Source organism: Aureimonas sp. SA4125, assembly GCF_019973775.1.
Classification (GTDB): Bacteria; Pseudomonadota; Alphaproteobacteria; order Rhizobiales; family Rhizobiaceae; genus Plantimonas.
On record NZ_AP025032.1, the window covers coordinates 391,940 to 507,282 of the forward strand.

The 115,343-nt window shown below is 66.5% G+C and carries 88 protein-coding genes, 1 tRNA gene and 1 pseudogene (2 of these 90 running past the window's edge); 50 read left to right on the plus strand and 40 right to left on the minus strand.

Features of this window, described 5'->3' with window-relative positions; genetic code table 11:
* From Sa4125_RS01885 to pgi, 8 genes are all read right to left on the minus strand, one after another.
* Positions 1-69, minus strand: the 5' end (the start) of a protein-coding gene (locus tag Sa4125_RS01885) for a DUF2093 domain-containing protein (protein WP_224003115.1). 168 nt of this gene lie to the left of the window's left edge; the window shows 69 of its 237 coding nt (coding positions 1-69); it begins with the start codon at positions 67-69; its stop codon lies off the left edge, out of view.
* Between the two features lie 119 nt (positions 70-188).
* A complete protein-coding gene (mutL, locus tag Sa4125_RS01890) occupies positions 189-2,126 on the minus strand; it encodes a DNA mismatch repair endonuclease MutL (protein WP_224003118.1) in 1,938 nt (645 codons plus the stop codon).
* Between the two features lie 119 nt (positions 2,127-2,245).
* On the minus strand, positions 2,246-4,360 hold the full coding sequence (gene glgX / locus Sa4125_RS01895; protein ID WP_224003120.1) for a glycogen debranching protein GlgX: 2,115 nt from the start codon (positions 4,358-4,360) through the stop codon (positions 2,246-2,248).
* Positions 4,361-4,385: 25 nt separating this feature from the next.
* Entirely contained in the window at positions 4,386-6,014 is a 1,629-nt protein-coding gene (locus Sa4125_RS01900) for an alpha-D-glucose phosphate-specific phosphoglucomutase (RefSeq protein WP_224003122.1), read from the minus strand.
* Between the two features lie 4 nt (positions 6,015-6,018).
* Positions 6,019-7,464: a glycogen synthase GlgA gene (gene glgA / locus Sa4125_RS01905; RefSeq protein WP_224003124.1), complete on the minus strand. Its 1,446-nt coding sequence runs from the start codon at positions 7,462-7,464 to the stop codon at positions 6,019-6,021.
* Positions 7,461-8,729, minus strand: a complete 1,269-nt coding sequence (gene glgC / locus Sa4125_RS01910) for a glucose-1-phosphate adenylyltransferase (RefSeq protein WP_224003126.1) — start codon at positions 8,727-8,729, stop codon at positions 7,461-7,463. Before glgC ends, glgA begins: the two co-directional genes overlap by 4 nt.
* Before the next feature lie 228 nt (positions 8,730-8,957).
* On the minus strand, positions 8,958-11,474 hold the full coding sequence (locus Sa4125_RS01915) for a glycogen/starch/alpha-glucan phosphorylase (protein ID WP_224003128.1): 2,517 nt from the start codon (positions 11,472-11,474) through the stop codon (positions 8,958-8,960).
* Position 11,475: 1 nt separating this feature from the next.
* Positions 11,476-13,119: a glucose-6-phosphate isomerase gene (pgi, locus tag Sa4125_RS01920; protein ID WP_224003130.1), complete on the minus strand. Its 1,644-nt coding sequence runs from the start codon at positions 13,117-13,119 to the stop codon at positions 11,476-11,478.
* 278 nt (positions 13,120-13,397) lie between these two features.
* Here pgi and Sa4125_RS01925 point away from each other — a divergent pair, with 278 nt between their 5' ends.
* Complete coding sequence (locus Sa4125_RS01925; RefSeq protein ID WP_224003132.1) at positions 13,398-13,766, plus strand: hypothetical protein; 369 nt, start codon at positions 13,398-13,400, stop codon at positions 13,764-13,766.
* A gap of 89 nt (positions 13,767-13,855) precedes the next feature.
* Here the strand turns inward: Sa4125_RS01925 and Sa4125_RS01930 are convergent, their stop codons facing one another.
* The 3 genes from Sa4125_RS01930 to Sa4125_RS01940 all read right to left on the minus strand — a co-directional run bounded on the left by Sa4125_RS01930 (position 13,856) and on the right by Sa4125_RS01940 (position 24,019).
* Positions 13,856-15,217 (minus strand): NAD-dependent succinate-semialdehyde dehydrogenase, encoded by a 1,362-nt coding sequence (locus Sa4125_RS01930; protein ID WP_224003133.1) that lies wholly within the window; start codon positions 15,215-15,217, stop codon positions 13,856-13,858.
* A 223-nt stretch (positions 15,218-15,440) separates the two neighbouring features.
* Entirely contained in the window at positions 15,441-22,019 is a 6,579-nt protein-coding gene (locus tag Sa4125_RS01935; protein ID WP_224003135.1) for a translocation/assembly module TamB domain-containing protein, read from the minus strand.
* A gap of 2 nt (positions 22,020-22,021) precedes the next feature.
* The gene (locus Sa4125_RS01940; protein ID WP_224003137.1) at positions 22,022-24,019 is read right to left on the minus strand and encodes an autotransporter assembly complex family protein; all 1,998 of its coding nucleotides are present in this window, start codon (positions 24,017-24,019) and stop codon (positions 22,022-22,024) included.
* Positions 24,020-24,446: 427 nt separating this feature from the next.
* On the opposite strand from Sa4125_RS01940, the gene Sa4125_RS01945 reads away from it, so the two are divergent.
* From Sa4125_RS01945 to Sa4125_RS01955, 3 genes are all read left to right on the plus strand, one after another.
* Positions 24,447-24,941, plus strand: a complete 495-nt coding sequence (locus Sa4125_RS01945; RefSeq protein WP_224003139.1) for a (2Fe-2S)-binding protein — start codon at positions 24,447-24,449, stop codon at positions 24,939-24,941.
* 91 nt (positions 24,942-25,032) lie between these two features.
* Entirely contained in the window at positions 25,033-27,378 is a 2,346-nt protein-coding gene (locus Sa4125_RS01950) for a xanthine dehydrogenase family protein molybdopterin-binding subunit (RefSeq protein ID WP_224003140.1), read from the plus strand.
* A 100-nt stretch (positions 27,379-27,478) separates the two neighbouring features.
* Positions 27,479-28,285 carry a xanthine dehydrogenase family protein subunit M gene (locus Sa4125_RS01955; RefSeq protein WP_224003142.1) on the plus strand — a complete coding sequence of 269 codons (807 nt, stop codon included), beginning with the start codon at positions 27,479-27,481 and terminating at the stop codon, positions 28,283-28,285.
* An 88-nt stretch (positions 28,286-28,373) separates the two neighbouring features.
* Here the strand turns inward: Sa4125_RS01955 and Sa4125_RS01960 are convergent, their stop codons facing one another.
* Complete coding sequence (locus tag Sa4125_RS01960; RefSeq protein ID WP_224003144.1) at positions 28,374-28,796, minus strand: BA14K family protein; 423 nt, start codon at positions 28,794-28,796, stop codon at positions 28,374-28,376.
* Positions 28,797-29,071: 275 nt separating this feature from the next.
* Here Sa4125_RS01960 and Sa4125_RS01965 point away from each other — a divergent pair, with 275 nt between their 5' ends.
* Positions 29,072-30,313 carry a putative DNA modification/repair radical SAM protein gene (locus tag Sa4125_RS01965; RefSeq protein WP_224003146.1) on the plus strand — a complete coding sequence of 414 codons (1,242 nt, stop codon included), beginning with the start codon at positions 29,072-29,074 and terminating at the stop codon, positions 30,311-30,313.
* Between the two features lie 130 nt (positions 30,314-30,443).
* Here Sa4125_RS01965 and Sa4125_RS01970 read toward each other — a convergent pair whose 3' ends face one another.
* Positions 30,444-30,821 (minus strand): hypothetical protein, encoded by a 378-nt coding sequence (locus tag Sa4125_RS01970; protein WP_224003148.1) that lies wholly within the window; start codon positions 30,819-30,821, stop codon positions 30,444-30,446.
* A gap of 113 nt (positions 30,822-30,934) precedes the next feature.
* Between Sa4125_RS01970 and Sa4125_RS01975 the strand changes: the two genes are divergently transcribed.
* Positions 30,935-32,218 (plus strand): IS66 family transposase, encoded by a 1,284-nt coding sequence (locus Sa4125_RS01975; protein WP_223998294.1) that lies wholly within the window; start codon positions 30,935-30,937, stop codon positions 32,216-32,218.
* 189 nt (positions 32,219-32,407) lie between these two features.
* Positions 32,408-33,886 carry a UdgX family uracil-DNA binding protein gene (locus Sa4125_RS01980; RefSeq protein ID WP_224007445.1) on the plus strand — a complete coding sequence of 493 codons (1,479 nt, stop codon included), beginning with the start codon at positions 32,408-32,410 and terminating at the stop codon, positions 33,884-33,886.
* A 147-nt stretch (positions 33,887-34,033) separates the two neighbouring features.
* On the opposite strand, the gene cydB is transcribed toward Sa4125_RS01980, so the two are convergent.
* Both cydB and Sa4125_RS01990 read right to left on the minus strand, forming a co-directional pair.
* Positions 34,034-35,035 carry a cytochrome d ubiquinol oxidase subunit II gene (gene cydB, locus Sa4125_RS01985; RefSeq protein ID WP_224003150.1) on the minus strand — a complete coding sequence of 334 codons (1,002 nt, stop codon included), beginning with the start codon at positions 35,033-35,035 and terminating at the stop codon, positions 34,034-34,036.
* A gap of 9 nt (positions 35,036-35,044) precedes the next feature.
* Entirely contained in the window at positions 35,045-36,484 is a 1,440-nt protein-coding gene (locus Sa4125_RS01990; protein WP_224003152.1) for a cytochrome ubiquinol oxidase subunit I, read from the minus strand.
* Between the two features lie 287 nt (positions 36,485-36,771).
* Between Sa4125_RS01990 and Sa4125_RS01995 the strand changes: the two genes are divergently transcribed.
* The 6 genes from Sa4125_RS01995 to Sa4125_RS02020 all read left to right on the plus strand — a co-directional run bounded on the left by Sa4125_RS01995 (position 36,772) and on the right by Sa4125_RS02020 (position 44,341).
* Positions 36,772-38,064, plus strand: coding sequence for a glycerate kinase (locus Sa4125_RS01995; protein WP_224007449.1), 1,293 nt, complete (start codon positions 36,772-36,774; stop codon positions 38,062-38,064).
* Between the two features lie 61 nt (positions 38,065-38,125).
* Positions 38,126-38,821, plus strand: a complete 696-nt coding sequence (locus Sa4125_RS02000; RefSeq protein ID WP_224003154.1) for a D-lyxose/D-mannose family sugar isomerase — start codon at positions 38,126-38,128, stop codon at positions 38,819-38,821.
* A gap of 160 nt (positions 38,822-38,981) precedes the next feature.
* On the plus strand, positions 38,982-40,499 hold the full coding sequence (locus Sa4125_RS02005) for an ATP-binding protein (protein ID WP_224003156.1): 1,518 nt from the start codon (positions 38,982-38,984) through the stop codon (positions 40,497-40,499).
* Positions 40,500-40,700: 201 nt separating this feature from the next.
* Positions 40,701-41,891, plus strand: a complete 1,191-nt coding sequence (gene crtY / locus Sa4125_RS02010) for a lycopene beta-cyclase CrtY (protein ID WP_224003158.1) — start codon at positions 40,701-40,703, stop codon at positions 41,889-41,891.
* 7 nt (positions 41,892-41,898) lie between these two features.
* Positions 41,899-43,392: a phytoene desaturase gene (locus Sa4125_RS02015; protein ID WP_224003160.1), complete on the plus strand. Its 1,494-nt coding sequence runs from the start codon at positions 41,899-41,901 to the stop codon at positions 43,390-43,392.
* On the plus strand, positions 43,385-44,341 hold the full coding sequence (locus Sa4125_RS02020; protein ID WP_224003162.1) for a phytoene/squalene synthase family protein: 957 nt from the start codon (positions 43,385-43,387) through the stop codon (positions 44,339-44,341). The genes Sa4125_RS02015 and Sa4125_RS02020 overlap by 8 nt, the downstream gene beginning before the upstream one ends.
* A 10-nt stretch (positions 44,342-44,351) precedes the next feature.
* On the opposite strand, the gene Sa4125_RS02025 is transcribed toward Sa4125_RS02020, so the two are convergent.
* A complete protein-coding gene (locus Sa4125_RS02025) occupies positions 44,352-44,912 on the minus strand; it encodes a sterol desaturase family protein (RefSeq protein WP_224003164.1) in 561 nt (186 codons plus the stop codon).
* A 9-nt stretch (positions 44,913-44,921) separates the two neighbouring features.
* Entirely contained in the window at positions 44,922-45,863 is a 942-nt protein-coding gene (locus Sa4125_RS02030; protein ID WP_224003166.1) for a polyprenyl synthetase family protein, read from the minus strand.
* A gap of 193 nt (positions 45,864-46,056) precedes the next feature.
* On the opposite strand from Sa4125_RS02030, the gene fni reads away from it, so the two are divergent.
* Positions 46,057-47,112: a type 2 isopentenyl-diphosphate Delta-isomerase gene (fni, locus tag Sa4125_RS02035; RefSeq protein ID WP_224003168.1), complete on the plus strand. Its 1,056-nt coding sequence runs from the start codon at positions 46,057-46,059 to the stop codon at positions 47,110-47,112.
* A gap of 4 nt (positions 47,113-47,116) precedes the next feature.
* Here fni and Sa4125_RS02040 read toward each other — a convergent pair whose 3' ends face one another.
* The gene (locus tag Sa4125_RS02040; protein ID WP_224003170.1) at positions 47,117-48,067 is read right to left on the minus strand and encodes a LysR family transcriptional regulator; all 951 of its coding nucleotides are present in this window, start codon (positions 48,065-48,067) and stop codon (positions 47,117-47,119) included.
* Between the two features lie 130 nt (positions 48,068-48,197).
* Between Sa4125_RS02040 and Sa4125_RS02045 the strand changes: the two genes are divergently transcribed.
* The 9 genes from Sa4125_RS02045 to rpe all read left to right on the plus strand — a co-directional run bounded on the left by Sa4125_RS02045 (position 48,198) and on the right by rpe (position 58,590).
* Positions 48,198-49,241, plus strand: a complete 1,044-nt coding sequence (locus tag Sa4125_RS02045; protein ID WP_224003172.1) for a class 1 fructose-bisphosphatase — start codon at positions 48,198-48,200, stop codon at positions 49,239-49,241.
* A gap of 56 nt (positions 49,242-49,297) precedes the next feature.
* Positions 49,298-50,173 (plus strand): phosphoribulokinase, encoded by an 876-nt coding sequence (locus Sa4125_RS02050; RefSeq protein WP_224003174.1) that lies wholly within the window; start codon positions 49,298-49,300, stop codon positions 50,171-50,173.
* 14 nt (positions 50,174-50,187) lie between these two features.
* Complete coding sequence (gene tkt / locus Sa4125_RS02055) at positions 50,188-52,194, plus strand: transketolase (RefSeq protein ID WP_224003177.1); 2,007 nt, start codon at positions 50,188-50,190, stop codon at positions 52,192-52,194.
* Entirely contained in the window at positions 52,191-53,417 is a 1,227-nt protein-coding gene (locus Sa4125_RS02060; RefSeq protein ID WP_224003179.1) for a phosphoglycerate kinase, read from the plus strand. The genes tkt and Sa4125_RS02060 overlap by 4 nt, the downstream gene beginning before the upstream one ends.
* A gap of 11 nt (positions 53,418-53,428) precedes the next feature.
* Positions 53,429-54,511, plus strand: a complete 1,083-nt coding sequence (gene fba / locus Sa4125_RS02065; protein WP_224003181.1) for a class II fructose-bisphosphate aldolase — start codon at positions 53,429-53,431, stop codon at positions 54,509-54,511.
* Positions 54,512-54,641: 130 nt separating this feature from the next.
* Complete coding sequence (locus tag Sa4125_RS02070; protein ID WP_224003183.1) at positions 54,642-56,102, plus strand: form I ribulose bisphosphate carboxylase large subunit; 1,461 nt, start codon at positions 54,642-54,644, stop codon at positions 56,100-56,102.
* A gap of 104 nt (positions 56,103-56,206) precedes the next feature.
* Positions 56,207-56,629, plus strand: a complete 423-nt coding sequence (locus Sa4125_RS02075) for a ribulose bisphosphate carboxylase small subunit (RefSeq protein ID WP_224003185.1) — start codon at positions 56,207-56,209, stop codon at positions 56,627-56,629.
* Between the two features lie 295 nt (positions 56,630-56,924).
* Positions 56,925-57,851 carry a CbbX protein gene (cbbX, locus tag Sa4125_RS02080; protein ID WP_224003187.1) on the plus strand — a complete coding sequence of 309 codons (927 nt, stop codon included), beginning with the start codon at positions 56,925-56,927 and terminating at the stop codon, positions 57,849-57,851.
* A gap of 58 nt (positions 57,852-57,909) precedes the next feature.
* The gene (gene rpe, locus Sa4125_RS02085; protein WP_224003189.1) at positions 57,910-58,590 is read left to right on the plus strand and encodes a ribulose-phosphate 3-epimerase; all 681 of its coding nucleotides are present in this window, start codon (positions 57,910-57,912) and stop codon (positions 58,588-58,590) included.
* Positions 58,591-58,886: 296 nt separating this feature from the next.
* Here rpe and bluB read toward each other — a convergent pair whose 3' ends face one another.
* Together bluB and Sa4125_RS02095 are read right to left on the minus strand one after the other, a co-directional pair.
* Positions 58,887-59,561: a 5,6-dimethylbenzimidazole synthase gene (bluB, locus tag Sa4125_RS02090; protein WP_224003191.1), complete on the minus strand. Its 675-nt coding sequence runs from the start codon at positions 59,559-59,561 to the stop codon at positions 58,887-58,889.
* Between the two features lie 79 nt (positions 59,562-59,640).
* Positions 59,641-60,410, minus strand: a protein-coding gene (locus Sa4125_RS02095; RefSeq protein WP_224000436.1) for an IS5 family transposase whose coding sequence is annotated in 2 segments (ribosomal slippage) — positions 59,641-60,099 and positions 60,102-60,410 — 768 coding nt in all. Because the reading frame shifts where the segments join, the coding sequence is not laid out codon by codon here.
* Positions 60,411-60,535: 125 nt separating this feature from the next.
* Here Sa4125_RS02095 and Sa4125_RS02100 point away from each other — a divergent pair.
* The 4 genes and pseudogenes from Sa4125_RS02100 (at position 60,536) to Sa4125_RS02115 (ending at position 67,112) form a co-directional block, all read left to right on the plus strand.
* Positions 60,536-61,672 carry an acyl-CoA dehydrogenase family protein gene (locus Sa4125_RS02100; RefSeq protein WP_224003193.1) on the plus strand — a complete coding sequence of 379 codons (1,137 nt, stop codon included), beginning with the start codon at positions 60,536-60,538 and terminating at the stop codon, positions 61,670-61,672.
* A 313-nt stretch (positions 61,673-61,985) separates the two neighbouring features.
* Positions 61,986-63,706: pseudogene (locus tag Sa4125_RS02105) on the plus strand (sensor domain-containing phosphodiesterase).
* Between the two features lie 365 nt (positions 63,707-64,071).
* Positions 64,072-64,932 (plus strand): 3-hydroxyisobutyrate dehydrogenase, encoded by an 861-nt coding sequence (gene mmsB / locus Sa4125_RS02110; RefSeq protein WP_224003196.1) that lies wholly within the window; start codon positions 64,072-64,074, stop codon positions 64,930-64,932.
* 131 nt (positions 64,933-65,063) lie between these two features.
* Positions 65,064-67,112, plus strand: coding sequence for an NADH:flavin oxidoreductase (locus Sa4125_RS02115; protein ID WP_224007452.1), 2,049 nt, complete (start codon positions 65,064-65,066; stop codon positions 67,110-67,112).
* 343 nt (positions 67,113-67,455) lie between these two features.
* Here Sa4125_RS02115 and Sa4125_RS02120 read toward each other — a convergent pair whose 3' ends face one another.
* On the minus strand, positions 67,456-69,951 hold the full coding sequence (locus Sa4125_RS02120) for a heavy metal translocating P-type ATPase (protein ID WP_224003198.1): 2,496 nt from the start codon (positions 69,949-69,951) through the stop codon (positions 67,456-67,458).
* A 489-nt stretch (positions 69,952-70,440) separates the two neighbouring features.
* On the opposite strand from Sa4125_RS02120, the gene Sa4125_RS02125 reads away from it, so the two are divergent.
* The 4 genes from Sa4125_RS02125 (at position 70,441) to Sa4125_RS02140 (ending at position 74,791) form a co-directional block, all read left to right on the plus strand.
* Positions 70,441-71,799, plus strand: coding sequence for an ethanolamine ammonia-lyase subunit EutB (locus Sa4125_RS02125; RefSeq protein ID WP_224003200.1), 1,359 nt, complete (start codon positions 70,441-70,443; stop codon positions 71,797-71,799).
* Positions 71,800-72,588, plus strand: coding sequence for an ethanolamine ammonia-lyase subunit EutC (gene eutC, locus Sa4125_RS02130; RefSeq protein WP_224003202.1), 789 nt, complete (start codon positions 71,800-71,802; stop codon positions 72,586-72,588).
* Positions 72,589-72,674: 86 nt separating this feature from the next.
* The gene (locus Sa4125_RS02135; protein WP_224003204.1) at positions 72,675-74,189 is read left to right on the plus strand and encodes an amino acid permease; all 1,515 of its coding nucleotides are present in this window, start codon (positions 72,675-72,677) and stop codon (positions 74,187-74,189) included.
* 419 nt (positions 74,190-74,608) lie between these two features.
* Positions 74,609-74,791 carry a hypothetical protein gene (locus Sa4125_RS02140; protein ID WP_224003206.1) on the plus strand — a complete coding sequence of 61 codons (183 nt, stop codon included), beginning with the start codon at positions 74,609-74,611 and terminating at the stop codon, positions 74,789-74,791.
* 122 nt (positions 74,792-74,913) lie between these two features.
* Here Sa4125_RS02140 and Sa4125_RS02145 read toward each other — a convergent pair whose 3' ends face one another.
* From Sa4125_RS02145 to Sa4125_RS02180, 8 genes are all read right to left on the minus strand, one after another.
* Positions 74,914-75,570 (minus strand): TerC family protein, encoded by a 657-nt coding sequence (locus tag Sa4125_RS02145; RefSeq protein ID WP_224003208.1) that lies wholly within the window; start codon positions 75,568-75,570, stop codon positions 74,914-74,916.
* 107 nt (positions 75,571-75,677) lie between these two features.
* On the minus strand, positions 75,678-77,285 hold the full coding sequence (locus tag Sa4125_RS02150) for a tripartite tricarboxylate transporter permease (protein WP_224003209.1): 1,608 nt from the start codon (positions 77,283-77,285) through the stop codon (positions 75,678-75,680).
* A gap of 13 nt (positions 77,286-77,298) precedes the next feature.
* Entirely contained in the window at positions 77,299-77,787 is a 489-nt protein-coding gene (locus tag Sa4125_RS02155; protein WP_224003210.1) for a tripartite tricarboxylate transporter TctB family protein, read from the minus strand.
* Entirely contained in the window at positions 77,784-78,737 is a 954-nt protein-coding gene (locus Sa4125_RS02160) for a tripartite tricarboxylate transporter substrate binding protein (protein WP_224003212.1), read from the minus strand. The genes Sa4125_RS02155 and Sa4125_RS02160 overlap by 4 nt, the downstream gene beginning before the upstream one ends.
* A gap of 232 nt (positions 78,738-78,969) precedes the next feature.
* Positions 78,970-79,827, minus strand: coding sequence for a metal ABC transporter permease (locus tag Sa4125_RS02165; RefSeq protein WP_224003214.1), 858 nt, complete (start codon positions 79,825-79,827; stop codon positions 78,970-78,972).
* Positions 79,824-80,744 (minus strand): metal ABC transporter permease, encoded by a 921-nt coding sequence (locus tag Sa4125_RS02170; protein ID WP_224003216.1) that lies wholly within the window; start codon positions 80,742-80,744, stop codon positions 79,824-79,826. Before Sa4125_RS02170 ends, Sa4125_RS02165 begins: the two co-directional genes overlap by 4 nt.
* Complete coding sequence (locus Sa4125_RS02175; RefSeq protein WP_224003218.1) at positions 80,741-81,610, minus strand: manganese/iron ABC transporter ATP-binding protein; 870 nt, start codon at positions 81,608-81,610, stop codon at positions 80,741-80,743. The genes Sa4125_RS02170 and Sa4125_RS02175 overlap by 4 nt, the downstream gene beginning before the upstream one ends.
* Complete coding sequence (locus Sa4125_RS02180) at positions 81,607-82,542, minus strand: metal ABC transporter substrate-binding protein (RefSeq protein ID WP_224003220.1); 936 nt, start codon at positions 82,540-82,542, stop codon at positions 81,607-81,609. Before Sa4125_RS02180 ends, Sa4125_RS02175 begins: the two co-directional genes overlap by 4 nt.
* A gap of 102 nt (positions 82,543-82,644) precedes the next feature.
* Between Sa4125_RS02180 and mntR the strand changes: the two genes are divergently transcribed.
* A complete protein-coding gene (mntR, locus tag Sa4125_RS02185) occupies positions 82,645-83,079 on the plus strand; it encodes a manganese-binding transcriptional regulator MntR (protein WP_224003222.1) in 435 nt (144 codons plus the stop codon).
* 151 nt (positions 83,080-83,230) lie between these two features.
* Here the strand turns inward: mntR and Sa4125_RS02190 are convergent, their stop codons facing one another.
* Both Sa4125_RS02190 and Sa4125_RS02195 read right to left on the minus strand, forming a co-directional pair.
* On the minus strand, positions 83,231-84,163 hold the full coding sequence (locus Sa4125_RS02190) for a sugar kinase (RefSeq protein WP_224003224.1): 933 nt from the start codon (positions 84,161-84,163) through the stop codon (positions 83,231-83,233).
* A 52-nt stretch (positions 84,164-84,215) separates the two neighbouring features.
* Positions 84,216-84,917, minus strand: a complete 702-nt coding sequence (locus tag Sa4125_RS02195) for a GntR family transcriptional regulator (RefSeq protein WP_224003226.1) — start codon at positions 84,915-84,917, stop codon at positions 84,216-84,218.
* Positions 84,918-85,001: 84 nt separating this feature from the next.
* Here Sa4125_RS02195 and uxaC point away from each other — a divergent pair, with 84 nt between their 5' ends.
* From uxaC to Sa4125_RS02245, 10 genes are all read left to right on the plus strand, one after another.
* Positions 85,002-86,408, plus strand: coding sequence for a glucuronate isomerase (gene uxaC / locus Sa4125_RS02200; RefSeq protein WP_224003228.1), 1,407 nt, complete (start codon positions 85,002-85,004; stop codon positions 86,406-86,408).
* Between the two features lie 95 nt (positions 86,409-86,503).
* Complete coding sequence (locus tag Sa4125_RS02205; protein ID WP_224007455.1) at positions 86,504-87,436, plus strand: TRAP transporter substrate-binding protein; 933 nt, start codon at positions 86,504-86,506, stop codon at positions 87,434-87,436.
* Positions 87,437-87,508: 72 nt separating this feature from the next.
* Positions 87,509-88,024 (plus strand): TRAP transporter small permease, encoded by a 516-nt coding sequence (locus Sa4125_RS02210; RefSeq protein WP_224003229.1) that lies wholly within the window; start codon positions 87,509-87,511, stop codon positions 88,022-88,024.
* Position 88,025: 1 nt separating this feature from the next.
* Positions 88,026-89,306: a TRAP transporter large permease gene (locus Sa4125_RS02215; protein WP_224003231.1), complete on the plus strand. Its 1,281-nt coding sequence runs from the start codon at positions 88,026-88,028 to the stop codon at positions 89,304-89,306.
* 5 nt (positions 89,307-89,311) lie between these two features.
* Positions 89,312-90,793, plus strand: coding sequence for a mannitol dehydrogenase family protein (locus tag Sa4125_RS02220; protein ID WP_224003234.1), 1,482 nt, complete (start codon positions 89,312-89,314; stop codon positions 90,791-90,793).
* A gap of 26 nt (positions 90,794-90,819) precedes the next feature.
* Positions 90,820-91,152, plus strand: a complete 333-nt coding sequence (locus tag Sa4125_RS02225; RefSeq protein ID WP_224003244.1) for a cupin domain-containing protein — start codon at positions 90,820-90,822, stop codon at positions 91,150-91,152.
* A gap of 75 nt (positions 91,153-91,227) precedes the next feature.
* Entirely contained in the window at positions 91,228-92,052 is an 825-nt protein-coding gene (kduI, locus tag Sa4125_RS02230) for a 5-dehydro-4-deoxy-D-glucuronate isomerase (RefSeq protein WP_224003246.1), read from the plus strand.
* A complete protein-coding gene (gene kduD / locus Sa4125_RS02235; protein ID WP_224003248.1) occupies positions 92,049-92,801 on the plus strand; it encodes a 2-dehydro-3-deoxy-D-gluconate 5-dehydrogenase KduD in 753 nt (250 codons plus the stop codon). Before kduI ends, kduD begins: the two co-directional genes overlap by 4 nt.
* A 62-nt stretch (positions 92,802-92,863) precedes the next feature.
* Positions 92,864-93,922: a succinylglutamate desuccinylase/aspartoacylase family protein gene (locus Sa4125_RS02240; protein ID WP_224003250.1), complete on the plus strand. Its 1,059-nt coding sequence runs from the start codon at positions 92,864-92,866 to the stop codon at positions 93,920-93,922.
* Between the two features lie 244 nt (positions 93,923-94,166).
* Positions 94,167-95,072, plus strand: coding sequence for a rhodanese-related sulfurtransferase (locus Sa4125_RS02245; protein ID WP_224003252.1), 906 nt, complete (start codon positions 94,167-94,169; stop codon positions 95,070-95,072).
* A 262-nt stretch (positions 95,073-95,334) separates the two neighbouring features.
* Here the strand turns inward: Sa4125_RS02245 and Sa4125_RS02250 are convergent, their stop codons facing one another.
* The 7 genes from Sa4125_RS02250 to Sa4125_RS02280 all read right to left on the minus strand — a co-directional run bounded on the left by Sa4125_RS02250 (position 95,335) and on the right by Sa4125_RS02280 (position 102,967).
* Positions 95,335-95,559, minus strand: a complete 225-nt coding sequence (locus Sa4125_RS02250; RefSeq protein ID WP_345944310.1) for an SDR family oxidoreductase — start codon at positions 95,557-95,559, stop codon at positions 95,335-95,337.
* Positions 95,560-95,571: 12 nt separating this feature from the next.
* Positions 95,572-98,295 (minus strand): DNA ligase D, encoded by a 2,724-nt coding sequence (ligD, locus tag Sa4125_RS02255; RefSeq protein ID WP_224003254.1) that lies wholly within the window; start codon positions 98,293-98,295, stop codon positions 95,572-95,574.
* Positions 98,296-98,300: 5 nt separating this feature from the next.
* The gene (locus tag Sa4125_RS02260) at positions 98,301-99,245 is read right to left on the minus strand and encodes a Ku protein (RefSeq protein ID WP_224003256.1); all 945 of its coding nucleotides are present in this window, start codon (positions 99,243-99,245) and stop codon (positions 98,301-98,303) included.
* Between the two features lie 190 nt (positions 99,246-99,435).
* Positions 99,436-100,989, minus strand: coding sequence for a DUF2235 domain-containing protein (locus tag Sa4125_RS02265; protein WP_224003258.1), 1,554 nt, complete (start codon positions 100,987-100,989; stop codon positions 99,436-99,438).
* 146 nt (positions 100,990-101,135) lie between these two features.
* The gene (locus Sa4125_RS02270; RefSeq protein ID WP_224003259.1) at positions 101,136-101,810 is read right to left on the minus strand and encodes a hypothetical protein; all 675 of its coding nucleotides are present in this window, start codon (positions 101,808-101,810) and stop codon (positions 101,136-101,138) included.
* Between the two features lie 333 nt (positions 101,811-102,143).
* A complete protein-coding gene (locus Sa4125_RS02275; protein WP_224003261.1) occupies positions 102,144-102,581 on the minus strand; it encodes a PIN domain-containing protein in 438 nt (145 codons plus the stop codon).
* A complete protein-coding gene (locus tag Sa4125_RS02280) occupies positions 102,578-102,967 on the minus strand; it encodes a hypothetical protein (protein ID WP_224003263.1) in 390 nt (129 codons plus the stop codon). The genes Sa4125_RS02275 and Sa4125_RS02280 overlap by 4 nt, the downstream gene beginning before the upstream one ends.
* Before the next feature lie 456 nt (positions 102,968-103,423).
* Here Sa4125_RS02280 and Sa4125_RS02285 point away from each other — a divergent pair.
* Both Sa4125_RS02285 and Sa4125_RS02290 read left to right on the plus strand, forming a co-directional pair.
* Positions 103,424-103,497: transfer RNA gene (locus Sa4125_RS02285), tRNA-Gln, on the plus strand.
* Positions 103,498-103,661: 164 nt separating this feature from the next.
* Positions 103,662-105,800: a DUF6538 domain-containing protein gene (locus Sa4125_RS02290; protein ID WP_224003265.1), complete on the plus strand. Its 2,139-nt coding sequence runs from the start codon at positions 103,662-103,664 to the stop codon at positions 105,798-105,800.
* A 248-nt stretch (positions 105,801-106,048) separates the two neighbouring features.
* Here the strand turns inward: Sa4125_RS02290 and Sa4125_RS02295 are convergent, their stop codons facing one another.
* Complete coding sequence (locus Sa4125_RS02295) at positions 106,049-106,891, minus strand: class I SAM-dependent methyltransferase (protein ID WP_224003267.1); 843 nt, start codon at positions 106,889-106,891, stop codon at positions 106,049-106,051.
* A 146-nt stretch (positions 106,892-107,037) separates the two neighbouring features.
* On the opposite strand from Sa4125_RS02295, the gene Sa4125_RS02300 reads away from it, so the two are divergent.
* From Sa4125_RS02300 to Sa4125_RS02325, 6 genes are all read left to right on the plus strand, one after another.
* Positions 107,038-108,453: a LuxR C-terminal-related transcriptional regulator gene (locus Sa4125_RS02300; RefSeq protein WP_224003269.1), complete on the plus strand. Its 1,416-nt coding sequence runs from the start codon at positions 107,038-107,040 to the stop codon at positions 108,451-108,453.
* A 384-nt stretch (positions 108,454-108,837) separates the two neighbouring features.
* Entirely contained in the window at positions 108,838-109,353 is a 516-nt protein-coding gene (locus Sa4125_RS02305) for a FecR domain-containing protein (protein ID WP_224003271.1), read from the plus strand.
* Positions 109,354-109,406: 53 nt separating this feature from the next.
* Positions 109,407-111,200 (plus strand): adenylate/guanylate cyclase domain-containing protein, encoded by a 1,794-nt coding sequence (locus Sa4125_RS02310; protein ID WP_224003273.1) that lies wholly within the window; start codon positions 109,407-109,409, stop codon positions 111,198-111,200.
* Between the two features lie 1,017 nt (positions 111,201-112,217).
* A complete protein-coding gene (locus Sa4125_RS02315; protein WP_224000735.1) occupies positions 112,218-112,652 on the plus strand; it encodes a transposase in 435 nt (144 codons plus the stop codon).
* On the plus strand, positions 112,649-113,005 hold the full coding sequence (gene tnpB / locus Sa4125_RS02320; RefSeq protein ID WP_224000737.1) for an IS66 family insertion sequence element accessory protein TnpB: 357 nt from the start codon (positions 112,649-112,651) through the stop codon (positions 113,003-113,005). The genes Sa4125_RS02315 and tnpB overlap by 4 nt, the downstream gene beginning before the upstream one ends.
* Before the next feature lie 57 nt (positions 113,006-113,062).
* Positions 113,063-114,595 carry an IS66 family transposase gene (locus tag Sa4125_RS02325; RefSeq protein ID WP_224000747.1) on the plus strand — a complete coding sequence of 511 codons (1,533 nt, stop codon included), beginning with the start codon at positions 113,063-113,065 and terminating at the stop codon, positions 114,593-114,595.
* On the opposite strand, the gene Sa4125_RS02330 is transcribed toward Sa4125_RS02325, so the two are convergent.
* A protein-coding gene (locus tag Sa4125_RS02330) for an IS66 family transposase (protein WP_224003274.1) crosses the window boundary here: on the minus strand, positions 114,561-115,343 show its 3' portion. 507 nt of this gene lie beyond the right edge of the window; 783 of the gene's 1,290 nt are visible here — the last part of the coding sequence; its start codon lies beyond the right edge, outside the window; it ends in the stop codon at positions 114,561-114,563. The genes Sa4125_RS02325 and Sa4125_RS02330 overlap by 35 nt on opposite strands.

The following is a 115,343-nucleotide window of genomic DNA, read 5'->3' on the forward strand; positions in this document are numbered from 1 at the left end:
CAGGATGGCGAAGTCGCCGTCGAGATATTTCAGCCTGGCCTCGCCGGCGGTATCCATTCGGTTCATCATCGTCGCTGCCTTCGTCGCGGTCCGGCCGCATCGCTTGGGTGAAGCATCCATCGGCGGGAGAAGTCAACGCCGTTGCGGCCGACTTGTCCCGTGTACGGGAAGGGCACGGCCAGATCCCCTCAGCGCCGGCCGAAAAGGCGCTCGATATCGGCAAGCTTCAGCTCGATGAAGGTCGGCCGCCCGTGGTTGCAGGTGCCGGCACCGGGCGTCGATTCCATCTGGCGAAGGAGCGCGTTCATCTCCTCCTGCCGAAGCGTGCGCCCCGCCCGCACCGAGCCGTGGCAGGCAATGGTGGCGGCGACGTGGTCGATCTTCTGCAGGAGCCTGTCGGCGGTCTCGCAGTCGGCGAGCTCGTCGGCGAGGTCACGCACCAGCGCCGGCCCATCGACCTTGCCGAGGATCGCCGGCACGGCGCGGATCGCCACCGCGCCCGGCCCGAAACGTTCGAGCACGAGGCCGAAGCGCTCGAACTCGGGCGCCTGTTCGGCCAGCCGATCGGCGTCCTCGACCGGGAGGTCGACGATCTCGGGGATCAGCAGCATCTGCGCCGGCAGCGGCCGGGCGTGGATGGCGGACTTCAGCGCTTCGTAGACGAGGCGCTCATGTGCCGCGTGCTGGTCGACGAGGACGAAGCCATCGGCCGTCTCGGCAAGGATGAAGGCGTCGTGGAGCTGGGCTCGCGCGGCGCCGAGCGGATATCGGGCCGACGTGTCGTCGGCTCGCTCACCGCCCGCGGGCAGAGTGTCCGGCGTCCGTGCCGCGGGCGGCAGGCCGGCAAAGGACCATTCCTCGGCCAGTCTCGGCTGGGCGTGCAAAAGGGCGTCCGCTGGATGACCCTCCAGCGTGGCGCCGAGCGGCCGGAAGGGAGACTGGTCCGGCGCATAGGCCGCCTGGGCCCCTTGCGAAAAGCCCGCGAAAGAGGATTTCGAGGGACTGCGCGCGCTCCAGCTGACGCCGCTCGTGTCCCACCCCCGCTCGCCTCCCGGCGGCTCGGCCCCATCGCTGGCGGCGGCCGGCGGTTGCCCGCCCGGACGGAAGCGTCCGAGGAGCCCGGCCGCCCCCTCGGTCGAGCCGCGCAGGCCGGCGCGCCATAGCGTCTCGCGGATCGCGCCGACGATGAGGCCGCGCACGAGGCCGGGATCGCGGAAGCGCACGTCCGCCTTGGCCGGGTGGACGTTGATGTCGACGGCGCGCGGGTCGATCGTGAGGAAAAGGACCGCGATCGGGTGGCGGTCGCGCGCCATCACGTCGGCATAGGCGCCGCGCAGCGCCGAGAGGAGGAGGCGGTCCTTCACCGGCCTTCCGTTGACATAGAGATACTGGAACTGCGCATTGCCGCGGCTAAAACTCGGTAGGCCGGCAAAGCCCTCGAGCCGGATGTCCTCGCGCGATGCATCGATCTCGAGGCTGTTCTCGGCAAAATCCTGGCCGACGACGGCACCGATGCGGCGGATCGGGCTCGCCGCCTCGAAGACCGTCTCGCTGCGGTCGCTCCCCGACAGCGAAAACCGCACCTCGGGGAAGGCGATGGCGATGCGGCGGATCACGTCGGTGATCGCCGCGGCCTCGGCCTTCTCGCTTTTCAGGAATTTCAGCCGGGCCGGGACGGCGTGGAAGAGATCGCGGACCTCGACCACCGTGCCGCGACCGAGCGCTGCCGGGCGTGGCCCGTCGAGCTTGCCGGCATGGACGGAAATCTCATGGGCGTCCGCCGATCCATCCTGCCGCGAGCGCAGCGACAGCCGGGCGACCGAGCCGATCGAGGGCAGCGCCTCGCCGCGAAAGCCGAGCGTCTCGATGGCGTGGAGGTCGTCGAGAAGCTTTGACGTGCAGTGCCGTCGCACGGCGAGCGGCAGTTCGGCCGCGGCGATCCCGTGGCCGTCATCGGTGATGCGCAGGAGGCTCTTGCCGCCCCCCGCCGTCACGATGTCGATGCGGCGGGCCCCTGCATCGAGGGCGTTCTCGACGAGTTCCTTGACGACGCTCGCCGGCCGCTCGACCACTTCGCCGGCGGCGATCTGGTCGATGACGGTCTCTGAAAGCTGCCGGATCGACATGGGGCGGGGCTCTGGACTTCAAAACGGAATCACCTGCCCGGCGAACCGGGCAGGTGAGGAAAGCTAGTCGCTGCGGCCGGCCGGATCAAATCCGGCCGGCCCCGTGGAAGAAATGGCCGTCAGGCGGGCTCGGCCTCGCTTGCCGCCTTTTCCTCGATCGCCATCTGCGCTTCGAGTTCGCCGGCCTCTTCCAGCATGATGAAGACCGAGCGCGCCTTCACCACGAGGTCGTTCTGGTGGTCGACGCCGCGGGGCTCGAGATCGGGCCAGTCGGATTGGACATACAGCTGGAAATGCGCGCCGGGACGCGGTGCCGGCAGGCGGACCGTCCGATCCTCGTGGTCGCCGTTGATGTAGATCACCGCCCGCTCGCTCTCGGTCTCCTGGTCGTCTTCGCGCGGGCCATAGACGCTCATGCCGAGGAAGCGGCGGCTGCCGTCGTTCCAGTCGTCGTCGGTCAGCGCTTCGCCGTCCTCGCGCAGCCAGACGACATCGGGCATGTCGCCGCCCTTCACCGTGTCGCCGGTGAGGAAGGCGTCGGCGTTGAGCGCCGGATGCGCCTTGCGGAGCTTGGCGAGCTTGGCGGTGAAGTCGATCAGCAGCTGGTCGGCATGCTCCCAGTCGAGCCAGGTGATCTCGTTGTCCTGGGCATAGCCGTTGTTGTTGCCGCCCTGCGTGCGGCCGAACTCGTCGCCGGCCACCAGCATCGGATTGCCGCGCGAGACGAGCAGCGTCGCCAGCATCGCGCGAATGTCCTTGCCGCGAGCCTCGATGATCGCCGGATCGTCGGTCTGGCCCTCGACGCCGTTGTTCCAGGAATGGTTGTCGTTGTGGCCGTCGCGGTTGTCCTCGCCATTGGCCTCATTGTGCTTCTCCTCGTACATCGCGATGTCGGCGAGGGTGAAGCCGTCATGCGCGGCGAGGAAGTTGACGCCGACCGAGGGCCTGCGGCCGTCATGGTTGTAGAGGTCGGCGGAACCCGCGAGGCGGGTCGCGAGCGCTCCGATCATGCCGTCCTCGCCCTTCCAGAACTTGCGGACATCGTCGCGGAACTTGTCCTGCCACTCGAACCAGGGTTTCGGGAAATTGCCGACCTGGTAGCCGCCGGGACCGACGTCCCAAGGCTCGGCGACGTGAATCCGGTCCTTCAGCACCGCATCCTCGGCGACCATCTTGAAGAAGGGCGCGTCGTGGCTGAAGCCCTCCGGCAGGCGGCCGAGGACGGTGCCGAGATCGTAGCGGAAGCCGTCGATGCCGGTGGTCTGGACCCAGGTCCGGAGAACGTCGACGAACATCTTCGCGACCGGCGGCTTGTGCGTGGCAAAGGTGTTGCCGGTACCGGTATCGTTGATCATGAATTCCGGCTGGCCGTCCGGGTGACGGTAGTAGAGGAGGTTGTCGAGGCCGCGATAGGAGATCGTCGGGCCGACTTCCGAGCCTTCGCCGGAATGGTTGAAGACGACGTCGAGAAGGACGCGGATGCCGCGCTCGTGCATCGCCTCGACCGCCCGCCGCACCTCGGCAAGACCCCCCGGCGACAGCCGGGGATCGGGCGCCATGTGGGTGATCGGGTTGTAGCCCCACGCATTGGTGAGGTTGTTCAGCATCAGATGCCCCTCGTCGATCCAGGCCGCGAGCGGCATGAATTCGACCGTGTCGATGCCGACGCGCTCGAGATAGTCGAGGAAGTGCGGCTCGGCCAGCGCGCCCACGGTGCCGCGCAGTTCGGCCGAGACGTCGGGATTGCGCTGCGAGAAGGCGCGGATCGACAGCTCGTAGGTGAGGCCCGGCGCCGCGAAGGGCAAAGGCGAGGCGTCGCGCGAGGGGTCGATGACGACGGCGCGCGGAATGAAGGCGGCGCTGTCGAGTTCGCGCTCCGGCGGGGCGGTGAGGCCCGGCTGGTAGATGAAGGGACGGTCGAGCTGGATCGCGTAGGGGTCGACGAGCAGCTTGGAATAGTCGAAGCGATGGCCTTCCTTCGGTGCATAGGGGCCGCGGGCGCGCAGGCCGTAGCGCGTTCCAACGGCCAGACCCGGGACGAAGCCGTAGCGGGTGCCGCCGTCGGCGCCCTCGAGCGTCAGACGGTCGGTCTCCTGCGTGCCGGCCTCGTCGAACAGGCAGACTTCGATGGCATCGGCATTTTCGGAATAGACGGCGAAGTGGATGCCGTCGGCGTCGAGCGTCGCGCCGAGTTCGGCGGGCTTGCCGCGTTCGGCCGTAATGGTGTTTGACATGGATGTCCCGTCAGGAGGAATGGTGTCAGGTGATCACGTCGGGCGCCGACCGACCAGTTCGCTTGCGGATTTCCCCGACAACATCGGCTGTATCGATGAGTTCCGAGAGCGCTTCACGCGGTTCGATGCCGTGTTTTGCGGCGTCCGGCTCGAAGCGTTCGATGTAGACGCGCAAGGTCGCGCCCTGCGTGCCGGTGCCCGAAAGGCGGAAGACGATGCGGGCGCCGCCCGAGAACAGGATGCGCACGCCCTGGCCGGTCGAGATCGAGCCGTCGATCGGGTCCTTGTAGGAAAAGTCGTCTGCCTCCGAGACAACGAGCGTGCCGAAGCGCTGCCCCGACATCGAGGCGAGGCGGTCCCTGAGGCTTCCCATCAGCCCTTCGGCGGCTCTCGAATCGATCTCCTCGTAGTCGTGCCGCTGGTAGTAGGTGCGCCCGAATTCCTGCCAGTGGGCCTCGACGATCGCCTTCACGCTCTCCTTGCGATCGGCAAGGATGTTCAGCCAGAGGAGAACGGCCCAGAGCCCGTCCTTCTCGCGCACATGGTCGGAACCCGTACCGGCGCTTTCCTCGCCGCAGATCGTCACCATGCCGGCGTCGAGAAGGTTGCCGAAGAACTTCCAGCCGGTCGGCGTCTCGTAGAGTTTGACGCCGCGCTTGGCCGCGACCCGGTCGGCGGCCTGGCTCGTCGGCATCGACCGGGCGATGCCGGAAATGCCCTTGGCATAGCCAGGCGCGCGCTGGATGTCGGCGGCCAGCATCGCCAGGGAATCGGACGGCGAGACGACGACGCCGCGGCCGACGATGAGGTTGCGGTCGCCATCGCCGTCGGAGGCCGCGCCGAAATCGGGGGCATCGGGTCCCATCATCCGGGCAATCAGCTCGGCGGCGTGGACGGCATTGGGATCGGGATGGCCGCCGCCGAAATCCTCCAGCGGAACGCCGTTGACGACGGTGCCGGCCGGCGCACCGAGGAGGCCTTCGATTATCGTCTTGGCGTAGGGACCGGTGACCGCATGCATGGCGTCGAAGGAGATCGTGAAGCCGCCGGCGATGAGGGCGCGGATCTTGCCGAAGTCGAACAGCGTCTGCATCAGGGCGGCGTAATCGGCGACGGGGTCGACGACCTCGACCACCATCGCCTCGACAACGGTCTCGCCGATGACCGAGAGGTCCGGCGCCGGCGCGTCCGAGATCTTGTATTCCCGCAGTTCGCGCGAGCGGCGGAAGGTCGCTTCGGTGATCGCCTCGGGGGCGGGGCCGCCATTGGCGATATTGTATTTGATGCCGAAGTCGCCGTCGGGCCCGCCGGGATTGTGGCTCGCCGACAGGACGATGCCGCCGACGGCCTTGCGCTGGCGGATGAGATTGGAGGCGGCCGGCGTCGACAGAAGCCCGTTCTGGCCGACGACGACGCGGCCGAAACCGTTCGCCGCGGCCATGCGGATGGCCTTCTCGATCACCTCCCGGTTGAAGTAGCGGCCATCGCCGCCGATCACGAGCGTCGCGCCGGGTTCCCGCTCGGCGACGTCGAAGATCGACTGCAGGAAGTTCTCGGCGTAGCGCGGCCGGGAAAAGTGCGCGACCTTCTTGCGCAGGCCCGAAGTTCCGGGTTTCTGGTCGTCGAATGGCTGCGTCGCGACGGTCTCGATCATGGCGTCATTCCCCTGTGAGGTCGCGGTACAAGGCGGCGTAGCGGGCGGCGCTGACGTCCCATCCGACATCGGTCGCCATGCCGCGTTTCTGCATGGCTTGCCAGAGCACGGGGTCGTCGTAAAGCCGGATCAGCTTGGCCACGGCCTCGCGCAGCGGATCGTGCGCGACCGGCGCGAAGATCACGCCGGTGGCGACGCCCGCTGCCATGGCCGCGAAATTGGCGTGGATCACCGTGTCGGCCAGCCCGCCGACGCGGGCGACGATCGGAATGCAGCCATAGCGCAGGGCGTAGAGCTGCGTCAGGCCGCAGGGCTCGAAGCGCGAGGGAACGAGCAGCGCGTCGGCACCGGCCTGCAACCGGTGCGACAGCACCTCGCTGTAGCCGATGCGCACGCCGACGCGTTCGGGATGGCGCGCATGCGCGGCGAGGAACCCGCCCTCGATCATCCGGTCGCCCGAGCCGATGACGACGAGCCGGGCGCCCATGGCGACGATCTCGTCGCAGAGCCCGACGAGGACGTCCATGCCCTTCTGCCAGGTGAGCCGGCTGACGACCGCGAGGATCGGGCTGTCATCATGGGCGAGGCCGAACTCGGTCTCCAGCGCGCGCTTGTTGTCCCGCCGCGCCTTCAGGGTTTTTGCCGTGTAGTTGCGGACGATGTCGGGGTCGCTCGCGGGATTCCAGATCTCGGTATCGATGCCGTTGACGATACCGACCAGGCGATCGCCGCGGCCGTGGAGGAGGCCGTCGAGGCCCATGCCGCCCGCACTGGTCAGGATCTCCTCGGCATAGGTCGGGCTGACCGTGGTGACGACGTCGGCGGCGTGCAGCCCGCCCTTGAGGAAGCCCACACTGCCGTAATATTCGAGGCCCTCGAGCGACCAGGCGGCATTCGGCAGGCCGAGCCTTGGAAAGACGTCGAAGGGATAGCTGCCCTGGAAGGCGAGGTTGTGCACGGTGAGAACGGTCTTCGTCCGCCGGGGAGCCGGCGCGAAGGCGAGGTAGACGGGGGCAAGCGCAGCCTGCCAGTCATGGGCATGCAGGATATCCGGCTTGTAGCCCTCGATGGCCCCCTCCGCGACCATGGCGCCGACTTTCGACAGTGCCGCGAACCGTGCCCAGTTGTCGGGAAACTCCTGGCCATCGGCGCCGATATAGGGCCCGCCGCTGCGCCGGTAGAGATGCGGCGCGTCGAGGACGAGGAGATCGAGACCGTCGACCTCTGCCGAAAGAACCCGGCTCGACCCGCCGAAGAGCTCGGGGATGGCGAGCACGCTCTTTGCCGCGCCGATCCGCGCGATGACGTCGGGATAGCCCGGCATCAGCGTGCGCATGGCGATGCCGAGCCCGCCCATCGCCAGCGGCAGGGCGCCGGCGACGTCGGCGAGCCCGCCTGTCTTGATGAGTGGGTAGACCTCCGAGGCGACGGAGAGAACGGTGGGTGTCATCGATAGGTGAGCCGGTCGATCATCGGTTTGGTGACGAGGCAGATGCCGGAGTCGGTGCGGCGGAAGCGCTGAGCGTCGAGGACCGGATCCTCGCCGATGACGAGACCGTCGGGAATGTCGACGCCGCGATCGATGACGACGTTGGTGAGCCTTGCGCTCCGGCCGATCGTGGCGTGCGGCAGGACGACGGCGTGGTCGAGGCTGGAATAGGAGCGTTGCCGGACGCCCGTGAAGAGCAGCGAACGACGGAGGCTGCCGCCGGAGATGATGCAGTCGCCGGAGACGAGCGAGGAGATCGCCTGGCCGCGCCGCCCCTCCTCGTCATGGACGAACTTTGCCGGCGGCGTGATTTCCGAATAGGTCCAGATCGGCCAGTTGCGGTCGTAGATGTCGAGCGGCGGCACCACGTCGGTGAGGTCGATGTTCGCCTGCCAGTAGGCGTCGACCGTGCCGACGTCGCGCCAGTAGGCGTCGTGCTCGTTCTCCGACAGGACCACCGAGCGGTTGAAGGAATGCGCCTGCGCCGTGCCGTGGCGGACGATGTGCGGGATGATGTCCTTGCCGAAGTCGCGCGCCGACTTCGGATCGGCGGCGTCGCGGCGCAACTGGTCCATCAGGAACTTCGTCTCGAAGACATAGATGCCCATCGAGGCCAGTGCCGTGTCCGGGCGACCCGGGATCGCCGGCGGGTCCTTCGGCTTCTCGACGAAGTCGGTGATGCGGCCGGTCTCGTCGACATGCATCACGCCGAAGCCGACGGCCTCCATGCGCGGCACCTCGAGGCAGCCGACGGTGACGTCGGCGCCGGTGTCGACATGCTGCTGCAGCATGATCTCGTAGTCCATCTTGTAGACGTGGTCGCCGGCCAGGATGATGATGTACTGCGGCGCGTAGTCCTCGATGATGTCGATGTTCTGGTAGACAGCGTCGGCCGTGCCCGCATACCACTGGTCCTCGGAGACGCGCTGGCTCGCCGGCAGCACGTCGAAGCTCTCGTTGCGCTCGGGCCGCAGGAAGTTCCAGCCGCGCTGCAGGTGGCGGATCAGGCTGTGCGCCTTGTACTGCGTCGCGACGCCGATGCGGCGGATGCCGGAGTTGATCGCGTTCGACAGGGCGAAGTCGATGATCCGCGTCTTGCCGCCGAAATAGACGGCCGGCTTGGCGCGATTGTCGGTCATTTCCATCAACCGACTGCCGCGGCCGCCGGCAAGGACATAGGCCATGGTATCGCGCGATATCGGCGCGTGGCGCTTGCGATCGGTCATTTGCGAAAGTCCTCCCAGATTTTCCGGGGGTTCCGATCCGAAGGACCGGGCCCCTTGTTCGACCGCTGTGTAGTTACTCCGGCGTTCTGCCCCGTCGGCGGCCCGAGGTGGCAGATAGCGTCGTCGTCGGAGGCTTCCACGAAGACCTAAGGGCAAAGGTTTTGCCGGCGCAATCGGTCCGGGCGATCGTCACCGTCTTTTCGCGAAAGGAGAACGTTGGCCCGTGCTTCAGCTTGCGCCCGGACCGGCGTTCCAGATGTCCTTGGCATATTCGCGGATCGACCGGTCGGAGGAGAACCAGCTCATCCGCGCCGTGTTGCGCACCGCCTTCTCGCCCCAGGACGGCGTGTTCTGCCAGAGGTCGTCGAGCGTACGCTGGGTCTGCCAGTAGGCCTCGAAGTCGGCGGCGATCATCCACCAGTCATTGTTGTACAGGTTCGAGACGAGGCTGGAATAACGCTCCTGTCCCTCGGGGGAGAAGACGCCCTTGACGATGGAGTCCAGCGCCTCGCGCAGGAGGCGCGAGTTCTCGATGATCGAGCGTCCGCTGTGCGCCTCGCGCCGCCTGGCCGCCACTTCTGCCGCCGTCAGGCCGAAGATGTAGATGTTGTCGGCGCCCAGATGCTCGAGCATCTCGACATTGGCGCCATCGAGCGTGCCGATGGTGAGGGCACCGTTGAGCGCGAATTTCATGTTGCCGGTGCCCGAGGCCTCGAGCCCGGCGGTCGAGATCTGTTCGGACAGGTCGGCCGCCGGCATGATGATCTCGGCAAGGCTGACATTGTAGTTCGGGATGAAGACGACCTTCAGGAGGTTCTGCACCGAAGGATCGGCGTTCACGACCCGGGCGACATCGTTGATGAGGTGGATGATCTCCTTGGCCTGCGCATAGCTGGGCGCTGCCTTGCCGCCGAAGATCTTCACCCGCGGCTGCCAGTCGCGCTCGGGATGCGAGCGGATCTGGTCGTAGAGGGCGATCGCCTCGATGATGTTGAGGAACTGGCGCTTGTACTCGTGGATGCGCTTGACCTGGATGTCGAACATGGCGCTGGGGTCGACGGAGATGGCGAGCCGTTCCTCGATCACCTTGGCGAGCCGCCGCTTGTTCTCGAGCTTCACCGCCATGAATTTCTCGCGGAAGGCGGCATCGGTGGCGAAGGCGTCGAGGTCGGCGAGCTTGCCAACATCGTCGAGGAAGGCCGGGCCGATCGCCTCGGTGACGAGGGATGTCAGGCCGGGATTGGCTTGCATCAGCCAGCGCCGGGGCGTGACGCCATTGGTCTTGTTCTGGATGCGCTGCGGATAGAGCTCGTGCAGCGAGTGGAACACGGTCTCCTTCATCAGCTCGGTGTGGAGGGCCGAGACGCCGTTGATCGCGTGCGAGCCGACGAAGGCGAGCTGCCCCATGCGCACGCGCCGGCCGTTGTTCTCGTCGATCAGCGAGATCGCGGAGATCTTGCCGCCGTCGAGCCCCTTCTGCGCGGCCTCGCGGATGGTCTGGGCGTTGATGGCGTAGATGATCTGCATCTGGCGCGGCAGGAGCCGCTCGAACAGATGGATCGGCCAGGTCTCCAGCGCTTCCGGCAGCAGGGTGTGGTTGGTGTAGGAAAAGGTCGCCTGGGTGATGGTCCAGGCCTCGTCCCAGGCAAAGCCGTGCACGTCGATGAGGAGACGCATCAGTTCGGCGACGGAGACGGCCGGATGCGTGTCGTTCAGCTGGATCGACACCTTGTCGGCGAGATTGTGCAGGTCGCCGAAGGATTTCAGATGCCGGCGAATGATGTCCTGCAGCGAAGCCGAGGAGAAGAAGTACTCCTGCCGAAGCCGCAGTTCCTGCCCGGCCTGGTGCGAGTCGGCGGGGTAGAGGACGCGGGTGATGGCCTCGGCCTTGTTGGCCTCGCGCAGGGCGCCGATGTGGTCACCGGAATTGAAGGCGTCGAGGAGGATGGGGTCGAGCGACTGGGCGCTCCACAGCCTGAGCGTATTCACATGATTGCCGCGCCAGCCAACGATCGGCGTGTCGTAGGCGACAGCCAGCACCCGCTCGCCCGGGCGCCAGACCTGGCGCGGCGGCTTGCCGGGCTCGTCGATCGACGAGACCTTGCCGCCGAAGCCGATCTCGTAGGAATTCTCGCGACGTTCGAACTCCCAGGGGTTGCCGTGCATCAGCCAGTTCTCGGGCAGCTCGACCTGTTCGCCATCGACGACTTCCTGGCGGAAGAAGCCGTGGACGTAGCGGATGCCGTAGCCGAACGCGGGAACGCCCGTGGAGGCCATCGATTCCATGAAGCAGGCGGCAAGGCGCCCGAGACCGCCATTGCCGAGGGCAGCGTCCGGCTCCAGCAGCTCCACCATGTCGAGCTCGACGTCATAGGTGGCCAGCGCCTCGGTGACCGCCGCCGTCAGGCCGAGATTGCTGATGGCATCGCGCAGCAGACGCCCGATCAGGAACTCCATGGAGAGGTAGCAGACCCGCTTCTCGCCGCTCTCGGTGGTCGCCTGGTTGGACTCCAGCCAGTGATCGATGATCCTGTCGCGCACCGCCAGCGTCGTCGCCTCCAGCCAGTCGTGGCGACGGGCGGCGGCCGGCATCTTGCCGATCGAATAGGTGAGCTTTTCCAGGATTTCGAGCGCCAGGCTCGCGGCGTCGTTGCGCCGGCGCGCCGGCGTCGGAGCCGAGAGGTTGTTATCGTCGCCCTCGTCGGTCGACAGGGAATGGCGCGTGTTTTCGAGAGCGGATGTCATGTCAGGTCCTCATGGCGTGAAGGGCGGCGACGAGCCCCGCGGTCGAACTGTCGTGTCCGGTGGCATCGGTCTCGCCGGTGACGACGGGCAGGAGACCGGTTGCAAGTTCCTTGCCAAGCTCGACGCCCCATTGATCGAAGGCGTTGATCCCGAAGAGCTGCGCCTCGACGAACACGCGGTGCTCGTAGAGCGCTATCAGGCGACCGAGCGAATAGGGGTCGAGGCGGGCGTGGAGAAGAGTAATCGAGGGCCGATCGCCATCGAACTGCCGGTGCGGGGCGATCCGCTCGGCCTCCGCAGGGTCCATGTCCTTGGCCAGCAGCTGCTGGCGTGCCTCGTCCAAAGTTCGCCCGCGCATCAGCGCCTCGCTTTGGGCAAGGCAGTTGGAGACGAGCAGATCGTGGTGATGCGACAGCGCCGGCTCATGCCCGCTGGCGGCGACAATGAACTCGGCCGGGATCGTGTCCGTGCCCTGATGCAGCAGCTGGTAGAAGGCATGCTGGCCGTTCGTGCCGGGCTCGCCCCAGACGAGCGGGCCGGTTGCCGTCGACGTCCGCCTGCCGTCGAGGCCGACATGCTTGCCGTTCGATTCCATGTCGAGTTGCTGCAGGTAGGCCGGAAAGCGCGACAGCCGCTGATCGTAGGGCAGGATCGCGCGGGCGCCGTAGCCCTGCGCCACCCGGTGCCACCAGCCGACGAGACCGAGGATCATCGGCAGATTCCCGCGCGCCGGCGCCGTGGCGAAATGCCGGTCCATCGCCCGCGCGCCGTCGAGAAAGGCGCGAAAATGCTCCGGCCCGATCGCCAGCATCAGCGGCAGGCCGATCGCCGACCAGATCGAATAGCGCCCGCCCACCCAATCCCAGAAACCGAAGACGCGGGCAGGATCGATGCCGAAGCCAGCCACCTTGTCGAGCGCGGTCGACACCGCGGCGAAATGCGCGCCGACGGCATCCTCGCCGAGCGCATCGGCGATGAAGGCGCGGGCGGCGGCGGCGTTCGTCATCGTCTCCGTCGTCGTGAAGGTCTTCGACGCGACGATGAAGAGGGTCGTCTCGGGATCGAGATGCCGCAGCGTGTCGGCGATGTGCGCTGCATCGACATTCGAGACGAAATGCGTTCGCGGGCCGTCGTGAAAGGGGGCGAGAGCGAGCGTCGCCATGGCCGGCCCGAGATCGGATCCGCCGATGCCGATGTTCACGACGTCGCAGAAAGCCTTGCCCGTCGCGCCGGTGATGGCGCCGCCCCGCACCGCCGACGAAAACCGGCCTGTCGCCTCCAGGACCGCTTCAATCGCCGGTCCAACCGCCTCGCCGTGGGCCGAAAATCCGTCCGCCACATGGCCGCGCAGGGCTACGTGCAGCACGGCCCGGCCCTCCGTCGCATTGATCGCTGCGCCGGCAAACATGGCGTCCCGCTTGCCTTCGATGTCGAAGAGGCGCGCCAGGTCGAACAGTGCATCGAGATCGTCGGCGCCGAGGGCGGTCTTGGAATAGTCGAGGAGGAGATCGTCGAGGCAAGCCGACATCGCTGAAAACCGCGCCGGCTGCTCGGCAAAACGGCTGGCGATCCCCTCCTTCGATGCGGCTGCGCCGCGACGGACGAGGTCCTGAATGGCCCGATCAGGCTCGGAGCGTTCCATCATCCGAAATTCTCTCGCGCTGTGTTGCCGGAGCCTGTCTGTCACAGCGACTCTGTAAGAGTAAAGGCAATCTCACCAATGATCGATAGCTCGAGAGATAAATTTCACCGCGCTGCGACGCAGCCATCCCGCAGCGCGGCACGGCGAATCGCCCGACACCTCACACCGATGTCATCGCGCAATCAACCGTTTAGGGAACAAGGCCGCCATCCCGCGGTTGTCTCTCCGACGCGCCGGCCGGGCCAAAGGCTGCCGACGCAGCATTCAAAGGGAGATATTCCATGACCGCATACGCCTTGAACACGAAGACCGTGATGCTCGCCGGCGCGCTGGCCGCCTTCATCCTGCCTTCGGCCGCCTTCGCACAGGAAGCCACACCCGCCGGCGCGACCGCCGCGACAGCCGACAGCACCGGCAGTTTCACCATCGTTCGCCGCACTGCCGGCGAGATGCAGGCGGGCTCGGGAACCTCCGATGGCACGGTTCCGTCCAGCGCGAACACCAACACCGACGCTGCCTCCGTCCAGCGGACGATCGATGCCAATCCAGGCCTCGGTGATGCCCTGGCCAAGGAAGGCGTCGTCATCGAGAACATCGGCGCGATTTCGGTGCAGCCGAACGGTCAGGTCGTCATCTACGACCGCACCTGATCAGCGCGCCACGCGCAAGCTCGAGGGCATCGGTCGAAAGACCGGTGCCTTTTTTCGTGGACGGTCGCCCGACTGCATTGGATGGACGGTCAGTCGATCGTCACCGTCTTCACGTTGACGAATTCGTGGATGCCCTCGTGCGAGAGTTCCCGGCCGTAGCCCGAGTTCTTGATGCCGCCGAAGGGCAGACGCTGGTCGGAAGCGGTCATGCGGTTGATATAGGTTCCGCCCGCCTCCAGCTCCCGCGCGAAGCGATCCTGCTCGCCGGCATCCGTCGTCCAGGCAGAGCTGCTCAGACCAAAGTCGCTGTCGTTGGCAAGAGCGATCGCGGCATCGATCGAATCCACCTTGAAGAAGGTGGCGCAGGGGCCGAACAGCTCCTCGCGATAGGCCGGGGCATCTTCGGGAATGTCGGCGATGATCGTCGGCTGGTAGAAATTGCCTTTGCCCTCCGGGGCGGTGCCGCCGATAACAAGCCGCGCACCCATGGCGACGCTTTTGGACACCTGCCCGGCAAGCTCGTCGCGGATTTTCGTGGTCGCGAGCGGGCCCATGTCGGTCGTGTCGTCCATCGGATCGCCGACCGTCATCGCCTCGACGCGGGCGCGGAACCGCTCGAGATAGTCGTCGTAGACATCGGCATGGACGATGAACCGCTTGGCTGCGATGCAGCTCTGGCCGTTGTTCTGCATGCGCGCCTTGACCCCGACCTCCGCCGCCTTGGCGAGATCGGCCGAGGGCATCACGATGAAGGGGTCGGAGCCGCCGAGTTCGAGGACGACGGGCTTCAGCTGTTGGCCGGCCTGCGCGGCGACGGCGCGCCCGGCCGGCTCGCTGCCGGTCAGCGTCGCCGCCTTGATGCGGCTGTCGCCGATGATCCCCTCGACCTTCGACGACGGGATGATCAAGGTCTGGAAGACGCCCCGCGGCGCGCCGGCATCGGTGAAGATCTTTTCGATCTCGGTGGCGCAATGGCTGACATTGGAGGCATGTTTCAGTAGGCCGACATTGCCTGCCATGATGGCAGGGGCAGCAAAGCGCAGGACCTGCCAGAAGGGAAAGTTCCACGGCATGACCGCCAGTACCGGGCCGAGCGGGCGGTAGGCGACGAAATTGCGCCCGGCCGGTCCGTCGCGGACGTCGTCGGCGAGAAATTTTTCGGCGTTCTCGGCATAGAAGCGGCAGCCGGCAGCGCATTTATCGACTTCCGCACGGGCCTCGACAAGACGCTTGCCCATTTCCCGCGTCGCGATCTCGGCCAGAAGGTCACGGCGTTCGTCGAGGAGATCGGCGGCGCGCAGGAGTAGGGCGGTACGCTCGGCAAAGCGCGTCGCGCGCCAGTTGCGAAAGGCGTCATCGGCACTCGCCAGCGCCTGCTCGATGTCGGCGTCCGAATGCTCGGGATAGTCGGCGATCGTCTCGCCGGTGGCAGGATTGATGCTCTTTGCCATCGTCTGGCTCCGCTTGTTCGTGCCCATGGGCGAGGCGGGATGCTCCGGCCGCTGTCGGGATCCCCGCCCGGCAAGATGCATGCCGGGCCCGGGGGATCAAGACTTGGCGAGGGGAAAGTCGCGGCGGCCTTCGCTGCCGAGCAGAACATCGGACAGGCGGCGCCGGGCGCCAGCCTGCGACGGCCGCTTCACGCGCCGCTGGCCCTTGAAGGCCCAGGCCAGATCAGTATTCGTTCTCGTAGAACACGCCCACCTCGCCGCCGCCGGTAGCGCTGACCGCGCCGCGGGCCTTCAGGCCCTTGCCGAGGTCGAGGTCGATCGATATCCGGCCGGTGGAGTCGACGCCGACATAGGTGTTGTCGTTCAGATACTTGCCGACGCCGACGGCGGTCTGCCCGTCGGCATTCGTCTTGATGTCGAGGTCGTCGACGCCGAGCTGCGCGCGGAGGTTCTCGAGAAGGCCGCTCGAGCCTCCGACGCCGGCAAGCTGCGCGGCGGCTTCCGCCAATTGGGCGATCTGCAGCGGCGACAGGTTGGCCGTGCCCTGCTTGAAGATCAGCCGCGCCAGAACCTCGTCCTGCGGCAGAGCGGGCGTCGAGGAGAAGTTGAAGCTCGGATCGTTGGCCGGACCCGTGACGGCGATCGTCACGGTGACGTCGCCGGAGACGGAGGTGGCGAGGAGATCGAGCGTCGGGATGAGATCGCCGGTGAAGGTCAGCCGTCCGCGCTCGAAGTCGAGGCGGTTGGCGAGGATGGTAAACCGCCCGCGCTGCAGTTCGAAACCGCCAGTGATCGACGGCGAAGAAGCGGGCCCGGTGATGTCGATCGAGCCGCCGAGCTCGATGTCGAGACCGCGGCCGCGCACGAAGACGCGGGAGGGTGCATTGAAGGTGAGGTCGAGCGCAAGGCCCGCCGACGAGGCGCCCTTCGATCCCTTCGGGGCGATGGCGGCCTGTTGGCGCAGCACTGCTTCGGGCGCATTGCGGTGCCTGACGTCGATGCGGGCGAGCGACGTCGGCAGACGCTCGGGCACGAGGATATTGATCGAGATTGCGTTGATCGTGCCGGCAAGAACAGGGCTTCCCGTCAGCGGCCCCGTGAGGGTCAGGTCGGCATTGAGCCGAGCCGCCAGGAGCTCGCCGTCATTGTAGCGGCCCTCGGCGATCCGGACGGTGATGTCGGCGGGAAAGCCGTTCGCGAGCCCGACCGTGCCGCCGACGGAGATCGTGCCGCCGGCGGCGAGCTGCGCCGAGAACGACTGGATCGTCGCCGTCTGCCCGGTGAGGGCAATCGTGGTCGAGATGCCGTTGACCGCCAGGTTCAGACCGCCGTCAGTGAAGCTTGCGCCCGATGTAGCGATCGTGCCGTTGACGCTGGGAGCCGTCGCCGAGCCGGTGACGGTCGCGTTGACCGATGCCGTCCCCGACACGGAGCGACCGCCTTCGGCAAGAATGCGGTTGGCGATCGACAGCGGTACCGTGCCGTTCAGCGCAAGATCGAGCTGCGGCGCACCGGCGAGATCGACCGAACCATTGGCGGCAAAGGTCAGGCCGCTGCCGGCGAGATCGGCATCGAGGGTGAGAGTCTTGTCGGCAAAGCGCCCGCTCGCCGTGAGATCGAGCGGACCGACGCCGGCATCGCGTGTCTGCGCCAGCGACAGCCCGGCGGCGCGAAGGTCGTAGGTCGCCGCCGGATTGCTGGCTGGCCCGGTCGCACGCAGGCTGCCGTTGATGGTTCCCTGCGGATCGATGCCGGCCGCGGCGGCCGCGGCGAGCGAGGCGGGAATGTTGGCGATGTCGACGGTGAGGTCGAGGGTGTCGCCAGCACTGCCGGCGACCGTCAGTGTGCCGCCGCCGACATCGACCCGCGCCGTCTCGATCGCGAGCCGCGCATCGCGGTAGCTCCCCCTCGCGATGGCGGCGACGGCCGGCGCGCCGGCGGCACGGGTCTGCGCGACGGAGACGCCGGCGGCGCTGATGTCGAACACCGCGTTCGGGTCGGTGATCGACCCCGTCGCGGAGGCGGTGCCGGACAGCGTGCCCTGGGCGCCGAGATCGGGAACGAAGCCGTTGGCAAGGCCGACCGGCAGGCGATCCAGCGACACGTTCAGATCGAGCGCCTGGCCGACCGTGCCGCTGGCCTCGATCGATCCGTCGCCGATCTCGGCGCGCGCGGTGGCGAGCGTCGCGGTGCCGCCGGCATAGCTGCCCGCAACCTCGAGACGGATGGGCGCCACGCCCGAGGCGCGCACCTGTTCGGCCGTGATGCCGGTGCCGGAGAGCTGGAAGGTCGCGCGCGGATCGGCGAGCGACCCTGTCGCCTCGGCCGAGCCCGAGAGTGTGCCACTCGCCTTGAGGTTCGGCACGAAGCCGTTGACGAGGCCGACCGGAAGCTTGTCGAGCACGACGTCAAGGTCGAGCGCCTGCCCGACAGTACCGGTCGCGCTTAGCGATCCCTCGCCGATTTCGGCTCGGGCCGTCGCGAGCGTCGCGGTACCCTCGGCATAGCTGCCGTCGACGTCGAGGTTGATCGGCGCGACGCCGGAGGCGCGCACCTGCTCGGCGGTGATCTCGCGGCCCCTCAGTTGGAACGTCGCCTGCGGATCGGCAAGCGACCCGGTCGCCCGGGCCGTGCCGGACAGCGTGCCGGATGCCCTGAGATCGGGGAGATAGCCGTTGACGAGACCGACGGGCAGGGCATCGAGGACGACGTCGAGGTCGAGCGCCTCGCCGACGGTTCCCGTGGCGGTGAGGGAGGCCTCGCCGATATCGGCGCGGGACGTGCCGATGGTTGCGGTCCCCTTGGCATAAGTGCCATCGACGGTGAGTTCGACGGGGGCGATGCCGGCGGCCGCGACCTGGGTTGCCGTGATGCCGGTGCCGCGGAGCGCGAATGTCGCAGCGGGGTCGTTGAGCGAGCCGGTCGCCTTGGCATTGCCGGAGAGGAGGCCCGTGGCGCCGAGGTTCGGCACGAAGCCATTCGCGAGGCCGACCGGAATCTCGCTCAGCACGACGTCGAGGTTCATCTGATCGCCGACCGTGCCGGTCGCGGTGAGGCTGCCGTCGCCGACGAGAACGCGCGCCGTCTCGATCGTCGCCGTGCGGTCGGCGACGCTGCCGGACAGGTCGAGACTGAGCGGCGCAATGCCCGAGGCCTTGATCTGCTCGGCGGTGATGCCGGTGCCGGCAAGGTTGAAGGTCGCCTGCGGATCGGACAGCGTGCCACTGGCCCTGGCCGTGCCCGACAGCGTGCCCTCTGCCTTGAGGTCGGGCATGTAGCCATTGACGAGGCCAACCGGGACGGCGTTCAGTGCGACATCGAGATCGAGCGTCTGGCCGACCGTGCCGGTCGCCGTCAGCGATGCGGCGCCGATATTGGCAACGCCCGTCTCGATCCGCGCGGTGCCGTCGGCGAAGCTGCCGGCAAGGCGCAGTTCCACTGTCGGAATGCCGCCTGCGGCAATCGCCTCGGTCGTGATGCCCGAGCCTGTGACGTCGAACTCGGCGGCCGGCTGCGTCAGGGAGCCGGTGGCGGTGGCCGTGCCATCGAGCGTGCCTGTGGCGTTCAGTCCGGGCACGAAGCCGTTGGCGAGCGCCACGGGGAGGGCCGTCATCGTCACCCTGAGGTCCAGCGCCTGGCCGATGCTGCCGGCGACGTCGAGCGAGGCGGCGCCGAGCGTGGCGCGGGCCGTGCCGAGGGTCAGCGTCTGCTCGGCATAGCTGCCGTCGAGTCTGAGCGCGATCGGCGGCACGCCGGCCGCCGCGACCGCCGCCGCGGTGATGTCGCGACCGGCGAAATCGAAGGTCGCCTGGGGTGCGGCGAGCGTCCCGGTCGCCTTCGCCGTGCCGGAAACCGTGCCTGAGGCATCGATGCCGTCGACGAAGCCGTTGGCGAGCGCGACGGGGATGGCGTCGAAGACGATGGAGACGTCGAGACTATCGCCGGCCGTTCCGGTGGCCGAGATGCGGCCGTCGCCGAGCGAGACGTCGGCCTTGTCGAGCGCCAGCGCTCCGCCGGCATAGCGGCCCCCCAGCACGGCCTGGACCGGCTCGATCCTGGCTGCCCGCGTCTGGCGGGTCTCGATGTCCCGTGCCGAGACATCGAACTGCGCCTGCGGATCGGCCGCAGCGCCTGTTACCACCGCGCTGCCCGAGACCGTGCCGGCCGCCTGGAGATCGGTGACGAAGGGATTGGCGACAGCGACAGGGACGTTCGTCATCTCGGCCCTGAGATCATAGGTCGGGCCGACTGAGCCGGTGAGGGCGAGGGTGCCGGCGCCGACCGCAAGGTTCAGGCCGTCCAGCGTCGTCACGCCGTCGGCAATCCGCACGGTGGCGCGCTGCTGCAAGGCCACCGCCGCATTCTCGATCGCCGCGGTCAGCGTGTCGAGCGCGACGGTGGTCTCCGTCGGCGCGATCATCGCCTGTCCGGACAGCGCGACCGGAACGCCGTTCGCGCGGGCCTGCGCGTCGACCTGCGTCACATCGCCCTTGCGCGCCAGCGCGATGTCGGCGCCGTCCACCGTCGCGCCGCCGGCGACGATTCTTCCCGCGCGGATCGAGCCTTCGGGGAAAGGCTGGCCGAGATAGTCGGTGACGGCGAGATCGATCGCGACATCCGACAGCGTGTTGCCGCCGACCGCCAGCTGGTTCGAGGCGAGGTCGACCTTGGCGAGCGGAAATTCGTTCACGACGGACAGTGCGATGGTACCATCGAGATCGCCGCTCATCTGCTGCAGCGCGAGGGCTGCCAGCGGGCCGATATCGGCGACGTCGACCGTCAGAGTGCCGACCGGGGCGAGCGCTTCGCCGAGCGTCAGGTCGCCGGATATGACGTTCGGGCCCTGGCGGATCGCAAGATTGGAGATCCGGCGCTCGCCGGTGGGCAGTGTCTCGACCCTGGCGGTACCCGACAGCGGCTGGCCGTCGAGCGTGCCGGAGATGTCGACCGAGCCGGCCGGGCTCGCCGAGGCGAAATCGCCGCGCGCCTCGACCTTGAGGTCCGCCAGCTCGCGCCCGTTGACCATCAGTCCCTGGCTGGTCAACGACACGTCGACATCAGGCTTTTCGCTGGGCCCGGAAGCCGTCAGCGCGAACGCGGCCTTGCCGGAGATCGTGGCATCCTCGCCGCTCGCGGCATCGAGCGTGCCGGCAATGTCGGCGCTGATCTGGCCGCCGGTGAGCGCGGCCGCGCCCGTAACGCTGAGGCCTGTGCCCGTGATGGCGAGATCGTTGGCCGCAAATCCGCCATCGGCGGCACGGGCGACGCGGCCGCCGACCGCCATCCGGTCGCCGGCCAGCGGGACGAGGGCTGCCGAGAGCGCCAGCGTGTCGAAGTCGCTCGACAGCGTCAGGTCGAAAGTCGAGAAATTCATTGCCGCCGTGCCGGTGATCGCGGCATTGGCGACCTCGGTCGTGATTCGGCTCTGGCTGAGCGTGATGCCGTCCGTTCCAAGCGCGCCCTCGGCGGAAACGGTTACCGGCCCCGTCAGGAAGCGCCGCGCCGTGCCGGCGGGCGCGACGACAGAGGCCGCCGCCAGTTCGATCTGCAGCGGGCCTGAAAGTCCGGACAGATCGAAGTCCGAGGACGTCACATGCGCCTTCAGGTCTGTCGCGACATAGGCGCCGTAGCCGGCGGTGGGCAATGTCGCCGTCAGGTCGAGACTGGCGGCCGCGAGCGCCCCGGCAATCTTGCCTTTCAATGATGCAATGTCGACGATGGTCCGGCTGCCCTCGGCGCCGAACTGCAACGGGATCGAGCCGCCGTCGCGCGAGGCGATGGCAAGGTCGAGCGCCGTCTGCGGCCCGGCGCGATCCAGCGTGCCGGCAACCGTCGCCGTGATCTGGCCGGAGGATAGCTCCGCCGCCTCGATCGCCACGACGCCGTCGTCGCGCAAGGTAGCCCGGACGTCGAGATTGGCGCCGCCTTCGGCAAAAGCCTTGTAGGCCTCGGGCACGAAGCGCTCGGCGGCGACCTGCAGCGAGGCCGCGACGCGGCGGCCGGCATCGACGTCGTCGACCTTCGCGGTAAGGGTCGCGGCCGGCTCGCCGCCGACGGTCAGCGCGCCATTGGCCATGAAGGCCCCGAGCGGGCCGGAGCCCCCGATGGTCAGCGACACCGGCGGCGCGCCGGGCAGCTTCAGGAGCGTCGCAACGAGCCCGCCGGCCGGCTCGCTGGCGTCGACCCTGATCTCCAGGCGGTTCTCTTCCGGCGCAAAGACGAGCGCGGCGGTGATGTCGCCGGGCTGGTCGAGGCGCTTCACGCCGATCGCGACGTCGAGCTTCGTCGGATCGGCGTCGAGGACCAGCTTGCCGTTGGCCGACAGCCGCGCCCTGACGCCGGCGATCGCCTCGCCAAGGACGAACTCCGTGATCGCAATCCGCTGGATGTCGGCAGTGATGTTGGGCAAGCCCGACGACGGTTCGGCATTCGGGTCGGCCGGTGGGCTCTCGGGCAGGCGCTCGAGGATGATCTGCCCGGCCGTCAGCGATTCCACCGCGACGCGCGAGCGGATGACCGCCAGTGGCGACCAGTCCATCGCCAGATCCCGCGCCGTCAGATAGACGCCCTGCGCGTCGGCGACGGTGACGCTCGAAATGCGCAGGTTTCCCGAAAGCGCGCCGCTGAGGCCGTCGATCTTGACCTGCATCGTGTCGGTGGAGATGAGGCCTTCGATCTGCCGCGCAAGGAATTCCTGCGCCGCAGCCGGGCGGGCGAAGGCGCCGAGGCCGGCAAGCACGACGAGCGCCAGAACGGCAAAACGGACATAGAGCCGGAGCGGGGGGAGGAAGCCGAGGATCATCGTCAAAACGCCTGTCCGATTCCGGCATAGATCTGGTAGCTGCCGTCGCGCGAGCTCGGGTCCAGCGGAATGCCGACATCGATGCGGATCGGGCCGAAGCTCGTGAGGTAACGCGCGCCGACACCGACGCCGATCTTGAGGTCTCCGAAGTCGGGGACGAGGTCGTCGGAGACCGTGCCGGCGTCGACGAAGGGCACGATCTGGATGTTCTCGGTCACGCCGACCCGTACCTCGGCCGAGGCCTCGAACAGCGACAGGCCACCGGTCGGCGTGTCGTTGAAGTTGGAATCGCCGCCCGGCCGATCGACGTCGGGGAAGAACGGGCTGATCGTCTGGAACTGGTAGCCGCGCACCGAGCCGCCGCCGCCGGCATAGAAGCGCCGGTCGTTCGGCACTTCCTGGAGGTCGGCGCCGAAGATGGTGCCGTAAGCGACGCGTCCGGCGAGGATGAAGCGATCCGATTCCGCCAGCGACAGATAGGTCGACGCATCGACCCGCGCCTTCATGAAGGGCTTGGCATTCTCGAACTCGTAGGCCGGCTCGGCATAGAGCTTCGCGAAAAAGCCTTCCGTCGGGTTCAGGATGTCGTCGCGGCCGTCATAGGTGTAGGTGATCGGGACCGAGGCGATGAGATATTGGGCATCGCCAAGATAGTCGGTGATCTCCTCGTATTCGCCGCGCAGCCGCACCTCGATCGTCTGCTCGGGAGTAAGCTTGTACTGGACGCCGCTCGTCGCCGCGATCGACCGGCGGTCGTAGGCCAGGGGATGCTCGGAGGTCGCCTCGATCGAGCCGACATAGACCGAGTCCGGCCCGAGCACGCCGGGTTTCTTGAACACCGCCGAGGCCTTGTAGTCGAATTCGTCGGTCTCGCGCACGGTGTCGCTGAGGGCGGTCGCGCCGATGCGCGAGACCGAGGCGTCGAGGCGGATGCTCTCGGCCCGGCCGAACAGGTTGCGATTGCCCCAGTAGCCGGAGACGCCGGCGCCGTCGGTGTTGGAATAGGTCGCGCCGACGCCGTAATACTTGAACTTGCGCTCGCCGACCTCGACCTGCACGGGAAGCGAACCGTCCGCCGCCTGGCCCCGGCCTTCCTTGACCGTGACGCTCGAGAACACGTCGAGACCAAGCAGCCGCTCGCGGGCAAGCTTCAGGTCTTCCGGGCTGAACGTCTTGCCCGGCTCGATCTTGGCCATGTAGGCGATGAAGCCGGGGTCGACGTCCTTCGCCCCTTCGACGAAGGTCGTGCCGAAAGGAACGGGATCGCCCGGAGAAATGCCGAGCGTATAGTCGAGCCTGCCGGTCTGGGAGTCCGCGACGACGTCGCGCTCCGTCACGGCGACGAAGGGGCGGCCCTCCTGGCGCAGGGCCTCGAGGAGCTTGGCTTCCTGGTCGAGAATGCGCACCGAGGCGGCGGACGAGCCGGAGGCGAGATCGAAGCGTTCCGGCGCGATCGGCACGCCATTGGCGGTGATGGCGACGGTCCCCAGCGTGAATTCCTGGCCGGGATCGATCATGATCGCGACTGGGACCGGCCCCGCGCCGAAGTCGGCATCGGGCGCGAGGGTGTCGATGTCGCGCCCCTCGATCAGAATGGTGACGACGCCGTCGTAGCGGCCGTTTTCGTAGAGCGAGGCGACGAGCCGCTTGCGGTCGTTCTTGGCCTTCGACAGGAGGCCGAGGGATCCGGATACCGGCTGGTCCACATCCGAGACGAGGGTCGAGGCCTTTTCGAGGTCCTCCTTCAGACCCTCGATCTCCGGCATGACGGCAAGCGTGACCGTGTACATCAAGGGATCGATGACCCCTTCGGCGGCCTTGTCCCGCTTCGAGAAGAACTCGAAGCCGAGGATCTCGAAGGCCCGTACCGGATACGGCGCCAGGATCAGGGCAGGGAGTGCGACGAAAAGACCAAGGACCCCCTGCCGCAGACGACACTCGGCCCGGGCGATCGGACGGCCTGATCGTCTCAGCAGGGCTGAATACTTGGAAGAGATCACACGCACCTCGACACTGCGCCCGGGAGCGCGCCTCTTCGATCCCAGCGAGGCAGGGTGCCACGGCCGGGATACGTCGAGGCTAAAATGCCGATAAAACATTAAATAACAACAGATGAGGCTTATGTCTGGCTGACCATCCCGTGATGCCATGCATTCGGCGACCCTTTGTTGTCTGCCGGTCACAGCGCAGCCGCCTCCCGGCGAAGCGGATTTCGCCCTCGTGCCAAGCTGTCCGGCGCCGCCTCGCCGCGGTCAGATCGTCGCCGTTCGGCGCCCGTATGGTTGATGGAATAATTCCAGAAAGCGCTTGCCGTCGCCCGCCGGTTGGGGGCACTCTCGCGCCGAGCCGGGGGCTTCCCCGTCGCACAGGCACACACGGCAGGCCGACGGCTCGAAGAGCGGGGCCGCGCCCGAGGGGAGGATTTCCATGACCGAAGTTTCCATGACCGTGAACGGCCGGACCATGACCGGCCAGGTCGAGGATCGGACACTGCTCGTCCAGTTCCTGCGCGACCAGCTCGGCCTGACCGGCACGCATGTCGGCTGCGACACCTCGCAGTGCGGCTCCTGCGTGATCCATGTCGACGGCCATGCCGTGAAGTCCTGCACGCTCCTGGCGGTCCAGGCCTCCGGCAGCGAGATCCTCACCATCGAGGGCCTCGCCAACGGCCAGGAGCTGCATCCGGTGCAGGCTGCCTTCCGCCAGCATCATGGCCTGCAGTGCGGCTTCTGCACGCCCGGCATGATCATGACGGCGGTCGACATGATCCACCGCCATGACGGCAAGCTCGACGAGGCGACCGTGCGCGAGGAGCTCGACGGCAACATCTGCCGCTGCACCGGCTACCACAACATCGTCAAGGCGATCCTGTCGGCGGCCGAGACCATGGGCGGGACGCCCGAGCAGATCGCGGCCGAATAACAAGAACAACGGCGGCGATGCGACACAAGGCCCGACTCGGTCGCCAGGGGCGACAGGCGAGGGCGGCAACCGAAACTGGGAGGTTTTGACCATGGGCATCGAAGGCATCGGCGCGAGCGTGCTGCGCAAGGAAGACCGGCGGTTCATCACCGGCCGCGGCAAATATGTCGACGACATGCAGGTGCCCGGGATGAAGCACGCGGTATTCGTGCGCTCCCCGCACGCGCACGCGACCTTCGGCACCATCGATACCTCTGCCGTCAAGGCCATGCCCGGCGTCATCGACGTCCTCACCGGCACGCAGCTGCAGGCCGATGGGATCGGCAACCTCATCTGCGGCTGGGCAGTCCATTCCAAGGACGGCTCGCCGATGAACATGGGCGCTTGGCCGGCGCTCGCCGTCGGCACCGTCCGCCATGTCGGCCAGGCCGTCGCCGTGGTCGTCGCCGAGACCAAGGCCGAGGCGCGCGACGCGGCCGAGGCGCTGGCCATCGACTATACCGAGCTGCCGGTCGTCGTCGACGCGGCCAAGGCGATCCTCGAGGGCGCGCCGCAGCTGCATCCGGAAGCCAAGGGCAATGTCGTCTTCGACTGGGAGATCGGCGACAAGGCCGCGACGGACGCCGCCTTCGTCGGCGCCGCGCATGTGACGAAGCTCCACATCGTCAACAACCGGCTGATTCCGAACGCCATCGAGCCGCGCGCCGCGCTCGGTCACTACGAGGCTGCCGACGACCACTACACCTGCTGGACGACATCGCAGAACCCGCATGTCGCGCGCCTCGTGATGAGCGCCTTCTACAATGTCGCGCCAGAGCACAAGCTACGCGTCATCGCGCCCGATGTCGGCGGCGGCTTCGGCTCGAAAATCTACATCTACCCGGAAGAGATCGTCTGCCTCTGGGCGTCCAAGCGCACGGGCGTGCCGGTGAAGTGGACGAGCGAGCGCTCGGAAGCATTCCTCACCGACGCGCACGGCCGCGACCACGTCACCGAGGTCGAGATGGCTTTCGACGCCGACCACAAGATTTTGGGCCTCAAGGTCGACACCATCGCCAATCTCGGCGCCTACATGTCGCTGTTCTCCTCGGCGACGCCGACCTATCTCTATGCGACGCTTTTGTCGGGCCAGTACGACATCAAGGCGATCCACGCCAATGTCCGGGCCGTCTACACCAACACCGTGCCGGTCGACGCCTATCGCGGCGCCGGGCGGCCGGAGGCGACCTATGTCGTCGAGCGCACGATGGAGACGGCGGCGCGCGAGCTCGGCATCTCGCCGGCGGAACTCCGCCGCAAGAACTTCATCCGTTCTTTCCCGCATCAGACGCCGGTCATCATGACCTACGACGCCGGCGATTTCGAAGCCTCGCTCGACGCCGGCATGGCGGAAGCCGATGTCGCCGGCTTCGAGGCGCGCCGCGCCGAGGCGCAAAGCCGTGGCAAGCTGCGCGGCCTCGGCATGAGCTGCTACATCGAGGCCTGCGGCATCGCGCCGTCGAAGGCCGTCGGCTCGCTCGGCGCCGGCGTCGGATTGTGGGAATCGGCGGAGGTCCGGGTCAATCCGGTCGGCACGATCGAGATCCTGACGGGATCTCACAGCCATGGCCAGGGTCACGAGACGACGTTTGCCCAGCTGATCGCCGAGCGTTTCGGCCTGCCCCTCGACAATGTCCAGGTCATCCACGGCGACACCGACAAGGTGCAGTTCGGCATGGGTACCTACGGCTCGCGCTCGGGCGCCGTCGGCATGTCGGCGATCGTCAAGGCGCTCGACAAGGTCGAGGCCAAGGCCAAGAAGATCGCTGCCCACCTCCTCGAGGCCGACGAGGGAGACATCGAGATCGTCGGCGGCGAAGTCCGCGTGAAGGGCACCGACAAGAAGCTCGGCTGGCACGAGGTGGCGCTCGGGGCCTATACCGGCCACAACCTGCCGGACGGCATGGAGCCCGGTCTGAAGGAAGGTGCCTTCTACGATCCGCAGAACTTCACCTTCCCCGCCGGCTGTTACATCTGCGAGGTCGAGGTCGATCCGGAGACGGGTGGCGTGGAGATCGTCCAGTTCGTCGCCTCCGACGATTTCGGCCGCGTCATCAACCCGATGATCGTCCATGGCCAGGTGCATGGCGGCATTGCGCAGGGCATCGGCCAGGCGCTGCTCGAGGGTACGTCCTACGACGAATCCGGCCAGCTGGTGACGGCTTCCTACATGGACTACGCCATGCCGCGCGCGGCGAACCTGCCGAGCTTCAAGGTCTCGACCACTGAGACCCTGTCGCCCTCCAATCCCCTGGGGATGAAGGGCTGCGGCGAGGCGGGCGCCATCGGTTCGCCGCCGGCGGTCATCAACGCCATTACCGACGCCATCGGCAACAACGACCTGACCATGCCGGCGAGCCCGGAAAAGGTCTGGAAGGCCCTCAACGCCGTCGCCTGACCCATTTTAGTGGGCGGCCATGGGGCCGCCCATCTCCTCCGCCGCGCGGCTCCATTCCGAGGGAATGCCTGAGACCCGGCCCATTACGAAGGACGAACCGATGTACGAGACGAACTATCACCGCCCGACGACCCTCGCCGAAGCCACCGCGCTCGTCGCCGGCGGCGGCGGCGAGGCGAAGTTCCTGTCGGGTGGCATGACGCTGATCCCGACGATGAAGCAGCGGCTGGCCGCCCCGAGCGATCTCGTGGACCTGCGCCACGTCGCGGAGCTGAAGGGCATCACCGTTTCCGGGCGCTCCATCCGGATCGGCGGCGGCACCACCCATGCCGAGATCGCCGCCAGCGAGGCGATCGGCGCGGTCTGTCCCGGCTTCCGGCATCTGGCCAGCCTCATCGGCGATCCAGCCGTGCGCCACATGGGCACGATCGGCGGCTCGGTGGCCAACAACGACCCGGCGGCGGACTATCCGGCAGCGCTGCTGGCGATGGGCGCCACCATCCACACCAGCAACCGCGACATCGCCGCACCGCAGTTCTTCGTGTCGATGTTCGAGACCGCGCTGGAAGAGAGCGAGATCGTCACCGGCGTTTCCTTCGAGGCGCCGGATGCCTGTGGCTACGAGAAATTCCGCAATCCGGCGTCACGCTACGCCATGTGCGGCGTCTTCGTCGTCAAGCGGCCGGATGGCGCGAAGGTGGGCGTCACCGGCGCGAGCCAGGGCGGTGCCTATGTCTGGGAAGAGGCGGGGATGGCGCTATCGGGACACTTCGATGCCAGCGCGATCGACGCTCTTTCCGTCAGCCCCGACAATATGCTGTCGGACCTGCACGGCTCGTCCGCCTATCGCGCGAACCTCGTGAAGGTCGTGACCAAGCGCGCCGTCCGGAAAGCCCAAAGCCACTGAAAAAGCGAAAGGCCCGCCGCGAGGCGAGCCTTTCCGTCAACGTTCTGTTGCGGCCTGACCATGGGGCAAGCCGCAACGATGACCTGGACTAGAGACGGCAGCGACGCGCGCGGCCGTCATTGCCGATGAACGTGTCCGACCGCGCATCATAGGTGCGGTAGCGGGCGTAGCAGGCGGCAGTGTGGTCGTAAGGAGCGCGGTAGACCGGCGCCGGACGACCGTATTCCACGGGTCCTTCCAGAATCTGATAGCTGCCGCGGTCGTAATAGGTCGGCCGATCGGCCGCGATGGCGCTGCCGATCAAGGCTCCGACCCCGAGGCCGATGGCGCCGGCAGCGAGGGCATCGCCGCCGTGCCGATGATGGCCGCGATGGCGCCAGCGATCGCCTCGATAATAGTTGGAACGGCCGTAGTCGCGGTAGTAGCCGTCGGCAGCCGCCGGGGCGGACGGTACGACGACGCCCGTGGCGAGAATGGCGACGGCGCCGAGTGCTGCGAGAAACTTCTTCATGGGACACCTCTGGGCTCGAGTGGATCCGGCGGGTTGGGCGCGCCGTTTCGTCGGAGCCCCTCGACGATAGGAAAGGGAGCATAACGCCCGGCTGGCGAAACGTGTTCCGCCGCTGCCGGAGTGGTCTCTGTTCAGTCTGTCCACCGTGCTCCATCACGGCTGAACGCGTGATGAATGAGCCGCGCGCCGTTGATGGTCCTCGATAAGGTGGGAATGACGGGTCAACACTTCGTGTCGCCCTCGCCAGAACAATCAGTGAACGCTATGTCGATCTCATGGCAATCATGAACATTCAGCAGAAACTGGCGATCCTCAGCGACGCGGCGAAATACGACGCGTCCTGCGCCTCCAGCGGCACCACGCGGCGCGATTCCGCCAAGAGCAAGGGCATCGGCTCGACGGAGGGCTCGGGCATCTGCCACGCCTATGCACCGGACGGCCGCTGCATCTCGCTGTTGAAGATCCTGATGACGAATTTCTGCGTCTTCGACTGCGTCTACTGCGTCAACCGCTCCTCGTCCAACGTGGCACGCGCCCGCTTCACCGTCGAGGAGGTCGTGGCGCTGACGATGAACTTCTACAAGCGCAACTACATCGAGGGCCTGTTTCTCTCCTCCGGCATCATCAAGAGCTCCGACCACACGATGGAGCAGATGGTCGAGATCGCGCGGCGGCTCCGTGTGCAGGAGAATTTTTCCGGCTACATCCATCTGAAGACGATTCCCGACGCCGCGCCGCGCCTGATCGAGCAGGCGGGGCTCTATGCCGACCGCCTGTCGATCAACATCGAGATGCCGACCGATCTCGGCCTGGAGGCGCTGGCGCCGGAAAAGGACGCGCGCGACATCCGCCTCGCCATGGCGCAGCTCCGGGCCAAGATCGAGGAACACAAGGGCGAGCGCGGCGACCGGGCGAAACCGAAGAAGTTCTCGCCGGGCGGGCAGTCGACGCAGATGATCGTCGGCGCCGATGCTTCCGACGACAACGACATTCTCGCGCGCTCGGAAAACCTCTACGGCTCCTATCAGCTGAAGCGCGTCTACTACTCCGCCTTCTCGCCCATTCCCGACGCGTCCGCCCGCCTGCCGCTCCTGCGCCCGCCGCTGATGCGCGAGCACCGGCTGTACCAGGCCGACTGGCTGATGCGTTTCTACGGCTTCGACCGTGGCGAGATCGTTTCCGGCGGCGAGGACGGCATGCTGGACCTCGGCATTGACCCGAAACTCGCCTGGGCGCTGAAGCATCGGGAGCGCTTTCCCGTCGACGTCAACCGCGCCGACCGCGAGATGCTGCTGCGCGTGCCCGGCCTCGGCACCAAGGCGGTGGGGCGCATTCTCTCGACCCGCCGCCACCGCACGCTGCGCCTCGACGACGTTGCAAAGCTCTGCCAGTCGATCGCCAAGGCGCGGCCCTTCATCGAGGCGCTGGACTGGACGCCGGGCGGGCTGACCGACAGCGCCGGGCTCAGGGCCGTGGTGGCGCCGAAGGCGAAGGCGGAGCAGCTGTCGCTGTTTTAGCCGTCGGCGTCGCGCGATGGCTGCCGCTGTCATCACCGAATCGAATGAAGATGAGAAATGCGATGGTGACCAAGGTGATGCAGGCCGTCGCATTGAGCAGAACCGGTAAAGCTTGCCTCGGAACCGGATTTTATCCCTGGATGATCGTATGCACTTGTTGCTCGATACTCGCTGCGCCGGTCGTCTGCCAGGACCCGACAGCGAAGGGGTTTCCGTTGCCGACACGCCGTACGGCAAAGTCCGAAGAGGCCCAGAAGCGCAATATGCGCAGCGTCAGCAAAGCGACGACCAGCGAAAATATGAGCAGCGCAGCGTAGATGATTTTAGATCCGAAAGAGTGCAGAGTCAGATAGATAGCCGAATTTAGCGCGATCATGATCGATAAATACGAAAGTAAGGCGGATGATTTCGTATCGATGACAGAATAAAGCTCGGAGTAGTGCGTAAAAAACGGGAAAGATCGACTGACGAAATGCCCTTCTCCAAAGCGTTCTATCGCAAGCCGCATGGCTTCGTAATCGGAAGCATGGGAGACGCCCGTAACTCGGAGCTTGAGAAATTCATCGAACTGTAATTACCCACCCCCTTGTCACGGGCCGAATTCCCTGAATCCATGGACGGATGGATCGCGGTGATTTGCAGCGTCTGACGAAGGAAGAGTTGATCGATCTGGTGCTGAAGATTCAGCGTCCGGAGAAGACGTCACGCACATCCTCGAAGCCTCCGTCTAGTGACCGCAAGGAGCGCCGTGAGCAGGCAAGACCTGGCGGCGCCAAGCCCGGTCACGAAGGCCACAGCCGAGCGATGGGTGAGGATTTCGATCGGCTCGTCGATCACCGTCCCGAGCAATGCTCCTGCTGCCAGGCAGCCCTGGCCGATAGCCTTCCCGCGGAGATCGGCGGCACGTACGAGACGGTCGATCTGCCGGAGATCAAGCCGTTCGTGACGCGTCATCGCCGGCTTTCGGTTTGTTGTCCTTCCTGCGGCACGCTTGTCTCAGCGGGATTGCCCGATGCGGCAAGGGGGACGCCGTTCGGGCCGCGGCTGCATGCGGTGGCGACCTATCTTAAGACCTTCCAGGCCCTGTCCTATGAACGGCTTCAGAAAGCTCTGGCCGATCTCTTCGGCTTGCAGATCAGCCAGGGCGGGCTGATGAACATGCTGCGCCGGGCGCAGGGCACCTTCGTCGCCGACCGCGATCTCGCCATTGCCGCCCTGCGCCGCTCCAAGGTGGTGGCCTCGGACGAGACCGGCGTTCGCATCGAAGGCAGCAACGCCTTCCAATGGGTGTTTCGCTGCGATGACGCAGTCGTCCATCGTGCCGCTCCGACCCGTGGTGCCATCGTGGTCAGGACCCTGATGGACGGGCACCGGCCAAAGGTCTGGTGTTCCGATCGCTACTCTGCCCAGCAGGGACATGCCGACGCCCATCAGACCTGTCTGGCTCATCTGGCCCGCGACGTCGCCTACGCCGAACAGGCGGGCGAGGATCTGCTGCCGTCGCGGCTGCGGATCTGGCTGTCCAAGGCTTTCGCTTTGGCCAGCGGCATCACGACCTTCGCCGCATCGACCATCGTCGCCAAGCGCCGTGCACTGGAGCGAAGTCTTTCCGAGATCCTCGCCGCACCGACCTCCTGCCCTTTCGCTCGAGTGGTCCAGCACAAGTTCAGGCGAGCGCGCGACCAGCTCCTGACCTTCACTCTCTGGACCGGGATGGTCGAGGCCACCAACAACGGCTGCGAGCGCGCCCTGCGACCGGCCGTGATCCAGCGCAAGGTCACCAACGGCTATCGATCCATGTGGGCCGCCGAAGGCGAAGCTGACATCCGAACCGTCGTCGATACCGCCCGGCTGCGCCAAGGGGGCAACGTCTTCAACACAATTCTCGAGACGGTAGGCGCCTGACATTCTACGGAATGCGGGGGTGGGTAATTACATCGAACTGGTGGAGCTGGTAGTTTAACCAAAAAATGATGCGGAGCATAGAATGCACCTCGCACAAAACGGTTGTGAGAGTTTTGTACCAAAGATCCAGTTTTGAAGAAGCGTTTTCGGTGAGAAATTTTGCCCGATCGATGTTACGAGTTCGATAGGGTGTTCTTTGCCCGCCTCGACCATCCCGCCGATTTCGACGGCTGGCGCGCAGCCGCCCGCACCGCTTTGGCCCTCCACCTCGCACCGGACCAGATGAGCTTCACCGTGGGCGCCGAAACGCCGGGGCTTTTTGCCGAACCGCTGCCGGTAGCCCCTGCCGACGCGCCCCAGCCGAGCGTCGCGAAGGCCTTTCCGGAGCTCGCGAAAACCCTCGTCTGCCATGCCGCGCCGGAGCGCTTCGATCTCGCCTATCGCCTCTTGTGGCGGCTGCAGCGGGAGAAGAGGCTGCTGGAGATCGCCTCCGATCCCGACGTGCTGAAGGCCACCGAGATGGAGAAGGCCGTGCGGCGCGACAGCCACAAGATGAAGGCCTTCGTGCGCTTTCGCGAGATCGAGGTGGCGCGAGACAATGGCGCTTCGGAAAAGCTCTACGTCGCCTGGTTCGAGCCCTTCCACCACATCGTCGAGCGCACCGCACCCTTCTTCGCCCGGCGCTTCGCCGGCATGCGATGGTCGATCCTGACGCCGCTGCGCTCGGTCGCCTGGGACGGCGAGACCCTCGCCTTCGGTCCCGGCCGCTCGGTCGCCGACCGTCCGGACGAGGACGACATGGAGGCGCTGTGGCTGACCTATTACGCCTCGATCTTCAACCCGGCGCGGCTGAAGGTGAAGGCGATGCAGGCGGAAATGCCGCGAAAATACTGGCACAACCTGCCCGAGGCGAAACTCATCGCGCCGCTGATCGCCGGCGCGGAGGCGGCCGCGCAGCGCATGCTGGAAAACGCGCCGAGCCTGCCGAGCATCCGTCATGAACGGCAGAAGGGACGCGACATGGTCGAGGCGAAGGAGCGCACGGCGCGGCAGGGCAACCAGCCGCGGACGCTGACCGAGGCGCGCGCCGAGGCGAAGCACTGCAAGGCCTGCCCGCTCTGGGAACCGGCGACGCAGACCGTCTTCGGCGAGGGCCCGGACGACGCGCCGGTGATCTTCGTCGGCGAGCAGCCGGGCGATCAGGAGGATCTCGCCGGCCATCCCTTCGTCGGGCCGGCCGGCAAGGTGTTTGACCAGGCGCTGGCGGAGGCGGGCGTCGATCGGTCACGGGCCTATGTGACGAATGCGGTGAAGCACTTCAAGTTCGAGCCGCGCGGCAAGCGTCGCATCCACCAGAAGCCGACCATGGGCGAAGTGAAGGCCTGCCGCTTCTGGCTCGATCTCGAGCGCGACCTCGTCCGTCCCAAGCTGATCGTCGCCCTCGGCGCGACGGCGGCGGCTGCCGTGCTCGGCAAGACCGTCACCATCCGCGACACGCGTTCTAAGCTCATCGATCTCGACGAAAACACGCAGCTTCTGGTGACGGTGCACCCCTCCTACATCCTCCGCCTGCCTGACCCCGAAGCGCAGGCGCGCGAGACGGCGCTGTTTCGCGAGGACATGGGCCGGGTGCTCTCGGCAGTGCCCGAGATCGCGGCGAAGCCTTAAAGCAGGATCGTCCGGATGGTCATGGAGACGGCCCCGAGGACGAGGACGCTACCGATCCACAGGCCCGCAAACCAGAGCAACTGGCGCGCCCGGGACGACAGGCCGCGCCGCGGTGATTCACCGCCGGCGGTCTTCTCGAGGCGCGGGCTAATGGTGGTAGCCCTCGCCCTCGATCACCTTGCCGCGGAACACCCAGTAGGCATAGGCGGTGTAGGCGAGGATCAGCGGGATCAGCACCGACGCGCCGACGAGCAGGAAGGCCTGGCTGGATTCGGGCGCCGCCGCATCCCAGATCGTCACCGAGGGCGGGATGATGTGCGGCCAGAAGCTGATGCCAAGGCCGGCGAAGGCGAGCGTGAAGAGCGCCAGCGCCGACAGGAACGGCCGGACGTGCTTTTCCCGGGCGATGCCGTCGAAGAGGCTCCAGGCGGCGACGGCGACGAGGATCGGCACCGGCGCGACGTAGAAGACCTGGGGGAAGCCGAACCAGCGCGAGTAGAATTCGGGCTGCAGGAAAGGCATCCACAGGCTGACGGCGCCGATGAGCGCGAGCGTGCCGATCCCTGTGATGAAGGCATAGCGGCGGGCGATGGTGTGCAACTCGCCTTCGGTCTTCATCATCAGCCATGTCGCGCCGAGAAGCGCGTAGCCGACGACGACGGCTGCCCCGGTCATCATCGAGAAGGGCGTCAGCCAGTCGAACCAGCCGCCGGCATAGCCGCGGCCCTCGACCTCGATGCCCTGCACGAGGGTCCCGAGCGCGATGCCTTGCGCCAGAGCCGCGACGATCGAGCCGAACGCAAAGGAAAAATCCCAGAGCACCCGGCCGCGGACGGTCTTGAAGCGGAACTCGAAGGCGACCCCGCGAAAGATCAGCCCGAGCAGCATGACGATGATCGGGGCGTAGAGCGCCGGCATGATGATGGCATAGGCGAGCGGAAAGACGGCGAACAGGCCGCCGCCGCCCAGCACCAGCCAGGTCTCGTTGCCGTCCCAGATCGGCGCCACGGTGTTCATCGCCGTATCGCGGTTCTCGTGGCGGCCGAGCAGCGGGAAGAGGATGCCGGTGCCGAGGTCGAAGCCGTCGAGAACGACGTAGGCGAGGACGGCGAAGGCGATGAGGCCGGCCCAGACGATGGTGAGGTCCATGACGCTCTCCTATTCCCCCGGGGCGGCATGGGCGCCGCCCGTCTTGTTGTCGGGATGCATCGCCTGTGCCGCCGGCGTGATGCCGGCCGCGCGGGTCGGCTCGGCACGCGAGGGCTCGTCCTCGCCGGGGACCGGCGTCTTGCCCATCAGCCGGAGGATATAGAAAGTGCCGGCGCCAAACAGCACGAAATAGACGACGACGAAGGCGACGAGCGAGGTGCCGACGGCTTCCGCCGCGATCGGCGAATGGCTTTCCGAGGTCCGGAGCAGCCCGTAGACGGTATAGGGCTGGCGACCGACCTCGGTCGTGATCCAGCCGCAGAGGACGGCAACGAAGCCCGACGGCCCCATCGTGACGGCGGCCCGTTGCAGCCAGGTCGCCTCGTAGATCGACGACCGCCAGCGCGTGTAGAGCGACCACAGTCCGATCCCGAGCATCGCAAAACCGATCGCGACCATGACGCGGAATGTCCAGAAGACGATGCCGACATTCGGCCAGTCCTCGCGCGGAAACTCGTTCAACCCCTTCACCTGGCCGTCGAGACTATGGGTGAGAATGAGCGAGGAGAGGTAGGGAACCTCCAAGGCGTAGTCGACCCGGCCTTCCTCCATGTTCGGAATGCCGAAGAGGGTCAGCGGCATGGGTCCGTCGGTGTTGGTCTGGAAATGGCCTTCCATGGCCGCGACCTTGGCCGGCTGGTGCTCCAGCGTGTTGATGCCGTGAAAGTCGCCGGCGACGATCTGGATCGGCGCGACGATGGTCGCCATCCACAGCGCCATCGAGAACATCACCCGCGCCGCGGCGTTGGTCCGATCGCGCAGGAGGTGGAAGGCGCCGACGGCGCCGACGATGAAGGCCGTCGTCAGATAGGCCGCGAGCACCATGTGGACGAGACGGTAGGGGAAGGACGGGTTGAAGATGATCGCCCACCAGTCCTCAGGGATGAACTGGCCCGCCGCATTCATGGCGTAGCCGGCCGGCGTCTGCATCCAGGAATTGACGGACAGGATCCAGAAGGCGGACATGAATGTGCCCAGCGCGACGATGAAGGTGGCCGCAAAGTGCAGCCCCTTGCCGACTCGCTTCTGCCCGAACAGCATGACCCCGAGGAAGCCGGCCTCGAGGAAGAAGGCCGACAGCACCTCGTAGCCCATCAGCGGCCCGAGGATCGGCCCGGTCTTGTCGGAAAACACCGACCAGTTGGTGCCGAACTGGTAACTCATGACGATGCCGGAGACGACGCCCATGCCGAAGACGATCGCAAAGATCTTCAGCCAGAAGTTGAACGTGTCGTGGTAGACGCTTTTGCCCGTCCAGAGCCAGAGACCTTCGAGCACCGCGAGATAAGAGGCGAGCCCGATCGAGAAGGCCGGGAAGATGATGTGGAAGGAAATCGTGAATCCGAACTGGATACGGGCCAGAAGGACGGGATCGAATCCCTCGAACATTGGAGTCTCCTCGCGGGCGGGAAAGCCGGGCCTACAGCTTCTGCTGAACTCGTTTCGAGCAAACTTGTCTCAGGAATTAGAACTGGTTGCGATGCGGCAAGACCGCCATGCGGCGTTTTGTTCGTTGCCGCCTCGACTCTTACCGTCTGCCGATCCGGCACGGCGACCTTCCCAGCGGTTCAATATGCCGGAAGCTTGAGCTAGAAGCGAATGCGACAAGGGCGTGTGCGAGGGAGACGCGGATATGGGCAATACTCACCGGTCATACGGTCTGCTTGAACGATAGGATGGGCAAGACTCAGCATGAAGTGCTGCGCGCCATCTTCGATGCCGTCGTCGCCGCCAGCCACCCCGCGTCGATCCTCGCGCCTCATCTTCCGGCCGCGCCGAAAGGCCGCGTGATCATCCTCGGCGCGGGCAAGGCCGGTGCGAGCATGGCGGCCGCGGCCGTCGCCTTCTACCGGGCGCAAGGCGTCGGCGACATCAGGCTCGGCGGCATCGCCGTCGCCCGGGACGGCTATGGGTGCGACGCGGGACCGGTCGAGGTCGTCGAGGCCGGTCATCCTCTGCCGAACGCCGCCGGGCTGGCCGCGACGCGGCGGGTGCTCGAACTGGCGCGCGGCGCGGGGCCCGACGACCTGGTGCTGGCCCTGATTTCCGGCGGCGGCTCGGCCAACTGGCTCTTGCCGCGCGGCGGCATCTCGCTCGCGGACAAGCAGGCCGTCACGCGTGCGCTCCTCAGGAGCGGCGCCGGCATCGGCGAGATCAACTGCATCCGCAAGCATCTTTCCGAGATCAAGGGCGGGCGGCTCGCCGTCGCCTGCGGTTCGGCAAGGCTGGTGACGCTGGCCATCTCCGACGTGCCGGGCGATGATCCGAGCGTGATCGCCTCCGGGCCGACCGTGCCCGATCCGACGACGCGCGAGGACGCGCTGGCGATCGTCGCCCGGCGCGGCCTCGTTTTGCCGGACTCCTGCCGCCGGGTCCTGGAAGACGATTCCTGCGAGACGCCGAAACCCGGCGATCCCGTTTTCGCCGGCAAGGACTACACCATCGTCGCGACGCCGCATTCCGCGATGCAGGCGGGCATCGCCGCCGCCGAGGCCGCCGGCTTTCGCCCCGTTCTTCTTGGCACGGATGTCGAGGGCGAGGCGCGCGAGGTCGCGCGCGCGCATGCGGCGCTGGCGCTTGCCGCGCGTGACCGGGGTGAGCGCGTGGCGATCCTCTCCGGCGGCGAACTCACCGTGACGATGACGGGATCGGGCCGCGGCGGACCGAACCAGGAATATGCGCTGGCCCTTGCGCTGGCTTTCGAAGGAGCGGACGGCATCGTCGCCCTCAGCGCCGATACGGACGGCACCGACGGCGGCACGGGTCTTGCGTCTGACCCGGCCGGCGCGTTCATCTCGCCGCAAACGCTGGCCCGCGCCCGCGCCGCCGGCCTCGACCCGGCGGCGGCGCTGGAAAACAACGATTCCACCACCTTCTTCGAGACGCTGGGCGACCTCTTCGTGCCCGGTCCGACGCTGACGAATGTGAACGATTGCCGCATCATTCTGGTCGGCGGCGGCATGGCGTGACGCCGCCGCCGGCGCTATGCCTCTTCGCGCGAGCGATGGTGATGAACAGGAAAGACCGACCATGAAGCGCAGCCGCGTGAACGAGATCCTCACAGAGGGCGACGCCTTCATCCGCTCCTTCGGCTATGTCATGCCGCCCTTCGCCTGTCTCTCGCCGGACGAGATGCAGGCGCGCGCCGGCGATCTCGCGCAGATCCGGCAGCGTCGTCTCGGCTGGGACGTCACCGATTACGGCAAGGGCAATTTCGACTCGCTCGGCCTCTTCCTGTTCACCGTGCGCAACGGCGACAATGCCGATCTCGCCTCCGGCCGCGGCATGCTCTACGCCGAGAAGATCATGATCTCGCGCCGGGACCAGATCTCGCCGATGCACCGGCACAACATCAAGGCCGAGGACATCATCAACCGTGGCGGCGGCACGCTGACGCTGGAGCTCTTTTCCCGGGCCCCGGACGGCGGCATCGACGAGGAAGCGCCCGTCAGCGTCTTTTGCGACGGCATTGCCCGGACGCTTGGACCCGGCGACAAGCTGCGCCTCACCCCCGGCGAGAGCGTCACCCTGATGCCGAACCACTGGCACGCCTTCTGGGGCGAGGGCGCCGACGTCCTCATCGGCGAGGTCTCGACCGTCAACGACGACGTCACCGACAACATTTTTCGCGAGCCGATCGGGCGATTCTCGACCATCGAGGAGGACGAGGCGCCGCTGCATCTCCTGGTCTCGGACTATGACCGGTTTTTCGCCCGCGAGAACTGAACAGCTTGATTGCCCCGAACGACGACGGAAGGTTGCGGACGGCCTGCGGCCGCCGACGGCGCCTGCCGAAACTGTGGAGAGACCCTGCCTGCGCCGACTCCTCGCTCGTCGCAGGTGCTAGACGAGACCTGTCCCGCAGCCCGACCGAGGAGGAACGTCCATGACCATTGCCGTCGACCTCGGCACGACCGCCTCCGGCGAGCCGGCGGAGCTCGATCTCGAGGAATTGCTGTCGACGCGGCTTCTGGTCCAGGGCAATTCCGGCTCGGGCAAGTCGCATCTCCTGCGCCGGCTGCTCGAGCAGAGCGCCGAATGGGTGCAGCAGGCGATCATCGATCCCGAGGGCGACTTCGTCTCCTTTGCCGAGCGCTACGGCCACATCGTCGTCGACGCCGACCGCACGCCGGCCGAGCTGACGCGCATTGCCGGGCGCATCCGCCAGCACCGCGCCTCGGTCGTCCTCAACCTCGAGGGCCTCGACGCCGAGGTGCAGATGCAGTGCGCCGCCGCCTTCCTGAACGGCCTGTTCGACGTCGACCATTCGCTCTGGTTTCCGATGCTGATCGCCGTCGACGAGGCGCAGCTCTTTGCCCCCGCCATTGCCGGCGACGTCTCCGACGACGCGCGAAAAGTGTCGCTGGCGGCGATGACCAATCTCATGTGCCGCGGGCGCAAGCGCGGCCTTGCCGGCATCGTCGCGACGCAGCGCCTCGCCAAGCTCGCCAAGAATGTCGCCGCCGAGGCGTCGAACTTCCTGATGGGCCGCACCTTCCTCGACATCGACATGGCCCGGGCCGCCGATCTTCTCGGCATGGACCGCCGCCAGGCCGAACGGTTTCGGGATCTCGAGCCCGGGCATTTCGTCGCGCTCGGCCCCGCGCTGTCGCGCCGCCCGGTGCCGATCCGCATCGGCACCGTCGAGACCGCCGGGCGCACCGGGCGGCCGACGCTCCTGGCGCGCCCTGAAATGGCCCCCGAGGCGATGGCCGACCTGATCTTCTCGGCCGGCGCCGAGGATGCGCTGCCGGCCCCGCCGCGGGCGACGAGAAGCGCGCCGGCGCCGATGCGCGAACTCCTGGAGCGGGTCTCCGCGCCCCGTCCCGAGCCGGAGAGCGAGGATCCGCGCAGCCCCGAGGATCGCCGCGCCCTCGTCGAGGACATCTTTGCTGAGATGCTGACCGACCCCGAGGCGGCCTTCCGCCCGGTCCCGATTCTCTATCAGGATTTTCTCGTCCATTGCAGGCTGAAGCGCCTCGGCGGTGCCGAGACCGACATGCCGGCCTTCCGCCGGCGCCTGTCGCTCGCCCGCGCCGGCGTGTCCGACGAGGATGCCGACGAGGAGTGGCAGGGCGTCATCCAGCGCTCCGAGGCGCTGCCGGAGGAGATGCAGGGCGTCTATCTGATGCTGGCGCGCGCCGCCCGCGACGGCGAGGAATGTCCCGATGATGCGGCGCTGGCGAGAGCCTATGGCAGCCACTCTCCCTCGCGCGGCCGTTTCCTTCTCGGCTTCATGGCCGAGCGCGGCTTCATCACCGCCGAGGCGGATTTTCGCGGCAACCGCGTCGTGACCATCGCCGGTACCTCCTGGCGTGCGTCGCAGCGCGGCAATGCGCCGAAGCTGCCCGCAGCGATGGAGGAGGCGCGTCTGCGCCGCGCCGCCCGGCTCGCCGGGCAATAGGCCCTCGCCGGCGACCGAACCGACCCTTCCGCCGACGCCGCAGTCCGGCTGCGTCCTCTTGTCTTGGCAGAGCGGCCAGCTCTCCCTTGCGCCGCTGTGCGCCGCCGCTACCTTAGAACCAATGGTCGAGAGAGCGGGAAGGGTGGAGCGGTTGCAGAGGCGCGCGAGGACGGCAGGGAAGCCGCGACCGGGGGAGCGGCGATGATGTCCGTGGTGGAGGAGGATCCGCACGATGTCGTGTTCGTCGGCGGCGGGCTGGCCAATGGGCTCCTCGCCTACCGGCTGTCGCAACTGCGCCCCGACCTTCGCCTTCTCGTCCTCGAGGCGGGCGACAGCCTTGGCGGCAACCACACCTGGTCCTTCCATGACGGCGACCTGACACCGGAGCAGCATGTCTGGCTCGCGCCCTTCGTCGTGTACCGCTGGCCGGCCTACAGCGTGCGCTTTCCGCAACTGACGCGAACGCTTTCCACGGGATACCAGAGCGTCACGTCGGAGCGCTTTGCCGCCGTGATGGCGTCGCAGCTCGGCGACAGGCTGCGTTGCGGCGCAGATGTCGTCGCCTTCGACGCACGCTCGGTGACGCTCGGCAACGGCGAACGCATCCGGGCAGCCTGCGTCATCGACGGGCGCGGACCGACGGACAGCCCCCATCTCACCCTCGGCTTCCAGAAATTCCTCGGCCAGGAAATCGCGCTGGTGGCGCCGCACGGCCTCGTCCATCCAATCATCATGGACGCGACGATCCCGCAGGCCGACGGCTACCATTTCGTCTACGTGCTGCCGCTCGGTCCCTCGACGCTGCTGGTCGAGGACACCTATTACGCCGATGGTCCGGCATTCGAGCCGGACCGCTTGCGCCAGTCGATCGCCGCTTATGTGGCTGCGCATGGATGGGAGGTGGAGGCGATCCTGCGCGAAGAGGATGGCGTCCTGCCGATCGCGCTTGGCGGCGACATCGAGCGGTTCTGGATCGCCAAGGCCGGCATCGCCTCGGTCGGCCTCGCCGCCGCTCTGTTTCACCCGACGACGGGCTATTCGCTGCCCGATGCCGTGCGCCTCGCCGAGCGCGTCGCAGGCCTCGACGATCTGTCGGCGCCGGCCGTCTTTGCCGCGACGCGCCTGCACTCGGTGCGGACCTGGAAAGGCCGGCGCTACTTCCGCATGCTGAACCGGCTGCTCTTTCTTGCCGGCGCGCCGGCGCTGCGCTACCGCATCCTCCAGCATTTCTACCGCCTGCCCGACGGGCTGGTGGAGCGCTTTTACGCCGACCGGCTTCGGCCGCTCGACCGCCTGCGCATCCTCACCGGCAAGCCGCCGGTGCCGATCACCAGCGCGCTGCGGGTGCTCGCCTTTCCCTCCCGTTCCCGCAAGGCTGTCTCGGATGCTTGATCGACCCATGACGTCCGCCAAGGCCGCCGTCGTCATCGGCTCGGGCTTCGGCGGCCTGGCGCTGGCGATCCGGCTGCAGGCGGCGGGCATCAAGACGACGCTCGTCGAGAAGCGCGACCGGCCGGGCGGCAGGGCCTATGTCTACGAGGATCAGGGCTTCACTTTCGACGCCGGGCCGACGGTCATCACCGACCCCTCGGCGCTGGAAGAACTGTTCACGCTCTCCGGCCGAAAGCTTTCCGACTATGTCGAGTTGCTGCCGGTCAGCCCGTTCTACCGGCTGTGCTGGGAAGACGGCTACGCCTTCGACTACGTCAACGACCAGGCCGAGCTCGACCGCCAGATCGGTGCCAAGAATCCAAAGGACCTGGAGGGATACCGCCGCTTCCTCGCCTTTTCCAAGGATGTCTTCGAGGAGGGCTATCTGAAGCTCGGCACGGTGCCGTTTCTCAACTTCAAGGACATGGTGCGTGCCGGCCCGCAGCTCGCCCGGCTGCAGGCCTGGCGCAGCGTCTATGGCAAGGTCGCCGGTTTCATTGAGGACGAGCAGCTGCGGCAGGCCTTTTCCTTCCACTCGCTCCTCGTCGGCGGCAATCCCTTCGCCACCTCATCGATCTACGCGCTGATCCATGCGCTCGAGCGGCAATGGGGCGTCTGGTTCCCGCGCGGCGGAACCGGGGCGCTTGTCGCCGGCATGATCCGCCTGTTCGAGGATACCGGCGGCACCGTGCATCTCTCGGCGGAAGTCGAGCGCATCGAGGTCGAGGGCGACCGGGCCAAGGCGGTCATCTTGAAGGACGGGCGGCGCATTGCCGCCGACCTCGTCGCGTCCAATGCCGATGTCGTGCACACCTATGACAAGCTTCTCGCCGGTACCAAGCGCGGCACCGCGGCGGCGAAAAGCCTGAAGCGCAAGAAATTCTCCATGTCGCTGTTCGTCATCTACTTCGGCCTGAAGACCCATCGTCCCGACATCCAGCACCACACGGTCTGTTTCGGCGCGCGCTACCGTGAACTCATCGGCGAGATCTTCAACGGCAGCGAACTGCCGGAGGATTTCTCGCTCTACCTCCATAATCCCTGCGCGACGGATCCCTCGCTGGCCCCGCCCGGGGCGGGCAGCTTCTATGTCCTCTCGCCGGTCCCCCATCTCGGCCATGCCGACATCGACTGGGAAGTCGAAGGGCCGCGCTACCGCGACCGCATCTTCGACTATCTCGAGGAGCGCTATATTCCGGGCCTCAAGGCCGACCTTGTGACCAGCCGCATCTTCACGCCGCTCGATTTCCGCGACGAGTTGAACGCGCATGTGGGCTCGGCCTTCTCGCTCGACCCCGTGCTGACGCAGAGCGCCTGGTTTCGCCCTCATAATCGCGACGACGAGATCGGCAATCTCTACATCGTCGGCGCCGGCACGCATCCGGGCGCGGGCGTTCCCGGCGTGGTCGGCTCGGCCAAGGCGACCGCCGGCCTGATGATCGCGGATGCCGCCCTTGCCTGAGACGCGCCTGTTGCCGGAGACGGGCGACGATCTCGCCGCCCGCGCCGCCGAGACCATCGCCAAGGGATCCCAGAGTTTTGCCACGGCCGCGCGCCTATTCGATCCGGTCACGCGGGAGGGGGCACTGCTCCTCTACGCCTGGTGCCGGCACTGCGACGACGTCGTCGACGACCAGCATCTCGGTTTCAACCGCGACGTGGCGGGGCCGGGCACGCCCGAGGAGCGGATCGCCGAGCTCGAGCGGCTGACGCGCCACGCCTTCGCCGGGGAGGTGATGGAGAACCCGAATTTCCGCGCCCTGCAGCGCGTCGCCCGGCGGCACGGCCTGCCGCTGTCCCTGGCACTTGCCCATCTCGACGGCTTTCGCATGGACGTCGAGGGTCGGCGCTACCACACGATCGAGGACACCCTCGACTACTGCCACCATGTCGCGGGCGTCGTCGGCACGATGATGTCGATGGTGATGGGCGCGCGCGAGGCCTCGACGCTGCAGCGCGCCGCCGATCTCGGCCTCGCCTTCCAGCTGACGAATATCGCCCGCGACATCGTTCCCGATGCGCTCGCTGGGCGAATGTACTTGCCCGGCGATTGGCTGGCCGAACTCGGCCTCGACCGAGCGGGTGTCGCGCTTGCGGAAAACCGCGGCAAGGTGGCGGTCCTCGCCGCTCGATTGGTCGCGCTCGCCGAGCCCTATTATGCCTCGGCGCGCATCGGCATCGACGCGCTCCCGCGCCGCTCTGCCTGGGCAGTTGCGACGGCGCACGGCGTCTACCGCGCGATCGGTACCGAGGTCGTGCGGCGGGGCGACCGGGCCTGGGACAAGCGGGTCTCGACGTCGCGCGCCGACAAGGTGGTCGAGGTGCTCCGTGGCGCGGTGGTCGCCGCCCGCCGCAGGCGCAACGACCCGCCGCGGCCGGCAGGCCTCTGGTGTCACGACCTGCCGCGCTGACCGGACAGGTTCAGTTGAGAGAAGACGCGTCCGTCGGGGCCTGTGCCCGTGACGACACGGCACCTTGCCGCACCGCCGCCTGCTCGCGCGCGACGACGCCCGATTCCTTCAGGCGCCGCTGCAGCGTGTCGATCGGCGGCGCATAGAGGAAGCCGAAGGAAACGCCATGCTCCTTGCCGCGCACGGCATGGTGAAGCCGGTGCGCCTGGACGAGGCGCTTGGCATAGCCGCGGTGCGGGATGTAGCGGAACGGCCAGCGCTGGTGCACGAGCCCGTCATGCACGACGAAATAGAGAAAGCCGTAGATCGTGATGCCGGTCGCCAGCGCCGTCACGACGGGAATGCCGAAGCCCGTGCCGATGACGAACAAAAGGATCGAAAAGGCGGCGAAGACGACGGCGTAGAGGTCGTTCTTCTCGAACATCCCTTCATGCGGTTCGTGGTGCGAGCGGTGCCAGCCCCAGCCCCAGTCATGCATGATGTATTTGTGCGCCCACCAGGCAAATCCCTCCATGCCGACGACGGCAAGGAGAACGATGGAGATCAGCAGGGGCCAGCTCGAGGTTTCCATCCGGTTTTCTTACCGTGCGCCGACTTCTTCGGAAAGACCGTGCGTCGTTACGTCCTGCATCAGCGACAGCGGCCGGGCCTGGGCCAGCATGGTCTCGACCAGCCAGTGCAGGCGGCTGCGGGGTCCGAAGATCTCGGTGAGCCCGCGGTCGGCCGCACCGAGATGGCGTTCGATGCGCCGCTGTACCGAGGCGCGTCCGACGAGCGAAACCATGGTCGACTTGCCGTTGTCCTTGCCGACGTCCTTGCCGATCAGAAGCGGGTTCGTGCCGTCGTCGAGAAGATCGTCCAGCAGTTGGAAGGCCTGGCCGAGTTCGTCGGCGAAGGTGCGGAGCTGGTTGCGCGTGCCGGCATCCGCGCCGGCGACGACGGCCCCGATCTCGGCCGCCGCAATGAAGAGCGAGCCGGTCTTCAGGCCGTTGGTCGTGGAGATTTCCGTCGTCGGCCGGACATTCCGGCCACCCCTGAGGTCGGCGAACTGGCCGGCGACGAGACCGCCGACGCCGACGGCGCGCGACAGGATGACGATGCAGTCGATTCGCGCCTGCGGTGACAGGGGGGCGATGCCGGCGAGAAGCCCGTAGGCGTGGCTGATGGCCGCAACCGAGACGAGGAGGGCGAGATCCTCGCCATGCCCGGCGTGGACGGCCGGCTGTCCCCGGCGCAACAGGGCGTCGTCCATGCACGGCATGTCGTCGAGAACCAGCGAGGCCGCATGGATCATCTCCACCGCACAGCCCGCGTCGATCGCCGGCGCCTGCGCCCCGCCGAGATCCTCGGCCGCAAACAGCGTCATCAGCGGCCGCAGGCGCTTGCCCGGGGTCAGGACGCCATCACGAAGAGCGGCGGCCAGTTCGGGTTGATCGGGCAAGGCATGCGGCATCAGTTCCGCCAGCCGCACGTCGATGCGGCGACGGGCCTCGGCGGCACTGGTAGTCAGGTCGGCAGTCATCCCCACGCGTTCGCTTTCGTCAGCTGCCCCTACTGGCAGTCGCCCCGTCTTCCCTGATACTTGACCCTTCGGCGCGCCATGCCAAGTCCTGCCCGGAGGGCGCAGGCGGTTTTGCGCCTGATTCGAAGGATGAGCGAATGTGCTTTGCGCAACCTTTTGCAAGGTCCTGCCGAGGCGGCCAAGGCCGCCGGCCATGAAAGCCGATGAAGACATCGTGACATCCGCGGGATCGGGCATCGGCTCACGCAAGAACGATCATCTCGACATCGTCCTGTCTCCGCGCCTGGCCGCGCGGCAGGCAGGGACCGGCTTCGACGCCATCTCCTTCGAGCATGTCGCGCTGCCCGAACTCGATTTCGCCGCCATCGACCTGTCGACGCGCTTCCTCGGACGGCGCCTCGCCGCGCCTCTCCTGATCTCCTCGATGACCGGCGGGCCGGAGCGCGCGGCGAAAATCAACGCTCATCTCAGCGAAGCGGCGCAGGAGCTGAAGATCGCCTTCGCCGTCGGATCGCAGCGCATCGCCCTGGAGGGGCGCGGTGCCGGCGGTCTCGACCGGTCGCTGCGCGCCCGAGCCCCCGATGTCGCCATCCTCGCCAATATCGGCGCGGCCCAGCTGGTTAGTGGCTACGGGCGCGACGAGGCGCGGCGAGCGGTCGACATGCTCGAGGCGGACGCGCTGATCGTGCACCTTAACCCGCTGCAGGAGGCCGTGCAGGCCGGCGGCGATCGCAATTGGCGCGGCGTCCTCGATGCGATCGAGCGCCTGGTGCGCGATCTCGGCGTGCCGATCGTGGTCAAGGAAGTCGGCGCCGGAATATCGGCCACGGTCGCTCTGCGGCTTGCGGCGGTCGGCGTCACCATCGTCGACGTGGCAGGAGCCGGCGGTACCAGCTGGGCGGCTGTCGAGGCCGAGCGTGCGACGGATGCCGCGGCGCGCGAGACGGCGCTGCTCTTTGCCGATTGGGGCATCCCGACGGCGACGGCGATCCGGACGGTGCGCGCCGCCTGTCCCGACCTCTGCCTGATCGGCTCGGGCGGCATCCGTTCGGGTCTCGACGCCGCCAAGGCGATCCGGCTCGGGGCCGATCTCGCCGGCCAGGCCGCCGCGGGCCTTGCCAGCGCCGAGCAGTCGGCCGAGGCGGCGACGGCGCACTTTTCCAAGGTGGTCGAGGAATTGCGGATCGCCTGCTTCTGCACGGGGTCGGCCGATCTCGCGGCCCTGCGCCGGGCGCCCTTGCTGGCCTGATCGATCAGCCGGTCGGCAAGGAAATCTCGGCCGAGGAAAGCCGATCGAGCATCGGCAGGAAGGCCGCGCCCTTCTGCGTCAGAAACCGCGTGAAGGCGAGTTCGGCCGGCGCCCGGACGTGGTCGCTGCGGGTCACGGCAAACCACTGCTTGCGGATCGGCATGTCGACGACGTCGAGAATGACGAGCCGCTGCATCTCGACCTCGAAGGCAATGGTGTGCGCCGAGATGAAGGCGATGCCGAGCCCGGCCATGACGGCCTGCTTGATCGTCTCGTTCGATCCCATCTGGGTGGTGTTCGTGTCCAACGCGTCGGGGAAGGCGGCAAAGAAGGTCTCCAGCGACCGCCGCGTGCCCGAGCCCGGCTCGCGGATGATGATCGGCTCCTCGAGCAACCGTGCCTTGTCGATGTTGCGCGCGGCCGCCAGTGGATGCCCGGGTGCAGCTATCATCACCAGGGGATGGTCGCCGAATACCGTCGCTTCAACGGGAATTTCCGTCGGCGGGCGGCCCATGAGCGCGATGTCGAGCTCGTAGGCGCGCAGTTTCCCGACGATGTCGAAGCGGTTGCCGACGAGGAGCTTGATCTCGATCGCCGGGTGCTCGTTGCGAAATCCGGCGATCATCGCGGGAGCGAAATATTTGGCGGTGGAGACGACGCCGAGCCGAATCAGGCCGCGCCGGACACCCTTGATCGCATCGAGATCATCCTGCAGCGCCTGCAGCACGCTTTCGATCGCATTGGCGGCCTTCAGCGCGGCGTAGCCGGCCTCGCGAAGGTGCATGCCGTCGCTGGTGCGGTCGAACAGAGCCAGTCCGAATTCCTCCTCCATCTGCTTGATCTGGAGGGTGATGGCGGGCGCCGTGAGGCCCAAGGCCCTTGCCGCGGCGGCGATGGTGCCGAGCCGCGATATTTCCTGGACCGAACGGAGCTGGCGAAGAGAGAGGGTGCGCATGAACGGACGTTAGTAAATCTGTTGTCAAAGGTAAAGAGAATAAATTTTACTAACTGCGTCGCGCTCGTCATAGTCTCGTTGTAATCGGATAACGGGGCCGAAGAGTTCCGATCCGAAAGGGAGAAACAGCATGTCATCGTCCTTGGACGCCCATCTCGGCTCGCATGCCGGGGCAGACCCGCTTCGGCTGAAAGTCGCCGAGACCATTCGCCACCTTGCAACGGCGGCCGTCAAGCTGCGCAACACGATCATCGCGGGTGGCACGGGCGACAATCTCGGCCAGTCGCGCGAGGTCGCCAATGCCGGCGGCGACATCCAGAAGGAACTCGACGTCGTCGCCGATCGGCTCTTTCTCGACGCCGCCAAGGCGTCGCCGGTCGCCTTCTACGGGTCGGAAGAGCAGGAGATGCCCGTCGTCCTTGCCAGGGACGGCGCCTTCGCCCTCGCCATCGATCCGCTCGACGGATCGTCCAACATCGAGATGAACGTCTCTGTCGGCACCATCTTCTCGCTGCTGCCGGTCGAGGAGGCCCATCACGCCGATCCGGCCGGCGCCTTCCGCCAGCCCGGCTCGCGCCAACTCGCCGCCGGCTTCTTCATCTACGGGCCGCAGCTGCAACTCGTCCTCAGCCTCGGCAACGGCACGCATGTCTTCGCCTTCTCGCCGAGTTTCGGCGGCTTTGTCGAACTGCACGCCTCGATGGCAGTGGCAGACCAGGCGAAAGAGTTCGCCATCAACGCCTCGAACCATCGCCATTGGGACGAGCCGATGCGGATCTATATCGACGATCTCCTGGCCGGTGCCGAGGGGCCGCGCGAGCGCGACTTCAACATGCGCTGGATCGCTTCGCTGGTTGCCGACTGCTACCGGATCCTGATCCGCGGCGGCATCTTCCTCTACCCCGGCGATGGCCGGAAGGGCTATGCCAAGGGCCGGCTGCGGCTGGTCTACGAGGCCAATCCGATCGCCTTCTGCGTCGAGCATGCCGGCGGCAGCGCCACCGACGGTATGACCCGCATCCTCGACCTCGTGCCCGACGACCTGCATGCCCGTACGCCCCTGGTGTTCGGTTCCAAGCGCGAGGTCGCCCGCGTCACGCGCTATCTGACCGATCCCTCTGCCATCGGCGAGCGTTCGCCGCTGTTTGGAAAAAGAAGCCTGTTCCGGGCCTGAGCCCGACAGGACCCGAGGGAAGACGCGTCGCCGAATGCTCTGGGAGGGGCGCCGAGATGACTGCCAAGCATCCGATCATCGCCATCACCGGCTCCTCCGGGGCCGGGACCACGTCGGTAAAGAACACCTTCGACCAGATCTTCCGGCGCGAGCATGTGAAGGCGGTCTACATCGAGGGAGACGCCTTCCATCGCTACGACCGCGAGGCGATGAAGCAGAAGATCGCCGAGGAGGACGCCGCCGGCAACAAGCATTTCTCGCACTTCAGCCCGGAAGCCAACATCCTCGAAAAGCTGCAGGAGGTGTTCGAGGACTATGGCCGCAAAGGGCGGGGCGAGAGCCGGCACTACATCCACGACGCCGAGGAGGCGAAGGTCTATGGCAGCCCGCCCGGCACCTTCAGCGACTGGCAGCCCTTTGCCGACGAGAGCGATCTGATGTTCTACGAGGGCCTGCATGGCTGCGTGAAGACCGAGACGGTCGATCTCGCCGCGCATGCCGACCTCAAGATCGGCGTCGTGCCGGTGATCAACCTCGAATGGATCCAGAAGATCCACCGCGACAAGGCCACGCGGGGCTATTCCACCGAAGCGGTGATGGACGTGATCCTGCGCCGCATGCCGGACTACATCAAATACATCTGCCCGCAATTCGCCCTGACCAACATCAACTTCCAGCGCGTGCCGATCGTCGACACGTCCGATCCGTTCATCGCGCGGTGGATACCGACGGCGGATGAATCGATGGTCGTCATTCGCTTCGCCAATCCGCGCGGTATAGACTTTCCCTACTTGCTCTCGATGATCCCGAACTCGTTCATGTCGAGAGCAAATTCCATCGTGGCGCCGGGCAACAAACTCGATCTCGCCATGCAACTGATTTTGACGCCGCTGATCCTGCAGCTCACCGAGCGCAAGCGCCGTGCGTCCTGAACATCGAGGCCCAAATGTCTGAAGTCAAAACCCAGTCCCCCGCAGCCGACGCGCCCGGCGACCATCCCCGCAACATGGCGAACGCCATCCGCGCGCTGGCCATGGATGCGGTGCAGAAGGCCAATTCCGGCCATCCCGGCATGCCGATGGGCATGGCCGATGTCGCCACCGTGCTGTTCCAGGATTTCATCAAGCTCGATCCGTCGAACCCGTCCTGGCCCGACCGCGACCGCTTCGTCCTGTCGAACGGCCACGGCTCGATGCTGCTCTATGCCGTCCACTATCTCCTCGGCTATGCCGACATGACGATCGACCAGCTGAAGCAGTTCCGCCAGTTCGGCGCCAAGACCGCCGGCCATCCCGAATACGGCCATGCTCTCGGCATCGAGACGACGACGGGCCCGCTCGGCCAGGGCCTCACCACCGCCGTCGGCATGGCGCTCGCCGAGCGCATGCAGAACGCCCGCTACGGCGACGATCTCGTCGACCACTACACCTATGTCTTCGTCGGCGACGGCTGCCTGATGGAGGGCATCAGCCACGAGGCGATCGATCTTGCCGGCCATCTGAAGCTCTCCAAGCTGATCGTCCTCTTCGACGACAACGGCATCTCGATCGACGGCAAGACCTCGCTCGCCACCTCCACCGATCAGGTCAAGCGCTTCGAGGCCTCGGGCTGGCATGCCGAGCAAGTCGACGGCCATGATCCCGACGCGGTGCGCGCCGCCATCGCCCGGGCCCGCGCCGCCGACAAGCCGTCGATGATCGCCTGCAAGACCATCATCGGTTTCGGCTCGCCGAAGCTTGCCGGCTCGGAGAAGAGCCATGGCGCCGCGCTTGGCGACGAAGAGATCGCCGCGACGCGCAAGCAGCTGCTCTGGACGTCCGAACCCTTCGCCATTCCGGACGAAGTCATCGCCGGCTGGCGCGAGGTCGGCAAGAAGGGCGCCGCCGCTCGCGCCGAATGGGAGGCACGCCACGCGGCGTCGCCGAAGGCCGCTGCCTTTGACGCCGGACTGGCCGGCGACATGCCGGCCGACTTTGCCGCCAAGATGAGCGCCTACCGGGCCAAACTCTCGGAAGACAAGCCCAAGCTCGCCACCCGCAAGTCGTCCGAGGCGACGCTCGAGGTCGTCAACGGCCTGACCGATCTCACCATCGGCGGCTCGGCCGACCTCACCCACTCGGTCTTCACCCTGACCAAGGGCATGCACAGCGTGCAAGCCGGTCACTACGACGGCCGCTACCTCCATTACGGCATCCGTGAGCATGCGATGGCCGCGGTGATGAACGGCCTCGCTCTGCATGGCGGCTTCATCCCCTATGGCGGCACCTTCATGGTATTCGCCGACTATGCCCGCGGCGGCATCCGCCTGTCGGCGCTGATGGGGCTGCGCGTCGTCTACGTCTTCACCCACGACTCCATCGGTCTTGGCGAGGACGGCCCGACGCACCAGCCGATCGAGCATCTCGCCATGCTCCGGGCGACGCCGAACATCCTCGTCTTCCGCCCGGCCGATGCCATCGAGACCGCGGAATGCTGGGAAATCGCACTGACCGAGCGCCACCGTCCCTCCGTCCTGTCGCTGTCGCGACAGAACCTGCCGACGGTCGCCGGCGGCGCTTCCGAGAACCGGTCGCGCAAGGGTGCCTATGTCCTGCGCGAGGCCGACGGCGAACGCCAGGTGACGATCCTGGCGACCGGCTCGGAAGTCGAGATCGCGCTGGCCGGCGCCGACAAGCTCGCCGCCGAGGGCATCAAGGCCGCCGTCGTCTCCATGCCCTCCTGGGAGCTCTTCGCCGAACAGGACGAGACCTACCGCGCCTCGGTCCTCGGCACCGCGCCGCGCATCGCCGTCGAGGCCGCCGCGCGCTTCGGCTGGGACCGCTGGATCGGGGATACCGGCCGCTTCATCGGCATGAACTCCTTCGGCGCCTCGGCGCCGGCGCCGCTCCTCTACGAGCATTTCGGCATCACCGCGGACGCGATCCTGTCGGCCGGCAAGGAACTGGCGCATTGAGCGCCGGGTCGCTGCGCCCGATCGAGGGCGTCGACGTCCGGGGCAAGACGGTGCTGATCCGCGCCGACGTGAACGTGCCGATGAAGGACGGCGTGATCACCGACGCGACGCGCCTCGAGCGCTTCGCGCCGACTGTCGCAGGCCTTGCCGACCGCGGGGCGAAGGTCGTGGTGCTCAGCCATCTCGGCCGCCCCAAGGGCGAGCGCAACATGGCCTTCACGCTGGGACCGGTCGCCGAGAAGCTGGGCGATATCCTTGGCCGTCCGGTGCAGTTCGCCTCGGACTGCGTCGGGCCGGAGGCCGAGAGGGTCGTCGGCAGCCTGAAGGATGGCGAGATCGCCGTCCTCGAAAACCTGCGCTTCCACAAGGGCGAGGAGGAGAACGACCGGAGCTTTGCCCTGCGCCTTTCGGTCGGGGGCGACCTCTACGTCAATGACGCCTTTTCCTGTGCCCACCGGGCGCATGCCTCGACCCACCAGCTGGCGACGATCCTGCCGGCCTATGCAGGGCCTTCGCTGATGGCCGAGGTCAAGGCACTGGAGGCCGCGCTCGACCGGCCGAAGCGGCCGGTGGCCGCGCTCGTCGGCGGCGCGAAAGTGTCGTCGAAGATCGGGGTTCTGGAATTCCTGGTGCCGAAGATGGACCATCTCGTCATCGGCGGCGGCATGGCCAACACCTTCCTCGCCGCCCTCGGCAACGATGTCGGCAAGTCGCTCTACGAGGCCGATGCGATGGAGACGGCGGAGAAGGTCATGGCGATGGCGGCGGAATCCGGCTGCCAGCTGCACCTCCCGGTCGACGTCGTCGTCGCCCGCGAGTTCAAGGCGAACGCCGCGAACGAGACCGTCGGCGTCGATGCCATCCCATCCGACGCGATGGCGCTCGATGTCGGGCCGAAGACGGTCGCCGAGATCGTCGCGGCACTCGCCACCTGCTCGACTCTCCTCTGGAACGGCCCGCTCGGGGCCTTCGAGATCGAGCCCTTCAACGCCGCGACGAACGCCGTGGCGCAGGAGGCGGCGCGGCTCACCAAGGCCGGCAAGCTCGTGACGGTCGCGGGGGGCGGGGACACCGTCGCGGCGCTGAACGCGGCCGGCGCTTCCGATGATTTCACCTATCTGTCGACCGCCGGCGGCGCCTTCCTCGAATGGCTGGAAGGCCGCGACCTGCCCGGCATCGACATCCTCAAGACCCAGTCGACGCTCGCCGCGTCGGCCGACTAGGAGACCTGCCCATGGCCAAGATCACGCTGCGCCAGCTTCTCGACGACGCCGCCGAGCACGACTACGGCGTCCCGGCCTTCAACATCAACAATATGGAGCAGGGCCTCGCCATCATGCAGGCGGCCTCGGCCTGCGACGCCCCGGTCATTCTGCAGGCCTCGCGCGGGGCCCGCACCTACGCCCACGACATCATGCTGTCGAAGATGATGGACGCGCTGGTCGAGATCCACCCGACCATTCCCGTCTGCATCCACCAGGACCATGGCAATGACGAGGCGACCTGCCTGACGGCGATCCGGCACGGCTTCACCTCGGTGATGATGGACGGCTCGCTGAAGGCCGACGCCAAGACGCCCGCCGACTTCGAATACAATGCCGGCATCACCGAACGGGTGACGCACATGGCGCACTGGGTCGGCGCCTCGGTCGAGGGCGAGCTCGGCGTGCTGGGCTCGCTCGAGAGCGGCCAGGGCGAGGCCGAGGACGGCCACGGGGCGGAGGGCGTCCTCAGCCACGACCAGCTTCTGACCGATCCCGACCAGGCGGTCGAGTTCGTGCGGCGCACGGGCGTCGACGCTCTCGCCATTGCCATGGGCACCTCGCACGGCGCCTACAAGTTCACGCGGCAGCCGGATGGCGAGATCCTCGCCATGGGCATCATCGAGGAGATCCACCGCAAGCTGCCGAACACGCATCTCGTGATGCACGGCTCCTCCTCGGTGCCGCAGGAACTGCAGGACATCATCAACCGCTACGGCGGCGCAATGCCCCAGACCTGGGGCGTGCCGATCGAGGAGATCATCCGCGGGATCCGGCATGGCGTGCGCAAGGTCAACATCGACACCGACTGCCGCATGGCCATGACCGGGCAGTTCCGCCGCGTGGCGATGGAGAAGCCGCAGGAGTTCGATCCGCGCAAGTTCCTGACCCCGGCCATGGATGCGCTGCGCAAGCTGTGCATCGAGCGCTACGAGCAGTTCGGCACCGCCGGCAAGGCGGCGCGGATCAAGCCGATCTCGCTCGACGACATGGCGGCCCGCTACGCCTCGGGCGAGCTGGCGCCGAAGATCGCGCTGCGAGAGGCGGCCGAGTAGGCCGCCGAACGGGCCGGCGGCACAAAACCGCCGGCCAACCAAGGCGGGATGTAGGTCGATAGTAAGCCGGCTTACTAAAACACTGCTGAATTTTCGACACGTCACGCAACGGATATTTGGGAGAATGGACATGCAAGAGAAGTCGCAGACCGTCACCGGCAAGGACCGCTACAAGTCCGGCGTCATGGAATACAAGAAGATGGGCTACTGGGAGCCCGACTACGAGCCGAAGGACACCGACATCATCGCCTGCTTCCGGATCACGCCGCAGGACGGCGTCGATCCGATCGAGGCGGCCGCCGCCGTCGCCGGCGAATCCTCGACCGCGACCTGGACCGTCGTCTGGACGGACCGCCTGACGGCCGCCGAGAAATACCGGGCCAAGGCCTACCGCGTCGACGCGGTGCCGAATGCCGAGGGCAGCTACTTCGCCTATATCGCCTACGATCTCGACCTCTTCGAGAACGGCTCGATCGCCAACCTGACGGCATCGATCATCGGCAACGTCTTCGGCTTCAAGCCGCTGAAGGCGCTGCGGCTCGAGGACATGCGGCTGCCGACGGCCTACATCAAGACCTTCCAGGGCCCGGCCACCGGCATCGTCGTCGAGCGCGAGCGTCTCGACAAGTTCGGCCGGCCGCTGCTCGGCGCGACCGTCAAGCCGAAGCTCGGCCTCTCCGGCCGGAACTACGGCCGCGTCGTCTACGAGGCGCTGAAGGGCGGGCTCGACTTCACCAAGGACGACGAGAACATCAACAGCCAGCCCTTCATGGATTGGCGCGAGCGCTTTCTCTACTGCATGGAGGCGGTGAACAAGGCGCAGGCCGCGACCGGCGAGATCAAGGGAACCTATCTGAACGTCACCGCCGCGACCATGGAGGACATGTACGAGCGCGCCGAGTTCGCCAAGTCACTCGGCTCGACCATCATCATGATCGACCTCGTCATCGGCTGGACGGCGATGCAGTCCATGGCGAAATGGGCGCGGCGCAACAACATGATCCTGCATCTCCACCGCGCCGGCCACTCGACCTATACGCGCCAGAAGATCCACGGCGTCTCCTTCCGCTGCATCGCCAAGTGGTCGCGGCTCGCCGGCGTCGACCACATCCATGCCGGCACCGTCGTCGGCAAGCTCGAGGGCGATCCAGCGACGACGAAGGGCTATTACGACATCTGTCGCGACGAGTTCACGCCGCAGAACCTCCAGAACGGCATCTTCTTCGACCAGCCCTGGGCGTCCCTGAACAAGATGATGCCGGTTGCTTCCGGCGGCATTCATTGCGGCCAGATGCACCAGCTGCTCGACCTTCTCGGCGAGGACACGGTGCTGCAGTTCGGCGGCGGCACGATCGGTCATCCCATGGGCATCGCGGCGGGCGCCACCGCCAACCGCGTCGCGCTGGAATGCATGGTGCTCGCCCGCAACGAGGGCCGCGACATCGTCAACGAGGGCCCGGAAATCCTCGCCACGGCGGCCAAGACCTGCGCGCCGCTGCGCCAGGCGCTGGATACCTGGAAGGACGTCACCTTCAACTACGCCTCGACCGACGCGCCGGACTACCAGGTCACGGCCACCGCCGCCGCCTGACCTGAGCCATCGCCTGCCGGGCGGACTTCGCCCGGCGCAAGATCCCATCCAGCGACCGATCGCCCTCGCGTGGCGACGGCGTTCGACCCGAGAGGAATTCTGTCATGCGCATCACCCAAGGCGCCTTTTCCTTCCTGCCCGACCTCACCGACACCCAGATCGCCGCGCAGGCGCAGTACTGCATCGACAATGGCTGGGCGGTGAACATCGAGTTCACCGACGATCCGCACCCGCGCAACACCTACTGGGACATGTGGGGCCACCCGATGTTCGACGTGCCGGACGCGGCCGGCGTGATGATGGAACTGAACGAGTGTCGCAAAGTCTACGGCAATCGCTATATCCGCATGTCGGCCTTCGATTCCACCCATGGCTGGGAATCGGTGAAGCTCTCCTTCATCGTCAATCGCCCGGCGACCGAGCCCGGCTTCCGCCTCCGCCGCCAGGAGGCCGAAGGCCGGACCATCCGCTACTCGACCGAGGGCTATTCGGTCGACCTGCCGGAGAGCGAGCGCTATTCCTCCTGAGCGCGGCTCCGTCCGGCCGGTCGGTGGGCCGTTTTCCTCCCGGCGGCCCACCGACCACGTTCGACACGATCTTTGCCGTAGCCTTCGCCGCGAGCTTTCTTCTCCCCTCCGGGGAGAAGGTCGCGCCTCTCGACAGTCTCGCGAGCGGGAAGAGGGGCTCCCGCTTTCGCGACGGCGAAACCGGAGCAAGCCGCGGCATTTACCGACGCGCGGTCCTCTCATCCGGCCGCGTCGCGGCCACTTTCTCCCCACTGGAGAGAAGAATGGCGCCATGTTCTTCGATGAAGGAGCCAGCATGAGCACGACACTCGAACCCGAAACTGCCCCGCCGCTCACCGTCGACCTGCGCCGCGAATACGAGGAGGCGGGCGTCGGCGACGTGCTGGACGAACTCGACCGCACGCTGGTCGGCCTGAAGCCGGTGAAGAAGCGCATCAAGGAGACCGCGGCGCTGCTCCTCGTCGAGCGTGCCCGCAAGGCGATGGGCCTCGCGCACGAGACGCCGACGCTGCATATGAGCTTCACCGGCAATCCCGGCACCGGCAAGACCACGGTGGCGCTGAAGATGGCCGACCTCCTTCACCGCCTCGGCTATATCCGCAAGGGACATCTCGTCTCGGTCACCCGCGACGACCTCGTCGGCCAGTATATCGGCCATACCGCGCCGAAGACGAAGGAGATCCTGAAGAAGGCGATGGGCGGCGTCCTCTTCATCGACGAGGCCTATTACCTCTATCGCCCTGACAACGAACGCGACTACGGCCAGGAGGCGATCGAGATCCTGCTCCAGGTCATGGAGAACCAGCGCGACGACCTTGTGGTGATCCTTGCCGGTTATGCCGACCGGATGGACAAGTTCTTCGAGTCCAATCCGGGTTTTCGCTCGCGCGTCGCCCACCACATCGATTTTCCCGACTATTCCGACGGCGAACTCCTGCAGATTTCCGAGGGCATGCTGGAAAGGCAGAACTATACCCTCAGCGACGAGGCGCGGGAGACCCTGGCGCGCTATATCGAGCACCGCCGGGTGCAGCCGCATTTCGCCAACGCCCGCTCGATCCGCAACGCCCTCGACCGGGCGCGGCTTCGCCAGGCGAACCGCCTGTTCGAAACCATCGATGGACCGCTCGGGGCAGAGCAGCTATCGCGGATCGAGGCGGTCGATATCGCCGCCAGCCGTGTCTTCGACCTGAAGCCGGGCCCGGCGGGGACGGCGGCCTGAGCCTGCCCTCAATCTCCGGCCGCGACGTCGGCCGCACAAGTCTGAAAGGGACCTCGTCATGAGCCTGATCATCGCCCCCTCGATCCTCTCGGCGGATTTCTCCCGCCTCGGTGCGGAAGTCGGGGCCGTCGACAAGGCCGGCGCCGACTGGATCCATCTCGACGTGATGGACGGCCATTTCGTCCCCAACATCACCTTCGGCCCGCCGATCGTGAAGGCGATCAGGGCGTCGTCGGCAAAGGTCTTCGACTGCCATTTGATGATCGAGCCGTGCGACCTCTACCTCGAGGCCTTCGCCGACGCCGGCTGCGACATCATCACCGTGCATGCCGAGGCGACAAAACATCTCGACCGCTCGCTGCAGGCGATTCGGGCGCTCGGCAAGAAGGCGGGCGTCTCGCTGAATCCGTCGACGCCGGAAAGCGTCATCGAATACGTCCTCGACCGTCTCGACCTCATCCTCCTGATGACCGTCAACCCGGGCTTCGGCGGCCAGGCCTTCATCCCCTCGGTCGTCGACAAGGTGGCCAGGGTGAAGGCGATGATCGGCGATCGGCCGATCGACATCGAGATCGACGGCGGCGTCACGCCCGAGACCGCGCCGCTCGTCGTCGCCGCCGGCGCCAACGTCCTCGTCGCCGGCTCGGCCATCTTCAAGGGCGGCACGCCCGAGCACTACAAGGCGAACATCACAGCGATCCGCGACAGCGTGCGGGACGGGGTGGCGCGCGCGGCGTAGGGGGAGAGGCGGGCGAGACGCCAACGCTGCTTCTTCTCCCCTGCAGGGAGAAGGTCGCGGCATGTCCTGCCCTGATAGAGTGGTGGCATTTCAGCCCGGATGGATGGGTGACACTTTGTTGGCTGGGAGGACCGGTCGATGGGGTGGCGCGAGAGCAATGCGATGGATGCGCGCATCGAATTTGTGGCGGCGGTGTTGCCGGACGAGGGTCCTTCAGCATCGCCGCCTTCGGCGCCCCTCATCGGCCTGCCGGCCACTTCTCTCCGGAGGGGAGAAGAAGCGCTTTACCATGCCTGTCAGGGCCTCTGCCCCCACCGCTCCTCGAATACCAGCTCTTCCAACGGCAGCCGCTGCCGCCAGCCCTTTGCCGCCAGCTCCGGCCCGGCATGCTGGCGCTCGACATGGCCAACGCAGAGATAGGCGACGATGGCGACGGCCGGCGGAATCTTCAGGATCTCCCGCAGGTCCGGCTCGTGGTAGATCGAAACCCAGCCGACTCCAATGCCTTTTGCCCGTGCCGCCAGCCAGAGATTCTGGACCGCGCAGACGGTCGAATAGAGGTCCATCTCGCGGTTGTGCGTGCGCCCGAGGACGGTGCCGCCACGCTCCCGGTCGCAGGTGACGCAGATGTTCAAAGGCGCCTTCAGGATGCCCTCGAGCTTCAGCTGCCGATAGAGCGCCTGGCTCTCGCCGTCGAAGAGGTCTGCGGCTTCTGCATTGGCGCGGGCAAAAGCGGCGTGGACGCGAGCCCGCGTCTCAAGGCTGTGCAGCAACAGAAAATTCCACGGCTGCATGAAGCCGACCGAGGGCGCCTGATGCGCCGCACCGAGGATGCGCGCGAGCGCTGCCGGATCCACCGGCCCCGGGAGAAACTCGCTTCTGATGTCGCGCCGCGTGGCGATGGCGCGATAGACCGCCGCGCGGTCGGCCTCGTCGAAGGGGCCGGCCGCCGCCAGATCGTCTGCGCTCAACCCCGTCTCCCCCGCCAATGTCGCATTGTCGTCCCCCCGCCCTGTGTCTAGACCTGTGCCATAGGCGACGCGGCAAAGACTAGGCAGTGTGGACAAAGTGTCTGATCCACAATCGGATGGATGCCACGAGAACGAAGCCGAGAAAGCTGTCTGCGGTCTTGTCGTATCGCGTGGCCAGCCGCCGACTGTGTTTCAGCTTTGAGAAGCAGCGCTCGACGAGGTTTCTCAGGCCGTAAATGTATCCGTCAATGACGGGTTGGACCTTGCGGTTTCGCTTTGCGGGGATGACCGCGGCAACGCCTCTGGCCTTGAGGTCGGCAAGGATGAAGTCGGCGTCGTATCCCTTGTCGGCGAGCAGGACACAGGGCTTGGGACCGGGCTGGTCCATGACCGGCGCATAGCCTTTCATATCGGAGACCTGACCGCCGCTCAGCGTGATAGCGACAGGGAGGCCTCGAGCATTGCTGCGGAGATGGATCTTGGTCGAGAAGCCACCACGAGAGCGGCCAAGACTTTGGTCCTGATCCCTTTTTTTAGCGCGCCGGCGGCGTGCTGATGGGCGCGGATAATGGTAGAATCGATCATTTGAACGCTGTCATGACCCGTGCCGATCTCATTCAGCGCCTCCAGTATCACGTCCCAGAGCCCCGCCTGCGTCCAGCGCCGGAACTGGCGATAGACGGAGTTCCAGGCTCCGAAATCGCTGTGTAGATCACGCCACGCCGTCCCCGTTCGGGCGATCCAGAAGACCCCGTCGAGCACCAACCGATGATCGCGAGGCCGTCTACCTCGCCTCGGACCCTTCTCGACCACGAACGGCTCGAAGAAGGCCCATTCCGCATCCGACATCAAACCTCGAACCAACACCGCCCTCCGCAAAGAGCAGCCTTGAATCAGTCAGCAGGTGATTTGGGAATCCCCTTTGTCCACACCGCCTAGGAAGTCCGCCGGCAAGATCGCCCGGGGAGGGCTTCATGGATTTCGCGCTGACCGACGAGCAGACGCAGATCTTCGACCTCGCGCGGGATTTTGCGGTGACGCGGATGGCGCCGCAGGCGCAGGCCTGGGAAGAGGAGAAGGCCCTTCCGGTCGAGGTGCTCGCCGAACTCGGCGCCCTCGGCATGGCGGCGATCACGGTGCGCGACGATTTCGGCACAGGCCTGTCGCGGCTCGATGCGACGCTGATCTTCGAGGGCCTGTCCTATGGCTGTCCCTCGGTTTCGGCCTTCCTGTCGATCCACAACATGGTCGCGGGCATGATCGATGTCTTCGGCAGCCCGGCGCAGCGGGCCGAACGTCTACCGGGCCTGGCGACAATGGAATGCGTCGCCAGCTACTGCCTGACCGAGCCCGGCTCGGGGTCGGACGCCGCGGCGCTGCGCATGACGGCCCGGCGCGACGGCGACGATCTTGTCCTCGACGGCACGAAGAGCTTCATCTCGGGTGCCGGCTTTTCCGACCTCTACCTTGTGATGGCGCGTACCGGCGAGCCGGGCTCAAAAGGCATTTCCGCCATCCTCGTCGACAAGGGAACGCCCGGCCTCTCCTTCGGCGCTGAGGAGCGCAAGATGGGCTGGATCGCCCAGCCGACGGCCGAGGTGCGCTTCGACGCCTGCCGCGTGCCGGCGACGAACCTTCTCGGCGAGCCGGGCAGGGGCTTTGCCTACGCCATGCAGGGCCTCGACGGCGGCCGGCTCAGCATTTCCGCCTGCGCCCTCGGCGCGGCCCAGGCGACGCTCGACAAGTCGGTCCGCTACCTGAAGGATCGCTCCGCCTTCGGCCAGAAGCTTGCCGACTTCCAGGCGCTGCAGTTTCGCCTCGCCGACATGGAAACGGCGCTGCAGGCCTCTCGCATCTTCCTGCGCCAGGCGGCCTGGAAGCTCGACACCAAGGCGCCGGACGCGACGAAATTCTGCGCCATGGCCAAGCGCTTCGTCACCGACGCCGCCTTCGACGTCGCCAACCAGGCCCTGCAACTACATGGCGGCTACGGCTACCTCGCCGATTTCGGTATCGAGAAGATCGTTCGCGACCTGCGCGTCCACCAGATCCTCGAGGGCACCAACGAGATCATGCGTCTCATCACCGCACGGGCCCTGCTGGCCGAATAGAAAATGCCCAAATGGCGGCGACGGGAACGATTGAGCGTGGTCACGGTCGGGCCGTGGCGGCGTTTTGCTTCGATGACTGCTTGCTATATTGTGCGTTTTCGTACGGATCGCCGACGATGAATTAAAATGGCTCAATGAGCGCTTATTTCTGACCGATATAAAGAGAATATAGATGGTGAGGGAGTAATTCACTCGGTGTCTGAGAGCAATTTCAGATCCTTTGCGAAATCGCCGCTCCGGTCTGGGCTGCGGAATGGAGAATGCCTGCGTGCCAAGAATTTCCGAGGGGCTGCGTCTTTCTTCGCTTCGTGAGATGAACCTCGTCGGTGCGCCCCCCAGCGAGAGTTTCGATCGGATCACGCGAACGGCCAGCTTGCTGTTCGGACTGCCGTTTGCCGCGATCACCCTGGTTGACAACGATCGTCAGTGGTTCAAGTCGTGCATCGGAATCGACCCGTCATGGGCGCTCCACGGCGAGTCTCCGTGCTCGCTGGTGGCCGAGACGACCGATTCTCTCGTCATCTCCGATCTGGCCACCGATACGATCTTTCGAGGCGGCGAACTGGTGCGCCGCGGCATTCGCTTCTACGCCGGCGTGCCGCTGCTGACCCGCGACGGCCATGCCCTTGGCACCCTGTGCGTGCTCGGCTCCGAACCGCGGACGGCCAGCGCAGCCGAGATGACGGCGCTCCATGATCTCGCCGCCATGGCGATGGCGCAGTTCGAACTGCATTACGCCTTCGGCCGAATCGACCCGACCAGCGGTCTGCCCAACCGGCTGCAGTTCGTCGAAGATCTGGAGGATCTCGCCCATGCTGAGCCGGGCGTCCAGCGCCTGGCGGTGCTGGTCGACCTGGCGGAGATGGCTGAGCTCAACCACTTTTCCCGCGTCATGGGCTATTCCCATGTCGATCGCATGGTGAAGTATGCGGCGGACCTGACCCGGGAAAAACTGGGCAGGGGACGCATCGCCTATCATGTCTCGGCGACCCAGTTCGCCTTCCTGGCGCCGGCGGGGACCCAACTGTGCGACTATCTTCGGACCGCCGCTGCCGGCGTGATGGAAACCCAGTCGCTTTCCTGCTTCCGCTTCATCGCCACCACCGTTATTGGCGTCGCGCCTTTCACGCCGGGTGCTGGCAGTGCCGAAGATCTCCTGCGGGGATTGCACAGTGCCGCCCTGGAGGCGCGCGCCACGGGCGCGCCGGTCAGCGTCTACTCGTTGGAGAGCGATGCGGTGCATCGCCGCCGTTTCCAGCTCCTCCAAGACTTCGACGCGGCTCTCGCCGATCCGTCGCAGCTTCGCCTGGTGTTCCAGCCGCGGGTCGATCTCGCCCACGGTGCCTGTGTCGGGGCCGAGGCGCTGCTGCGCTGGACCCATCCGACCCTCGGCAACATCCCGCCCGGAGAGTTCATCCCGACCGTCGAGCGTTCGACTCATGCCCGCGCCTTGACCGCCTGGGTGGTCGATACCGCGGCCCGGCAGCTGGCCGCCTGGCGTCGGCAGGGGCTGAACCTCACCCTCTCGCTTAATATTTCAGCGGCCAACCTCCAGGAGGCGGATTTCGCCGATCGGGTCGGCCGGATCCTGTTGCAGCACGAGATCGCGCCTGAGGATATCGAACTGGAGATGACGGAAAGCGCCGTCATGAAGGATACCGGCCTTGCCTTGCAGCAGCTGAACGCCTTGGCGCTTCTCGGCGTGCGCCTCGCCATCGACGATTTCGGCACCGGCTACAGCAGTCTTGCCTATCTGCAACGCCTGCCGATGCATGTCGTGAAGATCGACCAGTCGTTTATCCGGGATGTGAGTTTGGATGACCGCGCGCGAAAGCTCGTGGGTGCGATGATCGCGCTCTCACGCGATCTCGGACTGCGGTGGTTGCCGAGGGCGTCGAGGCGGAGGAAACGGCCGAGCTTCTGCGCGACATGTCCTGCGAGGAGGCGCAGGGTTATTTCTTCGCCCGGCCGATCGAGGCGGCGGAGTTTGCTCCCTGGATGGCCTCGCATACGGGAGAATCCGTCGCGGCCTGACGTTTCCCGGCGGCCGTGTCAGACTCCCGCATCGTCTCAACTCCCCAATTGTGGGAGGGGGCGGTGGCGGACCGTATGAATGTCTTGCAATTTGCTGGTTCTCAGCGGCCCGGTACTCAGGGCCGCGGACGACATCTTCTGCCCATGCCAGATCTTTTGTTCCGCGCCCATGCCCCCTCCGCGGAAAGCGCTGTCCACGCACGGTTTCCGCGCCATCGCCCTGATCGTCGCCACCACCATGTTCATGGAGCCAGGCCCGACGATATCCGGTCCATCATCGCTGTTGCGACCGCGAGGACTTGCTCCCTTCCCAGGTCACGGCGATGATCGCGCAAGGCCGACAGGGCTCTGCGGGAGAGGGATTCATGAAAATCGGCTTTATCGGCCTTGGCAATATGGGCGCGCCGATGGCGGCAAACCTGGCGGCGGCAGGCCACGCCGTGACGGGCTTCGACACTGCGGGCGTTTCGGTCGACGGCGTCGCGCCGGCGGCCACGATCGGCGCGGCGGTGCAGGGCGCCGAGGCCATTTTCACCATGCTGCCGAACGGCGCCATCGTGCGCGACGTGCATGCGCAAATCGTGGCGGCCGCCCGGCCCGGTGCCCTTCTCGTCGATTGCTCGACCATCGACGTCGAAAGCGCCCGCGCCGTGCACGATCTGGCGGTCGATGCCGATCTGATCTCGCTCGACGCCCCGGTCTCCGGCGGCACCGGCGGCGCCGCGGCTGGAACCCTGACCTTCATGGTTGGCGGTGCGGAAGGGGCGTTCGAGGTGGCTCAGCCCCTCTTCGACATCATGGGGGCGAAAGCCGTGCATTGTGGCGCAGCCGGCGCGGGGCAGGCGGCCAAGATCTGCAACAACATGATCCTCGGCATTTCGATGATCGCGGTCTGCGAGGGGTTTCACCTCGCCGACAGCCTCGGCCTGTCGCGCCAGGCGATGTTCGACGTGGCATCGACGTCGTCGGGGTCGTGCTGGTCGCTCAACAGCTACTGCCCGGCACCCGGCGTCGGGCCGACGACGCCCGCCGACAACGGCTATCGGCCGGGCTTTGCGACCGAGCTCATGCTGAAGGACCTGACGCTTGCCGCCGATGCCGCGCGGGCGAGCGGCGCCCATGCCGAACTCGGCGAGCACGCGCGCGCCATCTATGCCGCCTTCGACGCCGAGGGTGGCCGGGGTCGCGATTTCTCTGCGCTGCTGGAGCATCTCGGGCGCGCCTGACGCGTCCCAGGCGGACCTGTCGCGAACAAGCCAAGATCCGTCTTGGATGGATCGACGGGCAGGGGCGTGCGGCGCATGATGCATCGCTCCCCTTCGCGCAGGTGCCCATGTCCCTTTCCATGCCGATCTCGATGCCGTCCACCAGCGATCCGCTGCTGCAGCCCTTCCAGCTGCGCCACCTCACCCTGAGGAACCGGATCATGTCCACCGCGCATGAGCCGTCCTATTCCGAAGACGGCATGCCGAAGGACCGCTACCGGCTCTACCATGTCGAGAAGGCCAAGGGCGGGATCGCCATGACGATGACGGCGGGATCGGCCGTCGTCTCGCCGGACTCGCCGCCCGCCTTCGGCAATCTCCATGCCTACAAGGACGAGATCGTCCCCTACATGAAGCGCCTCGCCGACGAGTGCCACGACCATGGCGCGGCGGTGATGATCCAGATCACCCATCTCGGCCGGCGTACCGGGGGCACGCAGGGCGACTGGCTGCCGGTCGTCTCCGCCTCGCCGATACGCGAGCCGGCACACCGCTCCTTTCCGAAGGAGGCCGAGGACTGGGATCTCGAGCGCATCGCCAGGAACTACGGCGAGGCGGCGCAGCGCATGCAGGCCGCCGGCCTCGACGGCGTCGAGATCGAGGCCTATGGCCACCTTCTCGACAGCTTCTGGTCGCCCGCAACGAACCGGCGGACAGACGAGCACGGCGGTTCGCTCGACAACCGGCTGCGCTTCACCTGGATGATCGTCGACGCCGTGCGTAAGGCCGTCGGCCCCGACTTCATCGTCGGCACGCGCATGGTCGTCGACGAGGCCTGGGACATCGGCCTCTCGAAGTCCGACGGGATAGAGATCGCGCGCCGTCTCGTCGCTTCCGGCAAGATCGACTTCCTGAATGTCATTCGCGGCCATCTCGACCACGACAAGGATCTCGTCGACGTCATCCCGATCCAGGGCATGCCGGCTTCGCCGCATCTCGACTTTGCGGGCGAGGTGCGTGCGGCGACGCGCTATCCAGTCTTCCACGCCGCCCGCATCGCCGATGTCGCCACCGCCCGCCATGCCATCGCCGAGGGCAAGCTCGACATGGTCGGCATGACCCGCGCGCACATCGCCGACCCGCATATCGTGCGCAAGATCATCGCCGGCCGCGAGCACGAGATCCGTCCCTGCGTCGGCGCCACCTACTGCCTCGACCGGATCTACGAGGGCGGCGGGGCGCTGTGCATCCACAACGCCGCGACGGGCCGCGAACTGACCATGCCGCAACTGCTGCAGCGGTCGCCGAACCCGGGCAAGCGCGTCGTCGTCATCGGCGCCGGCCCTGCCGGCCTCGAGGCGGCGCGCGTTTCGGCCGAACGCGGCCACCGCGTCACCGTGCTGGAGGCGAGCGGCTCGGCCGGCGGCCAGATCATGCTCGCCGCCCGCCTGCCGCGCCGACGCGAGCTCGCCGGCATCGTCGACTGGCGCCTCGCCGAGCTCGAGCGGCTCGGGGCGGAAATCCGCTACAACGTTTACGCCGAGGCCGAGGAGGTGCTGGCCGAGGCGCCCGACATGGTTTTTGTCGCCACCGGCGGCATGCCGCAGAACCCGGCGCTGGAAGAGGGCGACGACCTCCTGACGTCGAGCTGGGATATCCTCGCCGGCACGCTCAAGCCCGACGGCCCGATCCTTCTCTACGACGACAACGGCAACCATCCCGGCATGATGGCGGCAGAGATGATCGCGCGCCTCGGCATCCCGCTGGAAATCGTCACGCCCGAGCGCAATTTCGCCTGCGATGTCGGCGGCATGAACCATGTCCCTTACGCCCGGGCGTTCGCCGAGACCGGCACGCGGCTCACCATACAGAAGCGGCTGAAAGCGGTGAAGCGGCGCGGCAATGGCCTCGTCGCCGTGCTCGACAGCGATTGGGCACCTGGCAACCGCGAGGAGCGCGAGGTGCGCCAGGTCGTCGTCGAGCACGGAACGGTGCCGATGGACGAGCTCTATTTCGCCCTGAAGCCCCTGTCGAAGAACCTCGGCGCCATCGATTACGACGCGCTCCTCGCCCAACGCTGGCCGTTGCCGAACACGAAGGCCGACGCCGCCTTCCACCTCGTCCGCCTTGGCGATGCCGTCTCCTCGCGCAACATCCACGCCGCCATCTATGACGGGCTGCGCTACGCGATGTTGCTGTAAGATGTCGGGAAGAGGGGGAGGCCAGGGGTGGAACCGCGCAGTGCTCTCTGTCCCGGTGTCGGCTGCCCGGACGCTTTCGTCATCCCGGCCTTGAGCCGGGATCCATGCCGAGGCCGCGCCGCGCGCCAAACCGGCGCAGGAAAAGGCCCTCCACGATCTCGTTTAACGATTTGGAATGGATCCCGGCTCAAGGCCGGGACGACGAAGCGTCAAAGTGTGCGGCAGCGTCACATGCTGCAAGGCGGCAACCAAGAGCCACCGCCGCTCCCTCATTCGGCCGCCGCTTCGCGCTGGCCATCGTCGCCCCTGCGGGGAGACGAATGGCGAGCCTTCTCGTGCCGCGCTACAGCTTCACCGCCCGCAACCGCAGCGCATTGCCGATGACCGATACCGAGGACAGGCTCATCGCCAGCGCCGCCAGCATCGGCGACAGGAGCAGGCCGAAGACCGGATAGAGCGCGCCGGCCGCCACCGGCACGCCGACCATGTTGTAGGCAAAGGCGAAGAAGAGATTCTGGCGGATATTCGCCATCGTCGCTTCGGCAAGCCGGCGGGCGCGGACGATGCCGTTGAGGTCGCCCTTGACCAGCGTGATGCCGGCGCTCTCCATCGCGACGTCGGCGCCGGTGCCCATGGCGATGCCGACATCGGCGGCGGCGAGTGCCGGCGCATCGTTGACGCCGTCGCCGGCGACCGCGACCCTGCACCCGCGCGCCCTGAGGCCGTCGACCAGTGCCTTCTTGTCCTCCGGGAGAAGGCCCGCATGCACCTCGTCGATGCCGAGTTGCACGGCCAAGGCACGCGCCGTGCGTTCGGTGTCGCCGGTCGCCATGATGATCCGGAGGCCGCTCGCTTGCAGCGCCCTTACCGCTTCGGCCGTCGTCGGCTTGATCCGGTCGGAGACGGCGACGAGGCCGGCGATCCTGTCGTCGACGGCGACGAACATCGCCGTCTTGCCTTCGCGCTCGAGGCTTTCGGCGCGCGGTTCGAGGTCGCCGAGGTCGATGCCCGCCATCATCGCGCGGTTGCCGAGGCTGACCTTCAGGCCTTCGATCGTGGCGAGGACGCCCTTGCCGTTGATCGCCTCGAAGCCGTCGGCCGCGCTCAGCGTCAGCCCGCGCGCCTCCGCTTCGCCGAGGATCGCTTCGGCCAGCGGATGCTGCGAGCCTCGCTCCAGCGCAGCGGCGAGGGCCAGCAGCCGGTCCTCGTCGCCGTCGAGGGCGGCGACGTCGGTCAGGACGGGCTTGCCCTCGGTCAGCGTGCCGGTCTTGTCGACGACCAGCGTGTCGACGGTGGAAAAGCGCTCCAGCGCCTCGGCCTCGCGGACGAGGACGCCGGCCTGAGCACCGCGGCCGGTGGCGGTCATGATCGACATCGGCGTGGCAAGGCCGAGCGCGCAGGGGCAGGCGATGATCAGCACCGAGACGGCCGCGACCAGGGCATGGATGAGCGCCGGTTCCGGGCCGAGCAAGGCCCAGGCGGCGAAGGCGATGATCGCGACCGACACGACTGCCGGGACGAAGGCGCCCGCCACCCGATCGGCGAGGGCCTGGATCGGCGCGCGCGAGCGCTGCGCCTTGCCGACCATGTCGACGATGCGCGCGAGCGTCGTCTCCGCGCCGACCTTTTCGGCGACGAGGACGAAGGAGCCGTTGCGGTTCAGCGTGCCGCCGGTGACCGCGTCGCCCGCGCCCTTTTCGACGGGCAGCGGCTCGCCCGTGATCATGCTCTCGTCGACGCTGGAGGAGCCTTCCGCCACCTTTCCGTCGACGGGGATGCTGTCGCCGGGGCGAACCCGCAGCCGGTCGCCCTGCTGCACCGCGTCCAGCGCTACTTCCGTCTCCGAGCCGTCGGCGGCGAGACGCCGCGCCGTCTTGGGCGAGAGGTCGAGAAGCGCGCGGATCGCCGAGCCGGTGCGCTCGCGCGCCTTCAGTTCGAGGATCTGGCCGACGAAGATCAGGGCGACGATCACCGTCGCCGCCTCGTAGTAGACGGGAACGCTGCCTCCCATGTCCGCCATCCCGTCCATGCCGCCGATGCGCAGCGAGTCGGGGAAGAGTCCGGGCAGGAAGGTTGCGACGAGGCTGAACAGATAGGCGGCGCCGACGCCGAGCGCGATCAGCGTCCACATGTTGGGCGAGCGGTTGACGATCGACTGCCAGCCGCGGCGGAAGAAGGGGAGGGCCGCCCAGAGCACCACGGGCGTCGCCAGCGCGAATTCGAGGAGAATCGCGGCTCTCTCGCCGATCCAGTCGCGCACGGGCAGGCCGAGCATCGGTCCCATCGTGAGAACCAGCAGCGGCACGGCGCAGACAAGGCTCACCCAGAACCGGCGGGTAAAGTCGACGAGTTCGGGATTGGGACCCGCATCGCCCCCGGTCACGCCCATGGGCTCAAGTGCCATCCCGCATTTCGGACAATCGCCGAAATGATCCTGCACGATCTCGGGATGCATCGGGCAGGTGTAGAGCGTACCGGCAGGGGCCGCCGGCGGGGTGGGTCGCGCACCTTCGTAGGCGGCGGGGTCGGACTCGAATTTCGCCTGGCAGCCGACCGAACAGAAGTAGAAGCGGTGTCCCCCGTGCTTGGCCGTGTGGGCCGCCGTGGCCCGGTCGACGGTCATGCCGCAGACGGGATCCTTGGCCGTCAGATAGGCCGCGGGGTCGGCGGCGAACTTTTGGGCGCATCCAGCGCAGCAGAAATGAAACTGCCGGCCCTCATGGGTCTGGCTCGGCCTGCCCGCATCTGGATCGACCGTCATGCCGCAGACCGGGTCGCGCACGACCGCGGAGGGCTTGGTGGCATCGCCACGGACGTCGAGGAGAGAGGTGTGGGACACGGGCGGAACCTTCCGGAGCAAGTCGCTCTCCCGGACATGAGGCTTCCCGTCGCTGGAAGGTCAAGGGCCGTATGTGGCCGAGGGCAGGTGTCGATCCGGACGGCCGGGAGGAAGTCAGGCGCTCATATCGGAAAGATCGTTTGAAGCTTGCACTGAAATTGACCATGAATGCGAAATGGCGTCTGATACGGCAATGTTGAGCGTGAGTTTCTGTCCTGCGAAAGTCGTCATCCCGGGCTTGACCCGGGATCCATGCCGAGGCGCTGTCACTGCCAAACCCGCGGCAGGAGAAGCAGGGTCACCGTCCTCGATCTCGTTCGGCGGATTTGGAATGGATCCCGGGTCAAGCCTGGGATGACGAGCGTCTGGAGGCGGGAGCCTACGAGCGGCGTTCACCGGACCTGGTTCGGCAGGGGGCGCAGCCCGGAGTGTGGCCGCAGCCGTTCTCGGGAAAGCACCTTGCGCCGCCGCGCATGAGAAGGAACCAACATGTCACCGGAAACCCTGCGGACCCTGATGGCGCACGCTTCACCGCCGCGATCGGGCGATTTTCTGGCGGGACTGGCCTGCGACAGCCAGGCGGCGCGGGTGAAGGCGCAGCGGCAACTGGCCGATACCGGCCTCGCCGAGATCCTGGCGACGCCACTGGTCGCGCCGGAGGTCGACGAGGTGACCCGGCTTATCCTGGAAAGCCACGATGCCCTGGCCTTCGCCCCGATCGCGCATCACTCCGTCGGCTCGTTCCGGGAATGGCTGCTGTCGGACGCGGCCACGCCCGAGACGCTGGCCGCGCTGAAATGGGCGCTGACGCCGGAAATGGTCGCGGCGGTGTCGAAGATCATGCGCAACCAGGATCTGATCGCGGTCGCGGCCAAGCGGCCCGTGGTCACGGCGTTCCGCACCACGGTCGGCCTGCCCGGGCGCCTTTCGGTTCGGATCCAGCCGAACCATCCGACCGACGATGTCCGCGGCGTTGCGGCGTCGATCGTCGACGGGCTGCAGTTCGGCTGCGGCGACGCGGTGATCGGCATCAATCCGGCGACCGACAGCCCGGATGCGATGATCCGGCTCCTGGATCTCATCGAGGATCTGCGCCTCAGCCTCGACTGCCCGGTGCAGAGCTGCGTCCTCGCCCATGTCACGACGGCGCTCGCGGTAATGGAACGGGGCGCCCCGGTCGATCTCGTCTTCCAGTCGGTGGCGGGGTCGGAAGCCGCCAACGCCTCCTTCGGGATCGACCTCGGGATCCTGCGCGAGGCGCATGCCGCCGCCGCCGAACTGAAGCGCGGCACGGTCGGGCAGAACGCCATGTATTTCGAGACGGGGCAGGGCGCGGCCCTGTCGGCCAACGCCCATCACGGCCTCGACCAGCAAACCATGGAGACGCGCGCCTATGCCGTCGCGAGAGCCTTCGATCCGCTGCTGGTCAACACCGTCGTCGGCTTCATCGGGCCGGAATATCTCTACGACGGCAAGGAGATCATCCGCGCCGGGCTGGAGGATCATTTCTGCGGCAAGTTGCTCGGCCTGCCGATGGGCGTCGACGTCTGCTACACCAACCATGCCGAGGCCGACCAGGACGACATGGACACGCTTCTGACGCTGCTGGGGGTGGCCGGCGTCAACTTCGTCATGGGCGTGCCGGGATCGGACGACATCATGCTGAACTACCAGTCGACGTCCTTTCACGATGCCGCGTACATCCGCAACGTCCTGTCCCTGCGCGCGGCGCCGGAATTCGAGGCCTGGGCGCAGCGTTTCGGCATTTTCGAGGCGACGGGGCAGTTACGGCAGGCGGATCGCTCGCGCGAACTCCTGTCGCAGATGCAACTTCTGGAGGCGTCCTGAATGGAAGGCGAACCGCCCCATCCGATCGCCGCGCTCCGGCGTTTCACCGCGGCGCGCATCGGCCTCGGCCGCCATGGCGCGGGGCTGCCGACAGCGGCCTCGCTCGATTTCGCGGAAGCGCATGCCCGCGCCCGCGACGCGGTCCACGCCGCCTTCGACGTCGACGCCATCAGCGCGCGCCTCGAGGCTGCGGGTCTCGATCCGCTGCGCGTTTCCAGCGCCGCGCCCGGCCGCGCGCTCTATCTCCGCCGGCCCGATCTCGGTCGACAGCTCGACCCCGCCTCTGTGCCGCTGCTGCCGATGGGCACGGCGCCCGATCTCGTCCTCGTCATTGGCGACGGCCTGTCGGCGCATGCGGTCAATTCCTACGGCGCGGAGACGGCGCTCGCGATCCTCGCGCTTCTTCCGCGCGCCTGGCGGATTGCGCCACCGGTGCTGGCGACGGGCGCGCGCGTCGCCCTCTCCGATCCGATCGGCGAGAGGTTGGGCGCGCGGCTGGCGCTGATGCTCATCGGCGAGCGACCGGGCCTCTCGGCCGCCGACAGCCTCGGCGCCTATCTGACCTTCGGCCCGCGAGCCGGGCGCACCGACGCCGATCGCAACTGCGTCTCGAACATCCGTGCCGGCGGTCTTACCCCGGCGCTTGCGGCCGTGAAGATCGCGGGCCTGCTCATGCGCGCACATGCGCTGGGGCTCAGCGGCGTCTCGCTGAAAGACGATGCGGGATTGATCGAGGCCGAGGCCGTGCCGACGATCCTGCCACCGGGGAGCGATCAGGTGCAAAAGTAATGAGCATGACGGCATTCTGCCGCGATTGACAGCAGTGCCGTGATTTGAACACATTGCCTGACGGAACCCTGGTCAGGAGAACGGGCATGCAGGACTCTTCGGGCGTCACCTACAAGAGCGCCGACGCCGGCTATTTCGAGAAGCGTGGCCTGTCGCGCTATGCGGGGGTCTGGTCGCTCTGGGCGCTGGGCGTCGGCGCGGTGATCTCAGGCCATTTCTCCGGCTGGAATTTTGGCTTCGCCACCGGCGGATGGGGCGGCATGCTGGTCGCCGGCATGATCATCGCGGTGATGTATCTCGGCCTCACCTTTTCGATCGCCGAGATGAGCCCGGCGCTGCCGCACACGGGTGCCGCCTACTCCTTTGCCAGAACCGCCATGGGGCCCTGGGGCGGCTTCATCACCGGCCTTTGCGAAAACGTCGAATACGTCATCACTCCGGCGGTCATCGTCACCTTCATCACCGCCTATGTGAACGCCATTCTCGGGCTCGACCCGGCCTATTCGCCCTTCATATGGGTGATCTTCTATCTGATCTTCCTCGGCCTCAACATCTACGGCCTCGAACTCTCCTTTAAGGTGACGCTGGTCATCACCGTGATCTCGCTGGCGGTGCTGGTGTTCTTCTGGATCAGCGCCTTTCCGAGCATGGATTTCGGGCGCTGGGCGCTGAACATCGGCGTCGGCCCGGATGGCGCGGCGGTGGAGCTTCCCGAGGGCAACGGTTCCTGGTTTCCGTTCGGCTTTTCCGGCGTGCTGGCGACGCTGCCCTTCGCCGTATGGCTTTTCCTCGCCATCGAACAACTACCGCTCGCCGCCGAGGAGTCGGTCGACCCCAAGCGCGACATGCCGCGCGGTATCCTCCTCGGCATGATGACGCTGATGATCTCGGCGGTGATGATCGTGCTTCTCAACGCCTCCGTGCCGGGCGTCGGCGCTTTCCATCTTTCGACCTCGCTGGAGCCGCTGCTCGACGGCTTCAAGGCGATCTACGGCGACGGCGGCGTGGTGCTGTTCGGCCTCGTGGCGCTGACCGGGCTCATCGCCAGCTTCCACACCATCCTCTACGCGCAGGGGCGGCAGGTCTATTCGCTCTCGCGCGCCGGCTATTTCCCGACCTTCCTCTCGGTGACGCACGGGACCTACAAGACGCCGCATGTCGCCATGCTCGCCGGTGCGGTGACGGGCCTTGCCGTGATGCTGATCATCTGGTTTGCGCTCGGCGCCACGGATGCGAGCGCGGCGATCGGCTCGATCCTCCTCAACATGGCGGTCTTCGCCGCGATGTTCTCCTACATCATGCAAGCCATCTCCTTCATCCTGCTGCGCCGGAACATGCCGGGGATCGAGCGCCCGTTCCGCTCCCCACTCGGCATTCCCGGCGCGGTGCTGACGGTGATCATCGCGGTGGTGACGCTCAGCTACCAGGTGCAGGACCCGAACTTCTTCAAGGGCGTCGTCTGGGTGGCCGTCTGGTTTGCCGTGGCCATCGCCTACTTCGCCTTCGTCGGGCGCCACAAGCTCATCCTCTCTCCCGAGGAGGAATTTGCCATCGAGCATTCCGGCAAGACGTTCCCGGCGGCGATGAAGCCGGCGCAATAGCCGGCCCATCCGTCGCAAGGCCCCGGCACCATGCCGGGGCCTTCGGCATTGAGGCAGTCCGCACCGACCCGGTTTCCCTCGGCCGCTTACCAAGGGGGGCGAAATCCGGGCGATCCTGTTCACAAGCCTTTCAGGGGCTGCCGATTTTGCGATGGCGGGCAAGACCCGCCAAACCCTTCTTGAACCTTGAACCTTGAACCTTGAACCTTGAACCTTGAACCTTGAACCTTGAACCTTGAACCTTGACCCAGGAGCCGGCGCGACCGCTGCCGGATCGCAAACCCGCGTTGGCCTTGCATGATAAGCAGGGCAGAGCGTTCAGTCCTCCCATCAACGCATGCCTGCACTGCCGAATCGACACTTCATATTGCGATGCAGCAAGCGCATCTTCTGGTGGAACAAACACTCAGGAGATTTCGATGCCTTCCCCCGTTTCCCCCACGCGCCGCGGCTTCCGTTCCAGCGTTTCCTCGTTCCTGCGCATCGTCGGCGGAGCCCAGGAATGCGCGCAGGCAGCGGGAAGCGGGCGGACGCCGAGCCGCGAGGCGCTGCGCGCCGTCGGCATCGATGCCGGCGCATGGAACAGCATCGGCAAGCTCTGATCTCTCGGGCGAAGGGCGAACACGGTTCGCTCGACCCAGTGACCTCTCAGTGAAACAGAAGGCCCCGAACGCGTCCGCGTTCGGGGCCTTTTCTATAAGCCTCGTCTGGCGATGCCGCGACCTCAGTGCGAGGCTGCGCCGAAGCCGAAGGGCAGCCAGTCGAAGGTGCCGGGCCAGACGGCCTCGGCGCCGTCCACCATCATTTTCAGCGCGACATACAAGATGATGGCCAGACCGACATAGGCGATCCAGCGGTGCTTGTGGAGAAGCTTGGCGATGAAGTTGGCTGCCAGGCCCATCAGGGCGATCGACAGGATCAGGCCGACAATCAGGACCCAGGTGTGCTCGCCGGCAGCGCCGGCGACGGCGAGCACGTTGTCGAGAGACATCGACACGTCGGCGATCAGGATCTGCCAGGCGGCCTGGGCGAAGGTCTTGCGTGGTCCGACGACGGCATTGCCATCGACGTCGAGCGCATCGATCTCGTGCGCCGGCTCGCGCAGTTCGCGCCACATCTTCCAGCAGACATAGAGGAGAAGCAGCCCGCCTGCGATCAGGAGGGCGCCGCCGAAGCTGAGCAGCACCTGCGTGCCGGCTGCGAAGATGATGCGCAGCACGGTCGCCCCGATGATGCCGACGAGGATCGCCTTGGCGCGGACCTCCTTCGGCAGTCCCGCGGCGGCAAGGCCGATGACGACGGCGTTGTCGCCGGCGAGCACCAGATCGATCATGATGATCTGCATCAGCGAGGTCAGTGCCTCGGGTGTCAGGAAGTCCATGCGTAAATCCTCAGGAGGCCTTGAGGCCTAGTTTGGCAGGCGGGTAATGCCGTCGCCGGTTGGACGCCTGCGAACGGCCCGCATGTCGGCCGTCGCAAGCTGAGAAGTCAGTCCTCGTCGGCGGCAAGCTGGGAAAGGACTTTGCCCTTGCCTCTCGCCCTGAGAATCAGCGGTACGAATAGCGCGATCGCCGCCAGAAGCAACAGAATGATGGCGAGCGGCGATCCCACCAGCACCGTCGCGTCGCCCTGGCTGATGGCCAGAGCCCGGCGCAGTTGCTGTTCGGCCATCGGCCCGAGGATCAGGCCGACGACGACCGGTGCGATCGGATAGCCGAAACGCCGGAGCATGTAGCCCATCAGGCCGAAGAGCAGCAGCATGCCGAGTTCGACCGGAGAGGGATTGGCGCCGACCGTGCCAAGCGTCGCGAAGACCAGAATCCCGGCGTAGAGCCAGGGCCGCGGGATCGTCAGCAGCCGGACCCAGAGGCCGATCAGCGGCAGGTTGAGAACGACGAGCATCAGGTTGGCGATGAGAAGGCTCGCGATCAGACCCCAGACGAGGTCGGGCGAATTGACGAAGAGAAGGGGCCCCGGCTGCAGGCCGAACTGCTGGAAGCCGGCCAGCATGATGGCCGCCGTTGCCGTCGTCGGCAGGCCGAGCGTCAACAGCGGCACGAGCGTGCCGGCAGCCGAGGCATTGTTGGCCGCCTCCGGACCCGCGACGCCCTCGATCGCTCCCTTGCCGAACTCCTCGGGATGCTTGGCGAACTGCTTTTCCGTGGCATAGGAGAGGAAGGTGCCGATCTCGGCGCCACCCGCCGGCATAGCGCCGATCGGGAAGCCGATGGCGGTGCCGCGCAGCCAGGGCTTCCATGAGCGGCTCCAGTCCTCGCGGGTCATCCAGAGCGATCCCTTGATCGCCTCGACCTTGTCCGGCGTGCGGTGGCCGGCGGCCGCGACCGACAGCGTCTCGCCGATGGCAAAGAGCGCGACGGCGAGCGTCGTCACCTCGATGCCATCGAGGAGTGCGGCGGAAATGTCGCTGAACAGACCACCGACCCAGAGCCAGAGGCCCGACAGGAAGGCGCCGTCGGTCGCCATCGCCGTGAAGAACGGGCCGACCTCGTTGAAGGTGAGACGCGCCTGGCCGGTCTGCAGGTCGATGCCGACGAGGCCAAGCGTCAGGCCGATGGCAAGCGCCGTCAGTCCCCGCAGGCTGGAATCGCCGAAGGCGGCCGAAACGGTGATGAAGGCGAGCACCATCAGCGCGAAATATTCGGCGGGTCCAAAGGACAGGGCGAATTTCACCACCCAGGGCGCGATGAAGGCAAGGCCGAGTGTCGCGATCAGGCCGGCGACGAAGGAGCCGATCGCCGCCGTCGCCAGCGCCGGGCCGCCGCGACCCGCCCGTGCCATCTTGTTACCCTCGAGCGCGGTCACGATCGAGGCGCTTTCGCCGGGTGTGTTCAGGAGGATCGACGTGGTCGAGCCGCCATACATGCCGCCATAGTAGATGCCGGCGAACATGATCAGCGAGCCCGCAGCATCGAGCTGATAGGTGACGGGAAGGAGCAGCGCCACGGTCAGCGCCGGGCCGATCCCCGGCAGCACGCCGACGGCCGTGCCGAGGGTCACGCCGATCAGCGCATAGAAGAGGTTCATCGGCTCCAGCGCGGTCAGAATGCCGTTACCGAGCAGGGCGAAGGTATCCATGGCGAGATTCCGGTTAGCGGATCAGATTTTCGAGCGGACCGGCCGGCAGGGACAGCTTGAGCACGAGGGTGAAGAGGGCCCAGACCGCCAGACTGACGAGGATACCGATCGGGACAGTCATCCACAGGGGGCCGCGGCCGAAGGCGCGGGCCGTCGCGCCAAACAGGATCCCGGTGGCGATCGAGAAGCCGGCGCTCTCCAGAAGCAGGAGCTGCGCCGCAAGACCGCCGACGATCCAGATGATCGGTGCGACCTCGTCGTGATCGCGTTCGGGAAAATCGCCCCGCAGGGCCTCGATGATCGTCCACAGCGACAGCCCGGCAAGGGCAATGGCCATGGCATAGGGGAATGCCTCCGGGCCGACGCGCGTATAGGCGCCACCGCTGAGGCCCGCCGTGTTGACGGCGACGAGCGCGGCAAGGATGCCGAGGCCGACGCCGATGGCAACCGCCGCCCAGTCAGGGCGGCGGCGAGCCTCGTTGGTTGGGCCGGATTGGCTCATTTCGCCACGAGACCGATGTCCTGGAGGATCGCCTTCGTCGCCGTCACATCGGCATCGAGCTGGGTCTTGAACGCGTCGCCGGAAAGGAAGGTGTTTTCCCAGCCGTTACGATCGAGAACGGCCTTCCACTCGGCCGATTCGACCATCTTGGTGATGTCGGCGGTGATCGTCGCTTTCTCCTCGTCGGTGATGCCCGGTGCTGCGGCGACCATGCGCCAGTTCTGGATGACCACGTCGAGGCCAGATTCCTTCAGCGTCGGTGCATCGATGCCTTCGATCTTGGCATCGCTGGTGACGGCGAGGAGACGCAGGGCGCCGGCCTTGATCTGGCCCTCGAACTCGCCGTAGCCGGAAATGCCGGCGGTGACCTGGCCGCCGAGGATCGCGGCGAGGGCCTCGCCGCCGCCTGAGAAGGCGATGTAGTTCACGGCCTTCGGATCGAGGCCGGCGGCCTTGGCGATGAGGCCCGCGGTGATGTGATCGGTACCGCCGGCAGAGCCGCCGGCAAACGAGACCGCGCCGGTGTCCTTCTTCAGGGCGGCGACGAGATCGTCCACGGTCTTCAGCGGCGACGCGGCCGGGACGACGATCGCCTCGTACTCGCCGGTCAGTCGCGCGATCGGCGTCACCTGGTCGAGCGTGACGGGCGACTTGTTGGTGAGGATCGCACCGACCATCACATAGCCGCCGACCATCAGCTTGGACGCGTCGCCCTTGTCGCGCGACACGAACTGCGCGAGGCCGATCGTGCCGCCGGCACCGGTGACGTTGACCACCTGCACGTCGCTGGCGATCTTGGCGTCCTGCAGGGTCGCCTGCATGGCGCGCGCCGTCTGGTCCCAGCCGCCGCCCGGCGAGGCCGGCGCCATGATCTCGTAGGATTCAGTCTGTGCCGCGGCAGCCGAGGCAAACAGCCCCAGCGACAGAATGGCAGCGAGCAGGGTCTTCATGTGGGTGATCCTCCCGATCAAGCGGCCGGTGACGGCGAACGGCTTTGCGCGCCGACAGGGCCGAGACAATTTTCGCTCCCGGTATCCGTACCCACGGATGCCGACGCGACCAGCGACGACGCCGCCGTCCCCGGAAGAACCAGTGCTTCGCCCGCCCGCCCGACAGGGTCAATAGCATTTCGGTCGCAGGGGTCGATAATCCCCGGCGGGAGACGCGAGCCTGGCCGTGCGGCTACTGCCCGGCGGCGGCGAGGGCTCGCCGGTCGGCATCGCGCTGGCGCCAGGTGGTTCGCAGGAAGGCCGCGACGAAGGCGAGGGTCAGCACGAGGACGATGGTCGGGGCCGGGGCCGAATTGATGAAGAAGCTGGCATAGACGCCGGTGAAGGCCGAGACCACGGCGACGGCGACGGCGGTGAGCAGCATGGCGCCGAAGCGCCGGGTCAGGAGGAAGGCGATGGCGCCGGGCGCGATCAGCAGCGAGATGGTGAGGATGATGCCGGTCGCCTTCAGCGCCGCGACGATGGTCAGCGACAGGACGACGAGGAGGCCGTAGTGCAGCAGCCGCACCGGCAGGCCGATCGCCTGCGCGTGCTGCGGGTCGAAGGCGTGCAGAAGCAGATCGCGCCATTTCCAGGCGATCAGGAGGGTCACCACGAGAGCGATCACGGCGCTCTGGACAAGGTCCCCCGGCAGCACACCGAGCATGTCGCCGAAGAGGATGTGATCGAGGTGAACGTCGGTCTCGATCTTGGTATAGAGGACGATGCCGAGGCCGAACATGCCGGAAAAGACGACGCCCATCACGGTGTCCTGCTTGATCCGGCTGTTTTCCTTGAGGTAGCCGGTGGCGAGCGCGCAGACCATGCTGGCCGAAAAGGCGCCGACGGCGAGCGGCAGGCCGGCGAGATAGCTGAGGACGATGCCCGGAAGAACGGCGTGCGAGATCGCGTCGCCCATCAGCGACCAGCCCTTCAGCACGAGATAGCAGGACAGAAGCGCCGCCGGCACCGCCACGAGCGTTGCGATGATCAGCGCATCGCGCATGAAGGGAAAGCTGAAGGGCATCAGCGCGAGTTCGAGCGGTGTCATGCGATCTGGCTCTCGGCTGTCTGGCCATGGACCGGCACGGCCGAGGCTGGAGCCGCGTCCCGGTCTTCGGCGAGCGCCGCGCGAACCCTGCCCCGCGCGGCGAGGAGCCCGTGCTTGGGCGCGAAGACGAAGGCAAGTAGAAAGACGAGCGTCTGCAGGACGACGATGACGCCGCCGGTGGCGCCGTCGAGGAAGTAGCTGATATAGGCGCCGACAAAGCTCGAAACCGCGCCGATCGCGACGGAAATGCCGATCAACCGGGGAAAACGGTCGGTGAGAAGATAGGCCGTCGCTCCGGGGGTGACGACCATGGCGACGACGAGGAAGGCGCCGACGGTCTGCAGCGCGGCGACGGTCGAGGCGCTGAGCAAGGTGAAGAAGACAGCCTTCATCAGCGTCGGCCTGATGCCGATCGAACGGGCGTGGCCCTCGTCGAAGAAGGTGACCATCAGGTCCTTCCACTTCGCCGCCAGGATCGTCAGCGACACGCCGGCGATGAGGACGAGTTGCAGCGTATCGCCGGGCGTGATGGCAAGGATATTGCCGAGGATGATGGTCTGCACGTTGATCGCCGTCGGCGAGATCGACACCATGAACAGGCCGAGGCCGAAGAAGGAGGTGAAGATCAGTCCGATGATCGCGTCCTCCTTCAGCTTGGTGCGTTCGTTCAGGAAGAGCATGGCGCCGGCGGCAAGCCCGCCCGACAGAAAGGCGCCGAAGGCGAAGGGCAGGCCCAGCATGTAAGCGCCCGCGACACCCGGCACGATCGCGTGCGACAGCGCGTCGCCGATGAGCGACCAGCCCTTCAGCATCAGATAGGCCGACAGGAAGGCGCAGGTCGCGCCGACCAGCGCCGAGACGCCCATGGCGTTCAGCATGTAGCCGTAGGTGAAGGGCTCGGCGAGAAGCGCGATCATCGCGGATCCGCCTCTTCGGCGGCCTCGTACATGACGAAGGGGCGCTCGTCATCGCTGATGACGCTGCAGGCCTTTTGCCCCTGCGGCCCGAGCGTCGACATGTCGAACTGCCGGAGGACACCGCCGAAGGCGGCTTCCAGATTGGCGCGGGTGAAGACGTCGGCGGTGAGGCCGGCGGCGAGCACCGTGCGCTTCAAGAGCACCGCGCGGTCGCAGAACTCCGGCACCGAGCCGAGATTATGGGTCGAGACCAGCATGACCCGTCCCTCGTCGCGCAGTTCCCGCAACAGGGCGATGATCGAGTCCTCGGTCTTCACGTCGACGCCGGTGAAGGGTTCGTCGAGAAGGATGACGCGGCCGTCCTGGGCGAGAGCCCGGGCGAGGAAGACGCGTTTCTTCTGGCCGCCGGAGAGTTCGCCGATCTGGCGCTTGCGCAGGTCCGCCATGCCGACGCGCTCCAGCGCTTCGGTGACGGCCAGATGATCGGCGGGCCTCGCAACGCGCAAAAAATTCATCTTGCCGTAGCGGCCCATCATCACGACGTCCTCGACGAGGACGGGAAAGTTCCAGTCGACATCCTCGCTCTGCGGGACGTAGGCGACGAGATTGCGCTTCAGCGCCTCCGGCACGCCCATGCCGAGCACGCGGATTGTGCCGGCCGCGGTCGGCACAAAACCCATGATCGCCTTGAAGAGGGTGGACTTGCCGCTGCCGTTGACCCCGACCAGCGCCGTGATGGTGCCGGTCGGGATGGTGAAGCTGGCGTCGGAGAGGGCGGTCAGGCCGTTGCGGTAGGTGACCGTCGCATGCTCGACGGCGAGGCCGACGGACGCATCGGCAGCCTGGGGGCGGGTGGCGAGGTTCATGGCGTCAGCCCCTTGGCAATCGTCGCCGCGGTGGTGGTGAGAAGATCGATATAGGTCGGTACCGGCCCGTCGGCAGCCGACAGGCTGTCGACATAGAGGACGCCGCCATAGGCAGCCCCCGTCTCGCGTGCGACCTGCTCGGCCGGATCGGCGGAAATCGTGCTTTCGGAAAACACCGCCGGGATCTTGTGGGCAAGGACCGCATCGATCACCTGGCGCACCTGCTGCGGGGTGCCCTGCTGGTCGGCATTGATCGGCCAGAGATAGAGCGGCTTCAGGCCGAAATCGCGGGCGAGGTAGCTGAATGCGCCCTCGCTGGTGACGAGCCAGCGCCGCTCCTCGGGAATGGCGGCGAGCTGGGCCCGGATCGGCGCCACCGCCGCCTCGATGCGGGCCTTGTAGGCCGCGGCGTTGGCGGCGTAGGTCGCGGCATTCTTCGGATCGTGCTTGGCGAGGGCCTTTTCGATGTTGTCGACGTAGATCAGGCCATCGGAGGGCGACATCCAGGCATGCGGGTTCGGCTTGCCCTCGTAGGGTCCCTCGGCAATGCCCATCGGCGTGATGCCATCGGTCACCACCGCGCTTGGCACATCGCGGAGATTGCCAAGAAACCGCTCGAACCAGAGTTCGAGGTTCAGGCCGTTCCAGAGAACGAGATCGGCGCCCTGGGCGCGGATGATGTCGCCTGGCGTCGGCTGGTAGTTGTGGATCTCGGCGTTCGGCCGGGTGATCGATTCCACCTCCGCCGCCTCGCCGGCGACGTTGCGCGCCATGTCGGCGATGACGGTGAAGGTCGTCACCACCTTGAACTTGCCGCTCTCCTCGGCCGGATTGCAGGCCGCCAGGCCGAGCGAGGCGACGATGAGCGCAAGCACGGCGCGACGCGGAAGCCGGGCCGGCGCAGGGCGGGCAGAAAATCGAATTGTTCTCATTCTTGGTATTTATGTGCATGGCGCAAAGTTTGTCCAGTAGCAAACTTTGCGCCCTGTGAAAAAGAGCGCTATCAGTCGGCTGGAATTTGCGGGGAGCGAGGCATGACCGATGCGACGAGGAGTGCGGCGGTATCGTCCATCCGCCTGGCCGCCCGCTTTGCCCGGGTGCGTGAGGCGCATCAATCGGAACTGGCCGAGGATTACGTCGAGATGATCGACGACCTCATCGCCGCGCGCGGCGAGGCGCGCGCGGCTGACCTTGCTGACTGTTTCGGGGTTTCCGCCGGCACGGTGGCGCGTACGGTGCAGCGGTTGATCCGCGACGGTTTGGTCAATTCCGAGCCCTATCGCTCGATCTTCCTGACGCCTTCCGGCAAGCGCCTGGCCGAGGACGCCCGTATCCGCCACCGTCTGGTGCGGGACTTCCTGCTCGCGCTCGGAGTCAGCGCCGAGGCCGCCGAACTCGATGCCGAGGGGATCGAGCACCATGTCGGCCCGGAGACGCTGGCCGCGTTCAGCGCCTATCTCCAGCGTTAGGCCCAGAGCCGCGGTGCGGTGAGGCCGCCGCAGCTTATCGCCGGGCAGCCATGCCGGCCGGTCATTGCAAAACCCGGCGCGCCAGCAATCGCGGGATAACGGGAGTTCCGGAATACCCCGCCGTGAGAGCCGCCTTCGGAACTGGCGGCGATCAGGTGCGAGGCAGAAGCGCGCCGTGGTGGCAGACCACGGTGCCGGCCAGGGCATGGCCGCGGCGAACCGCGTCGGCCGGAGTCGCGCCACCCAGGCGGGCGGCGAGATAGGCGGCGCCGAAGCTGTCGCCGGCACCCGTCGTATCCACGGCGTTCACCGCCTTTGGCGCGGCGACGGCGTGGATGCCCTCGGCCGTGGCGACGAGGGCCGGCGCCGGCCCGTCCTTGACCACGACCTCGTCCGCGCCCAGCGCCAGGTAGCGCTCGGCGCTCGCCTGCGGCGTCGCGTCGCCGAATGCGTCGCGCTCGTCGGGATGGCTCGGCAGGCAGATGCTGGAGACGGCCGCTCCCGCCTCGATCGCCGCGCACATCTCCTGCCGGTCCGGCCAGAGGCGGGGCCGGATATTGGGGTCGAAGGCGACCGGCTTGCCGGCCTGCTTCGCCGCCGCGAGATGGCGCAGCAGCCGCGCCCGGTCGTCGGCCGGCAGAATGGCGAGGGTGATGCCGGAGAAGTAGAAGGCGTCGCCCGCGGCGAAGGCGGCACCGAGATGCGCCTCGTCGGCGGCGAGCGATTTCGCCGCGCTGGTATCGCGCCAATAGGAAAAGCTGCGCTCGGCACCGTCGAGATGAATGAGGTAGAGGCCGGGCATTTGGCCCGGCAGCCGGCGCACGAAGCGCGTGTCGACGCCGCCCTTCGCCATGAAGTCCAGCATGTCGGTGGACGTCTGGTCTTGGCCGAGCGCGGAGACGTAGGAAACCGCCCAGTCCCCGGGCAGCTCGCGCCGGAGATACCAGGCGGTGTTGAACGTATCGCCGGCAAAGCCCATGCGCAGCAGGCCGCCGGGCGCAGCGGAAAGCTCCACCATGCACTCGCCGATCGACACGACGCGCCGTGTCTTGCCGGCGCCCGCGCCGCTCGTTGCGTCCGTCATCGCATTTCCTTGTGTGTTGCCTGTCTTTCCTGCCGTCGCCGGCGTTGTGCCGTCAAGCCGCGCCGTCCTGGAAAAACCGATCGAAATCGCCGCGCAGGCGGGCAAGGATGTCGGTGATGCGCGAGAGGTGCTGACGCATCGCCGCTTCGGCCGCGTCTGCATCGCGCGCCTTCAGCCCGGCGAAAATCTGCAGGTGGTCGTTCAGGGCCGCCGACTGGCCGAAGGCCAGGGACAGGTAGCGGACCCGGTCCATCTGCGCCTTCTGCTCGTCGATCAGCGTCCAGGCGAAGCTGCATCCCGCGCCCTCGGCAATGCCGAGGTGGAAGGCATCATCCTGTCGATGGAATTCCTCGCGGTCGTCGGCCTGCTGGGCCTTTTCCTGCAAGAAGAGGATGTCGCCGAGCCGGGCCAGCATGGCCGCGTCGCCCACTTCGCAGGCGCGGCGCACCGTGGCGACCTCCACGGCTTCGCGGATGAAGCGGGCGTTCAACACCTCCTGCGTCGAGATCTTCATGATCTCCGTCGCCTTCTGCGGCTGGATGCGCAGGTAGCCGGCGCGAGCCAGGCGCGCAAAAGCCTCGCGCACCGGCTGCCGCGACACGCCCAGCCGCTTGGCGATCTCGGCCTCGGAAATCTTCGTCCCCGGCTGCAGCCGCAGTTCGAGAATGGCACGGCGCAGCTCGTCGAAAACGGTTTCGGCGATCGTGCTGCGCGGTGCCGGCACGACGTCTTGCAGAACCCATTCCAGCGACATTGCGACCCCCGTTGACAGATTTTGTATACTAGAATACCAGTTTCACCACAAGCCTGATGCAACGCCTTGGGAGGGGTCGTGACGATGCCGCTGCTGGACGACGACAGGCTCTTTCCGGTCGAGGAGCGCGGGCGCAGAATTGCCCGTTCGCTTTACGGCACGGTCAAGGATCTGCCGATCATCAGCCCGCATGGTCATACCGACCCGCGCTGGTATGCCGAGAACGAGAATTTTCCCGATCCCGCGCAGCTCTTCGTCACGCCAGACCACTACGTGTTCCGCATGCTGGCCTCGCAGGGCGTGGCGCTGGCCGATCTCGGCGTGCCCGATGCCGCAGGCCGTGCGAGCGAGGCCGACGGACGCAAGATCTGGCGGGTGTTCGCCGAGCATTTTCACCTCTTCCGCGGCACGCCGACGCGCCTGTGGCTCGATCATTCCTTCGAGACGCTGTTCGGGATCGACGTCCGCCTGTCGGCGGAGACGGCCGACGAGACCTACGACACCATCGCCGACCATCTCGCCCGCGACACCTTCAAGCCGCGGGCGCTGTTCGAGCGCTTCAACATCGAGGCGATCGCGACCACCGAGGGCGCGCTGGACGATCTACGCTTCCATGCGGCGCTGAAGCAATCCGGCTGGCAGGGAAAGGTCGTCACGACCTATCGGCCCGACGCGGTGATCGATCCGGATTTCGAAGGCTTTGTCGGCAATCTGGCGAAGCTCGGCGAGATCTCCGGCTGCGATACCGCCAGCTATGCCGGCTATCTCGACGCCCACCGCGCCCGCCGCGCCTTCTTCCGGACCTTTGGCGCAACGGCGACCGACCACGGCCATCCGACCGCCGCCACCGCCGATCTCGGCCGCGCCGATGCCGAGCGCTTGTATGCGCTGGTTTCCAGCGGCGGCGGCACGCCGGCCGAGCGCGAGCTGTTCCGGGCGCAGATGCTGACCGAGATGGCGCGCCTCAGCGTCGAGGACGGCATGGTGATGCAGATCCATCCCGGCTCCTTCCGCAACCATTCCGCCCCGATCTTTTCCGCTTTCGGCCGCGACAAGGGCTACGACATCCCCAAGCGGACCGACTATGTCGGCGCGCTGAAGCCGATGCTGGATGCCGTCGGGCAGGAGCGGGGGCTGACGATCATCCTCTTCACCCTCGACGAGACGAGCTACGCACGGGAGCTTGCGCCGCTCGCCGGCGCCTATCCCTCGCTGCGGCTCGGCCCGCCCTGGTGGTTCCACGATTCCGCCGAGGGGATGATGCGTTTTCGCCAGCAGGCAACGGAGACGGCCGGCTTCTACAACACCGTCGGCTTCAACGACGACACCCGCGCCTTCTGCTCGATCCCGGCCCGCCACGACGTCGCGCGCCGGGTCGACTGCTCCTTCCTCGCCGGCCTCGTCACGACGGGGCGGCTGAAGGAGGACGAAGCCTTCGAGGTCGCCCACGACCTCACCTATCGCCTGGCCAAAGAGGCCTACAGGCTCTGACGGGCGGCACCACCGCCAATTTCTGGGAGGAAATCGACATGGGTATGATCAGGAAATTCACCGCGACGCTGGCTGTCGCCACCGCCTTCGCCGGCATGGCGACGGCCGCATCCGCGCAGGAGATCACCCTGCGTTCGTCGGATACCCATCCCGATGGCTATCCGACGGTCGAGGCCGTGAAGTTCATGGGCGAGGTGCTGAAGGAGAAGACCGGCGGGCGCATCGGCGTGCAGGTTTTCGCTTCCCACCAGCTCGGTGAGGAGAAGGAGACGATCGAGCAGACGAAGTTCGGCGTCATCGATCTCAACCGCGTCAACTTCGCGCCGATGAACGGCATCGTGAAGGCGACCACCGTCGCCTGCCTGCCCTACATCTTCACCTCCAAGGAGAACATGCGCGCGGTCATGGACGGTCCGATCGGCGAGGACATCCTCAAGGCCTTCGAACCGGCCGGCTATGTCGGCCTCGCCGTCTACGATTCCGGCGCCCGCTCCTTCTACAATTCCAAGAAGCCGATCACCTCGATCGACGACCTGAAGGGCATGAAGTTCCGCGTCATCCAGTCCGACCTCTTCGTCGACATGGTCAACGCGCTCGGCGCCAATGCCACGCCGATGGCCTATGGCGAGGTCTATTCCGGCCTGCAGACCGGCCTCATCGACGGCGCCGAGAACAACTGGCCGAGCTACGAGTCCTCCAAGCACTACGAGGTTGCGAAGTTCTACTCGCTCGACCAGCATTCGCAGTGCCCCGAAGTCCTGATGATGTCGAAGATCTCCTGGGACAAGCTGACGCCGGAAGACCAGACCGCGGTGCGCGAGGCCGCCAAGGAATCGGTCGGCAAGATGCGCGAACTCTGGGATGCGCAGGAGGCCAAGTCGCGCAAGGTCGTCGAGGACGCCGGCGCTCAGATCAACGAGATCGACCCGGCCGCCTTCGTCGCAGCGATGGATCCGATCTACGCCAAGTACGCCGACACGCCCGAACTGCAGGACCTGGTCAAGCGCATCCGCGACACCCAGAAGTAACCAGCCCCGCGACCCGCAGCCCCGCTCCGGCGGGGCTGCCCTTCCCGTCCACCCTTCTTTGGAAAACTGCCCTTGTTCATCCTTGCGAAATGGCTCGGCCGCCTGGCGACCGCGACGCTCTGGCTGTCCGGCATCGGCCTGGTGCTGATGACGGCCTTCACCGCCTATCAGGTCTGGGCCCGCTACGTGATGAACGATTCGCCGAGCTGGACCGAGCCCGCCTCGGTGCTGATGATGGGCTGGTTCATCCTCCTCGGCGCCGCCGTCGGCGTGCGCCAGGGCTATCACCTCGGCTTCGACATCCTCCTGATCGTCCTTCCGGTGCCTGCCCGCAAGGTCCTGATGACGGTCAGCGACCTCGCGGTCGCCGCCTTCGGCGCCGGCATGAGCTGGTACGGGCTGATGCTGGCCCAGGGTACCTGGGCCTCGATCTCGCCCGCCATCGGCATTCCCGTCGGCGTCAGCTACGTGCCGCTCGTCGTCGGCGGCGCGCTGATCGCGCTCTTCTCGCTCGAGCGGATGGCGCGCCGTTTCGCCGGCCTCGAAATCTCCGACGCGGAACTCCCGCCTCTCGACCAGGTGGCCTGACATGGCGCTCACGATCCTCTTCTCGACGTTCACCCTGCTGCTTCTCATCGGCACGCCGATCGCCTTCTGTCTCGGCATCGCGTCCTTCGCAACGGTGCTCTATCTCGGCATTCCGCCGGTGATCGTGTTTCAGCAGATGAATGCCGGCATCAGCGTCTTCGCGCTGATGGCCATTCCCTTCTTCATCTATGCCGGCGACCTAATGGTGCGCGGCGGCATCGCCGCTCGCCTGGTGGCGCTGGCGGCAAGCATCGTCGGCCACATGCGCGGCGGTCTCGGCCAGGTCAACATCGCCGCTTCGACCCTGTTTGGCGGCATTTCAGGCTCGGCCGTCGCCGACGCCTCGGCGATCGGCGGCCTGATGATCCCGCAGATGCGCGAACGCGGCTTCGATGTCGACTATGCCGTCAACGTCACCGTGACTTCGTCGATCATCGCGCTGATGATCCCGCCCTCGCACAACATGATCATCTATTCGATCTCCGGCGGCGGGCAGATCTCGATCGCCGACCTGTTCACCGCCGGCATCATCCCGGGTCTGCTGCTCGCGATGGGCCTCTCCGTCGCGGCCTGGTACGTCGCCCGCAAGCGCGGCTATCCGGTCACGGCCTTCGAGGGCTGGGGCAATATCGGCCGGCGTGCGCTCGGCGCCATTCCCGGGCTGATCCTCATCGCCATCATCTTCGGCGGCGTGCGCTCGGGCGTCTTCACCGCCACCGAGAGCTCCTGCATCGCCATTCTGTACGCCCTCCTGATCACGCTTCTGGTCTATCGCTCGATGGGCTGGGCGGATTTCGTCGAGGCGACGGTCGGCGCCGTGCGCACGGCGGCCATGGTACTCCTGATCATCGGTGCTGCGGCCTCCTTCGGCTGGCTGCTCGCCTATCTCAGCGTGCCCAGCCAGATGATCGACTTCATGCAGTCGCTGACCTCCTCGCCGCTGGTGATCTTCCTCCTCCTCAACCTCCTGCTGCTGTTCCTCGGCACCTTCATGGATATGTCGCCGCTGATCATCATCACCACGCCGATCTTCCTGCCGGTGGTCACCGCCTTCGGCATGGACCCGGTGCATTTCGGCGTCGTGATGATCCTCAACCTCGGCATCGGCCTCTGCACGCCGCCGGTTGGCGCCGTACTCTTCGTCGGCTGCGCGGTGGCCAAGATCCGCGTGGCGCAGGCGATCCGCACCATCTGGCCGTTCTACGGCGCCGCCTTCGCCGTCTTGCTTCTGGTCACCTACATCCCGGCCCTGTCGCTGTGGCTTCCCTCCGTCTTCAAGTAGAGTTCATGCCAAGACTCAGCCTCGCCACGCTCGACCAACTGGGACCCGAGATCGCGCGCCCCGCCTACGATCCGCGCGCGGTGACGGTCGGCATCGTACATCTGGGCGTCGGCGCCTTCCACCGGGCGCACCAGGCGGTCTATCTCGACGACATCCTGGGCCACGACCCGCAATGGGCCATCGCCGGGGCGTCGCTGCGCCGGTCCGACATGCGCGACGCACTGGCGCCGCAGGACAATCTCTTCACCGTTGCCGTACGCTCGGGCGAGGGGACGCAGCTGCGCGTCGTCGGTTCGCTCCGCTCGATCGACGTCGTGCCGGAAAACCCGGCGGCGATCCTCGCCCGCATGATCGATCCGGCCGTGCGCATCGTCTCGCTGACGGTGACGGAAAAGGGCTATTGCCACGACCCGGCGACCGGCGACCTCAATGCCGCCCATCCCGACATCGTCGCCGATCTCGCCAGCCCGCGCGCCCCCGTCTCGGCGCCGGGGCTGATCGCCGAGGCACTGCGGCTCCGGCGTGAGGCCGGCATCGTGCCCTTCACGGTCATGCCCTGCGACAATCTCCCGTCGAACGGCCCGACCGTGCACCGCATCGTCGCGCAGTATGCGGCGCTTCTCGATCCCGCCCTTGGCCGCTACGTCGAGACCGACGTCGCCTTTGCCGGCACCATGGTCGACCGCATCGTGCCGGCGACGAGCGACGACGACATTGCCGAGATTTCCGATGCACTCGGCGTCGTGGATGCCTGGCCAGTGGTGACCGAGCCCTTCACCCAATGGGTGATCGAGGATCGCTTTCCGACCGGCCGGCCGGATTTCGCCAGTGTCGGCGCCGAAATGGTCGCCGACGTCGAGCCCTTCGAGAAGATGAAGCTCCGGATGCTGAACGGTTCGCATTCGACGCTGGCTTACCTCGGTTTTCTCGCCGGCTATGAGACCGTGTCGGCGGCCATGGCCAATGCCGACATCGAAAAGCTTTGCCGCGATCTGATGACCGACGAGGTGATCCCGACTCTCGATCTGCCCGAGGCCGATCTTCCCGCCTATCGCGACGCGCTGATCGCCCGTTTCCACAATCCGGCGCTGAAGCACAGGACCTGGCAGATCGCCATGGACGGCTCGCAGAAACTGCCGCAGCGCCTGCTCGGCACGGTGCGCGACCGTCTTGCCGCGGGGGAGTCGATCGACCGTCTGGCCCTCGGCGTCGCCGCTTGGATGCGCTACGTCACCGGCACCGACGAAAAGGGCGCCGCCATCGACGTGCGCGATCCGCTCGGCCCCCGTCTGAAGGCGCTCGGCGACGCTGCCGGCCGCGACGCAGGTGCCCTGGTCGAGGCCTATCTCGGCGCAGAGGAGGTCTTCGGGCGCGACCTCAGGGACGACAAGCGTTTTGCCGATGCCGTGAAGCGCGGCCTTTCCATGCTGCTGGACCAGGGCGCGCGGGCCACCGTCGCCGCCTATGCCGCCGGCGAGTTTCAGTGACCGAGATGACCCCAGAGGAAAGCGCCATGACCGACGACGTCGTCCGCACCCCGAGCGAATGGAAGGACGTCGGCAACGACGCCCGCCGCCGGATCCTGACCTATTCCCCGGCCATGATGGTCTGCGAGGTCGAGTTCGGCCCGAACGGCGTCGGCCCGCTGCACCACCACGTGCATGTGCAGTCGGTGTACGTGAAGTCGGGAAAGTTCGAGTTCGACATTGGCGGCGAGATGCACGTCGTCGCAGCCGGCGATGCCCTGGTGATCCCGTCCAACGTGCCGCACAGCTGCCGCATGCTCGAGCAGGGCACCCTGATCGACACTTTTACCCCCGCCCGCGAGGACTTTCTGCCCGCCTGACGGCGGCGCCGGTCGCCCCGAGATGCAGCCGACCGACGGCCGGTCGCGCGAGACGCCTGAGAGAAGGAATATCCCATGAAGGTCGAAAATCGCTACGCGATCGATCCCGTCCACGCCCGCAGCTTCGACACCGAGGCGCTGCGGCGTGAATTCCTGATCGGCAACGCCTTCGCCGAGGGCGAGATCAACCTGACCTACACCCATTACGACCGCATGATCGTCGGCGGCGCCGTGCCCGGCGTCTTCCCGCTGGAACTTTCCGCCATCAAGGAGACGGGCACGCCCGGCTTCCTCGACCGGCGCGAGGCGGTCATCGTCAACATCGGTGCGGCCGGCACGGTCAAGGCCAAGGGTGTGAGCTACGACATGGGGCCGCGCGACATGCTCTATGTCGGCCGCGGCGACAGCCCGCTGGTCTTTTCGGGCAAGGGCGCGCGCTTCTACATCCTCAGCGCCCCCGCGCACCGCGACATCCCGACCCGGCTCGTCACCATCGACCAGGCCAAGCGCGTCGACCTCGGCACGCCGGAAACCTCGAACCAGCGCTCGATCTTCCAGTTCGTCCATCCCGACGTGATGGAAAGCTGCCAGATCGTCGTCGGCATGACGACGCTGCACAAGGGCTCGATCTGGAACACCATGCCGGCGCATGTCCACGACCGCCGCATGGAGGCTTATCTCTATTTCGACCTGCCGGAGGACGCGCGCGTCTTCCACATGATGGGCGAGCCCGGCGAGACGCGCCATCTGGTGGTGAAGAACGAGGACGCGGTGCTCTCGCCGCCCTGGTCGATCCATTCGGGTGCCGGCACCGCGGCCTACACCTTCATCTGGGCGATGGCTGGCGACAATGTCGACTATCGCGACGTCGAGATGGTCGCCATGGACGCGTTGAAGTGAGCCTGTTCGACCTCAAGGGCCAGCGCGCCTTCGTCACCGGCGCCAATACCGGCATCGGCCAGGGCATCGCTCTGTCGCTGGCGCAGGCGGGGGCGGACATCGTCGCCGCCGGCCGCTCGGCCATGGACGAGACGCTGGCGCTGATCGCTTCGGCCGGCGGCACGGGCGCCGAGTGCTGTGTCGACTTTTCCGACAAGGATGCCGCCGTCGCCGCCTTCGAGCGGGCTGCCGCGGAGCGTCCGATCGACATCCTCGTCAACAATGCCGGCATCATCCGAAGAGCCGACGCGGTCGATGTCACCGACGCGGACTGGGACGACGTCCTCGGCGTCAACCTGCGCACGCCCTTCTTCCTCGCCCAGGCCTTTGCCCGGGCGGCGCTGGCCGAGGGCCGGGGCGGCTCGATCATCAACATCGCCTCCATGCTCTCCTTCCAGGGCGGCATCCGCGTCGCCTCCTACACCGCGTCGAAGAGCGGCATCGCCGGGCTGACGAAGCTTCTCGCCTGCGAGTGGGCGCCGCGCGGCATCAACGTCAACGCCATCGCGCCCGGCTACATCGAGACCAACAACACCGAGGCCCTGCGCGCCGACGCTTCGCGCAATACCGACATCCTGAAGCGCATCCCCGCCGGCCGCTGGGGCGAGGCGTCGGACATCGGCGGCACCGCGGTCTTCCTCGCCTCGGCCGCGGCGCGCTATGTCCACGGCGCGGTGATCCCCGTCGACGGCGGCTGGCTCGCCCGCTGACCTTGCCTTTACAGCCGCATTGATCGAGGGATGCGGCGAACAACGAAGGCGAGGCGATCCCCGTGCAAAAGACCATCGAGACCATCAAGGGCGACACGCCCGGCACGCAGTTTGAGTTTCCGGTGCTGCGCTTTGCCGGCACCGACGCCGACGCGCCGGGCGCCTATCTCCAGGCGGCGCTGCACGGTAACGAGCTGCCGGGCGTCGTCGCGCTGCATTTCCTGGTACCGATGCTGGAACGGGCCGAGGCGGAGGGGCGGTTGCGCGGCAAGATCACCGTCGTGCCGCAGGCCAATCCGCTGGCCAGCGGTCAGCACCTCTTCCAGGAGCACATGGGCCGCTACGACTTCCAGTCGCGCGGCAATTTCAACCGCGACTTCCCCCTGCTCGATTCGCCGGACGGGTCCGGCCTGCCCGGCGACGACGCACCGCTCTCCGCGCCGGTGCGGCTGAAGGCGCGGCTGCTCGCCCTCGCGCTCGGCCACGACATCGTCCTCGACCTCCACTGCGACGACGAGGGTCCGTCCTATCTCTACATCGCCCGCGCCTACTGGCCGCATATGGCCGATCTTGCCGCCAGCCTCGATTCCATGGCGGTGCTGCTTTGGGACGAAACCTCCGACGGTGCTTTTGAAGAGGCCGCCTGGTCGCCTTCCCGCAACGTGCCGGACGCGGATCCGAGCTGGCGCCGCCGGGCGGTGACGACGGTGGAGTTCCGCGGCCAGAGCGATGTCACGCCGGAATTCGCCCGGAGCGATGCCGCAGGTCTCTACCGCTTTCTCGTCGCGCGCGGCGTGATCGAGGACGCCACGGTCCCGCCGCTGCCGGCCTGGAACGGCGTGGTGACGCCGCTCGAGAACATCGAAATGGTCCGTGCCCTGACGGGAGGCGCCGTGCTCTATCATGTCGTCCCCGGCGACCGCGTGGAGGAGGGCGCTCTCCTCGTCACGATCCTGACGGCGCCCGGCGAGGCGGGGGGCGAGCGGGAAGTGCGCGCGCCGCAGGCCGGTCTCGTCCTGACGCGCAAGCGCCAGCGTCTGGCGCGCACCGGCGACGATCTGCTGAAACTTCTGGGATCGCGCCCCTCGGCGACCGCAAAGGCGGGCACGCTGGAGTCTTGAGAGCGAGGCACGCTGAATGGGAGAGTAGTCTTTCGACCGCCGAGCGTGGCCCACCCCCCTCTGCCTTGCCAGGCATCTCCCCCTCCGACGTGCCTGATCTCCCCCCTTGAGGGGGAGATGGCCGGCAGGCCAGAGGGGGGTGCCTCGCGCCGGCGACCGACGATTGGCACACAGGCCCCCATAGCCACCTGCCGCCGCTATCCTCTCGCTTTGAAAACCGCCGCCGTTTCGCTATGACGCGGCCATGATCTGGACCGTCGCTGCCCTCTACCGCTTCGTCGCGCTCGAAGACCTCGCCGCCCTGCAGAGTGAGGTGCAGCGCGCCTGCGTCGAGGCGGGCGCCTGCGGCACGCTGCTGATCGCCCCGGAAGGCGTCAACGGCACCGTGGCCGCTCCGGGCGCGGCGATGGACGCGGTGATCGACACGCTCGACCGCCTGTTCGGCGTGCGCCAGGGCGAGCTGAAATTCTCCACGTCGATCGAGCGACCCTTCGCGCGGCTGAAAATCCGGCTGAAGCGCGAGATCATCACCATGCGTGCTCCGGAGGCCGATCCGACGAAGCGTGCCGGTACCTATGTCGCGCCAAAGGACTGGAACGCGCTGATCGCGGACCCGGAGGTGCTCGTCCTCGACACCCGCAATCGCTACGAGACCATGGTCGGCACCTTCCGCGGCGCCGTCGACCCGGACATCGAGACCTTTACCGAGTTCAAGGATTTCGTCGCGGCAAACCTCGATCCCGCCCGGCACAAGAAGATCGCCATGTACTGCACAGGTGGCATCCGCTGCGAAAAGGCCTCGGCTTACATGCTGGAGCACGGCTTTGCCGAAGTCTTCCATCTGAAGGGCGGCATCTTGCAATATCTGGAAGACGTGCCGGCCGAGACGAGCCGCTGGGACGGCGATTGCTACGTCTTCGACGGCCGCGTTGCCGTCGGCCACGGCTTGGCCGAGACCGCTTGGGACCGCTGCTTTGGCTGCGGCGCGCCGTTGAAGCCGGAGGATCTGACGGTGCCGAGCTACGAGGCGGGCGTCTCCTGCCGGCATTGCATCGAGACGCTGGCACCGGAGCGGGCAGCCGCATTTCGCACGCGTCAGGCGCAACTCGTCGCCAGCGGGCGCAAGCGCAAGACGGATGCGGTGGGGTAGCTCACGGCTCCACGCAGGCCAGCGATGTGGAGCGGTGGTTGGCCGTTCGGAGGCCTCGGCGCCCTCATCCGGCCCTTCGGGCCACCTTCTCCGCGGTGGGCGAGAAGAGTGGCGCCATCGTCCGTCACCGCTGATGGCGGGAAAGCGCCATTCCTCGCTCCGAAGGGAGAGGGTGGATGCGAACGACAGCGAGCAGACGGGAGAGGGCTGCACCGCGAAGCAACGCGCACTGCCTCTCAACGACTCTGCCGCAATCCGCACTCTACAGCATCGGCCTCCCACCCGTGACTGGGATCACCGCACCGGTGATGTAGCTGGATTCCTGCGACGCCAGCATCACATTGGCCGGGGCGAGTTCGGCGGGTTGGCCGGCGCGGCCGAACGGGTTTTCGAGCCGGAGCTTTCGACGTCTTCCTTGGGGCATGGTCGATGGGACCCGCGGCGTCCAGCTCGGCCCGGGGGTCACGGCATTCACGCGCATGCTCAATGGCCCGAAATGCTATGTACCGGCGAGCTTCTTCAGCAGCGTCTTGGTCAGCGACTGGCGCACCGCGCCATAATCCGCCCAAGGGTCCGGCTTCTCGAGCCGGGCAACGACCTCATCGAGGCGAAAGAGGTTCGCCGCCTCGAGACCGTCCAGCTCGTCCCAGCTGACGGGGACGGCAACGGGCGCGCCGTCGCGCGCACGGGTGGAGTAGGGGGCGATCGCGGTTGCGCCCCGCTCGTTGCGCAGCCAGTCGATGAAGATCTTGCCGCTGCGCTTGGCCTTCGACATCGTCGCCACGAAGCGTTTCGGTTCCTCGCGCGCCAACCGCTCCGCGACGTCGCGGGCAAACGTTTTCACCGCCGGCCAGTCCTGCCGCCGATCGAGGGGCGCGACGACGTGGACGCCCTTGCCACCGGTGATCATCGGAAAGGTCCTGAGGCCCAGTTCCGCCAGCATGTCGCGCATGTCGAGCGCGGCGCGCTTCACGTCGGCAAAGGTGAGGCTCTCGTCGGGGTCGAGGTCGAACACGACCCGGTCGGGCTTTTCCACGTCGTCGCTGTGGGCGCCCCAGATGTGAAACTCCAGCGCGTTCATCTGGACGGCGGCCACGAGCCCCGCGGCGTCGTCGACGTAGAGATAGTCGGCCGTGCCGCCGTCTTTCTCGGCAATCGCAACCTTGCGGATCGCGGCGGAAAACCCGCCGGAATCGTGCTTCTGGAAAAAGCACTGCTTCTTCGGCCCGTCCGGACACCGCACGAGCGACAGCGGGCGGCTCCCGGCATGAACCAGCATGCGTTCGGCAACGGCCTCGTAGTATTCGGCAAGAGCGAGTTTCGTCACGCCGCCGTCTTCGTACACCACCCGTTCCGGATGCGAGATCTTCACGCCGGCAACGGTGGCATCCTTGCGGTCGGCCCGCGAGACCCGCCTGCGGGGCGGCGCCTCGGCAGTGGTGTCCTCGGCCGGGGCCGGCGCTGCTCGTCCGGCTGGCGCCGGCTTGTTCGCAGTGCTCGCCTTGCCTTTCCCCGCCTTGGCTGCCGGGGCAGCAACCGGCTTTTCGTCGACGATCTCCTCGGCCGGCTTGTCCTCTCGCAGACCCTTGAAGACGCCATGACGGATCTGGCCGTCCGCCGTCAGTTCGGCGAAGTCGACTTCGGCGACGAGCTCGGGCGTGACGAATTTCGATGTCCGGGCGATCGGCCGCGGCAGATCCGCAAACGGCGAAGATCTGGACGCGAGCGTGTCGAAGCGTGCCTTGAGGTCGGCGAGCGCCTCATCGCCGAAGCCGGAGCCGACACGGCCGCGGTACTTGAACTCGCCGTCCTCGTGCACGCCGACGAGAATCGAGGAAAACGCCCGTCCTGCCTTGTCCGACGGGGAGAAGCCGCCGATGACGAATTCCTGCCTGCGCGTGCACTTCACCTTCAGCCAGCTCTTCTGCCGACCGCCGCTATAGGGCGCGTCGGCGCGCTTGGAGACGATGCCCTCGTGTCCGGCTGCACAGACTTCTTTGAACATCGCCGGACCATTTCCCTCGATGTGCTCGGAATAGAGGAGCACCGCGTCCTCATGCCCGTCGAGCAGCGCCTTCAGGAGTTTCTTGCGCTGGATCAGGGGGGCGTCCCGAAGATCCTCGCCGTCGAGCATCAGCAGATCGAAACAGAAGCAGGAGAGGTCCTCTCCGGCTTTCAGCTTTTGCTGGAGTGTCGAGAAGTCCGTACCGCCGTCCGCATCGAAGGCCACGATCTCCCCGTCGATCAGGGCGCTGTCGCAGTCGAGCGCCGTCACGGAAGGTAGGACGGAGCCGAAGCGCTCGGTCCAGTCGAGCGCGCTGCGCGTATAGAGGACAGCTTCGCCACCCCCGAGGGCGATGAGAACACGGTAGCCGTCATGCTTCATCTCGTGCAGCCAGCCGGCCCCTGCCGGCACGCTGTCGACGAGGGTGGCGAGCTGCAGCGCCTGAAAATCGGGCGGCGATCCCGCACGCTTGGTCGATGCGCCGGCCTTGGCCGGCTTTTCTCCCGCTTCCGTCGGCGACGGCCTCTCCGCCTTTGGGGCCGAAGCCTTCGCTTCGAGAGCCTTGGGGGACTTCTTGGTCTTCGCGTCTTTGGCGCCCTTCGCCGTGGGTGACACCGTCTTGCGGGCCCACTCCACGTTTCCGTCCGCGATCTCGTCCATCGAGCGGTCCGTCTTGGCACTCCGGTCCTTCTTCAGAAGGTCCGCCTCGGTGTCGACGGCGTCGTCCTTTTCCTTGATGAGAAGCCAGTTCTCGGTCTTTTCCTTGGCCCGCGGCTTCATCCGCACCAGCACCCATCGACCGTTCATCTTGGTGCCGTGGAGATGCATCTTGAGATTGCCGTCGCGAAACCCGGCCTCGGCGTCTCCCTCGGGCTCCCAGGTGCCGGTGTCCCACAGCATGACGGTGCCGCCGCCGTATTCGCCGGCGGGGATGGTCCCTTCGAAGTCGCCATAGTCGAGGGGATGGTCCTCGGTGCGCACGGCAAGCCGCTTGTCCGCCGGATTGAGGCTCGGCCCCCTGGTGACCGCCCAGCTTTTCAGGACGCCTTCCCACTCGACGCGAAAATCGTAGTGGAGCCGCGTCGCATCGTGCTTCTGGACGACAAAGGCAAGACCTTCGCCCTTGCGCGCCGTCTCCGCTCCCGACGGCTCCGCGGTCGTCGCAAAGTCGCGCTTGGCGCGATATTTTTCGAGCAAAGCGTCGGCGGATGAGGCCATGGTGCCTACGCGGCGCTGCGCTTGGCGGCCGGCTTGGCCGCGCTTTTTGCGGCCGGCTTGCTATCCTTGGCCGCGGGCTTTGCGGCCTTCTTCGCGGCCGGCTTCTTTGCAACTGACTTGGCCGGAGCGTCCTCCTCGCCGGCGGCTTCAGACTTGCCGGAGCTTTCAAGACTCTTCTTCAGGCTCGCCATGAGGTCGATGACATTGCTTTTCGTGCGCGGCGGAGCGTCGTCCTCGTCCTGGATGACGAGGCTGTCATTGCCCGCCTGGCGCTTCTCCGCGATCAGCCGCTTCAGGGCCTCGGTATAGTGGTTCTTGAAGTTCTCGGCCTTGAACGGCGCCGTCTTGCGCTTGATCAATTCGCTCGCCACCGCCAGCAGATCCTCCTCGGCCTCGTCGTTCGAGATGTCCTCGAAGATCGTGTCGGACTTCTTGATCTCGTCGGCATAATGCAGCGTCTCGAGAAGAAGTCCGTTGCCGCAGGGGCGCAAGGCGACGAGGTGCTCCTTGCCGCGCATCGACAGCTGGCCGAGCCCGGTCTTCTTCGACTGCCGCAGCGCGTCGCGGATCACGCGAAACGCGTCCTCGGCCAGATCGTCCTGCGGCACGACGTAATAGGGCTTGTCGTAATACAGCGGCGGAATGTCCGTGGAATCGACGAACTGGACGAGTTCCAGTGTCTTGCGCGTCTCGAGCTTGACGCCCTCGATCTCCTCGTCGGTCAGGAGAACGTACTCGTCCTTGCCGATCTCGTAGCCCTTGATGATTTCGTCGGCGTCCACCGGACCGATGCCCTCGACCACCTTGTCGTAGTGGATGCGCTTGCCGCTGCCGCGATGGATCTGCCGGAAGGAAATCTGCGCACCCGACTTGGTCGCCGAGAAGATCTCGACCGGGATAGACACGAGGGACAGGCGGATCTGGCCTTTCCAGACGGGACGAGATGCCATCGACGCGAACTCCACAAACACAGCCAGCTTCAAAGTGCCGACTCAACGCCGCTCGCGCCCGCGTGTTCCGACTCTGCCCGCCCGTTTCACCACTGAATGGCCGTCGATGCAGGCGTCGGCGGCCCTTGACGGATTGCCACCCGAGACCGCCGTTCGGACGCCGCGAAAGATGGTCTTCGCCAAGGCCATCTCAGGCACGGCGGACCGTCAGGCGAACGCTGCCGGCATTGTCGCCATAGGCATGCCAGGCGTCGTTGGCGAAGGCGTAGAGATATCCGCCGGCCTGCGGCGTGAAGCGGGCGGCGTCGCCGATGAGGAAGACCTCGTGCTCGGGCGCCCTCGGATCGTCCGTCGATCTCACCCCGTTGGCGACGAGGCCGACGAGCGCGAACCAGGGAAACTCTGGCTTGCGCCGGCTCATCCAGAAATCGGCCTGCCGGTTGCCGCTGAGCCGCTTGAACAGGTTTTCGGAGGCATCGATGAGCGATCCCGCGAGATGGGCGACCTCACCGACCTGGAATCGCCCATCCTTCGTTCCCGCTGGCCCGCAGGCGATCGCGCCGTCCAGCCATTGTCCCTCGGCCGAGAAGACGTATTCGGTGCCCGCCTCCAGAAAGACATTGCAGGCATTCCAGTGCTGCCGGGCAAAGACGGCGATCGAGACCGGCGCGCCGGCGGCGACGGTCTTCACGGGCCAATAGTCGCCCTGGGCGATCGGCGGGGTATCGTGCCGGGCGACGACGGACGCGTGCAGGAACTGCGTTTCGCCATCCCCGCCGGAAATCCTCGGAACGGCGCGTGGCCGCGTCTTCAACTGCGCGAAGATCCCGGTCAGCGAGTCATGCATCAGCGCTTGCGGCGAGGGCCGCAGCTGCGACCGCGCGCCCGGCTTGATCGCCAGTCCCTGCGCCTCTGCCTCGCCCATCATCCAGTCGAGCGCGATGTCGGAGAGGCCAGCCTGGCCGTAGCCGCCGCCGACATCGCCATGCACCCCGGGAAACCAGAGCTGCCGCATGTCGGGCGCGCCCGGCTCGACCAGCCTGTTCGTCCAGAGCGTCGGGGTGAAACTCTGCCGTCTCTCGTCGATGCCGACGGCATGACGGGCGTGCCGCACGATCGGGCTGAGTTCGGTGTCGTGGAACTGATGCTGCGTCGGATCGTCGATGAGATGCAACAGAGCGAGGTCGGCGGGAATGCCGAGGGCGCCGACCGTGTCGAAGGCCCCGATGAAATGGATCGGCGTCGAGTGGAACGGGCTTTCCTCGCCCGCGACATTGTGGAACCTTCGCTCGGCCGTGGCCGGCAGCGTGGTTTTCGCGCGGTAGGCCTGAAACAGCGCATCAACCTGTTTCCAGACCTCCGGATCCAGCGCCTCCGGGTCTCCCGTGTCGAGAAGGCCGCAACGCGAGATCATGCCGCCGACGCTGCGGGCGGTGTAGGCGCCGCGGCTGAAGCCGAAAAGCCAGATGGCATCGCCCGGGCGATAGGCGCCGGCCAGCCAGCGATAGGCGCTGGCAATGTTGCGGTTGAGACCCCGGCCGATTCCACCGCCAAGGAGCCGGTTCCACCAGTCGCCATCGGTGCCGACCCCGGGATGGTAGTAGCGCTTCTGCTCCGCTCCGGCCGCATCGACAGGGGCGAGGCTGTTGTAGAGCTTCACGACATTGGTCGGGGCGGGGAGGCCGTCCTCCTTGTCGCCCGGCGTATTCCAGGTGCCGTCGCAGCAGACGACGAGTTGGGCCATGACACCCTCCAAGATAGCACCAAATCATGCTCCGGGACCGCTAGGACGGCAAGCCTGCGCGGAGGCGGTCAGGTGCCGGCGGGGAGGCGTCGCTGGAGCATTCGCGGCGGTGGCGCCTTGGGCGGACGGGCCGAGGAGCGACCGGCCTAGGGGCGCACGGCCAGCCAGATGACGTGACGCGCGCCGCCGCGTTTGCCGTTGGCCCGCACCGTGACCTCCTCTGCGGCAAAGCCCGCCTGGCGCAGGCGGGCGGTGAAGGCACGGTCGGGCCCCGACGACCAGACGGCGAGGACGCCGCCGGGTCGCAGCGCCCGGCGCGCCGCACCAAGGCCGGCCGCGTCGTAGAGCCCGTCATTTCCGTGCCGCGTCAGCCCGTCCGGGCCGTTGTCGACGTCGAGGAGGATGGCGTCATAGCTCGCCCGGCCCCGCCCGATGAGGAGGCCGACATCGGCGATCTCGACGTCCACCCGGGGATCGTCGAGGCTTCCCGCGAAGACCTCCGCCATCGGCCCGCGGGCCCAGGCGACGACGCCCGGGACGAGCTCGGCGACGGTCACGCGCGCGGCGGGCCCGAGCACCCCGAGCGCTGCCCGCAGCGTGAAGCCCATGCCGAGGCCGCCGATCAGGAAATGCGGCGCGTTTCGGTCGCCGAGCCTGGTGCAGGAGAGAGTCGCCAGTGCCTCTTCCGAGCCGCTGAGACGGCTGTTCATCAATTCGTTGCCGCCGAGCATGATCGAGAATTCGCTCCCGCGCCGCATCAGCTTCAATGCGCCGCCGTCGCCGGGAATAATTGCGCTGTCGAGATGGACGAAGGGGATCATCGCAGGGCCTTCGATCGGCAGAGAAAGTGAATGCCCGTCGGCAGCGAGGCTCGACATGCCGGCCGGCAAGCCTTCGCCTCCGCTCCGGGACGTCCCTTGCCCGAAACCGCCTGGCAAAGCCAGTGTTCCCGACACCACCCCGTCGGCTTTACAACGGCCCCTTGTTCACGCGCCTTGCGCCTGGAACGTCATGCCGCACCGCGACGAACTCGCGGGCGGACCGGGAAACCGGTGCCGGTCCGGAAGTTTTGCCATCCTTGCCGTGGCCGTCGGTGCGAGCACACGGAGTGCCTTCGTCGTCTGCAGCCGATAGCGGGGCTTCCACCCCTGGAGTCAGACAGGATCGACGAGATTGTCGGTCAGCGGCGCAAAGCGCTGGCGGTTGGCGGTGACGATGGTCAGCCCATGGCTGATGGCCGTGGCTGCGACCAGCGCGTCGACGAAGCCGGGCTCGGTGCCGCGCGCCTCCAGCCGCCCGTAGAGCTCGCCGGCGGCAATGGCGACGGCGGCCGAGACGGGGAGGATGCGCGCGCCGTATTCGGCGGCAAGCACGTCGATCCAGTTCTGCAGCACGCCCGCGCGCGCCGTCTCGCCCTTGAACTTCAGCGCTGCGGCGCCCCGCTGCAATTCCATGACGGTGACGACGGAGAGAAAGCTGCTTTCGGCGTTCTCCTCGATCCAGCGCGCCAGATCGTTCGAGATCGGCTGCCGGTGCGGGGCGAGCTGCGCGATGATGCTGGTGTCGATGAGAAATTCCCGGCCGGTCCTCACAGCGCGTTCCTCCCGAGCCGACCCTTCTCGCGCTCGGCCTCGCCGCCGCCGGGAAAGGACAGGAGGAAGGTCTTGAACCCGCGCCGCGCCACCGTCGGCGCCGCGTCCGTCCCGCCGGATGCCGCCGACCCCTCCTCGCCAGAGCCGGCGCCGCCGGAGTCGACGTCGCGCAGCGTCACGTAGCGGGCCATGCGGGCGCCCTTGCGCACGTCGGCGCGATAGCTTTCGGGCAGCCCGGCTGCCGAGACGATGGCGTCGATGGTCTCGCCGGAGAGGAAATCGGCGTAGCGCACGCCGAAAAGCAGCGCGCTCGTCGCCTTTCCCTTCTCCGCCGAGGCGTCGTAATATTCGCGGCGCAGCGCGTCTGCGAGGGCATCGATGTTCACTGGTCTCTCCCGGGAGGCGCGCAAAAGTCTGCAGCGGCGACACGCCGAACCGTTACCCCGGAATGCCCCCGCTGTCACACGAGATCGCTCGGCAGCCGCGCGCGCCGACGGCGGAGCCGATGGTCCGGAGGTCGCTGCATCTTGGCTCCCGGGTCACCCGCCTCCTGCGCTACCGATCTTTGCCTCCAGCGGCCTTCGCCCCGGCGGACGCCCCGAGGCAGATTCGCCCCGGCCAGACGCGTCGCCCAGGGGTGGTGGCCCGCGATGTCGGCCCCGGCGCGGACTCTCCTTGCCCGCGCGCCTCGGCCGCCAGATGACCGTCCGGCCCCCGCAATCGAAACCGACACCCCACCCGCCGACCTTCCTTGCGAATTTCCCGCAGAACCGGGTTCCCATCGGCCCAGACTCCCGCTATAAGCCCTTTCGACCACACGGCCCGCCGTGCCGGCTCCCTGCTGGGGAATAGTTTAAGGGTAGAACAGCGGACTCTGACTCCGCTAGTCTTGGTTCGAATCCAGGTTCCCCAGCCAGACCATATCAAGCCATTGTAATTGCTAATGTTTCCGGTGGCTGAGAATCCTCTCAGCGCTGTTTTTGCGCCTTGGGCCCAAACCTGTAGCCCAGAGGTGATGGCCGTTGCCGTCCCAAAGGGCTCCAAGCTCAAGGGATCCGGTCGTTGGCGACTCGGCATGACGTGGCAAATCTCGAACGGCGCGGTCACACCTTCTACTGGCGTGCCCGCGTGCCGGCTCGCTTCCGGCAGGTGCAGCGGCAGGCCCGCCTGTCCTTCTCACTCCGGTTGTCCGATCATCGCAAAGCGGCCTACATGGCGCGGTGGCTGAACATGCTGCTCGCCGACCTGACTGTGAGACCGACCGCCGCGATGACTACGAAAGACCAGCTCGACCAGCTCTTCCGCGCCGAGATCAAGCGGATGACAGATCACCTCGACGACATCGCCTTCGCTGTGCGGCGAAGCGGAGCGGTAGACGACGTTCGCGAGATGGAGGCGGACATCGAGGTCGGCTGGGCCTATCGCTTGGTCCAGCTTTTCGGGACGACGCGCTTGCTGACCTTCGATGCGGATTGTGCTGGGCGGGGGCTGCTGCTGCGCCACGGCATTCCCGAGCCTCACATCGCGCCGATCGCCGAGACGTTCCGGGCCGAGCAGAAGCAGGCGCGCAGCAGCGTCTTCGATCGCGACGTGCGTCAGCAGATGGCCGATGTCGGCCTCGCCGATACGCTCGCCAATCGTGAGCGGGCAAAGATGGAGCTGTACCGCGCCAAGGCGGATGCGCTCCTCAACGTCGCAGAGCGCTGGCCGATGATCGACCGTCGACAGAACGCGCTTGTTGCAACGACGCTGCCGGAAGAGGAGCGCGTCGGCTTAGAATTTTTGTGTGCGCCCGACCCTGTGTCGGAGCTGCCGCCTTTCGCCGCCGTGCAGAATGCTATCATTGCCGAGCCCATTCTTCACGGTTTCAGCCCTGATGCTGCCGTCAATGGAGTCGAGCGGTCCGCCGACCCCATCGTTCCGCAGAAGGCCCCTGTCGCGTTTCCGGCGGAAATCATTTCCGCTGAACCAAGCGATCATCAGGCCCTGGCGCCGACGGGCCGAGTTCTTTTCCTCAGCGGCTTTGAGAATTCGTGTGATGACCTTTGCAAAAACAACAAGGAAAACTGGGCACCAGACACGGCCAGAGACGTTCGCGTGCTGGTGCGGGTGTTTCGGGACATTCTGGAGGAGCACGGCGTCGCGCATTCAGGTGATATCGGACAGGAGCATGTCGCCGCTCTTCGGCAGCATCTGAATCACATTCCCAGACGCTACGGACAAAGCGCGCGGCAGCGAGTCATGAAGCCCGCGGCATTGCGTGCGTTCGCCGCTGAGGAGGTTGCCCGCGCCGAGCGGCTCGGAAACGCAAGTCCTTCCGTCGGCTTATCGGCGGCAACGATCCGTAAGCATCTCGGCAACCTCGATACTTTCCTCAATCATGTCCGTGCCAGCGGTTACTCAGTGGCCGACTGGTCGCTCAAGGGTCTCCGGCCCCGCAAGCCAAAAGCTGGCACGCTGCGCCTGAAGCAGGCGAAGCCTGCGCCTGAGACCGTGCGGCCGATCTTCGACCTGCCAGTGTTCACCGGCTGCCAGGATGCAACGCACCGAGAACTGCCCGGTGACGCCGTCTTCCATTCCGGCGTCTACTACCTGCCTATGCTCTTCACTTACCTCGGAGCCCGCCGCTTCGAATTGGCCGGGCTGAACACGGAGGACGTTTTGGATACGCCGCACGGTCCGGCCATCCACATCCGGGCAAACGATCTTCGCAACATCAAGAATGCCCAGTCTGATCGAACTCTTCCGATCCCGTCCGAAGTTCTGCGCCTCGGATTTCTCGATTACGTCGCGGCCATCCGCAAACTTGGCCACCGGCAGCTTTTTCCGGAGCTGTTTTCCCCGCTGCTGAAGACGAACGATCCCGGTGATCGATTCTACAAGGACTTCGTCCCCCTGGTGAACGCGTCGCCGCAGTTTTCCGAAGACCTGTGGAAGCGTGCGATCCACGCCCTCCGCCACGGATTTGCCAACACCCTGAAACAGGCAGGCGTCGATTCGGCCGTCATCGACGACATTTCGGGCCGGCTCGGCAAATCTGAGACCGAGCTTCGCTACACGAATGTCGCGGGACTGCCCTTGATCAAGATCCACCTCGTCAAATACCCTTCCATCACTGGGCATCTCGAGCCCCGGCCTATCCAGCTCTTGCCGTGGGTGGCAAAGAAGGAGTTGCCGCCATGGGCAGGCAAGAGGCAGGGAGATCGCTTTAGGAAATGATGAGCGTAACGACGAAACAATAGACGGCGCATGCAGATGGTAGCTATAATTGTGCGGCTGACGATAGAATATGATCACCCGCAATTAAGTCGTTCGCTTCCTCAGTTAATTGAATTCTAAGCGCTTGCAAATTCCAACGCAGGCCGCGGCGCTCTTGCGTTTCACGGAAAGCCAGCATGACGACGCTGGAGCCTCGTGATTTTAAGCGCGGAGTTATCGTCTATTTCTTGCGGCGGTGCGGTCCCTGATCAGGCTCGATGGATGATGATCTCGAGGTATTCGGACGGGACGACCATGGTCCCGTCCTTTGCGGTGTTGAAGGTGTCGATGAGCGCGAGGATATCGCGAGACAGCGCTAACTTCCCCGTCTCATCGACCGCCGCAAAGGCCTTCAGAACTGGGCCGTACCAAGTCCGGAAGACATCGAGCCAGTGGTCGGGAGAGCGGTAGCGAAAGACAAAAGTCTGCCGCACTACGGCGATCGTGGCAGCCCGTGGTGCGAACTCTTGATCAATCCAGCCCTGCGTGCCCCAAGCGGAGGGCGATTTTGCCCCTGGTGGCGGCGCAACGTGCTTTCCGATGGTGGCAAAGAGCTGGCCGATGAAGCCTTCGGGCGTCCAACTCGCAAGGCCGATGCGACCGCCCCGGCGCACCACGCGCTGCAACTCGCGTGCGGCAGCGTGATGATCCGCCGTGAACATGACGCCGAAAGTGGAGAGAGCCACGTCGAACGCTGCGTCGGGGAAAGGCAGCTTCTCCGCGTCAGCCACCTGTAGATCCAGCGCGAGCCCTTCCGCGACAGCCCGCCTGCCGGCCGCATCGAGCAGCGCTTCCACATAGTCGGTTGAGGTCACATCAGCGAAGCGCCGGGCGGCCGCAAGCGACGCGTTGCCATTGCCGGCCGCGACGTCAAGCACGCGCTCGCCGGCGCGCAGGTCGACCGCCTCGCAGAGACGCTCGCCGACAATCTGGAGAGTCGTTCCGACGACGGCATAATCGCCCGACGCCCACGCGGCCTGCTGCCGCGCCTTGAGTGCGCCGAGGTCAGGTGGGAATGTCGTTTTGGTCAACAGGGTTTCGATGGAGGACATGGCTTTCTCCTTCCGATTTGAGAAGGCATCGAAGATGTGCGCGCAAGGTCGAAGCCGATATCGGGCGTCTGCCGTATTTCGCGTGATGCAATTGCGGTATTTTGCTAGTATCGGAACGTCCACGCCAAAGGAGTGGCAGGCGTGCCATGCGGCAACACGGAGCAAAGGAGCTGACGCGCCGCGAGCGCGAGATCGCCGCCGCCTATGCGGGGGGTGCCAGTCACCGTGAGATCGGCACGAAGCTCTTCATCGCACCTGCAACGGTGCGCACTCATATCGGCACGATCTACCGGAAGCTTGGGGTGTCCTCCAAGATTGCCCTCCTTCGAACGCTCGAGCAAGCGGGACCTACTCCTACGGCAGAAGGCCTCCAAGCCATCCCGGCCCATAGGGCGTCCATTGCCATTATGCCGTTTCGGGGGGGCAGTGCCCGGCGCGGCGCGCTCGTGCAGGGGCTGGTACAGGACATCATCGCTGGATTGGCCAAGCTGCGTGCGGTGCGGGTGACGGCGCGAGGCTCTGTCTTCAGTTTATCGGAACGGGGAATCGCCGACCATGAGGCAGGACGACTGCTGGGTGTCGAGTATCTGGCGACAGGCTCGGTCAACTGCACGGACGAGCGCATCTCAATCGCGGTTCAGCTCGTCGAGACGCGCTCGGGCGATATCCTTTGGGCGGAGCGGTTCGACTGCGGCAAACCCGAGCTCTTTGAGGCCTTGGACCAGATCGGGCTGAAGATCGTCAGAGCGCTCGCGAGCGAGATCGAGATTTCCGAACGCAACCGGGCGTTCTTAAAGCACCCGGGCTCGCTGGACGCTTGGGAGAGCTTCCACCGCGGGCTCTGGCACATGTACCGCTTTACCAGAGAGGACAACGACTGCGCGCATGCGCTGTTTCGCGATGCCGTGGAGATGGATCCGACTTATGCGCGTGCCCATGCCGGTCTCTCCTTCACCCATTTCCAGAACGCGTTTCTGCTGCGACCTCAGGACCGTCAGCAGGAGGCCGAGCGCGCACTGAAGACAGCGGGGTTGAGCGTTGCGGCGGATGAACGGGACCCCACGGCACACTGGGCCATGGGCCGCGCACTCTGGCTTGCCGGTTGCGACGGCGACGCCGTTTCCGCGCTGCGGACCTCGGTGGACCTCAGCCCGAGCTTCTCCATGGGCCACTACGCAATTGCATTCGTCAGCAGCCAGTCGGGCGACGCGGAAGCTGCGGTCACCGCCTCCGACTATGCTCGAGAACTGAGCCCGTTCGACCCGCTGCTCTTTGGCATGCTCGGAGCCCGAGCAATAGCGCTGTTCCGGCTAGGCGCGTTCGAGGAGGCGGCAGATGCGGCCGTAAGCGCCGCCTTGCGCCCGAATGCCCACGTTCATATTCAGGCGATAGCCGCATTGTGCCTTGCCGCCGCCGGCCGGCTTGATCTCGCGCGATCATATGCTGCCATTGTTCACCGGACTGCTCCGGGGTACAGGATTGGTGAGTTTTTCACCGCCTTCCATTTTCCGCTGGAGGTGATGGCACTGTTCCGAAAGCAGGCAGACTTGATTGGCTTCTGAGGGCCGAAAGCGCTCCGTCCGCTTCCAGGCCTATCCAGCAAGTAGCTGCCATTCTGCTCTCGGCCCAGCCCAGCCATCCCCGGCGCTCGTAGCAAAATCGATTCGGTGGCTTTTGCTACCTAATGCCGCTAAGCTAACGAGAGAAAGCATGAGCGCAGCGTGCTTCGGTCTCGCAGTCACGCAGGCATTAGGCTATTTGCAGATTGCAAAGTAGTTCGCGCGTTGAGGGAGATCAAGGTTTCCTGTGCGCAAGCAGTTCTCCCGCTGGCGTGCACCTTCCCACGCTGCGGTTTGAGTGTGGCCGCGGTTATGACAAGCGGGTCTTGTCCTGCCGACGCCTGAGTTCGTCGGTGCAGTCTGAAATGGCTAACGAGGAACCATCGCATGGAGACCCGACGCATCTGGCTTGGCGCGGTTGCCGCGGTTCTCGTTTTTTTCCCGTGTGTCTCGAGCCTTGCACAAGGGCGCTCCAGTTGCGTGTCTGTCGAACTGCTCAATCCAACGCGTGTGGCCGTCCGTTGCCCCAGTGGTCTCGTGATCGAGGCAGAGGCGGCGGCAAGGCTGCAAATTCGGGCGAGGGTCCCCGGCGGGCCACCGACCTCTGCCGAGGTCTCCGGTCAGGCCGTGCTGATTGACCTCAGCACACCGCGCCCCTTCGAAATCCGCACCCCGCACGCGATCGCGTCAGTGCGCGGGACCGTCTACGCTGTCGAGGTCACGACTGGCTCGACGGCCGTGTTTGTCGTGGAAGGAAGGGTTCGGGTTGCACGGCGAGGCGGACGCGGTGTCGCTATTCTCAGACCAGGCGAGGGTGTGGACGTGATGCCCGGCGTCGAGCTGACAGTGCGCCGCTGGCCCGAGCAACGCGTGCGGCGTCTTCTGTCCCGCTTCGGGCGCTGACGTCGATGCGCGTCGGCAGCCTGCGGCGCCGGCTCGGCAACGTGGCAATACTTATGGCCACACTGGCATGGGTCGCATGGCTCGGCGGCCAGCATCTCAGAGGCGAGCGCAGCCCAGCCGATGTTTTGGAGGAACCGTTGACGGACTGGCGCACTCTCTTGGCGGGGCCAGTCACTCCGCCCGGCACGGTAGCCATCGTCGCTATCGACGATGCGACCGTGGCGGCGGAAGGCGGTTACCCACTCGACTGGCGGCGCTTGGCCGGCCTGCTCGATGCGCTGAGAGCAGCCGGGGCACAGACGCTTGCCATTGACATACTCTTTGTGGATCCGCAGGCGGCGACCAGCGCTGCCGCACTGGCGCGGGCACTGTCGGCGGGGCCCACCGTGATCGCCGCGGCAGGTCGGTTCGCAAAGGAAGGCAAAGGTACCGCTGGTGCTCCTTTGGTGATCGACCAGCTTCGACCACTGCGGGCCTTCGAGAAGGTTGCTGATGTTGGTCTTGCCAATGTCGCGACGACCGTTGGTGGCACGCCTCGCCACCTGCCGCTGCTGTTTATGGGTGAAGCCGGTCCCGTTCCCGGATTCGCCCTTCAAGCTGCCGCGCTCCGGCAGTCCGCCGATCCGATCCTGGCGGAGAACCGAGTCCAAATCGGAGACGTCTCCATCCCGCTGGACTTGAACTGGCACCTGCCAATCCGCTTCTACGGCCCGGCTGGTTCGATCCGAACGATCAGCGCGAGTACCTTCCTATCTGGCGAGGACAACGCTCCCCGGCTCGATGGAATGATTGCCGTCGTGGGTGTCACCGCGACCGCCATCGGGGATACGTTTGGTACGCCCTTCGATCCCGCTACGCCAGGAGTCGAGGTGCAAGCGACAGGGATCGCGGAACTCCTCGGTGGCCCTCGTCTAGTCCGCAACGATGTCGTTCGGCAGACCGACGTTGCCATGGCGATGGCCTTGGCCACCGGCGGAACCGTGCTCGCGCTTTGCCTGCCGCTGACGCAGAGCCTCCCGATCATGGTGCTTGGTCTTACGATCGTCCTGGCCGGGACTGCGGTCGCGTTTTCGTCCGGGATCTGGATGAGCAGCGGGTTGCCGTTGGTCGCCACGGTTCCGCCCTTCGCTGCTGCCGCCTTCCGTCGGCAGATCGGGGACCGGCGGACGGCGCGGGCCGCTGCCGATGCCGAGACCGAGCTTCGACGATTTCAGCCGGCTGCCATCGCCGAGCGGATCGCCCATGATCCTTCCTTCCTCCAAGAGCCGGTCGAACAGCATGCAGCCGTCGTCTTCATCGACATCGCTGGCTTCAGCACACGCAGCGAAGCCATCGGCCCGGTGCGAACGCAAAATCTTCTGAAGGGCTTCCATACGCTTGTTGTGGACGTCGTCGAATCCCATGGCGGACTCGTGCTTAACTTCATGGGTGACGGTGCGATGATGGTGTTCGGTGCGCTGGACACGGCGCCGGATCCAGCGGGACGGGCGTTCCGGGCCGGGGCCGAACTTTCATCGAGGGCGATCGAGTGGCTGGAACACCTGGCGCGCGATGGCCATGGTTTAAGCGTGAGGGTTGGCATGCATTTCGGCCCGGTGATCCTCTCGCGCCTTGGGCATCGCGATCACCAGCAGATCAGCGTCAGTGGCAACACGGTCAACCTTGCCAGTCGCCTGATGGAGGTGGCAAAGCTCGAAGGAGCAGTATTAGCCGCGTCGGCATCCCTGCTCAACGCGGTGGAGCCTAGTCGCGTATTAGCGAACCCGCCGGACATGCTGCGCCCCGTCGACATTCGCGGGCTTCGGGAGAAGGTCATCGTAGGGCTATGGATTGAGGCCGCCCGTTGAAAGCAGCCCCCACGACGTCGCGTACAGCTCCTGTCTCAGTGGCTCGCGGCACCGTCTACGGCTGGAACGCGATGGTGAATTTTTTCAGCGTGACGACGAAGGCCTGTCAAACGGCGCTCTAAATGACCGCGGATTGGAGTAGGCCCCTCGGGCCGTGCAGGATCAGGCGACCTCATTGACTGTCTGGCGAGCGTGTTGATCCTCGAACTTGCATGAGGCTGAGATAGCCGAGGCCTGAATCGAGCCTTCGTTTGTTACAGACGTCGTCGATGAAGCGAGGAAGGTGCAGGGCGACGTCGGCGAACGTCTCGAAGGCCATCGGGTAGACCCGCTCGCGCGCATTTTCACGAGAGGCCTGGGCCCAGGATCTATGCTCGCGACCGTCTGGACGCCGCGCCAACTCCCAAACGATCTAAGCTCTATCGCGAACTCCCGCGACGGAATCGTGAGGTCGACCATCAGGAGGCCGAACTCCACCCTGATCGAAATGCTCTCGAAATCGCCGGCCTTGGCACCAAGCAGGATCCCGGTCCCGTGCTCCCCACGGCATCGCGGTACTGAACCGCCATCTTGTCCCGCTTATAACCCATGAGCCCACCCATGGCAGTCGATGTTCATTCGCTGGAAGACTATGGTTGCTCCAGCAGTTTCTGAATTTCCCAAGTCAAAAGGACGCCGCGTCCCATTCGTGTTGGTATGCAGCGGAATGAGCCGTCCTCTACTATTACAAACTCAGCTAACTTTTTAATAATAAGCACCTTGAAATCAACACGCTGCTGGTCGTCTAGTTCACCCAGCCTAATGCCTTCGGAATTAGCCAGTTGATAAGCATGCATAGCCTCAAACGTTCGAAGCTCGGAGTAATTACCCACCCCCGCATTCCGTAGAATGTCAGGCGCCTACCGTCTCGAGAATTGTGTTGAAGACGTTGCCCCCTTGGCGTAAGCGTCATCCCGGCTCCACCTTTCGCGCTGTGGCCTGACAGGCGAGTCTGACGATCTTGAAGAGGATCGTTCTGTGTCTGGATTTGACATTACGCTTAAGCCGATGCGCCGGGTCGAGGTGATCAACGGGGCTGGGGGACGGCGTCGCTGGTCGGCGGACGACAAGGCACGGATCCTGGAGGAGACCTTGGTGTCAGGCGCGGCGGTTTCGGAAGTGGCCCGTCGGCACGGGCTATTGCCGCAGCAGATTTTTGGGTGGCGGCGTGAGGCACGCCGTGTGTTCGATGCGGGCTCGGCGGCCTCGCCGGCTTTCGTGCCCGTCATCGTCGAACCGCCCTCGAGTGTCGTGCCGCACAATTCGCCGAAGCCGCCGCGCCGCAAGCGGGCTGCGGCTCGAAGCGGCGGCGGGATCGAACTGGAGCTCTGTGGCGTCGTTGTTCGCATTGGCCCCGACGCGAGCCCAACGACGATAGCGGCGGTGATCTCGGCGCTGAAGTGTGGTTCGTGATCGGGCCGACGGGCGCGGTCCGGGTGATGGTGGCAACCAAGCCCGTCGACTTCCGCAAGGGCGCGGAAGGACTGGCGGCGCTGGTGCGCGAGACGATGGGCGCCGATCCATTCTCGGGCACGGTCTACGTCTTCCGGGCCAAGCGGGCCGACCGGATCAAGCTGGTATTCTGGGACGGCACCGGCGTGGTGCTGGTCGCCAAGCGGCTGGAGGACGGCCAGTTCCGCTGGCCGAAGGCCCAGGACAGCGTCATGCACCTGACCGCGGCGCAGCTATCGGCGCTGCTCGAAGGCCTCGACTGGCGCCGAGTCCACGAGGTCCAGACCAGCCGCGTCCCGTCGTCATCAGGCTGACCTCTGGGGACACAAAAGCCTGTTGCCGCAGGCGTTGGGAGGTGATTCACTTCTGGCATGACACCCGCTGCCGACACGCTTCCCGACGATCCCGGCACGCTCAAGGCGATGCTGATCACCGAGCGTCTGCGGGCTGAACGTCTCGAGCAAATCATCAAGGAATTGCAGCGCCACCGCTTCGGACGCCGGGCCGAGACGCTGCCGGAAGATCAGCTTCTGCTGGGCCTCGAAGAGGTCGAGCAGGCCGCAGCCGATGACGAGGCGGCCGCAGAGGCCGCGGCTCCGGACGTTCGGACAGAGCGCGCCGCCAAGCGCCGGGCAAATCGAGGCTCGCTGCCTGCCCACCTGCCTCGGATCGAGATGGTCGTCGACATCGAGGACAAGGCCTGCCCGTGCTGCCGCCATGCCCTGCATGTCATCGGCGAGGACGTCGCCGAGCGGCTCGACATCGTGCCGGCCCAGTTCCGGGTGCTCGTCACCCGTCGGCCCCGCTATGGCTGCCGGGCCTGCGAGGGCGTTGTCGTCCAGGCGCCGGCGCCGGCACGGCTGATCGAGGGCGGCATGCCCACCGAGGCTACCGTCGCCCACGTCCTCGTCTCCAAATTTGCCGACCATCTGCCGCTCTATCGCCAGGCGCAGATTTACGCCCGCCAGGGCGTCCATCTCGACCGCTCGACGCTCGCCGACTGGGTCGGTCGAGCTGCCTTCCTGCTGCGTCCCATCCACGAGCGGCTGTTGGGCCACCTCAAGGCATCATCGAAATTATTTGCTGACGAGACCACGGCGCCGGTGCTCGATCCCGGTCGCGGCCGGACAAAGACCGGGCAGCTCTTCGCCTATGCCCGGGACGATCGGCCATGGCAGGGCGGCGACCCGCCCGCCGTTGCCTATGTCTATGCGCCCGACCGCAAGGCCGAGCGGCCCATCGCCCATCTCAAGGGGTTTGCCGGCATCCTCCAGGTCGACGGCTATGGCGGCTACAAGGTGCTGGCCGAGAAAGGGGATGTCCGGCTCGCCTTCTGTTGGGCGCATGTCCGCCGACGGTTCTACGAACTCGCCGCCGCCGGCCCCGCACCGATCGCGGCCGAGATGCTGGAGCGCATCGCTGCGCTCTACCGGATCGAGACCGAGATCCGGGGACGACCGGCCGAGGTCCGCCGTCACGCACGCCAGGAAAGAACGAGGCCCGTCCTCGACGCGATCGAGCTATTCCTGCGCGAGAAGCTCGCGCTCATCAGCCAGAAGACCAAGCTCGCCGAGGCGATCCGCTACACGCTCTCACGTTGGGAAGGCCTTTGCCTCTTTACAGGCGACGGCCGTGTGGAAATCGACAACAACACCGTCGAGCGCTCGATCCGCCCGCTGGCCCTGACCCGTAAGAACGCCCTGTTCGCAGGCTCCGACGGCGGGGCCGGCCACTGGGCCGTCATCGCTTCGCTGATCGAAACCTGCAAGCTCAACGGCGTCGATCCACAGGCCTACATGACCGCCGTCATCACGCTGATCGTAAAGGGCCATCCCAACAGCGGCATCGATGATCTCATGCCATGGCAGTTTAGGCCCACGGACGCGCTCGCCGACGTGGCTTGAGGACGACGCTTACCCCTTGGCGCAGCCGGGCGGTATCGACGACGGTTCGGATGTCAGCTTCGCCTTCGGCGGCCCACATGGATCGATAGCCGTTGGTGACCTTGCGCTGGATCACGGCCGGTCGCAGGGCGCGCTCGCAGCCGTTGTTGGTGGCCTCGACCATCCCGGTCCAGAGAGTGAAGGTCAGGAGCTGGTCGCGCGCTCGCCTGAACTTGTGCTGGACCACTCGAGCGAAAGGGCAGGAGGTCGGTGCGGCGAGGATCTCGGAAAGACTTCGCTCCAGTGCACGGCGCTTGGCGACGATGGTCGATGCGGCGAAGGTCGTGATGCCGCTGGCCAAAGCGAAAGCCTTGGACAGCCAGATCCGCAGCCGCGACGGCAGCAGATCCTCGCCCGCCTGTTCGGCGTAGGCGACGTCGCGGGCCAGATGAGCCAGACAGGTCTGATGGGCGTCGGCATGTCCCTGCTGGGCAGAGTAGCGATCGGAACACCAGACCTTTGGCCGGTGCCCGTCCATCAGGGTCCTGACCACGATGGCACCACGGGTCGGAGCGGCACGATGGACGACTGCGTCATCGCAGCGAAACACCCATTGGAAGGCGTTGCTGCCTTCGATGCGAACGCCGGTCTCGTCCGAGGCCACCACCTTGGAGCGGCGCAGGGCGGCAATGGCGAGATCGCGGTCGGCGACGAAGGTGCCCTGCGCCCGGCGCAGCATGTTCATCAGCCCGCCCTGGCTGATCTGCAA

Excerpts from the sequence above, each read along its gene's own strand:
- mutL (WP_224003118.1), bottom strand. The coding sequence starts at position 2,126 with ATGTCGATCCGGCAGCTTTCAGAGACCGTCATCGACCAGATCGCCGCC.
- glgX (WP_224003120.1), bottom strand. The coding sequence starts at position 4,360 with ATGTCAAACACCATTACGGCCGAACGCGGCAAGCCCGCCGAACTCGGC.
- Sa4125_RS01900 (WP_224003122.1), bottom strand. The coding sequence starts at position 6,014 with ATGATCGAGACCGTCGCGACGCAGCCATTCGACGACCAGAAACCCGGA.
- glgA (WP_224003124.1), bottom strand. The coding sequence starts at position 7,464 with ATGACACCCACCGTTCTCTCCGTCGCCTCGGAGGTCTACCCACTCATC.
- glgC (WP_224003126.1), bottom strand. The coding sequence starts at position 8,729 with ATGACCGATCGCAAGCGCCACGCGCCGATATCGCGCGATACCATGGCC.
- Sa4125_RS01915 (WP_224003128.1), bottom strand. The coding sequence starts at position 11,474 with ATGACATCCGCTCTCGAAAACACGCGCCATTCCCTGTCGACCGACGAG.
- pgi (WP_224003130.1), bottom strand. The coding sequence starts at position 13,119 with ATGATGGAACGCTCCGAGCCTGATCGGGCCATTCAGGACCTCGTCCGT.
- Sa4125_RS01925 (WP_224003132.1), top strand. The coding sequence starts at position 13,398 with ATGACCGCATACGCCTTGAACACGAAGACCGTGATGCTCGCCGGCGCG.
- Sa4125_RS01930 (WP_224003133.1), bottom strand. The coding sequence starts at position 15,217 with ATGGCAAAGAGCATCAATCCTGCCACCGGCGAGACGATCGCCGACTAT.
- Sa4125_RS01935 (WP_224003135.1), bottom strand. The coding sequence starts at position 22,019 with ATGATCCTCGGCTTCCTCCCCCCGCTCCGGCTCTATGTCCGTTTTGCC.
- Sa4125_RS01945 (WP_224003139.1), top strand. The coding sequence starts at position 24,447 with ATGACCGAAGTTTCCATGACCGTGAACGGCCGGACCATGACCGGCCAG.
- Sa4125_RS01950 (WP_224003140.1), top strand. The coding sequence starts at position 25,033 with ATGGGCATCGAAGGCATCGGCGCGAGCGTGCTGCGCAAGGAAGACCGG.
- Sa4125_RS01955 (WP_224003142.1), top strand. The coding sequence starts at position 27,479 with ATGTACGAGACGAACTATCACCGCCCGACGACCCTCGCCGAAGCCACC.
- Sa4125_RS01960 (WP_224003144.1), bottom strand. The coding sequence starts at position 28,796 with ATGAAGAAGTTTCTCGCAGCACTCGGCGCCGTCGCCATTCTCGCCACG.
- Sa4125_RS01965 (WP_224003146.1), top strand. The coding sequence starts at position 29,072 with ATGGCAATCATGAACATTCAGCAGAAACTGGCGATCCTCAGCGACGCG.
- Sa4125_RS01970 (WP_224003148.1), bottom strand. The coding sequence starts at position 30,821 with ATGCGGCTTGCGATAGAACGCTTTGGAGAAGGGCATTTCGTCAGTCGA.
- Sa4125_RS01975 (WP_223998294.1), top strand. The coding sequence starts at position 30,935 with ATGGATCGCGGTGATTTGCAGCGTCTGACGAAGGAAGAGTTGATCGAT.
- cydB (WP_224003150.1), bottom strand. The coding sequence starts at position 35,035 with ATGGACCTCACCATCGTCTGGGCCGGCCTCATCGCCTTCGCCGTCCTC.
- Sa4125_RS01990 (WP_224003152.1), bottom strand. The coding sequence starts at position 36,484 with ATGTTCGAGGGATTCGATCCCGTCCTTCTGGCCCGTATCCAGTTCGGA.
- Sa4125_RS01995 (WP_224007449.1), top strand. The coding sequence starts at position 36,772 with ATGGGCAAGACTCAGCATGAAGTGCTGCGCGCCATCTTCGATGCCGTC.
- Sa4125_RS02000 (WP_224003154.1), top strand. The coding sequence starts at position 38,126 with ATGAAGCGCAGCCGCGTGAACGAGATCCTCACAGAGGGCGACGCCTTC.
- Sa4125_RS02005 (WP_224003156.1), top strand. The coding sequence starts at position 38,982 with ATGACCATTGCCGTCGACCTCGGCACGACCGCCTCCGGCGAGCCGGCG.
- crtY (WP_224003158.1), top strand. The coding sequence starts at position 40,701 with ATGATGTCCGTGGTGGAGGAGGATCCGCACGATGTCGTGTTCGTCGGC.
- Sa4125_RS02015 (WP_224003160.1), top strand. The coding sequence starts at position 41,899 with ATGACGTCCGCCAAGGCCGCCGTCGTCATCGGCTCGGGCTTCGGCGGC.
- Sa4125_RS02025 (WP_224003164.1), bottom strand. The coding sequence starts at position 44,912 with ATGGAAACCTCGAGCTGGCCCCTGCTGATCTCCATCGTTCTCCTTGCC.
- Sa4125_RS02030 (WP_224003166.1), bottom strand. The coding sequence starts at position 45,863 with ATGACTGCCGACCTGACTACCAGTGCCGCCGAGGCCCGTCGCCGCATC.
- fni (WP_224003168.1), top strand. The coding sequence starts at position 46,057 with ATGAAAGCCGATGAAGACATCGTGACATCCGCGGGATCGGGCATCGGC.
- Sa4125_RS02040 (WP_224003170.1), bottom strand. The coding sequence starts at position 48,067 with ATGCGCACCCTCTCTCTTCGCCAGCTCCGTTCGGTCCAGGAAATATCG.
- Sa4125_RS02045 (WP_224003172.1), top strand. The coding sequence starts at position 48,198 with ATGTCATCGTCCTTGGACGCCCATCTCGGCTCGCATGCCGGGGCAGAC.
- Sa4125_RS02050 (WP_224003174.1), top strand. The coding sequence starts at position 49,298 with ATGACTGCCAAGCATCCGATCATCGCCATCACCGGCTCCTCCGGGGCC.
- tkt (WP_224003177.1), top strand. The coding sequence starts at position 50,188 with ATGTCTGAAGTCAAAACCCAGTCCCCCGCAGCCGACGCGCCCGGCGAC.
- fba (WP_224003181.1), top strand. The coding sequence starts at position 53,429 with ATGGCCAAGATCACGCTGCGCCAGCTTCTCGACGACGCCGCCGAGCAC.
- Sa4125_RS02070 (WP_224003183.1), top strand. The coding sequence starts at position 54,642 with ATGCAAGAGAAGTCGCAGACCGTCACCGGCAAGGACCGCTACAAGTCC.
- Sa4125_RS02075 (WP_224003185.1), top strand. The coding sequence starts at position 56,207 with ATGCGCATCACCCAAGGCGCCTTTTCCTTCCTGCCCGACCTCACCGAC.
- cbbX (WP_224003187.1), top strand. The coding sequence starts at position 56,925 with ATGAGCACGACACTCGAACCCGAAACTGCCCCGCCGCTCACCGTCGAC.
- rpe (WP_224003189.1), top strand. The coding sequence starts at position 57,910 with ATGAGCCTGATCATCGCCCCCTCGATCCTCTCGGCGGATTTCTCCCGC.
- Sa4125_RS02100 (WP_224003193.1), top strand. The coding sequence starts at position 60,536 with ATGGATTTCGCGCTGACCGACGAGCAGACGCAGATCTTCGACCTCGCG.
- mmsB (WP_224003196.1), top strand. The coding sequence starts at position 64,072 with ATGAAAATCGGCTTTATCGGCCTTGGCAATATGGGCGCGCCGATGGCG.
- Sa4125_RS02115 (WP_224007452.1), top strand. The coding sequence starts at position 65,064 with ATGCCGTCCACCAGCGATCCGCTGCTGCAGCCCTTCCAGCTGCGCCAC.
- Sa4125_RS02125 (WP_224003200.1), top strand. The coding sequence starts at position 70,441 with ATGTCACCGGAAACCCTGCGGACCCTGATGGCGCACGCTTCACCGCCG.
- eutC (WP_224003202.1), top strand. The coding sequence starts at position 71,800 with ATGGAAGGCGAACCGCCCCATCCGATCGCCGCGCTCCGGCGTTTCACC.
- Sa4125_RS02135 (WP_224003204.1), top strand. The coding sequence starts at position 72,675 with ATGCAGGACTCTTCGGGCGTCACCTACAAGAGCGCCGACGCCGGCTAT.
- Sa4125_RS02140 (WP_224003206.1), top strand. The coding sequence starts at position 74,609 with ATGCCTTCCCCCGTTTCCCCCACGCGCCGCGGCTTCCGTTCCAGCGTT.
- Sa4125_RS02145 (WP_224003208.1), bottom strand. The coding sequence starts at position 75,570 with ATGGACTTCCTGACACCCGAGGCACTGACCTCGCTGATGCAGATCATC.
- Sa4125_RS02150 (WP_224003209.1), bottom strand. The coding sequence starts at position 77,285 with ATGGATACCTTCGCCCTGCTCGGTAACGGCATTCTGACCGCGCTGGAG.
- Sa4125_RS02155 (WP_224003210.1), bottom strand. The coding sequence starts at position 77,787 with ATGAGCCAATCCGGCCCAACCAACGAGGCTCGCCGCCGCCCTGACTGG.
- Sa4125_RS02160 (WP_224003212.1), bottom strand. The coding sequence starts at position 78,737 with ATGAAGACCCTGCTCGCTGCCATTCTGTCGCTGGGGCTGTTTGCCTCG.
- Sa4125_RS02165 (WP_224003214.1), bottom strand. The coding sequence starts at position 79,827 with ATGACACCGCTCGAACTCGCGCTGATGCCCTTCAGCTTTCCCTTCATG.
- Sa4125_RS02170 (WP_224003216.1), bottom strand. The coding sequence starts at position 80,744 with ATGATCGCGCTTCTCGCCGAGCCCTTCACCTACGGCTACATGCTGAAC.
- Sa4125_RS02175 (WP_224003218.1), bottom strand. The coding sequence starts at position 81,610 with ATGAACCTCGCCACCCGCCCCCAGGCTGCCGATGCGTCCGTCGGCCTC.
- Sa4125_RS02180 (WP_224003220.1), bottom strand. The coding sequence starts at position 82,542 with ATGAGAACAATTCGATTTTCTGCCCGCCCTGCGCCGGCCCGGCTTCCG.
- mntR (WP_224003222.1), top strand. The coding sequence starts at position 82,645 with ATGACCGATGCGACGAGGAGTGCGGCGGTATCGTCCATCCGCCTGGCC.
- Sa4125_RS02190 (WP_224003224.1), bottom strand. The coding sequence starts at position 84,163 with ATGACGGACGCAACGAGCGGCGCGGGCGCCGGCAAGACACGGCGCGTC.
- Sa4125_RS02195 (WP_224003226.1), bottom strand. The coding sequence starts at position 84,917 with ATGTCGCTGGAATGGGTTCTGCAAGACGTCGTGCCGGCACCGCGCAGC.
- uxaC (WP_224003228.1), top strand. The coding sequence starts at position 85,002 with ATGCCGCTGCTGGACGACGACAGGCTCTTTCCGGTCGAGGAGCGCGGG.
- Sa4125_RS02205 (WP_224007455.1), top strand. The coding sequence starts at position 86,504 with ATGGCGACGGCCGCATCCGCGCAGGAGATCACCCTGCGTTCGTCGGAT.
- Sa4125_RS02215 (WP_224003231.1), top strand. The coding sequence starts at position 88,026 with ATGGCGCTCACGATCCTCTTCTCGACGTTCACCCTGCTGCTTCTCATC.
- Sa4125_RS02220 (WP_224003234.1), top strand. The coding sequence starts at position 89,312 with ATGCCAAGACTCAGCCTCGCCACGCTCGACCAACTGGGACCCGAGATC.
- Sa4125_RS02225 (WP_224003244.1), top strand. The coding sequence starts at position 90,820 with ATGACCGACGACGTCGTCCGCACCCCGAGCGAATGGAAGGACGTCGGC.
- kduI (WP_224003246.1), top strand. The coding sequence starts at position 91,228 with ATGAAGGTCGAAAATCGCTACGCGATCGATCCCGTCCACGCCCGCAGC.
- Sa4125_RS02245 (WP_224003252.1), top strand. The coding sequence starts at position 94,167 with ATGATCTGGACCGTCGCTGCCCTCTACCGCTTCGTCGCGCTCGAAGAC.
- ligD (WP_224003254.1), bottom strand. The coding sequence starts at position 98,295 with ATGGCCTCATCCGCCGACGCTTTGCTCGAAAAATATCGCGCCAAGCGC.
- Sa4125_RS02260 (WP_224003256.1), bottom strand. The coding sequence starts at position 99,245 with ATGGCATCTCGTCCCGTCTGGAAAGGCCAGATCCGCCTGTCCCTCGTG.
- Sa4125_RS02265 (WP_224003258.1), bottom strand. The coding sequence starts at position 100,989 with ATGGCCCAACTCGTCGTCTGCTGCGACGGCACCTGGAATACGCCGGGC.
- Sa4125_RS02270 (WP_224003259.1), bottom strand. The coding sequence starts at position 101,810 with ATGATCCCCTTCGTCCATCTCGACAGCGCAATTATTCCCGGCGACGGC.
- Sa4125_RS02295 (WP_224003267.1), bottom strand. The coding sequence starts at position 106,891 with ATGTCCTCCATCGAAACCCTGTTGACCAAAACGACATTCCCACCTGAC.
- Sa4125_RS02300 (WP_224003269.1), top strand. The coding sequence starts at position 107,038 with ATGCGGCAACACGGAGCAAAGGAGCTGACGCGCCGCGAGCGCGAGATC.
- Sa4125_RS02305 (WP_224003271.1), top strand. The coding sequence starts at position 108,838 with ATGGAGACCCGACGCATCTGGCTTGGCGCGGTTGCCGCGGTTCTCGTT.
- Sa4125_RS02310 (WP_224003273.1), top strand. The coding sequence starts at position 109,407 with ATGGCCACACTGGCATGGGTCGCATGGCTCGGCGGCCAGCATCTCAGA.
- Sa4125_RS02325 (WP_224000747.1), top strand. The coding sequence starts at position 113,063 with ATGACACCCGCTGCCGACACGCTTCCCGACGATCCCGGCACGCTCAAG.